This is a genomic window from Variovorax gracilis (genome assembly GCF_030317115.1).
Taxonomy (GTDB): domain Bacteria; phylum Pseudomonadota; class Gammaproteobacteria; order Burkholderiales; family Burkholderiaceae_C; genus Variovorax; species Variovorax gracilis.
Window position 1 is genome coordinate 56,007 of record NZ_JASZYF010000002.1, and the last position, 110,655, is coordinate 166,661.

Annotated in this window: 113 protein-coding genes and 1 other RNA gene (2 of these 114 running past the window's edge); 68 read left to right on the forward strand and 46 right to left on the reverse strand. The window is 66.0% G+C overall.

Annotation, left to right across the window (positions count from 1 at the left end; genetic code table 11):
- From QTH97_RS05860 to ompA, 6 genes are all read right to left on the reverse strand, one after another.
- A protein-coding gene (locus QTH97_RS05860) for a pseudouridine synthase (protein ID WP_286567162.1) crosses the window boundary here: on the reverse strand, positions 1-682 show its 5' portion. It extends 77 nt beyond the left edge of the window; 682 of the gene's 759 nt are visible here — the first part of the coding sequence; the start codon lies at positions 680-682; its stop codon lies beyond the left edge, outside the window.
- Positions 682-2,418 (reverse strand): gamma-glutamyltransferase, encoded by a 1,737-nt coding sequence (gene ggt / locus QTH97_RS05865; protein ID WP_286567163.1) that lies wholly within the window; start codon positions 2,416-2,418, stop codon positions 682-684. The genes QTH97_RS05860 and ggt overlap by 1 nt, the downstream gene beginning before the upstream one ends.
- Before the next feature lie 223 nt (positions 2,419-2,641).
- Positions 2,642-3,029, reverse strand: a transfer-messenger RNA (tmRNA) gene (gene ssrA, locus QTH97_RS05870).
- Between the two features lie 11 nt (positions 3,030-3,040).
- A complete protein-coding gene (gph, locus tag QTH97_RS05875; RefSeq protein WP_286567543.1) occupies positions 3,041-3,709 on the reverse strand; it encodes a phosphoglycolate phosphatase in 669 nt (222 codons plus the stop codon).
- Positions 3,709-4,428: a bifunctional 2-polyprenyl-6-hydroxyphenol methylase/3-demethylubiquinol 3-O-methyltransferase UbiG gene (gene ubiG / locus QTH97_RS05880; RefSeq protein WP_286567544.1), complete on the reverse strand. Its 720-nt coding sequence runs from the start codon at positions 4,426-4,428 to the stop codon at positions 3,709-3,711. The genes gph and ubiG overlap by 1 nt, the downstream gene beginning before the upstream one ends.
- A gap of 115 nt (positions 4,429-4,543) precedes the next feature.
- Positions 4,544-5,191 carry an outer membrane protein OmpA gene (gene ompA, locus QTH97_RS05885; protein WP_286567164.1) on the reverse strand — a complete coding sequence of 216 codons (648 nt, stop codon included), beginning with the start codon at positions 5,189-5,191 and terminating at the stop codon, positions 4,544-4,546.
- 224 nt (positions 5,192-5,415) lie between these two features.
- On the opposite strand from ompA, the gene gyrA reads away from it, so the two are divergent.
- The 23 genes from gyrA to QTH97_RS06000 all read left to right on the forward strand — a co-directional run bounded on the left by gyrA (position 5,416) and on the right by QTH97_RS06000 (position 29,079).
- Positions 5,416-8,064, forward strand: a complete 2,649-nt coding sequence (gene gyrA, locus QTH97_RS05890) for a DNA gyrase subunit A (protein WP_286567165.1) — start codon at positions 5,416-5,418, stop codon at positions 8,062-8,064.
- A complete protein-coding gene (locus QTH97_RS05895; RefSeq protein WP_286567166.1) occupies positions 8,061-8,639 on the forward strand; it encodes a DUF2059 domain-containing protein in 579 nt (192 codons plus the stop codon). The genes gyrA and QTH97_RS05895 overlap by 4 nt, the downstream gene beginning before the upstream one ends.
- 50 nt (positions 8,640-8,689) lie before the next feature.
- On the forward strand, positions 8,690-9,757 hold the full coding sequence (gene serC, locus QTH97_RS05900; RefSeq protein ID WP_286567545.1) for a 3-phosphoserine/phosphohydroxythreonine transaminase: 1,068 nt from the start codon (positions 8,690-8,692) through the stop codon (positions 9,755-9,757).
- A gap of 18 nt (positions 9,758-9,775) precedes the next feature.
- On the forward strand, positions 9,776-10,894 hold the full coding sequence (gene pheA, locus QTH97_RS05905) for a prephenate dehydratase (protein WP_286567167.1): 1,119 nt from the start codon (positions 9,776-9,778) through the stop codon (positions 10,892-10,894).
- A gap of 12 nt (positions 10,895-10,906) precedes the next feature.
- Positions 10,907-11,785 (forward strand): prephenate dehydrogenase, encoded by an 879-nt coding sequence (locus QTH97_RS05910; protein ID WP_286567168.1) that lies wholly within the window; start codon positions 10,907-10,909, stop codon positions 11,783-11,785.
- Between the two features lie 2 nt (positions 11,786-11,787).
- Entirely contained in the window at positions 11,788-13,782 is a 1,995-nt protein-coding gene (locus QTH97_RS05915; RefSeq protein ID WP_286567169.1) for a bifunctional 3-phosphoshikimate 1-carboxyvinyltransferase/cytidylate kinase, read from the forward strand.
- A 159-nt stretch (positions 13,783-13,941) separates the two neighbouring features.
- Positions 13,942-15,627 carry a 30S ribosomal protein S1 gene (gene rpsA / locus QTH97_RS05920; RefSeq protein ID WP_286567170.1) on the forward strand — a complete coding sequence of 562 codons (1,686 nt, stop codon included), beginning with the start codon at positions 13,942-13,944 and terminating at the stop codon, positions 15,625-15,627.
- A gap of 69 nt (positions 15,628-15,696) precedes the next feature.
- On the forward strand, positions 15,697-16,014 hold the full coding sequence (locus QTH97_RS05925; protein WP_286567171.1) for an integration host factor subunit beta: 318 nt from the start codon (positions 15,697-15,699) through the stop codon (positions 16,012-16,014).
- A 58-nt stretch (positions 16,015-16,072) separates the two neighbouring features.
- Positions 16,073-16,390, forward strand: a complete 318-nt coding sequence (locus QTH97_RS05930; protein ID WP_286567172.1) for a LapA family protein — start codon at positions 16,073-16,075, stop codon at positions 16,388-16,390.
- Complete coding sequence (gene lapB, locus QTH97_RS05935; protein ID WP_286567173.1) at positions 16,380-17,564, forward strand: lipopolysaccharide assembly protein LapB; 1,185 nt, start codon at positions 16,380-16,382, stop codon at positions 17,562-17,564. Before QTH97_RS05930 ends, lapB begins: the two co-directional genes overlap by 11 nt.
- Positions 17,565-17,697: 133 nt before the next feature.
- Positions 17,698-17,994 (forward strand): ComEA family DNA-binding protein, encoded by a 297-nt coding sequence (locus QTH97_RS05940; RefSeq protein WP_286567174.1) that lies wholly within the window; start codon positions 17,698-17,700, stop codon positions 17,992-17,994.
- Between the two features lie 179 nt (positions 17,995-18,173).
- Positions 18,174-19,142 carry a TRAP transporter substrate-binding protein gene (locus QTH97_RS05945; protein WP_286567175.1) on the forward strand — a complete coding sequence of 323 codons (969 nt, stop codon included), beginning with the start codon at positions 18,174-18,176 and terminating at the stop codon, positions 19,140-19,142.
- Positions 19,143-19,145: 3 nt separating this feature from the next.
- A complete protein-coding gene (locus QTH97_RS05950) occupies positions 19,146-19,679 on the forward strand; it encodes a TRAP transporter small permease (RefSeq protein ID WP_286567176.1) in 534 nt (177 codons plus the stop codon).
- A gap of 10 nt (positions 19,680-19,689) precedes the next feature.
- On the forward strand, positions 19,690-21,003 hold the full coding sequence (locus tag QTH97_RS05955; RefSeq protein ID WP_286567177.1) for a TRAP transporter large permease: 1,314 nt from the start codon (positions 19,690-19,692) through the stop codon (positions 21,001-21,003).
- Positions 21,004-21,031: 28 nt separating this feature from the next.
- Positions 21,032-21,409, forward strand: coding sequence for a fluoride efflux transporter CrcB (gene crcB, locus QTH97_RS05960; protein WP_286567178.1), 378 nt, complete (start codon positions 21,032-21,034; stop codon positions 21,407-21,409).
- Between the two features lie 40 nt (positions 21,410-21,449).
- Positions 21,450-24,389, forward strand: coding sequence for a monovalent cation/H+ antiporter subunit A (locus tag QTH97_RS05965; protein ID WP_286567179.1), 2,940 nt, complete (start codon positions 21,450-21,452; stop codon positions 24,387-24,389).
- Positions 24,389-24,742: a Na+/H+ antiporter subunit C gene (locus tag QTH97_RS05970; protein ID WP_286567180.1), complete on the forward strand. Its 354-nt coding sequence runs from the start codon at positions 24,389-24,391 to the stop codon at positions 24,740-24,742. The genes QTH97_RS05965 and QTH97_RS05970 overlap by 1 nt, the downstream gene beginning before the upstream one ends.
- Positions 24,742-26,442, forward strand: a complete 1,701-nt coding sequence (locus tag QTH97_RS05975) for a monovalent cation/H+ antiporter subunit D (RefSeq protein ID WP_286567546.1) — start codon at positions 24,742-24,744, stop codon at positions 26,440-26,442. The genes QTH97_RS05970 and QTH97_RS05975 overlap by 1 nt, the downstream gene beginning before the upstream one ends.
- On the forward strand, positions 26,439-26,930 hold the full coding sequence (locus tag QTH97_RS05980; protein ID WP_286567181.1) for a Na+/H+ antiporter subunit E: 492 nt from the start codon (positions 26,439-26,441) through the stop codon (positions 26,928-26,930). Before QTH97_RS05975 ends, QTH97_RS05980 begins: the two co-directional genes overlap by 4 nt.
- On the forward strand, positions 26,927-27,205 hold the full coding sequence (locus QTH97_RS05985; protein WP_286567182.1) for a K+/H+ antiporter subunit F: 279 nt from the start codon (positions 26,927-26,929) through the stop codon (positions 27,203-27,205). Before QTH97_RS05980 ends, QTH97_RS05985 begins: the two co-directional genes overlap by 4 nt.
- Positions 27,206-27,221: 16 nt before the next feature.
- On the forward strand, positions 27,222-27,596 hold the full coding sequence (mnhG, locus tag QTH97_RS05990) for a monovalent cation/H(+) antiporter subunit G (protein ID WP_286567183.1): 375 nt from the start codon (positions 27,222-27,224) through the stop codon (positions 27,594-27,596).
- Positions 27,597-27,730: 134 nt separating this feature from the next.
- Positions 27,731-28,576: an alpha/beta fold hydrolase gene (locus tag QTH97_RS05995; RefSeq protein ID WP_286567184.1), complete on the forward strand. Its 846-nt coding sequence runs from the start codon at positions 27,731-27,733 to the stop codon at positions 28,574-28,576.
- A gap of 95 nt (positions 28,577-28,671) precedes the next feature.
- On the forward strand, positions 28,672-29,079 hold the full coding sequence (locus QTH97_RS06000) for a hypothetical protein (RefSeq protein WP_286567185.1): 408 nt from the start codon (positions 28,672-28,674) through the stop codon (positions 29,077-29,079).
- Here the strand turns inward: QTH97_RS06000 and QTH97_RS06005 are convergent.
- Entirely contained in the window at positions 29,073-31,877 is a 2,805-nt protein-coding gene (locus QTH97_RS06005; protein ID WP_286567186.1) for an ATP-binding protein, read from the reverse strand. The two genes, QTH97_RS06000 and QTH97_RS06005, sit on opposite strands and share 7 nt — an antisense overlap.
- 98 nt (positions 31,878-31,975) lie before the next feature.
- Here QTH97_RS06005 and QTH97_RS06010 point away from each other — a divergent pair, with 98 nt between their 5' ends.
- The gene (locus tag QTH97_RS06010; protein ID WP_286567187.1) at positions 31,976-32,530 is read left to right on the forward strand and encodes a DedA family protein; all 555 of its coding nucleotides are present in this window, start codon (positions 31,976-31,978) and stop codon (positions 32,528-32,530) included.
- A 22-nt stretch (positions 32,531-32,552) separates the two neighbouring features.
- Here the strand turns inward: QTH97_RS06010 and QTH97_RS06015 are convergent, their stop codons facing one another.
- On the reverse strand, positions 32,553-33,896 hold the full coding sequence (locus tag QTH97_RS06015; protein WP_286567188.1) for an MFS transporter: 1,344 nt from the start codon (positions 33,894-33,896) through the stop codon (positions 32,553-32,555).
- A 146-nt stretch (positions 33,897-34,042) separates the two neighbouring features.
- Between QTH97_RS06015 and cyoA the strand changes: the two genes are divergently transcribed.
- The 7 genes from cyoA to QTH97_RS06050 are packed head-to-tail and all read left to right on the forward strand — an operon-like array spanning position 34,043 to position 40,822.
- Complete coding sequence (gene cyoA / locus QTH97_RS06020; protein ID WP_286567189.1) at positions 34,043-35,107, forward strand: ubiquinol oxidase subunit II; 1,065 nt, start codon at positions 34,043-34,045, stop codon at positions 35,105-35,107.
- Between the two features lie 2 nt (positions 35,108-35,109).
- Complete coding sequence (gene cyoB / locus QTH97_RS06025; RefSeq protein WP_286567190.1) at positions 35,110-37,113, forward strand: cytochrome o ubiquinol oxidase subunit I; 2,004 nt, start codon at positions 35,110-35,112, stop codon at positions 37,111-37,113.
- Positions 37,106-37,747 (forward strand): cytochrome o ubiquinol oxidase subunit III, encoded by a 642-nt coding sequence (cyoC, locus tag QTH97_RS06030; protein ID WP_286567191.1) that lies wholly within the window; start codon positions 37,106-37,108, stop codon positions 37,745-37,747. Before cyoB ends, cyoC begins: the two co-directional genes overlap by 8 nt.
- Complete coding sequence (cyoD, locus tag QTH97_RS06035; protein ID WP_286567192.1) at positions 37,744-38,154, forward strand: cytochrome o ubiquinol oxidase subunit IV; 411 nt, start codon at positions 37,744-37,746, stop codon at positions 38,152-38,154. The genes cyoC and cyoD overlap by 4 nt, the downstream gene beginning before the upstream one ends.
- Positions 38,151-38,936 (forward strand): SURF1 family protein, encoded by a 786-nt coding sequence (locus QTH97_RS06040; protein ID WP_286567193.1) that lies wholly within the window; start codon positions 38,151-38,153, stop codon positions 38,934-38,936. The genes cyoD and QTH97_RS06040 overlap by 4 nt, the downstream gene beginning before the upstream one ends.
- Positions 38,929-40,296 carry an ATP-binding protein gene (locus QTH97_RS06045; protein ID WP_286567194.1) on the forward strand — a complete coding sequence of 456 codons (1,368 nt, stop codon included), beginning with the start codon at positions 38,929-38,931 and terminating at the stop codon, positions 40,294-40,296. Before QTH97_RS06040 ends, QTH97_RS06045 begins: the two co-directional genes overlap by 8 nt.
- Positions 40,286-40,822 (forward strand): response regulator transcription factor, encoded by a 537-nt coding sequence (locus QTH97_RS06050; RefSeq protein ID WP_286567195.1) that lies wholly within the window; start codon positions 40,286-40,288, stop codon positions 40,820-40,822. The genes QTH97_RS06045 and QTH97_RS06050 overlap by 11 nt, the downstream gene beginning before the upstream one ends.
- A gap of 16 nt (positions 40,823-40,838) precedes the next feature.
- Here the strand turns inward: QTH97_RS06050 and QTH97_RS06055 are convergent, their stop codons facing one another.
- Positions 40,839-41,405: a GAF domain-containing protein gene (locus QTH97_RS06055; RefSeq protein ID WP_286567196.1), complete on the reverse strand. Its 567-nt coding sequence runs from the start codon at positions 41,403-41,405 to the stop codon at positions 40,839-40,841.
- A 131-nt stretch (positions 41,406-41,536) separates the two neighbouring features.
- Here QTH97_RS06055 and QTH97_RS06060 point away from each other — a divergent pair, with 131 nt between their 5' ends.
- Both QTH97_RS06060 and QTH97_RS06065 read left to right on the forward strand, forming a co-directional pair.
- The gene (locus tag QTH97_RS06060) at positions 41,537-42,139 is read left to right on the forward strand and encodes a hypothetical protein (protein ID WP_286567197.1); all 603 of its coding nucleotides are present in this window, start codon (positions 41,537-41,539) and stop codon (positions 42,137-42,139) included.
- Positions 42,140-42,319: 180 nt separating this feature from the next.
- On the forward strand, positions 42,320-42,721 hold the full coding sequence (locus QTH97_RS06065; protein WP_286567198.1) for a methylglyoxal synthase: 402 nt from the start codon (positions 42,320-42,322) through the stop codon (positions 42,719-42,721).
- Positions 42,722-42,728: 7 nt separating this feature from the next.
- On the opposite strand, the gene QTH97_RS06070 is transcribed toward QTH97_RS06065, so the two are convergent.
- On the reverse strand, positions 42,729-43,454 hold the full coding sequence (locus QTH97_RS06070; protein WP_286567199.1) for a LuxR C-terminal-related transcriptional regulator: 726 nt from the start codon (positions 43,452-43,454) through the stop codon (positions 42,729-42,731).
- A 271-nt stretch (positions 43,455-43,725) separates the two neighbouring features.
- Here QTH97_RS06070 and QTH97_RS06075 point away from each other — a divergent pair, with 271 nt between their 5' ends.
- Positions 43,726-44,250, forward strand: coding sequence for a DUF2306 domain-containing protein (locus QTH97_RS06075; protein WP_286567200.1), 525 nt, complete (start codon positions 43,726-43,728; stop codon positions 44,248-44,250).
- 8 nt (positions 44,251-44,258) lie between these two features.
- Here QTH97_RS06075 and QTH97_RS06080 read toward each other — a convergent pair whose 3' ends face one another.
- Positions 44,259-44,459, reverse strand: a complete 201-nt coding sequence (locus tag QTH97_RS06080; RefSeq protein ID WP_286567201.1) for a hypothetical protein — start codon at positions 44,457-44,459, stop codon at positions 44,259-44,261.
- Between the two features lie 150 nt (positions 44,460-44,609).
- On the opposite strand from QTH97_RS06080, the gene QTH97_RS06085 reads away from it, so the two are divergent.
- From QTH97_RS06085 to QTH97_RS06095, 3 genes are all read left to right on the forward strand, one after another.
- Positions 44,610-44,954: a thrombospondin type 3 repeat-containing protein gene (locus QTH97_RS06085; RefSeq protein ID WP_286567202.1), complete on the forward strand. Its 345-nt coding sequence runs from the start codon at positions 44,610-44,612 to the stop codon at positions 44,952-44,954.
- Between the two features lie 105 nt (positions 44,955-45,059).
- Positions 45,060-45,857 carry an SDR family NAD(P)-dependent oxidoreductase gene (locus tag QTH97_RS06090; protein WP_286567203.1) on the forward strand — a complete coding sequence of 266 codons (798 nt, stop codon included), beginning with the start codon at positions 45,060-45,062 and terminating at the stop codon, positions 45,855-45,857.
- A gap of 90 nt (positions 45,858-45,947) precedes the next feature.
- Positions 45,948-46,172: a hypothetical protein gene (locus QTH97_RS06095; RefSeq protein WP_286567204.1), complete on the forward strand. Its 225-nt coding sequence runs from the start codon at positions 45,948-45,950 to the stop codon at positions 46,170-46,172.
- Here QTH97_RS06095 and QTH97_RS06100 read toward each other — a convergent pair.
- Complete coding sequence (locus QTH97_RS06100) at positions 46,169-47,392, reverse strand: NAD(P)/FAD-dependent oxidoreductase (protein WP_286567205.1); 1,224 nt, start codon at positions 47,390-47,392, stop codon at positions 46,169-46,171. The two genes, QTH97_RS06095 and QTH97_RS06100, sit on opposite strands and share 4 nt — an antisense overlap.
- 109 nt (positions 47,393-47,501) lie before the next feature.
- Here QTH97_RS06100 and QTH97_RS06105 point away from each other — a divergent pair, with 109 nt between their 5' ends.
- The 5 genes from QTH97_RS06105 to QTH97_RS06125 all read left to right on the forward strand — a co-directional run bounded on the left by QTH97_RS06105 (position 47,502) and on the right by QTH97_RS06125 (position 52,852).
- Positions 47,502-48,641, forward strand: coding sequence for an FAD-dependent monooxygenase (locus QTH97_RS06105; protein WP_286567206.1), 1,140 nt, complete (start codon positions 47,502-47,504; stop codon positions 48,639-48,641).
- A gap of 17 nt (positions 48,642-48,658) precedes the next feature.
- Positions 48,659-50,287: a (2,3-dihydroxybenzoyl)adenylate synthase gene (locus QTH97_RS06110; protein WP_286567207.1), complete on the forward strand. Its 1,629-nt coding sequence runs from the start codon at positions 48,659-48,661 to the stop codon at positions 50,285-50,287.
- A gap of 9 nt (positions 50,288-50,296) precedes the next feature.
- On the forward strand, positions 50,297-50,989 hold the full coding sequence (locus tag QTH97_RS06115; RefSeq protein WP_286567208.1) for a glutathione S-transferase family protein: 693 nt from the start codon (positions 50,297-50,299) through the stop codon (positions 50,987-50,989).
- 62 nt (positions 50,990-51,051) lie between these two features.
- On the forward strand, positions 51,052-51,927 hold the full coding sequence (locus QTH97_RS06120) for a hypothetical protein (RefSeq protein ID WP_286567209.1): 876 nt from the start codon (positions 51,052-51,054) through the stop codon (positions 51,925-51,927).
- 28 nt (positions 51,928-51,955) lie between these two features.
- Positions 51,956-52,852 carry a RibD family protein gene (locus QTH97_RS06125; RefSeq protein ID WP_286567210.1) on the forward strand — a complete coding sequence of 299 codons (897 nt, stop codon included), beginning with the start codon at positions 51,956-51,958 and terminating at the stop codon, positions 52,850-52,852.
- Here QTH97_RS06125 and QTH97_RS06130 read toward each other — a convergent pair.
- The 4 genes from QTH97_RS06130 to QTH97_RS06145 are packed head-to-tail and all read right to left on the reverse strand — an operon-like array spanning position 52,849 to position 56,231.
- Positions 52,849-53,736, reverse strand: coding sequence for a class I SAM-dependent methyltransferase (locus tag QTH97_RS06130; RefSeq protein WP_286567211.1), 888 nt, complete (start codon positions 53,734-53,736; stop codon positions 52,849-52,851). The two genes, QTH97_RS06125 and QTH97_RS06130, sit on opposite strands and share 4 nt — an antisense overlap.
- Positions 53,733-54,797: a glycosyltransferase family 4 protein gene (locus tag QTH97_RS06135; RefSeq protein ID WP_286567212.1), complete on the reverse strand. Its 1,065-nt coding sequence runs from the start codon at positions 54,795-54,797 to the stop codon at positions 53,733-53,735. The genes QTH97_RS06130 and QTH97_RS06135 overlap by 4 nt, the downstream gene beginning before the upstream one ends.
- Positions 54,794-55,207 (reverse strand): 6-pyruvoyl trahydropterin synthase family protein, encoded by a 414-nt coding sequence (locus QTH97_RS06140; RefSeq protein ID WP_286567213.1) that lies wholly within the window; start codon positions 55,205-55,207, stop codon positions 54,794-54,796. The genes QTH97_RS06135 and QTH97_RS06140 overlap by 4 nt, the downstream gene beginning before the upstream one ends.
- 25 nt (positions 55,208-55,232) lie before the next feature.
- The gene (locus QTH97_RS06145; protein ID WP_286567214.1) at positions 55,233-56,231 is read right to left on the reverse strand and encodes a zinc-dependent alcohol dehydrogenase; all 999 of its coding nucleotides are present in this window, start codon (positions 56,229-56,231) and stop codon (positions 55,233-55,235) included.
- A 66-nt stretch (positions 56,232-56,297) separates the two neighbouring features.
- Between QTH97_RS06145 and QTH97_RS06150 the strand changes: the two genes are divergently transcribed.
- The 4 genes from QTH97_RS06150 to QTH97_RS06165 all read left to right on the forward strand — a co-directional run bounded on the left by QTH97_RS06150 (position 56,298) and on the right by QTH97_RS06165 (position 59,630).
- Entirely contained in the window at positions 56,298-57,080 is a 783-nt protein-coding gene (locus tag QTH97_RS06150; protein WP_286567215.1) for a CDP-alcohol phosphatidyltransferase family protein, read from the forward strand.
- Positions 57,077-57,670, forward strand: coding sequence for a YceI family protein (locus QTH97_RS06155; protein WP_286567216.1), 594 nt, complete (start codon positions 57,077-57,079; stop codon positions 57,668-57,670). The genes QTH97_RS06150 and QTH97_RS06155 overlap by 4 nt, the downstream gene beginning before the upstream one ends.
- On the forward strand, positions 57,667-59,331 hold the full coding sequence (locus QTH97_RS06160) for a sulfatase-like hydrolase/transferase (RefSeq protein WP_286567217.1): 1,665 nt from the start codon (positions 57,667-57,669) through the stop codon (positions 59,329-59,331). Before QTH97_RS06155 ends, QTH97_RS06160 begins: the two co-directional genes overlap by 4 nt.
- 71 nt (positions 59,332-59,402) lie before the next feature.
- On the forward strand, positions 59,403-59,630 hold the full coding sequence (locus QTH97_RS06165; protein WP_286567218.1) for a hypothetical protein: 228 nt from the start codon (positions 59,403-59,405) through the stop codon (positions 59,628-59,630).
- A gap of 10 nt (positions 59,631-59,640) precedes the next feature.
- On the opposite strand, the gene QTH97_RS06170 is transcribed toward QTH97_RS06165, so the two are convergent.
- The 7 genes from QTH97_RS06170 to QTH97_RS06200 are packed head-to-tail and all read right to left on the reverse strand — an operon-like array spanning position 59,641 to position 67,267.
- Complete coding sequence (locus QTH97_RS06170) at positions 59,641-60,648, reverse strand: XdhC family protein (RefSeq protein WP_286567219.1); 1,008 nt, start codon at positions 60,646-60,648, stop codon at positions 59,641-59,643.
- A 26-nt stretch (positions 60,649-60,674) separates the two neighbouring features.
- Complete coding sequence (locus QTH97_RS06175; protein ID WP_286567220.1) at positions 60,675-61,322, reverse strand: SRPBCC family protein; 648 nt, start codon at positions 61,320-61,322, stop codon at positions 60,675-60,677.
- A 39-nt stretch (positions 61,323-61,361) separates the two neighbouring features.
- A complete protein-coding gene (locus tag QTH97_RS06180) occupies positions 61,362-62,510 on the reverse strand; it encodes a vWA domain-containing protein (protein ID WP_286567547.1) in 1,149 nt (382 codons plus the stop codon).
- A 53-nt stretch (positions 62,511-62,563) separates the two neighbouring features.
- Positions 62,564-63,493: an AAA family ATPase gene (locus tag QTH97_RS06185; RefSeq protein ID WP_286567221.1), complete on the reverse strand. Its 930-nt coding sequence runs from the start codon at positions 63,491-63,493 to the stop codon at positions 62,564-62,566.
- Positions 63,494-63,502: 9 nt separating this feature from the next.
- A complete protein-coding gene (locus QTH97_RS06190) occupies positions 63,503-64,294 on the reverse strand; it encodes an FAD binding domain-containing protein (RefSeq protein WP_286567222.1) in 792 nt (263 codons plus the stop codon).
- Positions 64,295-64,315: 21 nt separating this feature from the next.
- A complete protein-coding gene (locus tag QTH97_RS06195; RefSeq protein ID WP_286567223.1) occupies positions 64,316-66,760 on the reverse strand; it encodes a xanthine dehydrogenase family protein molybdopterin-binding subunit in 2,445 nt (814 codons plus the stop codon).
- Positions 66,761-66,772: 12 nt separating this feature from the next.
- On the reverse strand, positions 66,773-67,267 hold the full coding sequence (locus QTH97_RS06200) for a (2Fe-2S)-binding protein (RefSeq protein WP_286567224.1): 495 nt from the start codon (positions 67,265-67,267) through the stop codon (positions 66,773-66,775).
- Positions 67,268-67,454: 187 nt separating this feature from the next.
- Here QTH97_RS06200 and QTH97_RS06205 point away from each other — a divergent pair, with 187 nt between their 5' ends.
- The 3 genes from QTH97_RS06205 (at position 67,455) to QTH97_RS06215 (ending at position 70,344) form a co-directional block, all read left to right on the forward strand.
- Positions 67,455-68,594 (forward strand): helix-turn-helix domain-containing protein, encoded by a 1,140-nt coding sequence (locus QTH97_RS06205; protein ID WP_286567225.1) that lies wholly within the window; start codon positions 67,455-67,457, stop codon positions 68,592-68,594.
- Positions 68,595-68,773: 179 nt separating this feature from the next.
- Entirely contained in the window at positions 68,774-69,934 is a 1,161-nt protein-coding gene (locus QTH97_RS06210) for an ABC transporter substrate-binding protein (protein WP_286567226.1), read from the forward strand.
- 80 nt (positions 69,935-70,014) lie between these two features.
- Complete coding sequence (locus QTH97_RS06215) at positions 70,015-70,344, forward strand: thioredoxin family protein (protein ID WP_286567227.1); 330 nt, start codon at positions 70,015-70,017, stop codon at positions 70,342-70,344.
- A gap of 18 nt (positions 70,345-70,362) precedes the next feature.
- Here the strand turns inward: QTH97_RS06215 and QTH97_RS06220 are convergent, their stop codons facing one another.
- The 6 genes from QTH97_RS06220 to QTH97_RS06245 all read right to left on the reverse strand — a co-directional run bounded on the left by QTH97_RS06220 (position 70,363) and on the right by QTH97_RS06245 (position 76,246).
- Positions 70,363-70,740, reverse strand: coding sequence for a nuclear transport factor 2 family protein (locus QTH97_RS06220; protein WP_286567228.1), 378 nt, complete (start codon positions 70,738-70,740; stop codon positions 70,363-70,365).
- A 110-nt stretch (positions 70,741-70,850) separates the two neighbouring features.
- Positions 70,851-72,239, reverse strand: a complete 1,389-nt coding sequence (locus QTH97_RS06225; RefSeq protein WP_286567229.1) for an FAD-dependent oxidoreductase — start codon at positions 72,237-72,239, stop codon at positions 70,851-70,853.
- A 6-nt stretch (positions 72,240-72,245) separates the two neighbouring features.
- Positions 72,246-72,818 carry a phosphonate degradation HD-domain oxygenase gene (locus QTH97_RS06230; protein ID WP_286567230.1) on the reverse strand — a complete coding sequence of 191 codons (573 nt, stop codon included), beginning with the start codon at positions 72,816-72,818 and terminating at the stop codon, positions 72,246-72,248.
- 2 nt (positions 72,819-72,820) lie between these two features.
- Positions 72,821-74,257 carry a phosphonoacetaldehyde dehydrogenase gene (phnY, locus tag QTH97_RS06235; protein WP_444813387.1) on the reverse strand — a complete coding sequence of 479 codons (1,437 nt, stop codon included), beginning with the start codon at positions 74,255-74,257 and terminating at the stop codon, positions 72,821-72,823.
- Between the two features lie 32 nt (positions 74,258-74,289).
- Positions 74,290-75,516: a phosphonoacetate hydrolase gene (gene phnA, locus QTH97_RS06240; RefSeq protein WP_286567232.1), complete on the reverse strand. Its 1,227-nt coding sequence runs from the start codon at positions 75,514-75,516 to the stop codon at positions 74,290-74,292.
- A gap of 1 nt (position 75,517) precedes the next feature.
- Positions 75,518-76,246, reverse strand: a complete 729-nt coding sequence (locus tag QTH97_RS06245; protein WP_286567548.1) for a phosphonate utilization associated transcriptional regulator — start codon at positions 76,244-76,246, stop codon at positions 75,518-75,520.
- A 143-nt stretch (positions 76,247-76,389) separates the two neighbouring features.
- Here QTH97_RS06245 and QTH97_RS06250 point away from each other — a divergent pair, with 143 nt between their 5' ends.
- From QTH97_RS06250 to QTH97_RS06265, 4 genes are all read left to right on the forward strand, one after another.
- Positions 76,390-77,436, forward strand: coding sequence for a putative 2-aminoethylphosphonate ABC transporter substrate-binding protein (locus tag QTH97_RS06250; protein WP_444813388.1), 1,047 nt, complete (start codon positions 76,390-76,392; stop codon positions 77,434-77,436).
- A gap of 127 nt (positions 77,437-77,563) precedes the next feature.
- Positions 77,564-78,694 (forward strand): putative 2-aminoethylphosphonate ABC transporter ATP-binding protein, encoded by a 1,131-nt coding sequence (locus QTH97_RS06255; protein ID WP_286567233.1) that lies wholly within the window; start codon positions 77,564-77,566, stop codon positions 78,692-78,694.
- Positions 78,691-80,424, forward strand: coding sequence for a putative 2-aminoethylphosphonate ABC transporter permease subunit (locus QTH97_RS06260; protein ID WP_286567234.1), 1,734 nt, complete (start codon positions 78,691-78,693; stop codon positions 80,422-80,424). The genes QTH97_RS06255 and QTH97_RS06260 overlap by 4 nt, the downstream gene beginning before the upstream one ends.
- A 45-nt stretch (positions 80,425-80,469) precedes the next feature.
- Positions 80,470-81,600 carry a 2-aminoethylphosphonate--pyruvate transaminase gene (locus QTH97_RS06265; RefSeq protein ID WP_286567235.1) on the forward strand — a complete coding sequence of 377 codons (1,131 nt, stop codon included), beginning with the start codon at positions 80,470-80,472 and terminating at the stop codon, positions 81,598-81,600.
- Between the two features lie 516 nt (positions 81,601-82,116).
- On the opposite strand, the gene QTH97_RS06270 is transcribed toward QTH97_RS06265, so the two are convergent.
- Positions 82,117-83,427 carry a D-amino acid dehydrogenase gene (locus tag QTH97_RS06270; RefSeq protein WP_286567550.1) on the reverse strand — a complete coding sequence of 437 codons (1,311 nt, stop codon included), beginning with the start codon at positions 83,425-83,427 and terminating at the stop codon, positions 82,117-82,119.
- Positions 83,428-83,556: 129 nt separating this feature from the next.
- Here QTH97_RS06270 and QTH97_RS06275 point away from each other — a divergent pair, with 129 nt between their 5' ends.
- Both QTH97_RS06275 and QTH97_RS06280 read left to right on the forward strand, forming a co-directional pair.
- Positions 83,557-84,024, forward strand: coding sequence for an Lrp/AsnC ligand binding domain-containing protein (locus tag QTH97_RS06275; RefSeq protein WP_286567236.1), 468 nt, complete (start codon positions 83,557-83,559; stop codon positions 84,022-84,024).
- Between the two features lie 20 nt (positions 84,025-84,044).
- Entirely contained in the window at positions 84,045-84,554 is a 510-nt protein-coding gene (locus tag QTH97_RS06280) for a molybdopterin-dependent oxidoreductase (protein WP_286567237.1), read from the forward strand.
- Between the two features lie 9 nt (positions 84,555-84,563).
- Here the strand turns inward: QTH97_RS06280 and QTH97_RS06285 are convergent, their stop codons facing one another.
- Genes QTH97_RS06285 through QTH97_RS06300 form a run of 4 tightly spaced genes read right to left on the reverse strand, consistent with a single transcriptional unit; the run spans position 84,564 to position 87,685 of the window.
- The gene (locus QTH97_RS06285; protein ID WP_286567238.1) at positions 84,564-85,364 is read right to left on the reverse strand and encodes an extracellular solute-binding protein; all 801 of its coding nucleotides are present in this window, start codon (positions 85,362-85,364) and stop codon (positions 84,564-84,566) included.
- Between the two features lie 13 nt (positions 85,365-85,377).
- Positions 85,378-86,223 carry an ABC transporter substrate-binding protein gene (locus QTH97_RS06290; RefSeq protein ID WP_286567239.1) on the reverse strand — a complete coding sequence of 282 codons (846 nt, stop codon included), beginning with the start codon at positions 86,221-86,223 and terminating at the stop codon, positions 85,378-85,380.
- Positions 86,220-86,939 (reverse strand): ABC transporter ATP-binding protein, encoded by a 720-nt coding sequence (locus QTH97_RS06295; RefSeq protein ID WP_286567240.1) that lies wholly within the window; start codon positions 86,937-86,939, stop codon positions 86,220-86,222. The genes QTH97_RS06290 and QTH97_RS06295 overlap by 4 nt, the downstream gene beginning before the upstream one ends.
- A complete protein-coding gene (locus QTH97_RS06300; protein WP_286567241.1) occupies positions 86,936-87,685 on the reverse strand; it encodes an ABC transporter permease in 750 nt (249 codons plus the stop codon). The genes QTH97_RS06295 and QTH97_RS06300 overlap by 4 nt, the downstream gene beginning before the upstream one ends.
- 128 nt (positions 87,686-87,813) lie before the next feature.
- Between QTH97_RS06300 and QTH97_RS06305 the strand changes: the two genes are divergently transcribed.
- Positions 87,814-88,914, forward strand: a complete 1,101-nt coding sequence (locus tag QTH97_RS06305; protein WP_286567242.1) for a substrate-binding domain-containing protein — start codon at positions 87,814-87,816, stop codon at positions 88,912-88,914.
- Positions 88,915-88,920: 6 nt separating this feature from the next.
- On the opposite strand, the gene QTH97_RS06310 is transcribed toward QTH97_RS06305, so the two are convergent.
- Positions 88,921-90,213 (reverse strand): SUMF1/EgtB/PvdO family nonheme iron enzyme, encoded by a 1,293-nt coding sequence (locus QTH97_RS06310; RefSeq protein ID WP_286567243.1) that lies wholly within the window; start codon positions 90,211-90,213, stop codon positions 88,921-88,923.
- 167 nt (positions 90,214-90,380) lie between these two features.
- On the opposite strand from QTH97_RS06310, the gene QTH97_RS06315 reads away from it, so the two are divergent.
- Genes QTH97_RS06315 through QTH97_RS06325 form a run of 3 tightly spaced genes read left to right on the forward strand, consistent with a single transcriptional unit; the run spans position 90,381 to position 92,996 of the window.
- On the forward strand, positions 90,381-90,920 hold the full coding sequence (locus QTH97_RS06315) for a TRAP transporter small permease subunit (RefSeq protein WP_286567244.1): 540 nt from the start codon (positions 90,381-90,383) through the stop codon (positions 90,918-90,920).
- Positions 90,921-90,975: 55 nt separating this feature from the next.
- Positions 90,976-92,511 (forward strand): TRAP transporter large permease, encoded by a 1,536-nt coding sequence (locus QTH97_RS06320; RefSeq protein ID WP_286567245.1) that lies wholly within the window; start codon positions 90,976-90,978, stop codon positions 92,509-92,511.
- Positions 92,508-92,996 (forward strand): hypothetical protein, encoded by a 489-nt coding sequence (locus QTH97_RS06325; RefSeq protein ID WP_286567246.1) that lies wholly within the window; start codon positions 92,508-92,510, stop codon positions 92,994-92,996. The genes QTH97_RS06320 and QTH97_RS06325 overlap by 4 nt, the downstream gene beginning before the upstream one ends.
- A gap of 96 nt (positions 92,997-93,092) precedes the next feature.
- Here QTH97_RS06325 and QTH97_RS06330 read toward each other — a convergent pair whose 3' ends face one another.
- The 4 genes from QTH97_RS06330 to xseB form a co-directional block, all read right to left on the reverse strand.
- Entirely contained in the window at positions 93,093-94,172 is a 1,080-nt protein-coding gene (locus QTH97_RS06330; RefSeq protein WP_286567247.1) for a TRAP transporter substrate-binding protein, read from the reverse strand.
- Positions 94,173-94,262: 90 nt separating this feature from the next.
- The gene (gene dxs / locus QTH97_RS06335) at positions 94,263-96,149 is read right to left on the reverse strand and encodes a 1-deoxy-D-xylulose-5-phosphate synthase (protein ID WP_286567248.1); all 1,887 of its coding nucleotides are present in this window, start codon (positions 96,147-96,149) and stop codon (positions 94,263-94,265) included.
- A 16-nt stretch (positions 96,150-96,165) separates the two neighbouring features.
- Positions 96,166-97,083 carry a polyprenyl synthetase family protein gene (locus QTH97_RS06340; protein WP_286567249.1) on the reverse strand — a complete coding sequence of 306 codons (918 nt, stop codon included), beginning with the start codon at positions 97,081-97,083 and terminating at the stop codon, positions 96,166-96,168.
- Positions 97,080-97,346, reverse strand: a complete 267-nt coding sequence (gene xseB / locus QTH97_RS06345) for an exodeoxyribonuclease VII small subunit (protein ID WP_286567250.1) — start codon at positions 97,344-97,346, stop codon at positions 97,080-97,082. The genes QTH97_RS06340 and xseB overlap by 4 nt, the downstream gene beginning before the upstream one ends.
- A gap of 281 nt (positions 97,347-97,627) precedes the next feature.
- Between xseB and QTH97_RS06350 the strand changes: the two genes are divergently transcribed.
- Genes QTH97_RS06350 through QTH97_RS06380 form a run of 7 tightly spaced genes read left to right on the forward strand, consistent with a single transcriptional unit; the run spans position 97,628 to position 103,736 of the window.
- Positions 97,628-98,761 carry an aromatic ring-hydroxylating oxygenase subunit alpha gene (locus tag QTH97_RS06350; protein ID WP_286567251.1) on the forward strand — a complete coding sequence of 378 codons (1,134 nt, stop codon included), beginning with the start codon at positions 97,628-97,630 and terminating at the stop codon, positions 98,759-98,761.
- Positions 98,762-98,775: 14 nt separating this feature from the next.
- Positions 98,776-99,696: a DMT family transporter gene (locus QTH97_RS06355; protein ID WP_286567551.1), complete on the forward strand. Its 921-nt coding sequence runs from the start codon at positions 98,776-98,778 to the stop codon at positions 99,694-99,696.
- A gap of 10 nt (positions 99,697-99,706) precedes the next feature.
- Positions 99,707-100,612: a sulfurtransferase gene (locus QTH97_RS06360; protein WP_286567252.1), complete on the forward strand. Its 906-nt coding sequence runs from the start codon at positions 99,707-99,709 to the stop codon at positions 100,610-100,612.
- The gene (locus QTH97_RS06365) at positions 100,609-101,163 is read left to right on the forward strand and encodes a DUF2796 domain-containing protein (protein WP_286567253.1); all 555 of its coding nucleotides are present in this window, start codon (positions 100,609-100,611) and stop codon (positions 101,161-101,163) included. Before QTH97_RS06360 ends, QTH97_RS06365 begins: the two co-directional genes overlap by 4 nt.
- Positions 101,164-101,170: 7 nt before the next feature.
- Positions 101,171-101,875 (forward strand): ABC transporter ATP-binding protein, encoded by a 705-nt coding sequence (locus QTH97_RS06370; protein WP_286567254.1) that lies wholly within the window; start codon positions 101,171-101,173, stop codon positions 101,873-101,875.
- Positions 101,872-103,134 (forward strand): ABC transporter permease, encoded by a 1,263-nt coding sequence (locus QTH97_RS06375; RefSeq protein WP_286567255.1) that lies wholly within the window; start codon positions 101,872-101,874, stop codon positions 103,132-103,134. The genes QTH97_RS06370 and QTH97_RS06375 overlap by 4 nt, the downstream gene beginning before the upstream one ends.
- 2 nt (positions 103,135-103,136) lie before the next feature.
- Positions 103,137-103,736, forward strand: coding sequence for a DUF3299 domain-containing protein (locus QTH97_RS06380; RefSeq protein WP_286567256.1), 600 nt, complete (start codon positions 103,137-103,139; stop codon positions 103,734-103,736).
- Positions 103,737-103,749: 13 nt separating this feature from the next.
- On the opposite strand, the gene QTH97_RS06385 is transcribed toward QTH97_RS06380, so the two are convergent.
- On the reverse strand, positions 103,750-104,226 hold the full coding sequence (locus QTH97_RS06385; RefSeq protein ID WP_353655623.1) for a GNAT family N-acetyltransferase: 477 nt from the start codon (positions 104,224-104,226) through the stop codon (positions 103,750-103,752).
- Positions 104,223-105,488: a glutamate carboxypeptidase gene (locus QTH97_RS06390; protein WP_444813389.1), complete on the reverse strand. Its 1,266-nt coding sequence runs from the start codon at positions 105,486-105,488 to the stop codon at positions 104,223-104,225. Before QTH97_RS06390 ends, QTH97_RS06385 begins: the two co-directional genes overlap by 4 nt.
- A gap of 185 nt (positions 105,489-105,673) precedes the next feature.
- Between QTH97_RS06390 and QTH97_RS06395 the strand changes: the two genes are divergently transcribed.
- Positions 105,674-105,883 (forward strand): dodecin, encoded by a 210-nt coding sequence (locus QTH97_RS06395; protein WP_286567257.1) that lies wholly within the window; start codon positions 105,674-105,676, stop codon positions 105,881-105,883.
- 110 nt (positions 105,884-105,993) lie between these two features.
- On the opposite strand, the gene QTH97_RS06400 is transcribed toward QTH97_RS06395, so the two are convergent.
- The 5 genes from QTH97_RS06400 to QTH97_RS06420 all read right to left on the reverse strand — a co-directional run bounded on the left by QTH97_RS06400 (position 105,994) and on the right by QTH97_RS06420 (position 109,980).
- On the reverse strand, positions 105,994-106,227 hold the full coding sequence (locus tag QTH97_RS06400) for a hypothetical protein (RefSeq protein WP_286567258.1): 234 nt from the start codon (positions 106,225-106,227) through the stop codon (positions 105,994-105,996).
- Between the two features lie 119 nt (positions 106,228-106,346).
- Positions 106,347-107,261 (reverse strand): ZIP family metal transporter, encoded by a 915-nt coding sequence (locus QTH97_RS06405; protein WP_286567259.1) that lies wholly within the window; start codon positions 107,259-107,261, stop codon positions 106,347-106,349.
- A gap of 77 nt (positions 107,262-107,338) precedes the next feature.
- Positions 107,339-108,247 (reverse strand): dienelactone hydrolase family protein, encoded by a 909-nt coding sequence (locus tag QTH97_RS06410; RefSeq protein WP_286567260.1) that lies wholly within the window; start codon positions 108,245-108,247, stop codon positions 107,339-107,341.
- A 70-nt stretch (positions 108,248-108,317) separates the two neighbouring features.
- Positions 108,318-109,076, reverse strand: a complete 759-nt coding sequence (locus QTH97_RS06415) for an aspartate/glutamate racemase family protein (RefSeq protein WP_286567261.1) — start codon at positions 109,074-109,076, stop codon at positions 108,318-108,320.
- 19 nt (positions 109,077-109,095) lie between these two features.
- On the reverse strand, positions 109,096-109,980 hold the full coding sequence (locus QTH97_RS06420) for a transporter substrate-binding domain-containing protein (RefSeq protein ID WP_286567262.1): 885 nt from the start codon (positions 109,978-109,980) through the stop codon (positions 109,096-109,098).
- Between the two features lie 213 nt (positions 109,981-110,193).
- On the opposite strand from QTH97_RS06420, the gene QTH97_RS06425 reads away from it, so the two are divergent.
- Positions 110,194-110,655 carry the beginning of a D-amino acid dehydrogenase gene (locus QTH97_RS06425; RefSeq protein WP_286567263.1) on the forward strand. Its footprint extends 801 nt past the window's final position, so only the first 462 of its 1,263 coding nucleotides appear in the window; the start codon lies at positions 110,194-110,196; the stop codon falls past the right edge of the window.

Genomic DNA, 110,655 nt, shown 5'->3' on the forward strand with positions numbered 1-110,655 from the left:
GCCACTGACCGGGCGGCAAGTCGTCGGGCAACGCGAGCATGCCGATGCGCGATCGGTGCAAGGCTTCGACCCGATTGCCGACGGCGGCCAGCATGCGCTTGACCTGGTGGTACTTGCCCTCGGTGAGCGTGAGGCTCAAATGCAGTGGTCCGGCGAGCTCGCACGCGGCTGCACGCACCGGCTTCGGGTCGTCGTCGAGGACGACGCCGGCGAGGAGCCGCGCCACCTGCGAGTCATCGATCGGGTGCTTGGTGGTGACCTCGTAGACCTTCGGCACATGGTGCTTGGGCGAGCCCATCCGGTGGATGAATTGCCCGTCGTCGGTCAGGAGCAGCAAGCCCGTGGTGTCCTGGTCGAGACGCCCGATTGCCTGCACGCCTTGAACCGCACCCTTGTTCGGCCGCAGTCGCAGGGGCGACGGCAGCAGGGTGTAGATGCTGGGATAGGTCGACGGCTTCTGGGAGCACTCAGTGCCGGCCGGCTTGTGCAGCATCAGGTAAGCCTTCTCGTGGTATTCCCACTCGGCGCCCTGCACGGTGAAGCGAAGACCTTCGGTCTCGACATCGGCTCCCGGATCCTCGATCGGCGACCCCGAGACGGTCACGAAGCCTTGCTGGACCAGACCTGCGCAGACGCGGCGCGTGCCGAAACCCTGCGTATAGAGAATCTCCTCGATGCGCATCAGTAGCCGAGCGCCAGTCCGGTGTTGCGGCGCGGGTCGTTGGCGCCATAGAAGCGGTTGGTGCCTACCGGCTTCCCGCCGAGCGACGGCGCGCCGACGATGATCGCCGCCGCATGATTGGCCGGCTGCGGCACGCCCAGGTTGTGACCCATGTCCGTGAGGATCTTGCGCGTGTCCGGCGAGAGCGCGAAGGTCTCCACATTGGTCACGTCCGGCAGCCATTGCTGGTGGAAGCGCGGCGCGTCGACCGCCTCCTGCACGTTCATCCCGTAGTCGACCACATTGAGGATGGTGTGGAGCACGACCGTGATGATGCGGCTGCCGCCCGGCGTTCCGACGACGAAGACCGGCTTGCCATCCTTGGTCATGATGGTCGGGCTCATCGAGCTCAGCGGCCGCTTGCCCGGCCCGATCGCATTGGCTTCGCCCTGCACCAGGCCATACATGTTGGGCACTCCTACCTTCGAGGTGAAATCGTCCATCTCGTTGTTGAGCAGCACGCCGGTTTTCGCAGCCGTCACCTTGGCGCCGAACCAATCGTTGAGGGTGTAGGTCACCGAGACCGCGTTGCCCCACTGGTCGACTATGGAGTAGTGCGTGGTGTTGCTTCCTTCGTGCGGAGCGACGCCAGGCTTGATGTCCTTGGAGATGCCCGCCTTCGCGGGGTCGATCACGCCGCGGATCTTCGCGGCGTAACCCTTGTCGAGCAACCGGTCGAGCGGGTTCTTCACGAAATCGGGGTCACCGAGGTAGCTGTTGCGATCGACATATGCGTGGCGCATGGCCTCGATCTGGTAGTGGACCGCCTGCGCCGATCGGAAGCCGAGGTCCTTGAGCGGATAGCCCTCGAGGATGTTCAGCATCTCGCAGATCACGACGCCGCCCGAACTCGGCGGCGGCGCGGAGATCACGTGGTAGCCACGGTAATCGCACTCGACCGGCGGCAGTTCGCGCGTCTGGTACTGGTCGAGGTCGGCCTGTGTGATGAGCCCCTTGCCGGCCTGGCTCGACGCCACGATCGCGGCGCCGACAGGGCCCTTGTAGAAGCCGTCGGTGCCGTTGCGGCTGACGGCCCTGAGGGTCCTGGCCAGATCCTTCTGGACCAGCTTCTGGCCGACCGCGAAGGGTTCGCCCTTGTTCAGGAAGATCGCGCCGGAGGCAGGGTCCTTCCTGAAGTCAGCGGTGGCAGTCGTCAGCATGTCGATGTCGCCCTGCTCCAGGACGAATCCACGCTCGGCCAGCTTGATCGAGGGCGCGATCAGGGCCGCGCGCTTCATCGTGCCGTACTTCTCGCGCGCCATTTCGAGCCCGGACACGGTGCCCGGTACGCCGACGGCAAGGTGCCCATTGGTGCTCAGGCCCTTGATGACGTTGCCGTCCTTGTCCAGGTACATGTTGGCAGTCGCCGCAAGCGGCGCTTTTTCGCGGAAGTCGAGGAAGGTCTTGCGTCCATCGGCCAACTGCAAGGTCATGAATCCGCCGCCGCCGAGATTTCCAGCCGCGGGGTAGACCACCGCCAACGCGTAGCCGACTGCAACCGCGGAATCGATCGCGTTGCCGCCGCGCTTGAGCACGTCGACGCCTACCTGGGTGGCGAGATGCTGCGCGCTGACCACCATGCCGTTTTCGGCGGCGACTGGCGCCAGCGAAGCCGCATGAAGCTGCACGGCTCCAGCCAGCGCGAGGGTGAGCGCAATCGAGGTGCGAAGCGCCGCCGTCCATTCCAGTTTTTTCATGTCTCGTGTCCCATGTATGCCGCAGCGACGTCGGGGACTATAGCTCGCGCATGCAGGGCGAATGAGAGCATGGCCATGTCGTGCGACACAGATCATGCGATGCACCGGGAATGGGTCGATCCAGGCCGCCTGAGCGACGTGCCGAGGGCGGAAATCCGCGGCGGGAGAGGTTCCGGAATTGAGCCCGGCACCAAGGTCCTCCGTTGGCGCCGGTTGTCGAGTGTGGTGGAGCTGGGGGGATTTGAACCCCCGTCCGCAAGCCTTCTTCGCGCAGATCTACATGTTTAGCGGTCTGATTTGGGTCTCGCCACCGGTGTCGCGCAGTCGCACGCTACACCGGCCGCCAGTACCCTATTTTCTCGTCCCGACCCAAGGTACCCGGATCGGAGCCAGCCCATGTAGATTATCTTTGCAGCCGGGAGGCGTCAGATTGCTCTAGCGCCCCCTTGCCCAGCCCATCGGCATGCTGTTGCAAAGCTCACCGGCAATTAAGCGGCGAGTGCGAAACGTTCGTCGTTTGCAGTTAGTTTGTTTGAATCTGTTTTACGAGCGCATTCAGCTCGACATGCCCCGCTGCGATTCCGAACCCGCGTCGAAACCAGTGCAGCCCCAAGCGACCATTTTAGGCCTGTTTAAGCAACTGCAAGAGCTGGAGGGGCGAAGAAATGGCCGCGTCCGCATCCCAGCGGGCCACTTCGGCCTGTTCGCCCATGTAGCCGTACGTTGCCGCCACGGTTCGCATGCCGGCCGCGCGACCGGCCAGGATGTCCCGCTCGTCGTCCCCGACGTAGACGCAAGAAGTCGGCGGCACGCCGAGTTGGCGCGCCGCCTCGAACAATGGCTCCGGATGGGGCTTCGCGTAAGGTGTGGTGTCGCCGCTGATGATGGCTCGGGCAGTGTCGAACAGAGGCATCGAACGCGTGAGCGGGCCGGTGAATCGGACCGACTTGTTGGTCACAACGCCCCAGCGCAGGCCGCGCGCGCGCAGAGCCTCCACCAGTTCAGCCACGCCTTCGAAGACCTGCGTGTTTCGAAGCATCCGGGCCTCGTAATTGAGGAAGAACTCCTCTCGCAGCGGTACGAACTCGGGCGAGTCGGGCGTGATGCCGAAGGCCACACCCAGCATGCCGCGAGCGCCGGAACCGGCCATCGGGCGATAGCGCTCCAGAGGAATCGAGGCAAGCCCCCGGTCCGTGCGCATCTGGTCGGCCGCGGCGCCAAGATCCGGGGCGCTGTCGATCAATGTCCCGTCCAGATCGAAAAGGACGGCTTGGGTGTCGCTCGCCGCCATCATTGCCGCACCGCCGGCTTCTGGGTCGCAAACATGTAGTTGACGCTGGTGTCGTCGCTCAGCCAGTAGCGCCGCGTGACGGGGTTGTGCTCCATGCCGCGCGTGTGGCGCAGGTCGAGATCGGCGGCCCGGCAATGGGCGGCCAGTTCGCTCGGGCGAATCAGCTTCTGGTACTCATGCGTACCGCGGGGCAACATCCCCAGCACGTACTCGGCCCCCACGATCGCGAAGAGGAAGGACTTCAGATTCCGATGGATGGTCGAGAAGAACACCCACCCGCCAGGCTTGACGAGATCGGCGCAGGCCTTCACGACCGACTCGGGTTGTGGTACGTGTTCGAGCATCTCCATGCAGGTCACGACATCGAAGCTTTCCGGCTGTTCCGCGGCCAGCGCCTCGACGCTCACCGATCGGTACTTCACGCCGCGCGTCCCCGCCTCCAGCGCGTGCAACTGCGCGACCTTGAGGGCCTTGTCGGCCAGATCGATGCCCAGCACCTCGGCACCCTTGCGCGCCATGGAGTCGGCAAGAATCCCGCCGCCGCAACCAACGTCGAGCACTTTGAGCCCTGCGATCGGCGCGATGCCGTCGATCCACTCCAGTCGCAGCGGATTAATTTCGTGCAGCGGACGGAATTCACTTTCAAGATCCCACCAGCGGTGCGCGAGTTCGGAGAATTTGGCGAGCTCAGCGGGATCGGCATTCACGGTATCGGTCATCCGTCGATTATGAATCGACGGAATTGCCGCCACAGGCCGGCGGACCATTGCCTGCGTCGGGAACGGCCATAAAAAAACCCCGCCGAGGCGGGGTTTCATTTGCGATTCAGGTGAATCACTTGTTGGGACGGGTACCGACCACTTCGATTTCCACGCGACGGTTCTTGGCGCGGCCTTCGGCAGTGCGGTTATCAGCGATCGGCTGGCTCTTGCCCTTGCCTTCGGTGTAGACGCGGTTCTTTTCGATGCCCTTCGAGACCAGGTAGGCCTTGACGGCTTCAGCGCGGCGGACCGACAGCTTCTGGTTGTAGGCAACGGTACCGATCGAGTCGGTGTGGCCGACTGCGATGATCACTTCGAGGTTCACGTCCTTGATCTTCGAGACCAGGTCGTCCAGCTTGGCGCGGCCTTCGGGCTTGAGAACGTACTTGTCGAAGTCGAAGAATGCGTCAGCAGCGAAGGTAACCTTCGAAGCGGCGACGGGCGGAGGCACGGGTGCCGGCGGGGTCGGAGCCGCTGCTACGGGCGGGGGCGGCGGAACCAGCGCGCCGTCGCAACCGGCTGCGGCAGTTGCGGGCGTCCAGTTGGCATCGCGCCAGCAGAGTTCGTTGGTGCCATTCTTCCAAACCAGTTCGCCGGTGCCGTTTTGCCAGTTGTCGATCACCGGACCGCCATTCGCTGCGGTGACACGGTTCTGCGCGCCGGCGGCAGTGGCGAGCGCAGCGACTGCAAACATCATCGCCACTTTATTCAGTTTCTTCATGGTTCTCCTCTTGGGGAAAAAGCCGCAGCCGCGCTGCGAATCAAGGACGCTTTAAGTGACCACCACCCAAAACGTTGAGGCGATTGTGCCATAGGGTCTTTGGCAAACAGCCCGGCGGACGCCCCGGAAGCGTAGGACGGAGGCGGAATACCGGCCTTGTGTTGCGGCGGTGCGACACCCCCGGCAGCGTAAAATTTCGCCTCCTTGCCGTCAGCCCGCCGCCCATGACCTCGTTCGCCAAAGAAACTCTCCCCATCAGCCTCGAAGAGGAAATGCGTCGCAGCTATCTCGACTACGCCATGAGCGTGATCGTGGGACGCGCCCTCCCGGACGCCCGGGACGGCCTCAAACCGGTGCACCGGCGCGTGTTGTATGCGATGCACGAACTCAACAACGACTGGAACCGGCCGTACAAGAAGTCCGCCCGTATCGTCGGCGACGTCATCGGCAAGTACCACCCCCACGGCGACCAGTCGGTCTACGACACCATCGTGCGGATGGCGCAGAACTTCTCCATGCGCCACATGCTGGTGGACGGCCAGGGCAATTTCGGCTCGGTGGATGGCGATATGGCAGCCGCCATGCGCTATACCGAGATTCGGCTTGCCAAAATTGCCCATGAAATGCTGGCGGATATCGACAAGGAAACTGTCGATTTCGGCCCGAATTACGACGGCTCGGAAAAAGAGCCTTTGGTATTACCGAGCAAACTGCCGAATCTGCTGGTCAATGGCGCCGGCGGTATCGCGGTGGGCATGGCGACCAATATTCCGCCGCACAACCTGAACGAGGTGGTCGACGCCTGCCTGCACCTTCTGCGCCACCCGGAAGCCAGCATCGACGACCTGATGGAGATCGTGCCGGCGCCCGACTTCCCCACCGCCGGGATCATCTACGGCATCAACGGCATCAAGGACGGCTACCGCACCGGCCGCGGCAAGGTCGTGATGCGCGCCAAGTGCCACTTCGAGGACATCGACCGGGGCCAGCGCCAGGCGATCATCGTCGACGAGCTCCCCTACCAGGTCAACAAGAAGACGCTCCAGGAGCGCATGGCCGAGCTGGTGCACGAGAAGAAGATAGAAGGCATCAGCCACATCCAGGACGAGTCCGACAAGTCGGGCATGCGCCTGGTGATCGAGCTCAAGCGCGGCGAAGTGCCCGAGGTCATTCTCAACAACCTCTACAAGCAGACGCAGCTGCAGGACACCTTCGGCATCAACATGGTGGCCCTCGTGGACGGCCAGCCGAAGCTGTGCAACCTCAAGGACCTGATCGAGGTCTTCCTCCAGCATCGTCGCGAGGTCGTGACTCGCCGCACGGTGTTCAACCTGCGCAAGGCTCGCGAGCGCGGCCACGTCCTGGAAGGCCTGGCCGTCGCCCTCGCCAACATCGACGAATTCATCGCGATCATCCGCAATGCGCCGACGCCTCCGGTCGCCAAGGCCGAGCTGATGAGCCGCGCCTGGGACAGCAAGCTGGTGCGCGAGATGCTGACCCGGACGCGTGCAGACGGCGGCGTGATCAACGCGGACGACTACCGCCCGGACGGCCTGGAACGCGAATTCGGCATGAACCCGAACGGCCTCTACAGGCTGTCGGACACGCAGGCCCAGGAAATCCTCCAGATGCGCCTGCAACGCCTGACCGGCCTGGAGCAGGACAAGATCGTCGCAGAGTACAAGGAAGTGATGGCCGAGATCGACGACCTGCTCGACATCCTGGCCAAGCCCGAACGCGTCTCGGTGATCATCGGCGACGAACTCACCACGATCAAGCAGGAGTTCGGCCAGACCAAGCTCGGCGTCCGCCGCAGCCAGGTCGAGCACAGCGCCTTCGACCTCTCCACGGAGGATCTGATCACGCCGACCGACATGGTCGTGACGCTCTCCCACAGCGGCTACATCAAGAGCCAGCCGCTCGGGGAATATCGGGCCCAGAAGCGCGGCGGCCGCGGCAAGCAGGCCACCGCAACCAAAGAGGACGACTGGATCGACCAGCTCTTCATCGCGAACACGCACGACTACATCCTCTGCTTCTCGAATCGCGGCCGCCTCTACTGGCTCAAGGTCTGGGAAGTGCCTGCGGGATCGCGCGGCTCCAGGGGGCGACCGATCGTCAACATGTTCCCGCTCCAGGAGGGCGAGAAGATCAACGTCGTGCTGGCACTGACCGGCGAGAAGCGAACTTTCCCCGCCAACCAGTACGTGTTCATGGCGACCTCGATGGGTACCGTCAAGAAGACGGCGCTCGACGAGTTCAGCAACCCGCGCAAGGCCGGCATCATCGCCGTGGACCTCGATCCGGGCGACTACCTGATCGGCGCCGCGCTGACCGATGGCGCACATGACGTGATGCTGTTCTCCGACGGCGGCAAGGCGGTCCGCTTCGACGAGAACGACGTGCGACCCATGGGCCGCAACGCCCGCGGCGTGCGCGGCATGACGCTGGAAGACGGCCAGGGCGTGATCGCCATGCTCGTCGCCGAAGACGAGGAGCAAAGCGTCCTGACTGCCACGGAAAACGGTTACGGAAAAAGAACAAGCATTACCGAGTACACGCGTCATGGCCGGGGAACCAAGGGCATGATTGCTATTCAACAGAGTGAACGTAACGGCAAAGTGGTGGCCGCGACTCTCGTGCATGCCGACGACGAGATCATGCTCATCACCGACAAGGGTGTGCTCGTGCGCACCCGGGTCGCCGAAATTCGCGAACTCGGTCGCGCGACGCAAGGCGTCACGCTGATCGGGCTCGATGAAGGTGCCAAGCTAAGCGGGCTGCAGCGTATCGTGGAAAACGACGCGAATGTCGAGAATGAGCCCGGCGCCGACGACACTCCTTCCTCATCTTCAACGGAGAATCCTCAGTGAAAAAAATCAAACTCGCGCTCCTGACGGTCGCGCTTGCCGGCAGCACGCTGGCCATGGCCCAGGACAAGGCCGCTCTCATCAAGCAGTTCATCGATCTGCAGAAGCCCGGCATCGAGTCGCTCGCGCGCGGTCTGGTCGAGCAATCGAGCGCCCCGATCGCACAGGCAGGCTCACAGTACCTGCAGACGCAAGTGCCGGCCGAAAAGCGCGAAGCGGCGGCCAAGGCGGCCGACGCCGAACTCAAGAAATACTTCGACGAGGCCTATCCCATCGTGCGCGACAAGGCCGTGCAGCTCGCACCGGGCGCCCTGACTCCCATCATGGAACAGAACTTCAGCGAGGAAGAATTGCGCCAACTGCTGGCGTGGATCAACTCGCCGCTGAGCAAGAAGTACCAGGAGATGAATCCCAAGCTGCAGACCGCGCTGACGGAAAAGCTGGTTGCCGAAACGCGTGCCTCGATCGAACCCAAGATGGTCGCCCTCGACAGCAGCGTAGCCAAGGCGCTGGGCGCTCCGACGGGTGGGGCAGCAGGAGCCAAGGCAGCGCCCGCCAAGGCGCCCGCCAAGAAGTGACGCAGCCAGCGGGTCCGCGCCCGTACAACTTCTCCGCCGGGCCGGCTGCCATGCCGGAGGCGGTGCTGCAGCGTGCAGCCGCCGAGATGCTGGACTGGGAAGGCAGCGGCATGAGCGTGATGGAGATGAGCCATCGCGGCAAGGAGTTCGGCGCGATCTGCAGGCAGGCCGAAGCCGACATCCGCGATCTCCTCGCGGTGCCGGAGCAGTTCCACATCCTCTTCATGCAAGGGGGCGGGTTGGGCGAAAACGCGATCGTGCCGATGAATCTTTCGCGCGGCACCAGCGCGGATTTCGTCGTCACCGGCAGCTGGAGCGCCAAGTCGCAGAAGGAAGCCCAGCGCTACTGCAAGGTCAACATCGCCGCAACCAATGCGGCAGACCAGCACACGCGCCTGCCCGACCCGTCGACGTGGCAGCTTTCGGGCAACGCATCGTACGTGCACATCTGCAGCAACGAGACGATCAACGGCGTCGAGTTCCAGGAAATCCCGGACCTTGCAGCCCTCGGCTGCCAGGCGCCGCTGGTGATGGATTTCTCGTCCCACGTCGCCTCACGGCCCGTCGATTGGCGCCATGTGGGCCTCGCTTTCGGCGGAGCCCAGAAGAACCTGGGTCCGGCCGGCCTCACGATCGTGATCGTCCGGGACGACCTCCTCGGCCACGCGCTCGAGATCTGCCCCAGTGCTTTCAATTACAAGACCGTCGCCGACAACCAGTCGATGTACAACACGCCTCCCACCTGGGGCATCTACATCGCCGGGTTGACCTTCCAGTGGCTGCGCCAGCAGACTGAGGGCGCACTCACAGGCGTCGCCGCCATGGAAGCCCGCAACATCGCCAAGGCACGGCTCTTGTACGACTTCATCGACGGCTCCGCGTTCTATGACAACAAGGTCGACGCCGCCTGCCGCTCGCGCATGAATGTGCCCTTCTTCTTGCGCGACGAAGGCCGCAACGACGCGTTCCTCGCCGGCGCGCGCGAAGCGGGCCTGCTGCAACTCAAGGGCCATAAGTCCCTCGGCGGCATGCGCGCGAGCATTTACAACGCCATGCCGCTGGCCGGGGTGCAGGCGCTCGTGTCCTACATGCGAGAATTCGAGCGGTCGCATGCCTAGACGCTGCGCACCTCAACGATGACCGCACCCGCTCCACAGCCCTCCGCCCCTGACACCTCCTCCAGCCTTGCCGATCTGCGCGTGCAGATCGACTCGCTCGATCAACAGCTTCTCGATCTCCTGAACCGGCGCGCGCATGTTGCCGAGCAGGTCGGCGAGGTCAAGAAGCGCGAGGGCACGCCCTTCTTCCGCCCCGATCGCGTGGCGCAGGTGATCGAGAAGATGCAGCAGAGCAACGGCGGGCCGCTCAAGGATCTGCACGTCGCGGCCATCTGGCGCGAGATCATGTCGGCCTGCCTGGCGCTGGAGTCGCCTCAGCGGGTGGCCGTACTGGGGCCTGAAGGCACGTTCTGCGAACAGGCGGCCGTCGAGTACTTCGGCGGCGCCGCCGACCTCATCTACTGCGCGAGCTTCGACGAAGTCTTCCACGCCACCGCCGCAGGCAGCGCGCAGTACGGCGTGGTCGGCGTCGAGAATTCCACCGAGGGTGTCGTCACCCGCTCGCTCGACCTGTTCCTCCACTCGCCAACCCACGTCGTCGGCGAGGTCAGCTTGCTGGTGCGCCATCACCTGCTGCGTACCAGCAACGAACTCGAAGGCATCGAGGCGGTGCTTGCCCACCCGCAAGCGCTGGCCCAGTGCCAGACGTGGCTTTCCAAGCATCTCCCGCATGCTGAACGGCGCGCAGTCTCCAGCAACGCAGAAGGCGCGCGTCTCGCGGCCGGCAATCCGGCCTGGGCCGGACTCGCCAGCGAGCGCGCAGCCACCCGTTTCGGGCTGCATATCGTCGCGCATGCAATCCAGGACGACTCGTACAACCGCACCCGCTTTGCCGTCATCTGCCTCCCGCAGACCCTGGCAATGCCGCCCTCGTCGGCCAAGGACTGCACCAGCCTCGTCGTGTCGGTGCCCAACCGCCCCGGCGCGGTCCATGACCTGCTGGTGCCGCTGAAGAACAACAACGTCTCGATGACCCGCTTCGAGTCGCGTCCGGCGCGCACCGGCCAGTGGGAGTACTACTTCTACATCGACCTCGACGGGCATCCTTCGCAGCCCAACGTCGCCGCCGCGCTGACCGAACTGCGCAAGCTGTGCGCGTTCTACAAGGTCATCGGCGCCTACCCGGTCACCGCCTGAGGCTCGCCGACGATGTTTGAACAGTTGGGTCTGATCGGCTGCGGATTGATGGGCGGATCCTTCGCCCTGGCACTCAAGCGTGCCCGCCTGGTCAAGCGCGTGGTCGGCTACAGCAAGTCTCCCTCCACCACCGAGCGCGCCAAGCAGCTCGGCGTGATCGACGTGGCTGCGCCTTCCGCGCTGCTCGCGGTGTCGGGGGCCGATCTGGTCCTGATCGCCGTGCCGGTCGGGGCCTCGGAACAGACGTTCAAGGCAATCCGACACGGCATCACCGAGCAGATGCTGGTGATGGACGTGGGATCGACCAAGGGCGACGTGATCGAGGCGGCGCGCCGCGGACTGCAGGATCAGCTCGGCGCGTTCGTCCCGGCGCATCCCATCGCCGGCAAGGAAGTCGCGGGCGTCGAGCATGCCGACGTCGGCCTGTACACGGGACGCCAGGTGGTGCTCACGCCGATCAAGGCCACGTTGCGTTCCAATGTCCAGCGGGCCACGCGGGTCTGGACCAGCATCGGCGCCAAGGTGGTGACGATGACGCCCGAGGCGCACGACAGCGCCTTCGCCGCCGTCAGTCACCTGCCCCATCTGCTCGCCTTCGCCTTCACCAATGCCATTGCCGCCCATCCCCAGGGCGAACGGTTCCTGGAACTTGCTGGGCCCGGCTTTCGCGACTTCACGCGCATCGCGGCCAGCGAGCCTGCGGTGTGGCGCGACATCCTGCTCGCCAATCGCGAACAGGTGCTGCTCCAGTCGCAGGCGTTTCGCGACGCCCTGACGCAGCTTGAAGCCATGGTGGCCTCGGGCAACGCGCAAGCTCTCGAAGACGCCATCGCCGCGGCGAGCCGCACTCGCACGCAATGGCATCCCGGCGTCGCGGCTTCGCCCGACTGACAATGTTCTCGACCCCCTTCCTCGATATTCCACCGCTCGCATCGGCAGCCGGCACCGTCCGCCTGCCGGGCTCCAAGAGCATCTCCAACCGGGTTCTGCTGCTGGCGGCGCTCGCCAGCGGCACGACGACGGTTCACGACCTGCTCGACTCCGACGACACGCGCGTCATGCTGGATGCGCTCGCTGCGCTCGGCTGCGGCATCGACCGGACCGGCACCACCCTTCGCATCGAAGGGCTCGGCGGCAAGCTCCGGACGCCTGAGGCCTCGCTGTTCCTGGGTAACGCCGGCACGGCGATGCGCCCGCTCACCGCCGCACTGGCACTCCTGGGCGGCGAATTCGAGCTCCGTGGCGTCCCGCGCATGCACGAGCGTCCGATCGGCGACCTGGTCGACGCGCTGACCCAGCTGGGCTGTCATATCGACTACTTCGGCAACCCGGGCTACCCGCCGCTGCGGATTCACCCGGTCGCGCTCGATTCGCTGCAGCTCGATGCGCCGATCCGCGTGCGCGGTGATGTCTCCAGCCAGTTCCTGACCGCGCTGCTGCTGGCGCTGCCACTGGCGGCGCGCCGGGACATCGTGATCGAAGTGGTCGGCGAACTCATTTCCAAGCCTTACATCGAGATCACGCTCAACCTGCTCGCGCGCTTCGGCATCTCGGTAAAGCGGGACGGCTGGCAGCGATTCACGATTCCGGCGGGCAGCCAGTACAGCTCACCCGGGGAAATCCACGTCGAGGCCGATGCGTCGTCGGCCAGCTACTTCATCGCACTCGGCGCCATCGCCGAGGGCTCGGGGATCCGGATCGAAGGCGTCGGCGCCGACTCGATCCAGGGTGACATCCGCTTCGTCGAGGCCGCCCGCCTGATGGGCGCCCGCGTCGACAGCGGGCCGAACTGGCTCGCGATTTCGCGCGGTACCTGGCCGCTGAAGTCGATCGACATCGACGCGAATCACATTCCCGACGCAGCCATGACGCTCGCCGTGATGGCGCTCTACGCCGACGGTCCCAGCACCCTGCGCAACATCGCGAGCTGGCGCGTGAAGGAAACCGATCGCATCGACGCCATGGCGAACGAGCTGCGCAAGCTCGGTGCCACCGTCCAGGACGGCCCGGACTTCATCCGCGTCCATCCGCTGGCCGCGCCGGGCTGGCGCGCGGCGAGCATCCGCACCTACGACGATCACCGAGTGGCGATGTGTTTTTCGCTGGCTGCATTCAATCCGGCCGGCGTGGCGGTGCGCATCCTGGATCCGCACTGCGTCGCCAAGACCTTCCCCCAGTATTTTGAAACCCTGTTCTCAGTGGCCAAGACCGTCGAGGTGCCGGTGATCTGCATCGACGGACCGACCGCGTCGGGAAAGGGCACGCTGACCGTCGAAGTGGCACGCAGCCTCGGCTACCACTACCTCGACTCGGGCTCGCTCTACCGCGTCACCGGCCTTGCCATGCGGCGCAGCGGCCTGGATGCGATCGCCGAGCACGAGGCCCGGATCGCCGACCTCGCTCGCGGCCTTCCGCTGAGCTTCAGCGAAGGCAATGTGCTCCTGGCCGGCGAAGACGTGAGCGACGCGATCCGTACCGAGGCCGCCGGCATGGACGCCTCCCGGGTATCGGCACTGCCAGCCGTGCGCACCGCGTTGCTGGCGCTGCAAAGAAGCTTCCGCCGCCTTCCCGGCCTGGTGGCCGATGGCCGAGACATGGGCACGGTGGTCTTTCCGGACGCCAGGCTCAAGGTATTCCTCACGGCCAGCGCCGCCCACCGGGCCGAGCGACGCTATAAGCAATTGATTTCAAAGGGTATTTCGACTACAATCGATACCCTTCGCGCCGACCTGGAAGCGCGTGACCTCCGGGATTCGTCCCGCATCGTCGCGCCGCTCAAGCCGGCGCCTGACGCCCGCCTCCTGGACAACTCCTTCCTTTCGGTCGAGCAATCGGTCGAACAGGTGCTGGACTGGTGGCAGCAAGTACAGCCCTTCAAGTCTTCTTGATCGGCGTTTCGGTCCAGCAGGTCCCCGCCGCGCGACAGCGCATCGGCCCGCTGGTTGTTCAACCTCAACCGGGCCCCAAGCCCACACCACCGCCGTCTCCAGATCCAAGCCAGCCGCAATGGTGCTGCTGCAAACCCTGCGTGACGGAAGGAAAACACAATGTCTGAATCTTTTGCCGACCTATTCGAAGAATCCCTGAAGCGTTCCGAAATGCGCACCGGCGAGGTCATCACCGCCGAAGTCGTGCGTGTCGAACACAACCACGTCGTGGTCAACGCAGGCCTCAAGTCCGAAGCCTACGTGCCGATCGAGGAGTTCAAGAACGACAAGGGCGAACTCGAAGTCCAGGCCGGCGATTTCGTTTCCGTTGCCATCGGCAGCGTTGAAAACGGCTACGGCGACACCATCCTCTCGCGCGACACCGCCAAGCGTCTGGCTTCGTGGCTCGCGCTCGAGAAGGCCCTCGAGTCCGGCGACTTCGTCACCGGCACGACGAGCGGCAAGGTCAAGGGCGGCCTCACCGTCCTGGTCAACGGCATCCGCGCATTCCTGCCGGGTTCGCTGATCGACACGCGTCCGATCAAGGACCTGACCCCCTACGAGAACAAGACCCTCGAATTCAAGGTCATCAAGCTCGATCGCAAGCGCAACAACGTGGTGCTCTCGCGCCGCGCCGTGGTCGAAGCCAGCATGGGCGAAGAACGCGCCAAGCTGATGGAAACCCTGAAGGAAGGCGCAGTCGTGCGCGGCGTCGTCAAGAACATCACCGAATACGGTGCGTTCGTCGACCTCGGCGGCATCGACGGTCTGCTGCACATCACCGACATGGCATGGCGCCGCGTCCGCCATCCGAGCGAAGTGGTGCAGGCCGGCCAGGAAATCACCGCCAAGATCCTCAAGTTCGACACCGAGAAGAACCGTGTCTCGCTGGGTCTCAAGCAAATGGGCGACGACCCGTGGATGGGCGTTTCGCGCCGCTACCCGCAATCGACCCGTCTGTTCGGCAAGGTCACGAACATTGCCGACTACGGCGCGTTCGTCGAACTCGAACCCGGCATCGAAGGCCTGGTGCACGTCTCCGAAATGGACTGGACCAACAAGAACATCGCTCCGAACAAGATCGTCTCGCTGGGCGATGAAGTCGAAGTCATGGTCCTCGAAATCGACGAAGACAAGCGCCGCATCAGCCTGGGCATGAAGCAGTGCAAGGCCAACCCGTGGCAAGAGTTCGCGCAGAACACCAAGCGCGGCGACCGCGTCAAGGGCCCGATCAAGTCGATCACCGACTTCGGCGTGTTCGTGGGTCTGGCTGCCGGCATCGACGGTCTGGTTCACCTGTCCGACCTCTCGTGGAACGAAGCCGGCGAAACCGCCGTTCGCAACTACAAGAAGGGCCAGGAAGTCGAAGCGATCGTGCTGGCTGTCGACGTCGACCGCGAGCGCATCAGCCTCGGCATCAAGCAACTCGACAGCGACCCATTCACGACGTTCACCACCGTGAACGACAAGGGCCAGATCGTGACCGGCAAGGTCAAGACCGTGGACGCCCGCGGCGCTGAAATCGACCTCGGTGAAGACATCATTGGCTACCTGCGCGCCAGCGAAATCTCCCGCGACCGCGTGGAAGATGCACGCAACGTGCTCAAGGAAGGCGACGAAGTCACGGCCGTGGTGGTCAATGTGGATCGCAAGACCCGCAACATCCAGCTGTCGATCAAGCAGAAGGACATGGTCGACCAGCAGGAAGCCATGCAGAGCCTGAGCCAGCAGTCGGCACGCGAGAACGCGGGCACGACCAGCCTCGGCGCCCTGCTGCGCGCCAAGCTGGACAACAGCGACAAGTAAGCTGCGTCCGAGGACAGAGTGGGCCCATGCGCCGCTCTGTCCTTTTTTTCGTCTCCGTTTTTTCTTGCCATGACCCGCTCCGACCTTGTCGAAGAACTCGCAGCGCGCTTTGCGCAGCTGACGCACCGCGATGCCGAATACGCCGTCAAGACCATTCTTGATGCGATGAGCGACGCTCTGGTGCGCGGGCACCGGATCGAGATCCGCGGATTCGGAAGCTTTACCGTGAACCGGCGCCCTCCGCGCATCGGGCGCAATCCGCGCTCGGGCGAGAGCGTGCAGATTCCCGAGAAGCGCGTGCCGCACTTCAAGCCGGGCAAGGCCCTTCGCGAAGCGGTCGACGCACGAACCGTCGAGCTCGACGCCGCGAAACAGAAACGCGGCTGAGTCGCCGTTGGGGTCCGCGACAGGCGGGCATAGAATTCCCCCGCCAACGGGGATGCGCATGAAATACCTCCTGTGGCTGCTCAAGGCAGCCATTTTTTTTACCCTCTTCGCCTTCGCGCTGAACAACCAGCACGACGCCACCGTCTACTTCTTCTTCGGCACGTCCTGGCGCGCGCCACTCGTGCTCGTGGTGCTCGCGGCATTCGCGGGAGGGCTCGTGGTCGGCGCGTTAGGCATGCTGCCGGGCTGGTGGAAGCACCGCAGCGCGGCGGCTCAGTTGCCCGCCACCCCGGTGCCGACCGGAACATCCGCCACGACGCCCGCCCAGCCGGTCGTCACCACCGACCTACCCGCCGTACGCCAACATGGACTTTGATCTCAGCTGGTTGCTGCTTGGCCTTCCCATTGCCTTCGTCCTCGGCTGGCTCGCATCGCGCTTCGACCTCCGGCAACTGAAGATCGAGAACCGCCAGGCTCCCAAGGCCTACTTTCGCGGCCTGAACTTCCTCCTGAACGAGCAGCAGGATCAGGCCATCGACGCCTTTATCGAAGCGGTCCAGAACGACCCCGACACCCAGGAACTGCACTTCGCGCTCGGCAACCTGTTTCGCCGCCGCGGCGAATACCAGCGCGCGGTACGCGTGCACGAACACCTCCTGGGGCGCGGCGACCTGAGCCGCGCAGACCGCGACCGCGCGCAGCATGCACTGGCGCAGGACTTCCTGCGTGCCGGCCTGCTCGATCGCGCGGAAGCCGCACTGCAAAAGCTCGAAGGCACTCGCTACGAGAACGAGGCGAGGCTGTCGCTGCTTGCCATCTATGAACGTTCGCGTGAATGGGCGCAGGCCGCGGCGGTGGCACAGAAGCTCGACGAGTCCGAGCAGGCCAGCTACAGCACACGACGGGCCCACCATCTTTGCGAACAGGCCACCGAACGCGTGGCCGCCGGCGATCTCGACGCAGCGGCAGTGTTGCTTCAGGAAGCCGTTGTGCTGGCGCCGCACGCGCCGCGGCCGGCCATCGAGACAGCCTCCCTGCAGTTGCGCAATGGCGATTCCGCCGCTGCCTTCGACACGCTCGAAGCGCTCAGCGAGAACGCACCGCTGGCGCTCCCGCTGTACGCGGCCATGCTGCAGCAGGCCGCTGTCGCTTCGCAGCGGTCCGGTGAAGCGCTGGCGCTGCTGCAGCGCAGGTACGTCGCATCACCATCGATCGACGTGCTCGAAGCGATCATCGCGTTGGGTGGCACGCCGGCCTTGCCCGACGAGGCGCAATCCACGGCAGACAGGGCGCCGGAACCGCGCGATGGCTATATCGCCCATCTCGCGCATCACCCCTCGCTGGTGGCTGCATCACGCTGGCTCAGCGGCGAGCGCTTCGAGCATGAACAATTCCATCCGCAGGTTCAACGCTCCCTCGACCAGGCCACGCGACCTCTCATGCGCTATCGCTGCGCAGCATGCGGCTTCGAGGCCCACCAGTATTTCTGGCATTGCCCGGGCTGCCAGGCCTGGGACAGCTACCCGCCTCGAAGGGTCGAAGAGCTCTGAGCGCAGCAGGCAAGTTGATCGGCTTGTGCTGAAGCCGCGAATCACCCTATGATTTCCGCGCTGGCGCGCAGCGTGCGCCCGGCGGAACGCTTCGGCGTTTCTTGCATATGCACAACAATGTCAGGGAGTTTGAATGCTTAAGAAGATCCTGGCCGTTTCGGCCATGCTGTTTGCTGCCGCCTCTTGGGCGGCCGTCGATGCCAACAAGGCGTCGGATGCTGAACTCGATTCGATCAAGGGCATCGGGCCCGCGCTCTCCAAGCGCATCGTCGAGGAGCGCAAGCAAGGTGAGTTCAAGGATTGGCCCGACTTCATGAGTCGCGTCAAGGGCGTGAAGGAAAAGGCAGCGAGCAGGCTGTCGGGCGAGGGCCTCACGGTCAACGGCCAGACCTTTAGCAATGCGCCGACAAAGGCCACCGCCAAGCCCTGAATCCATCTATAGCGCGGAGGCACCGCGCCGACTCGAAGGCCGCCCCATGGGCGGCCTTTTTCGTTTCGGTCGCATCCGATTCAGTCTTGCGCCATGGCAGGGAAATGCCCAAGCGATGGCCCGATATTTGCACGTATGCTCCCCGTCGCCTTTTTACTTTCGCACGTTCTGGAGAGCCCATGAATTACAAATTTGGTATTGCACTCGCTGGCCTCACCCTTGGCGCGGCGGCCTTCGCGCAGACCAAGTGGGACCTGCCCACCGCCTACCCTGCCACGAACTACCACACCGAGAACATCACGCAGTTCGCGAAGGATGTCGACGCGGCGACGGCGGGCAAGCTGAAGGTCACGGTGCATGCCAACGCGTCTCTCTTCAAGGCGCCTGAGATCAAGCGCGCCGTGCAGAGCGGCCAGGCCCAGGCCGGCGAGATCCTGCTGGCCAACTTCGCCAACGAGAACCCGATCTACGCGCTCGACGGCGTGCCGTTCCTCGCAACCACCTACCCCGAAGCCAAGAAGCTGTACGACGCGTCCAAGCCCGCGATGGAGAAGCTCCTCGCCGCGCAAGGCATCAAGGTGCTGTTCATGGTGCCGTGGGCGCCGCAAGGGATCTACTCGAAAAAGGAGATCGGCTCGGTGGCCGACCTGCGCGGCATCAAGTGGCGCGCCTACAGTCCGGCCACGGCCAAGATCGCGGAGCTGATCGGCGCGCAACCGGTGCAGATCCAGCAGGCCGAACTCAGCGCCGCGATGGCAACGGGTGTCATCGAAAGCTACATGAGCTCCGGCTCCACCGGCTACGACACCAAGACCTACGAAAGCATCAAGAACTTCTACGACACCCAGGCGTGGATCCCGAAGAACGCGGTGCTGGTGAACCTCAAGGCTTTCGACGCGCTCGACCCGGCCACCAAGGCGGCCGTGACCAAGGCCGCCGCCGACGCAGAGGCTCGGGGCTGGAAAGTCGCGCAAGAGAAGAATGACGAGTACAAGCGCCTGCTCACCGAACGCGGCATGAAGATTCACAAGCCTTCGCCCAAGCTCGACGCCGACATGCGCCAGGTCGGCGGCATCATGCAGGCCGACTGGCTGAAGGCCGCCGGCGCGGATGGCGCGGCGATCGTCGACACCTACAAGAAGAAATAGGCGATGCGCCGCTTCCTCGACCGTCTCTACGACGGGGCGGGTGCGCTTGCCGCGTTCTGCGTGTTCCTGATCTTCGTGCTCATGATCGTCGCCGGCGTCGGCCGGCAGGTGAACTGGCACGTCAGCGGGCTCAACGACGTGGTGGCCTGGCTCTGCGCCGCCGCCGCGTTCTTCGCGATGGCCCATGCCTTCCGGCACGGCGACTTCGTCCGCGTGACGCTGCTGCTCGACGTCGTGTCTCCCAAGCTGAGGCGCGCGCTCGACGTCACCTGCCTGCTGATCGCCGCGGTCGCCGTGACCTACCTCGCCTACGCGGCCACCAGCTTCACCTGGGAGAGCTACGAGTTTGCGGAGATGGCGACCGGTCTCGTCGTGATCCCGATCTGGATTCCGCAATCGACCTTCGTGCTCGGCTGCTGGCTGCTGCTGATCGCGATGATCGACGAACTCGTCGGCGTCGTGCGCGGCGAGAAGCCGAGCTACCAGCGCGCAGTCGAGGAACGGCACGCCGCAGGCGATTTTTCCTCCGACGTCTAGAGGGCAAACAATGCTCGAAACCCTTCTGATGGGCGCGCTGCTGCTTGCCATCATGCTGGTCCTGCTGGCCGGCGGTGTCTGGATCGCGATGACGCTGGCCATCGTCGGCTGGGTCGGCCAGGCCTTCTTCACCAACACGCTGCCGGCCAAGAACCTCTTCTCGTCCTTCTGGGAGTCGAACGCTTCCTGGGAACTGGCGGCGCTGCCGCTCTTCATCTGGATGGGCGAGATCCTGTTTCGCACCAAGCTCAGCGAAGAGATGTTCGAGGGCCTGCGTCCGTGGCTCAACCGAGTGCCGGGGCGGCTGATGCACACCACGATCCTTGGCTGCGGGGTGTTCGGCTCGGTGTCGGGCTCGTCCGCCGCGACGTGCGCGACCATCGCCAAGGTCGCGCTGCCCGAACTCGTGCGCCGCGGCTACAACGAGAAGCTCGCCATCGGCTCGCTCGCCACCGCAGGCACGCTGGGCATCCTGATTCCGCCATCGATCACGATGGTGGTCTACGCGGTGGCGGCCGATGCGTCGATCATCCGTATCTTCCTGGCCGGCTTCCTGCCGGGCCTGCTGCTCATGGTGCTGTTCTCGGGCTACATCGGGTGGTGGAGCCTGCGCCATCCGGACCAGGTGCCCCCAGCCGATCCGCCCACAAGCTTCAGGGAAAAGATCCGCCTGTCGGGCAACCTCATTCCCTGTGCGCTGCTGATCATCTTCATCGTCTGGGTGCTGGTCGCGGGCTGGGCGACAGCCACGGAATGCGCCGCCTTCGGCGTCTTGGGCTCGCTGGCCATCGCGGCCTGGGGCAAGAGCCTCACGTGGCAGAACTTCAAGGACGGGATCATGGGCGCCACGCGCACCAGTTGCATGATCATGTTCATCCTGGCCGGCGCGGCCTTCCTGACCAAGACCATGGCCTTCACCGGCATCCCGCGCGAACTGGCCGAGTGGGTCGACAGCATGCACCTCTCACCCTACGCGCTGATCGGCGCGCTGGTCGTCGTGTATCTGGTGCTCGGCACTGCGCTCGATGGCATCTCGATGATCGTGCTGACCAGCGCGGTGGTGCTGCCGATGATCCAGAAGGCCGGCTTCGACCTGGTGTGGTTCGGCATCTTCATCGTGCTGCTGGTCGAGATCGCCGAGGTCACGCCGCCGGTCGGCTTCAATCTCTTCGTGCTGCAGAACATGACCGGCAAGGACAGCAACGTGATCGCCAAGGCGGCCATCCCCTTCTTCTTCTGCCTGGTGCTGTGCATCGTCTGCATCACGGTGTTCCCGAGCATCGTGACGATCCTGCCCGACGTCGTGATGGGCGCGGAGAAATAGCCGCGCTCCGTCCAAAGATAATCGCTTGATGCTGCTGAACATCGTCGTCATCTGCGTCTCCGCCTGCATCGGCGCCCTGCTGCGATGGGGGTTCGCGATGTGGCTCAATCCCGGCGGATTGCTGCCGTGGGGAACGCTTGCCGTGAACCTTATCGGCGGTTATCTCGTAGGCCTGGCGATCGCGGGGTTCACGGCATTGCCCGACATCGATCCCGCATGGCGCCTCATCGTGGTCACCGGATTCCTGGGCTCGCTCACCACCTTCTCCAGCTTCTCTGCCGAGGTCGTCGGCATGATCGTGGGCGGGCGTCCCGGCCTCGCGCTCGGCACCGTCGCCCTGCATCTCGGCGGATCGCTGCTGCTGACGTGGCTGGGCTTCCGCACGGTGCAGCACTTCATCTCCTGAACGAGTTCCGGGCAAGGGGCGATCGATAGAATCGATTGCGATGCCCCTAGTCCTTCTCGTCGCTCTTCCCTTCATCGCCAGCGTGCTCGCGGCCCTGCTGCCGTCGAATGCGCGCAACCGGGAATCGACACTGGCAGGATTGGTCGCACTGGGCTGCGCGATCCAGGCCGCGTGGTTCTTTCCACATCTCGCCGACGGCAATGTGATCCGGCAGGACATCGAGTGGCTGCCTGCCTTCGGCCTCGATCTCTCGTTCCGCATGGACGGCTTCGCATGGCTGTTCTGCATGCTGGTGCTGGGCATCGGCGCGCTGGTGGTGCTGTATGCGCGCTACTACATGTCGGCGTCGGATCCTGTGCCGCGCTTCTTCTCGTTCCTGCTCGCATTCATGGGCGCGATGATGGGCGTGGCGCTCTCGGGCAACCTGGTGCAGATGGTGTTGTTCTGGGAGCTCACCAGCCTGTTCTCCTTTCTTCTGATCGGCTACTGGCACCACCGGCGCGACGCGCGGCGCGGCGCCAGCATGGCGCTCGCGGTCACCGGAGCGGGTGGCCTGTGCCTGCTGGCCGGCGTGCTGGTGCTGGGCCGCATCGTCGGCAGCTACGAACTCGACCTCGTGCTGGCCTCGGGCGACCTGATCCGGGCACATCGGCTCTACCCGCTCGCGCTGGTGCTGGTGTTGCTCGGCGCCTTCACCAAGAGCGCGCAGTTTCCGTTTCATTTCTGGCTCCCGCGCGCCATGGCAGCGCCCACACCGGTGTCCGCCTACCTGCATTCGGCCACGATGGTGAAGCTCGGCGTGTTCCTGATGGCGCGTCTGTGGCCCGCACTCTCCGGCACCGAGCAGTGGTTCTGGATGGTGGGCAGCGCCGGCGCCATCACCTTGCTGCTCGGCGGCTACATCGCGATGTTCCAGCGCGACCTCAAGGCGTTGCTGGCTTACTCGACCATCTCGCACCTCGGGCTCATCACGCTGCTGCTCGGGCTCAACAGTCCGCTCGCGGCCGTCGCTGCGGTGTTCCACATCATGAATCACGCGACCTTCAAGGCATCGCTTTTCATGGCGGCGGGCATCATCGACCATGAAAGCGGCACGCGCGACATCCGCAAGCTCAGCGGGCTGCTCAAGCTGATGCCGATCACCGGCACGCTGGCCATCATCGCGAGCGCGTCGATGGCAGGCGTACCGCTACTCAACGGCTTCCTGTCCAAGGAGATGTTCTTCGCGGAGACCGTCTTCATCCAGTCGACGCCCTGGGTCAACTGGACCTTGCCGATCATCGCGACGATTGCGGGCGTTTTCAGCGTCGCCTACTCGGCGCGCTTCGTTTTCGACGTGTTCTACGGCCCCCCCTGCGGCCCCCCCGAGGTGCCGAAGCAGCCGCACGAGCCACCGCACTGGATGCGTGTGCCGGTGGAGTTGCTGGTGTTGATCTGCCTGGTGGTCGGCGTTGCGCCGGCATGGTCGGTGGGCGCCTTCCTCGCCACGGCTGCGACGCCCGTGGTCGGCGGCACCCTGCCGGCGTACAGCCTGGCGCTGTGGCACGGCTTCAATCTGCCGCTGCTGATGAGTTTCGTTGCACTGGCGGGCGGCGCGCTGCTCTATGTGCTGCAGCGTCGCCGTCGCGCTCGCGGCGCGCTCGAATTCACTCCGCTCATGCATGGTCTCGACGGCCAGCGCGTGTTCGAGAACGTTCTCGCTCGGCTCAGCGAAGCCGGTCGCCGCAGCCGGCGACTGCTCGGCACACGGCGACTGCAGACGCAACTGCTGCTGCTCGTCGCGGTCGCGCTGGCGGGCGCGGGTGCATCGCTGTGGTTCACGCCGGCCGCACGCGGCTCGCGCGAGTTGCTCCCCTTCTCGCCGATGTTCGCGATGACCTGGCTCATCGGCTGCGTCTGCGCCGTCAGCGCGGCATGGCAGGCCAAGTTCCACCGCCTCGCGTCGCTGATGCTGGCTTCAGCCGCCGGCCTGGTGTGCTGCATCACCTACATCTGGTTCTCGGCGCCCGACCTCGCGCTCACGCAACTGGTGGTGGAGGCCGTGACCACGGTGCTGATCCTGCTCGGACTCCGCTGGTTGCCGATGCGCACCGCCAAGCCGGAGCCGGTCCGATCGATGCGGCCCTGGGGCCGGCGCGGGCGCGACCTGATCGTCGCCATCGCTGCGGGCGCCGGCATGGCCGCGATCGCGTGGACGGTGATGACGCGGCCCTTCCCGCAGAGCATCTCGCCCTTCTTTCTCGACAACGCCCTGTCGCTGGGCGGCGGGACCAACGTGGTCAACGTGATGCTGGTCGACTTCCGCGGCTTCGACACCTTCGGCGAGATCACCGTGCTCGGCGTCGTCGCGCTCACGGTATATGCGCTGCTGCGTCGCTTCCGCCCGGCGCCCGAATCGATGGCGCTGCCGCCGCAGCAACGCGTGCAGCCCGACGACGGCAGCAGCGACTTGCTCAATCCGCGCCGCGCCAAGGACACCGCCGTCGGCTATCTCATGGTGCCCGCCGTGCTGGTCCGGCTGCTGTTGCCGCTGTCGGTGCTCGTGTCGGTCTATTTCTTCATGCGCGGGCACAACCAGCCGGGTGGCGGATTCGTCGCGGGGCTCGTGATGTCGGTCGCGCTGGTGCTTCAGTTCATCGTCTCGGGCACCGAGTGGGTCGAAGAGCACCTGCGCATCTATCCGCGGCGCTGGATCGCGGTCGGGCTGATGCTCGCGCTGGCCACGGGCGGCGGCGCGGTGGTGCTGGGCTATCCCTTCCTCACCACCCACACGGCGCACCTGCATCTGCCGGGGCTCGGCGAGATCCACGTTCCCAGCGCGCTGTTCTTCGACATGGGCGTGTTCGCGCTGGTCCTCGGCGCGACCATGCTGATCCTTACGTCGCTCGCCCACCAGTCGATCCGCAGCCATCGATGGGTCGACGAGCAGGCCGAAAAAGAAGCCGCGCGCATCGCGGCCGAAACGGAGGGCGCGGCCTGATGGAAATTGTCCTCGCCATCGCCATTGGCGTGCTCACCGGCTCGGGCGTGTTCCTGCTGCTGCGTCCGCGCACCTTCCAGGTGATCATGGGCCTCACGCTGATCTCGTACGCGGTCAACCTCTTCATCTTCAGCATGGGGCGTCTCAAGATCGACAGCGAGCCTGTACTGATCCCCGGCTTCACGGCCACGCTGGCCAACACGGCGGATCCGATGCCTCAGGCGCTGGTGCTCACGGCGATCGTGATCGGCTTCGCGATGACGGCCCTGTTTCTGGTCGTGCTGCTCGCCTCGCGCGGGCTGACTGGCACCGACCATGTGGATGGCGAGGAACGGCGGGAGCAACAGGAATGATGGCCTCGCTCTCCCGCCTGCTCGACCAGCTGCTGGAGTTCAGCATGCCGCACCTGATCGCCGTGCCGATCCTGGTGCCGATGCTGACGGCCGCGCTGATGCTGCTGCTCGGCGAGCAACGTCGCCGCACCAAGTCAGCCCTGAGCGTGGTTTCGGGCCTCGTCGGCCTCCTCGCCGCGCTCGCGCTGCTGCGCTGGGTCAATGCCGCGGACACTGGCGGCGGGCCTGGATCGATCGGCGTCTACCTCCCGGGCAACTGGCGTGCGCCCTTCGGCATCGTGCTGGTGGCCGACCGTCTGTCGACGATGATGGTTGCCCTCACCGGCGTGGTCGCCTTTGCGGCATCCATCTATTCAACCTCGCGCTGGGACCGCGCGGGCGTGCATTTCCACCCGCTGCTGCAGCTGCAGCTCATGGGGCTCAATGGCGCCTTCCTGACGGGCGACCTGTTCAACCTGTTCGTCTTCTTCGAGGTGATGCTCGCCGCGTCCTATGGATTGCTGCTGCATGGTTCCGGGCGCCTGCGCGTACAGGCCGGCCTGCACTACCTGGCGATCAACCTGGCTGCGTCGTCACTGTTCCTGATCGGCGCCGCAATGCTCTACGGCGTGACCGGCACGCTCAACATGGCCGACCTCGGTGTGCGCATCGCGCAACTGGCACCCGCGGATCGCGGACTGGTGCATGCTGCGGCCGCCATCCTCGCGACAGCCTTCTTCGCCAAGGCGGGCGCGTGGCCGCTCAACTTCTGGCTCGTGCCGGCCTACAGCGCCGCTGTGTCGCCGGTGGGCGCCGTGTTCGCGCTTCTGACCAAGCTGGGCATCTACACCGTGCTTCGCCTGTGGACCTTGCTCTTCGCGCCAGATACCGGGGCTTCCGCGCAATTCGGCCAGGGCGTGCTGGTCACGGTGGGGCTCTCCACTCTGTTCGTTGGCGCGCTCGGCATCCTCGGAACGCAGCGGCTCTCGAATCTCGCCGGCTTCAGCGTGCTGGTATCGGCCGGCACCTTGTTGGCGGCCATCGGGTTCGGCCAGCCGGCCATGTGGGCCGGAGCGCTCTACTACCTGCTGAGTTCGACGCTGGCCGCCAGCGCCTTCTTCCTGTTGATCGACATGATCGAGCGCTGGCGCAACGCCGGCATGAGCATTGCGCCGCACGAGGCGGCAGGCGGTGCGCCTTTCCTGTCCGAAGACCTGAGCCGGCTCGACGACGTGAACCTCGACGACGACGCGCAAGCACTCTACGGGCGCGCGATTCCGGCCGGCGTGGCCTTCCTCGGCCTCAGCTTCGTCGGCTGTACGCTGCTGCTCACGGGCCTGCCCCCGCTGTCCGGCTTCGTGGGCAAGTTCGCCATGTTGTCGGGCCTGTTCGGCGCCGAGCGCGTCACTCCGGCCGCCTGGACCTTCATGACGCTGCTGCTCGTCTCCGGCTTCTTCACGCTGCTGGCCCTGGGACGCACCGGGATCCGCCATTTCTGGACGCAGGTGCACGCCACCATGCCCGCGCTGCCCGCGCTCGAAGTGCTCCCGGTCGCCGCGCTGCTGGCCGCCTGCTTCGCGCTGACCTGGGAAGCCGGCCCTGTGATGCAGCACGCCACCGCCACCGCGGAGGGCCTGCGCTCGCCGACCGCCTACCGCGATGCGGTGCTGGGCGCCCAGCAGGTGCCCAGCCCCGCAGCGAAACCGGAAGCTGCAAAATGAAGCGCTGGATCCCCTCGCCGCCGCTCTCGCTGGGCCTCTTCGTGGTCTGGCTGTTGCTGAACCAGTCGCTGGACGCGGCCACGCTTCTGCTCGCAGCCATCCTCGCCTTGGCGGTGCCGCTGCTGACCCAGTCGCTGCGCCCCGCCACGGCGAAGATGCGCCGACCGGGCCTCGCGCTGCGACTTTGCGGCGTCATCGCGTTCGACCTGGTGCATTCGGCGCTGACGGTCGCGCGCCTGTTGCTCACACGGCGCAGCGCCCGAATGGAGCCGCACTTCGTGCGTGTGCCGCTGGAGATGCGCGACCCCAACGCGCTGGCGGTGCTCGCGATGATTCTCTGTCTCACACCCGGCACCGCCTGGGGCGAGATCTCGTTCGACCGGTCGAGCCTGCTGATCCATGTATTCGACGAGGACGACGAGCAGGCCTTCATCGCCATGGTCAAGTCGCGCTACGAGCGCCCGCTGATGGAGATCTTCGAATCATGACGCCAGTTCTCTTCTGGGCGCTCAAGCTCGCTCTGTTCCTGCTCGCCGTGGCAATGCTGTGCGCCGTCGCGCGTCTGCTCATCGGCCCCACCGCACAGGACCGGGTGATGGCGCTCGACTGCCTCTACATCAACGGCATGTTGATGATGCTGGTCCTTGGCATCGTGTATGCGAGCAACGTGTACTTCGAGGCCGCGATGCTGATTGCGCTGTTCGGCTTCGTCGGCTCGACCGCCTTGGCGAAATTCCTGCTGCGCGGCGAGGTGATCGAATGAACCGGGGAGAGACGCCATGACGGACTTCATCATGGGCCCGCTGCCGCTGTGGGCGGAGATCCTCACGGCCGTGTTCGCGGTGCTCGGCGCCGCCTTTGCCGCCATCGGCTCGTTCGGACTGGTGCGCCTCCCCACGTTTTTCCGGCGCATCCACGCGCCCACGCTGGGCGCAACGGTGGGCGTGTGGTGCATCACGCTCGCCACCATCGTCTATTTCTCGGTGCAGGGCGGCAACCTCTTCCTGCATGCCACGCTCATCGCCCTCTTCGTCGCGCTGACCGCGCCGGTCACCACCATTTTTCTGATGCGCGCCGCGTTGTTTCGTGAACGCCAGAAAGGCGGCGACGTTCCCTCGCCCGATCGGGCACCGCCTGCCGGTCGGAACCCTTAGGGACCAGCCGACCTCCCTCCGGTGGCCCCGAGCCTCATCCTTCGGTGTAGGTTCGACCGGTCCTGATGGGCCTACTGCCTGTCAAATGCAAGGGCGAACATTGGATCGGCAGAAGCCCCTGATCGGAGCACCCCATGGCAGGCATCCTCGTCGGACGCGAAAACACCAAGCCCATCGAGCTTCACTACGAGGATCACGGCTCCGGGCCGCCCGTGGTGCTCATCCACGGCTGGCCGCTCGGCAGCGAGTGCTGGGAGAAGCAGATTCGTGCCTTGCTCGACGCCGGACACCGCGTCATCGCCTATGACCGGCGCGGCTTCGGACAGTCCAGCCGCGCCATCAGCGGATACGACTACGACACCCTCGCGGAAGACCTCGACCGCCTGCTCGAGGTGCTCGACCTGCACGATGCCGCGCTCATCGGCTACGGCATGGGTGCCGGTGAGGTCATGCGCTATCTCGGCACCTTCGGATCGGATCGCGTGAGCCGGGCCGTGCTGGTCGCCGCACTGCCGCCCCTGCTCTTCGAGACCGACAGCGACCCCGACGGCCCGGATCGAAGCGCTTTCAATGACATGCGCACCGCGCTCGAGGACGACCGTCCCGCGTTCCTGCGGCGCTTCCTGGAGCGGGCTTGCAACTTCGACGAGCTCGCCGGGACCCTGGTCAGCGAAGACAGCGTTCGCGCCAGGTGGATCCAGGCTATTCATGGCTCCGTCATCGGCACGCTCGAAGGCCTTGCCGCTTGGCTCACCGACTTCCGCGATGACGTGCGGCGCATCGACGTGCCCATGCTCGTCATCCACGGCGACGCCGACCGCGTGTACCCGCTCCACCTCATCGGCCCGCCGCTGTCGGAAGGCATCCCTGGCGCCCGCCTGGTGGTCCTGCGCGGTGCGCCGCACGGCCTGCTCTGGACCCATGCTCCGCAGGTCAATGCCGAACTGATCCGGTTCCTGGCCTCACTCGCCAGCCGGTAGGGATAAGCCGCCACTGCCCCTAAGGGCAATTGGCCTTCGTCGTACGAAGGAGGATCATGGCGCGTCACTTCGACAAAGTTTCCCGGAGATTTCACATGAAGAAGATTCTTGCTTTGACAGTCGCGATGGCCATGGGGCAGATGCTTGCCCTGAGCGCGCATGCGCAAGCCATCGGCACCGACGACAAGGCCGCCGCCCGTGCAGAGCGCAAGAAGGAAGGTTCCGAAGCCGCACGAGGTCCGCAGATGGGCGAAGGTCAACCGATCCCGGAGGCCAAACCCAAGACTTCGGCCCAACAACGCTCCGCCGCACGCAGTTCGCGCAGGGCCGTCGGCGCGGAAGCAGCCAAGGGTCCGCAGTTGGGCGAAGGCGACCCCATACCGCACGCCGAGCCGAAGGTCTCGGGCGCCGACCGCTCATCGGCCCGCAAGGCGCGCAGGACCGCGGCCGCGCAGGCCAACAAGTCCGGCCAGATCAAGTCCAAGGGAGAGACGAGCTACTGAACCGAGCGCAACGGCGCCCACTGCGCCAGCAATGCGTCGGCGGCCCGCAGGTCCGCCGTGGCGAAGCCTTCGGTGAAGCGCGCCCTCACCGATCCCAGCAAATCGCGCGCGGGGGCCACTCTTCCGTGCTCTTGCCACAGGCGGCCCAGACTGGTCGCAGTGCGCAGTTCCCACGACAAGGCGCCCTGGCGGCGCGCCAGTTCCAGCGACCGTTGAAAGAGCGGCTCGACTTCGCTCGCGCCGGCACCGCGCGCCTTCAGGTTTTCACCATGGGCCCGAAGGATCTCGGGCGCACACCAGCCAACCTTGCCTTTTTCGACACGCTCGACGCTCGCAGCCCCGACCTGCGACGCCACGAGCGTGCCGAACATGTCCACTTGCTTCGGGTCGGGCGGCGAAACGAGCGGCACCTGATGCGACAGCACGCGTTCATAGTTGCGCGCCCATGATTGCCAGTAGTCGAGCGCGTACTTGGTGGACTCCTCGCGCAAGGTCTGCGTCAGGCACCGGGCCGCGTCGACATCTCCCGTCCACAAGGCGACCGGGCACGCCGCCCAGGCCAGCGCGTGGCAGATGCCGAAGGCCACGTCCGACAGGGCGAACTCGAAGGCCTCGCGTGCCGTGCGGACGGCCTGCTCCGGATGGCCCTCAATCCACTGGATGCGCGCCAGGATGATGCGCATCGATACACGGCGATCGACCGACGGCAGCTTGCTCTTCACGAACTGAAGCTGCTCCAGGGAACGGTCCAGCACGCGTCCGGCGAAATCGCGTGCGACCTGGTGATGGCCCAGGCAGTGCTGCGACTGCGCCGTCATCCTGTCGGTGATGAGCATGGCCACCGCGTCGGCATCGGTCTTCGCGGCGGCAGCCATGGCTTCGGCGAGGCGAAGGGACTCGTCGTACTCCCCGGACGCGAAAGCGCCGACCCACAAGCCGAAGAGCGACTCGATCCTGTGCTGCGTCCGACCCGTCTGCTCCGCCAGTTCGAACGCCCGGCGGAAGGCGCACCTCGCCACCTCATGCGCGCCGCGCGTCTGTCCCGCGAAAGCGCCGAGAGCGACTTGGAGGCGGAGTTCCACCAGGGGTTGCGGCGTTTCGAGGGACGCAATGTCGACCAGAGCACGCTCCACGCGAACACGGTACTCGTCGAGCAGCGACAGTTGATACGCGAGCGAAGTCGACGCTTCCGTCAATCGCACGCCGAGCGCGGGATCACCGGCAAGTGAAAACGCCCAGTCCAGCGCGGCGCGCACCTCGTCGATCAAGCGGCCATAGGTTGCCAGCCATTGCGAGCGCACCGTCGCCGGCGCATCGACGTCCGTCGCGCCGAGCAGTTCGCAGAGGTGCTCGGCATGCCTGCGGCAGATCTTCGGACCCTCGTCGCTGCGGACCAGTTTCTCCAGCGCATAGGTCCGCGTGGTGTCGAGCAGCCGATAGCGCGTGACCTCGTCGTTCACGTCGACAGTCACGAGCGACTTGGCCGCCAGCGCCGTGAGATCGCCCAGCACGTCGACGGTGCCGAAGGTGCTGTCCACGGCTACCGCCTCGGCCGATTCGAGCGTGAAGCTGCCCTTGAACACCGCCAGGCGCCGCAGCGTGACGCGTTCGCTGTCGGACAGCAGTTCGTAGCTCCAGTCCAGCAGGGCGCGCAGGGTCTGGTGCCGCGCGAGCACGGTGCGGCGCCCGCTGTTCAGCAGGCGGAAACGGTCGTCCAGCCGCGCAACCAGTTCCCGGATGCCGAAGAATCCCACGCGCGCCGCGGCGAGTTCGATCGCCAGCGGAAGCCCGTCGAGCCGGCGGCACAGTTCCGCCGCCAGTGGTGCATCGGCATCGGTGAGCTCGAAGCTGTCCTGCGTGGCCACCGCGCGTTCCACGAAGAGTTGGACGGCCGGATAGCCCAGCGCCGCGGTCGCGGTCAGATGGATGGAGTCCGGTGGCGCCGCGAGCGACGCGAGCCGGACGACCCGTTCTCCCTCGCCACGCAGCGGTTCGCGGCTGGTGGCCAGCAGGTGAATGCCCGGCGCCGCCTTGAGCACGCGCACCGCGAGCGCGGCGGCCGCCTCGATCACATGCTCGCAGTTGTCGAGCACGATCAGCAGCCGCTTGTCCTGCAGATGGCTGACGAGGCCCGACACCGGATCGTCGATGGCGACCGAGACGTCGAGCGCTGCGGCGAGCGCCGTCGGCACGAGTTGCGGATCGGCCACCAGCGCGAGATCGACGAAACGCACGCCGTCCGCGTAGCTCGCCAGCGTGTCCTCGGCCACCGCGAGCGCGAGCGTCGTCTTTCCCATACCCCCCGGGCCCACGACGCTCACGAAGCGGTGGCGGGGCAACGCGGCCGCCAGCGATTCGACGACTTGCGAGCGCCCGATCATCCGGGTGAGGCGCACGGGCAGGTTGTGATTCGGCCGCTCCGGCGCGGTGAGGGATCCGCCGGCTGCGACTCGCGCCGAAGGCCGGAAAACCGGTGCGACGAAGCAATAGCCCCGCCCCGGCACATTGGCGATGTAGCGCAGCCCTTCCTGTCCATCGCCGAGCGTCCGCCTCAGCGCCGCGATGTGCACGCGCAAGCTGTTTTCCTCAACGATCGTGTCCGGCCAGGCATGGGCGATCAGATCATCCTTGCTGACGATGTCGCCGGCCCGTTCGGCCAGGACCGTGAGGATGTCGAAGGCACGGCTGCCCAGGCGCAGGGGCTTGTCCTCTTCGAGCAGCAGCTTCTGCGAGCGCAGCAGCCGGAAGGGGCCGAAATGCAGGGCGCTTTCGATGGCTGGTATGAGCACTTCAGTCATGGAGTGGGTCCGGCAGGATCCGCGGCGTGCGGCGGTTCGCAGCCTAACGCGCCCAAGGCTGCGCTTTCCTTACGCCGCTTGCCTGCATGATGGCGCCCATGCATCTCTCCGAACTGCTCCAGCAATACGGGTATGTCGCCGTCTTCGTCGCGGGCCTTTTCGAGGGCGAGACCATCCTCATGCTCGGCGCCTTTGCGGTGCACCAGGGGTATCTGTCGCTGGTGCCCTTGATCGCCTGCGGCGCCGCGGCCGCCTTCGTCACCGACCAGTTCTATTTCCACCTCGGACGCCGCAAAGGCGCGGACCTTCTGGCGAGCCGGCCCAAGCTTCGAGCCCACATCGAACGTGTCGACGGATTCGTGTCGCGTCATCCGGTCGCGACGATCTTCCTCATGCGATTTGCGTGGGGATTGCGCATTGCGCTGCCTGCGACGCTGGGCATGGGCCGGATGTCAGCCGCACTGTATGCGGCGCTCGGCGCGGTGGCGGCGGTCTTCTGGGCCACGGTCGTGAGCCTGTTCGGCGTGAAGCTCACAAGCTGGCTTCACGCATCCTTCGGCCATCTGCGCCCGTATGAACACGATCTGATCGTTGCCGCGCTGGGCGTCACGCTGGCGGTAGCGCTGTTCAGGCAGTGGCGGTCCCGGCGTTGAGCCCGGCCGGGACCTCGCCTGCTCAGTCGCGGATTTCGAGCGCGCGATTGACCCGAAGTGCAACGAGCGTGCAGACCGCGCCCGACAGCAGGTAGACGCTCACGTAGCCCAGTCCGAAGTTCGCGGACAGGCCGAGCGCCACCAGCGGTGCAAAGGCCGCACCGATCAGCCAGGCCAGATCGGAGGTCAACGCGGCACCGGTGTAGCGGTATTTCGACTCGAAGTTGGCCGTCACTGCACCGGCAGCCTGACCGTAGGACAACCCCAGCAGCACGAAGCCCACGAGGATGAAGACGTCCTGGCCGAGGCGACCGCCGTCGAGCAGCGTCGGCGCGAATCCGCTGAACACCGCGATGAGCGCGGCCAGGCTGCCCAGCGTCTGGCGACGGCCGACGCGGTCGGCAATCACCCCCGAAGCGACGATACCGATGGCGCCGAGCACGGCACCGATCATCTGGATCACCAGGAACTCGGTGATGGACTGGTTCGAATAAAGCGTGATCCACGACAGCGGGAACACGGTGATCAAGTGGAACAGCGCATAGCTCGCCAACGCTGCAAAGGCGCCGATGACGATGTTGTACCCCTGCGATCGCGACAGTTCGACCACGTTGGTCGGCTGCAATTCACGGGCTTCGAGCAGGCGGTCGTACTCATTGGTGGACACCAAACGAAGCCGGGCGAAGAGCGCGACCACATTGATCGCAAATGCGACGTAAAAGGTGTAACGCCATCCCCAATCCAGAAAATCCTCCGTCGAGAGGCTGGAGTACAGGTAAGCGAACAGGGCGCTGGCCAGGAAAAAGCCGACCGGCGCACCCAGTTGGCCCAGCATCGCGTACCAGCCGCGACGGTTGGGAGGGGCGTTGAGCGCGAGCAGCGAAGGCAAGCCGTCCCACGAGCCGCCGAGTGCGAGGCCCTGGCCCACGCGCAGGATCGACAGCAGCACGATGGACGCAAACCCCATGCTTGCGTAGCCCGGCAGGAAGGCTATCCCGGCTGTGGATATACCCAGCAGGAACAGCGCGATCGTCAGCTTGGCCTCTCGCCCGAACCGGCGCTGGACAGCCATCGAGATCACGGTGCCGAAGGGCCGCGCGATGAAGGCGAAGGAGAAGATCGTGAAGGCGAAGAGCGTGCCTTCGAGGCGGTTCTCGAAGGGGAAGAACACCGCTGGGAAGACCAGGACCGACGCGATCCCGTAGACGAAGAAGTCGAAGTATTCGGAAGCGCGGCCGATGACCACGCCCACGGCGATCTCCGAAGGAGTGACGTGCGAATGATCCGCGTCGCCCTCGGGGCCTTCGTGGAGCGTTTCGTGCAGCGGGGATTCGGTGCTGGAGGGACTGATGCCGGACATCATCATTTCTACTGTGGTTCGTGTGTCATCTGTACATGACGAGCGTCTCACTGAATGAAGATTGCCGCCATAGGACAAAACGTCCAATATCCGGCACGGGCCAAAACAAGTAGATTGTGGTCTCTTTGCGCTCCCTACGCTCATTCTTCGGCATGCCTCCCCTCAAGAACCTTCGCGGACTGCTCCTGCTCCCGCTCGCCCTGTTGGCGGGCTGCAACACGGTGGTGCTGAACGCGTCCGGCGACGTCGCCCGCCAGCAGGGCAACCTGATCGTCGTCTCCACCGTGCTGATGCTGCTGATCATCGTGCCAGTCATCGCACTGATCGTCTTCTTCTCATGGAAGTATCGGCAATCCAACAAGGAGGCCAGGTACTCGCCGGACTGGGACCACTCCACCGAGCTTGAACTGGCCATCTGGGCGGCACCGCTGCTGATCATCATTGCCCTCGGCGCGATCACCTGGATCAGCACGCATACGCTCGACCCCTACCGGCCCTTGCGCCGCATCGACGTCCAGCGCCCCGTGCCGGAGGGAACCAAGCCCCTGACCGTCGAAGTGGTCGCGCTCGACTGGAAGTGGCTGTTCATCTACCCCGAGCAAGGCATCGCCACGGTCAACGAACTGGCCGCGCCGGTGGACCGGCCGATCACGTTCAAGATCACGGCGTCCTCGGTCATGAATTCCTTCTTCATCCCGGCGCTGGCAGGCCAGATCTATGCCATGCCCGCCATGGAGACGAAGCTCAACGCCGTCATCAACGAGCCGGGCGAGTTCGAGGGCTTTTCCGCCAACTACAGCGGCGCAGGCTTTTCCGGAATGCGCTTCAAGTTCCACGGCCTGAGCAATACCGACTTCGACCAGTGGGTGCAAAAAGCCAAGACGGGCGGCGGCGAGCTGACCCGCGAGCGCTACATGGAACTCGAGCGCCCCAGCGAACGCGATCCGGTGCGCCGCTTCGCCGCGGTCGCTCCCGACCTCTACGACGCGATCCTCAACCGCTGCGTCGACCGCAACAAGATGTGCGTGAAGCAGATGATGGCCATCGACGCGAGTGGTGGTCTGGCCGGCCCTGTGGGCGCGTACAACATCACCACGAAGCCCTGGCAGGCTGACCAGAAGAATTCTCCGATCCGAACCTATGTCACGGCAATGTGCACGGTCGACGATCCCGCCGGCATGTCCATTCCGCGTACCAACCTTCGCATCCAAGAGTAAAGATGCCTGACCATCCTGACCTGACGAGGCTCATCTTCGGCCGCCTCTCCTGGGACGCGATCCCATTTCACGAGCCGATCCTTCTCGCGACCTTCATCGCCGTCGTCCTTGGCGGCGTGGCGCTCCTTGGCGCCATCACCTATTTCAAGGTGTGGGGCACCCTGTGGCGCGACTGGATCACCAGCATCGACCACAAGAAGATCGGCATCATGTACATCATCCTCGGGCTGGTGATGCTGCTGCGCGGCTTTGCCGACGCGATCATGATGCGTGCCCAGCAGGCTGTCGCCTTCGGCGGTGAGGCAGGCTTCCTGCCGCCGCACCACTACGACCAGATCTTCACCGCGCACGGCGTGATCATGATCTTCTTCGTGGCGATGCCGCTGGTCACCGGCCTGATGAACTACGTCGTGCCGCTGCAGATCGGCGCCCGCGACGTGGCCTTCCCCTTCCTGAACAACTTCAGCTTCTGGATGACCACGTTCGGCGCTGGGCTGGTGATGGCGTCGCTCTTCGTCGGCGAGTTCGCCCGCACTGGATGGCTCGCCTATCCGCCGCTGTCCGGCATCGAGTTCAGTCCGGACGTGGGGGTCGACTACTACATATGGTCCCTGCAGATTGCGGGGGTGGGCACGCTGCTCTCCGGCGTCAACCTCATCGCGACCATCGTGAAGATGCGCGCTCCGGGCATGACGCTGATGAAGATGCCGGTGTTCACCTGGACCGCGTTGGCCACCAACATCCTGATCGTGGCCGCCTTCCCGGTGCTGACCGCCGTGCTCGCGTTGCTGTCGCTGGACCGCTACGTCGGCACCAACTTCTTCACCAACGACCTTGGCGGCAACGCCATGATGTACGTCAACCTGATCTGGATCTGGGGCCACCCCGAGGTGTACATCCTGATCCTGCCGGCGTTCGGCATCTTCTCGGAAGTGGTGGCGACCTTCTGTGGCAAGCGGCTCTTCGGCTACGCATCGATGGTCTACGCCACGCTGGTGATCACGATCCTGTCTTACCTCGTCTGGCTGCACCACTTCTTCACGATGGGTTCCGGTGCCAGCGTGAACTCGTTCTTCGGCATCACGACGATGATCATCTCGATCCCGACGGGCGCGAAGATCTTCAACTGGCTGTTCACCATGTACAAGGGCCGCATCCGCTTCGAGTTGCCCATGATGTGGACGATCGCCTTCATGATCACCTTCGTGATCGGCGGCATGACCGGCGTGCTGCTGGCGGTGCCGCCGGCTGACTTCGTGCTCCACAACAGCCTGTTCCTGATCGCGCACTTCCACAACGTGATCATCGGCGGCGTGCTGTTCGGCATGCTGGCGGGCATCACCTACTGGTTCCCGAAGGCATTCGGCTACAAGCTCGATCCCTTCTGGGGCAAGTGCTCGTTCTGGTTCTGGGTCATCGGCTTCTACTTCGCGTTCATGCCGCTCTACGTGCTGGGCCTGATGGGCGTCACGCGCCGCGTGAGCCACTTCGAAGACCCTTCATTGCAGATCTGGTTCCAGATCGCCGCCTTCGGCGCCGTGCTGATTGCGCTGGGCATCGCCTCGCTCATCATCCAGTTCGTGGTGAGCTACATCCGCCGCGACCAGTTGCGCGACAACACCGGCGACCCGTGGGATGGCCGGACGCTCGAGTGGTCGACCTCCTCGCCGCCGCCCGCGTACAACTTCGCCTTCACGCCGCGCGTGCATGACAACGATGCCTGGGCCGACATGAAGAAGCACCACTATCAGCGTCCCGAAGAAGGCTTCATCCCGATCCACATGCCGAAGAACACCGGCGCCGGCTTCATCATTGCCGCGCTGGCCGCGGTCTGCGGCTTCGCGCTGATCTGGCAAATGTGGCTGCTTGCCGGCATTGGCTTCTTTGCCATGCTGGCCGCCATCATTACCCACACCTTCAACTACAAGCGCGACTACCACGTTCCGGTGGACGAGGTCGTCCGCACTGAAGGCGCTCGCACTCGCCTTTTGGCCGCCCATGTCTGACGTCACCGTACTTTCCACGCCCGGCGCAATCAGCGCCAGTCCGAGCGCCCGCTACTACGTGAGCGGCGAGCACCATCCCGAGAACGGCACGCTGCTGGGGTTCTGGCTCTACCTGATGAGCGACTGCCTCGTCTTCGCCTGCTTGTTCGCCATCTATGGCGTGCTGGGGCGCAGCTTCGCGGCAGGACCTTCAGGGGCCGACCTGTTCGACTTGCGGCTGATTGCGCTCAATACCTCCCTGCTGCTGCTGTCGTCGATCACCTACGGCTTCGCGATGCTGGAGATGCAGCGCAACAAGGTGCGCGGCACCCTGATCTGGCTGGTCGTTACCGGCCTTCTGGGCGCCGGCTTCATCGGCATCGAACTCTACGAGTTCGCGCACCTGATCCACGAAGGCGCCGGTCCGCAACGCAGCGCGTTCCTGTCCTCGTTCTTCGCACTGGTGGCGACGCACGGCCTGCACGTGACCTTCGGCATCATCTGGCTCATCGTGCTGATGGCCCAGGTGATGAAGCACGGTTTCATCGCGGCGAACCGCCGGCGCCTGATGTGCCTCTCGATGTTCTGGCACTTCCTGGACGTGGTCTGGATCGGTGTCTTCACCTTCGTCTACCTGATGGGAGTGCTGCCATGAGCGCGCATACCGATATCCATGCCGATGGCGCCGATCACGGTGCGCACGACGACCACCACGGCCATGACGACGGCGCGCCCCACGCCACCTTGAAGGGCTACATGACGGGCTTCGTGCTGTCGGTGATCCTGACGGCCATCCCGTTCTGGCTGGTGATGGGCAATGTCTTCGAGAAGCCGAGCACCACGGCGATGGTCATCCTCGGCTTCGCGGTCGTCCAGATCCTCGTGCACATGATCTACTTCCTGCACATGAACGCCAAGTCCGAGCACGGCTGGACGATGCTGGCACTGATCTTCACGATCGTCGTCGTCGTCATCACGCTGAGCGGCTCGTTGTGGGTGATGTATCACATGAACCACAACATGATGCCGGGCATGATGCACGACATGCACAAGGTGCCTTGACCCAGCCTCGCTCCAGCGCCTTCCTCACCGCGCTGGCGCTCTGCGCCCTCCTCGCCTTCGCGGGGTTCGTCGCGCTGGGCTTCTGGCAAGTGGAGCGTCGGGCCTGGAAGCTCGACCTCATCGCCCGGATCGACGAGCGCGTGCACGCACCGGCCGTCGCGCCTCCTGCAGCGGATCAATGGGCCAAGGTGAACGCGGCCGACGACGCATACCGACGCGTGCGCGCCGCCGGCACTTTTCTCCACGATCTCGAAACACTCGTCCAGGCCACCACCGAACTCGGCGGCGGCTACTGGGTCCTGACGCCGCTGCGCATGGCCGATGGCAGCACCCTGCTGGTCAACCGTGGCTTCGTGCCGCCCGAGGCACGGGATCGCGCGGCACGCCGTGCGATGGACGCCGAAGGCGAGTCGAGCGTCACGGGTCTGCTGCGAATCACCGAGCCGGGCGGCAGCTTCCTGCGGCGCAATGACCCGGCCGCCGACCGCTGGTACTCGCGCGATGTCCAGGCGATTGCAACGGCTCGCGGACTGAGCCGCGTCGCACCCTATTTCGTGGATGCCGAAGCCGCGCCGTCACACGCCGGCGCCAGCGCAGCGAACGCCCCACGCACATGGCCGGTCGGCGGCCTCACGGTCATCCGCTTTCCCAACAACCATCTGGCCTATGCATTTACCTGGTTCGCGCTGGCCTTGATGGTTGCCGCGGCCGCCTGGTACGTGGGGCGCGACGAGCGACGCGTGCGGCAAATGCGCATGGGCGAAGATACCGGGCATGACTGAAGTCACTGTGATCGCTCCCGGCTCGCCGTCCGATCGGGCTGAAGCCGTGGGCCACGGCGACGCGACCGGCCTCAAGAACATGCAGCAGCTGATCCAGCTGCGCTGGATTGCGGTGGTCGGGCAGATCGCCACCATCCTCGTCGTCCATTTCGGCTTCGGCATCCGGCTGCCGCTCGACCAGATGCTGGCGGTGCTGGCATGCCTCGCCGCCTTCAACGCGGCGAGCCAGTTTCGCTGGCGCATCCATCGCGATGTTTCCAACGCCGAGTTGTTCGTTGCGCTACTGGTCGACGTAGGGATGCTCACCGCGCAGCTCTACCTGAGCGGCGGCGCAGCCAACCCCTTCGTCTTTCTCTACCTGCTGCAGGTCATCCTGGCGGCGGTGCTGCTGGAGTCCTGGTCGACCTGGACGATGGTGGGCGTCACCACCGCCTGCTTCGCGGGCCTGGCCCTGTTCTCGGGGCCGCTGGCGATCCCGCTCAACCATGACCGCGGCCTGCTCAGCCCCTACATCCTCGGCGTACTGGTCTGCTTTGCACTCATTGCGGCACTGCTGGTGGTCTTCATCACCCGGATCAGCCGCAACCTGCGGGGTCGAGATGCCCGCCTGGCCGCGCTTCGCCAGCGCGCCGCGGAGGAGGAACACATCGTGCGCATGGGCCTGCTGGCCTCGGGTGCTGCGCACGAACTGGGCACGCCGCTCGCCACGCTGGCGGTGATCCTCGGCGACTGGCAGCATCTGCCTCACTTCACTTCCGACCCCGAGTTGCTGGACGAGGTCAGCGAGATGCAGGCGCAGGTGCAACGCTGCAAGAGCATTCTCAGCGGCATCCTGCTGTCCGCCGGCGAGGCACGCGGCGAGAACTCGGTGGAAACGACCGTCAGCACCTTCCTTGACGACCTGGTCGACGAGTGGCGCGAGACACGCCCCGTGACTTCCTTCAGCTACGAAAACCGGTTCGGCCACGACTTGCCCATGGTTTCCGATTCGGCGCTGAAGCAGATGATCTGCAACGTGCTCGACAATGCCCTCGAAGCCTCGCCGCGCTGGGTGGCTCTGGAAGCGGCGCACGACGGCGACGACCTGACCCTGACGGTCACCGACCGCGGCCCCGGGTTCGCGCCCGGGATGCTCGCGCAGTTCGGCAAGCCCTACCAGTCGACCAAAGGCCGGCCCGGCGCGGGACTGGGATTGTTCCTTGTCGTCAATGTGGCGCGCACGCTCGGCGGCAGGGTCGAGGCGCGCAACCGGTCGGAAGGCGGTGCGGTCGTGACGCTGACGCTGCCGCTGCCAGCCATCACCCTCGAAGAGGACGAGGACGAGGACGACGAATTGAAAGACGAAGGACATGGAAGCTGAACGCCTGCTGCTGATCGTCGAGGACGACGCGGCTTTCGCGCGCACGCTCGGCCGCTCGTTCGAGCGGCGCGGCTACACGGTGATGCTGGCCGCGAACCTGGACGAAGTGTCGGTGCTGCTGGAAGCGCATTCGCCGGGCTACGCGGTGGTCGACCTCAAGCTCAATGGCGACGCTTCAGGGCTGGCCTGCGTCCAGACGCTGAACCAGCATGACCCGGCGATGCTGATCGTGGTGCTGACCGGCTTCGCGAGCATCGCCACCGCAGTCGAGGCCATCAAGCTCGGCGCCTGCCACTACCTCGCCAAGCCATCGAACACCGACGACATCGAGGCGGCGTTCGGCCGCGCCGAAGGCAATGCAGAGGTCGAGTTGACGAATCGCTCGACGTCGATCAAGACACTCGAGTGGGAGCGCATTCACGAAACGCTCGCGGAAACCGGCTTCAACATCTCGGAGACGGCGCGGCGACTGGGGATGCATCGCCGCACGCTGGCGCGCAAGCTGGTGAAGCAGCGCGTCAAGTAGGGCCGAAAAGGCGGCGTCAGGCCGTCGTCCGCGTGACGTCGCGTCCGTCGGCCTGCGCCAGCAACCGTGCCGTGGCCTGGGCCGCCATCTCCAGGCGCTTCACATCGCGCTCGTCGAGGTCGGCGCGCGGCTCGAAGCTGAAGCCGCACAGCACGCCGTAAAGACTTCCGTCCGAGAACCTCACCGGCACGCCGATGTGGGCTCCCAGCGCCTCGTAGTAGTCGGGAAGACCATTCGCGATCCGTACGCTCTTGACGTCGGGCACCAGGCACGGCATTCGTCCATCGACGATTCGCTGGCAGATGCTCTCGGCGAGCGGATGCAAATCCCCGGGCCGGATGATGGCCTCGAGAGCCTTCGCGGAGATCTGCCGGAACACGCGGTTCTGGTCCACGAACTCGCCCACGAACACCACCTCGAGATTGAGCTGCTCGCGCACCACACGCAGAAGGCTCCCGATGCAACGCTCGGTGAAACTGCCGTCCGTGCCGATGCCGGTCTCCGCCGTGATCGTGGCGATCCGGGATGCCCACTCTTCCAGGCCGTCGTGCTCACTCTGGCCCTGCGCTGCTTTGCTTGTCAAAACGGTTGATCCTTTTGGGGGCCATCGTACGACAGAGTGTTTGCGCCATTGCGAGTCCGGCATGCCCACACCACAATTTCCGGGCGCCGCCATGGCAAGTCCGCCGGGGCGCGCACTCACCGGACGTGGCCATGCATCATTCATTCGGTGCGCTTTGCAGTGCGTTGATCGGGCTGGGAATGGCCGGCGGGGCCACAGCCACATGGGCGGAGACACCGCGACCAGGCTTCGCCAGCGTCGCGATCATCGGCACCTACCGTGCGGCCGGGCCAGCGAAGAGCCAGTACACATTGCTGTCGATATTCCGCCAGGAATCGGCCGAGGGCCCACCCGCAGGAATCGCCACCTTCGGCTGGCTGGATTCCGGCGAGGTGCTGCTGGTCCAGTACACGGAGTACGTGCCCTCGATCACGCAAGCCATGTCGCGCCGCAGCGTGACCACCCCCAAGCCGCAACCCCTGGACATCAAGGCCGCGCCGCGCTACGTGATGGTCTGCGCGTGGCCGCTGGACAGCAAGAAGGTGCCCGGCAAGCCGATCGCCGTCTACGGCGAGCGGGACGACGCCAATGCCCAGATCGACACCTCGCCGGATTCCACCCTCACGACACTGACGTGGGCTCCGGTCCCGGCCTCGCTCGCGGCCCGGAATTTTGCAGCCAGGGATTTCTGTGGCGAGATCGCGCGCAACAGGAAATCTCCGGTACCCGCGTGGCTGATCGATGCCAGGGAATAGCGGTTCTCCCCCCGGCAATGCGCCGACTTGTGCCTCGCTTCTGTGGATAACGTTGTGTGTAGCGCGTGGAGGCGCACGCGCGAGGGCTGAAGCCATGCGGGTTTCCGCTGCATTGCCCGCGAAACGGGCACCCGGCGGATTCCGGCCTGTTACGCTGGATCGCCCACTCGGAGGAACACCATGGCCGACTCTCCCGCTCCCCCGCTGCGCCGCGTCGCGCTCATCGCCCATGATGGCAAGAAGACCGCGATGCTGGCCCTCGCACGCGAATTCGAGCCCCTGCTTCGTCGGTGCGAACTGTGCGCCACGGGGACTACGGGCTCGCGGCTGGCGTCCGAGGTGGGCCTCACGGTCGAACGCCTGTTGAGCGGACCGCAAGGCGGCGACCTCCAGATCGGCGCGCGGCTCGCGACAGGCGGCGTCGACATCGTCATCTTCCTGCGGGACCCGATGACAGCGCAGCCGCACGAACCGGATATCAACGCCCTCGTGCGCGCGTGCGACGTCCATGACGTGCCTTGCGCCACGAACGTCGCGATCGCGAGGCTGGTGCTTCGGCAGCTCGAAGCCGAGATGCGCTGACCCCCCGCTAGGCGTACCGCACCCGACCCGGTTCCGGTTCCTGTTCCTGGAACAGCGGCGTGACCGTCGCGCGGCTTGCCGGCGCGCGAACCGGCGCCGGCGGCTGGCGCATCCCCTGGCTGACCAGCCCCCGCTGCGCCGCCACCACGACGGCATGCGTGCGAGTCGTCGCATCGAGCTTCTCGAGGATGCCCTTGACGTGCACCTTGACGGTGCCGACCGCAATGCCGAGTTCCTTGGCGATCGCCTTGTTGCAGGAGCCCGTGGTCAGCAGATTCAGCACCTCGGTCTCCCGCGTGGTAAGCCGTTCGTGGGTAAGGCTGTCCGCGATGCGCCGCGAGACGGAATGGGCCAGATAGCGCTGCCCCTGGCTCAGGGCCGTCACGCCATCGAGGAGTTCATCGATCTGGCAGCCCTGCAGGAGGTAACCGTGGATGCCGGCGTTGATGGCCAAACGGATTTCCCACTCGCGATCGATCGGGGTGATGACCATGACCTTGGGACCTCGGTTGCGCCGGGCGCTCCTGGGTGGCTTCGTGTCGGCCAGGAATTCCAGGCCGCTGCGATAGTCGGCGACAACGATGTCGGGCAGCACGGCCCCCTCGGTCGAGGGGATGGCACCTTTCACGGTCACGGCCAACCCGGGCCGACCGCCCAGGATCGCGCCCAGGCCGGCGGCCATCACCGGATCATCATGAATCACGAAAACCTGGATGGGGTCGATCGTCGGCATGGTGTTTCCTCTCATTGGCCTGCGGCGGGGTGGCAATGATGGGCGTGCAGGCCATCCGGATCAAATTAAGCGATGTGAATCCTTGTGATCCGCGGACAACCCTTTGGAGGTAGCCATCCACTCCTCCTCAGGCAGTGTCGAAAGCCCCGCCGCCCTTGAACACTCCGGGCACACGCGCAATGATCCGCGGCGGCGGAGGCCGACCCACGAGCCGCCTGCCCCTGGCCTTCAAATTGCATTCCCACCTGGCCTTCCACCAAGGAGCTGACTCATGTTCTACGGCTTGACACCTCTTGGCATCGTCCACACCGTCATCAGCCTGGTGGCGGTGGTGGCCGGGCTCGTCGCACTCGTTCGCTACAAGGAGATTGCCCTCGCCACGCGCGCCGGACGGGTCTATGTGATCGCCACCGTGCTCACCTGCCTGACGGGCTTCGGCATCTTCCAGCACGGGGGCTTCGGCGCGCCGCACGCGCTGGGCATCGTGACTCTCGTGGTGCTGGGCACGGCGACGGTGGCGGAGCGATCGCAGGCCTTCGGCAAACTGTCAGCCTATGTGGCAGTGGTCTGCTACTCGCTGACCTTCTTCTTCCACATGATCCCCGGGGTGACCGAGACGGCCACCCGTCTGCCACTGGGAGCGCCGCTGGTGGCGGATCGCGATGCGTCGCCAGGGTTGCAGGGAACGATCGGCGCGCTGTTCATCGTGTTCCTGATCGGCGCGGCGCTGCAGGTGCTGCGCTTGCGCGCCTCGCGCCAGCGCGACGCGCTGGACGGTCTTCGGACGATGGGCTGATCGCCGGCTCAGCGCCCGGTCAAGTATTTGAGGGCCGCGACCAGCGCAACGCCAATCAGGAAAAGAACCGCGAGCCGGCCCCAGCGCACGCCAGGCTGGCCCGCCAGGTCGGCGAGATCCGTCCGATGCAGCCCCGAAAACGAAGTGGTGTCAGGCTTGTCTCGCGCCCAGTCATGGAAGTTATCTCTGTCGGTATTCATGTAGTACATTTTAACTACAGTTACACCGATTTTCACCAAACTCGTCGCCACAGACAACCACACAAGCGACGCAACACTACACAAGATTTCGCTTCCCCATTACCTGAGGTTCACATGGCGCAAGCAGCATGGAGGCTCCTTACAAACAGGAGACCCGCCATGAAAAAGATCGCCTTTGCCCTTGGAACCGTCGCACTTCTTTCGCTCGCAACGCTCAGCGCGCCGGCACTGGCACAGCCCTATTCGAACCGGGTGATCGTCGTCCCGGCCCCGCCTCCGCCGCCGGCACGCGGCTATGTCGTGACGCCAGGCTACGGCTATGTTCAACCGGGCTACGCGCATCGTCGGCAGGGCTATTACCAAGGCCGCGACGGCCGATGGGACCGCCGCGGCTACGGTGATCGCGACCGCGATGGCGTCCCCAATCGCTACGACCGCGACCGCGATGGCGACGGGGTGCCCAACCGCTACGACTACCGTCCGGACAATCCTTACCGCTACTGAACTCAGGCGTCGGACGTGACGGCGACAGCGTCCACAGCGCATGTGGACGCTGTCCAGTCTCTCTGCTATGGTTTGTGGATGCTGTACACAAACCAGGAGAGGCCGATGCTCCTCGAGGACAAGTGCGCCGTGATCTACGGCGGCGGCGGTGCGATCGGCGGCGCGGTGGCCCGCGCCTTCGCCCGGGAAGGCGCCAAGGTATTTCTCGCCGGTCGCACGCCATCCAGGCTGGACGCGGTCGCCTCCGACATTGCTGCAGCCGGAGGGCTGGCCGACGTCACGGCGCTCGACGGCCTCGACGCTCCCGGCGTGCAACGCCATGCCGATCGCGTGGCGCGGCAGGCGGGCGGCATCGACATCGCACTGAACGCCATCGGCGTCGCCCACGTCCAGGGCACGCCCTTTGCAGACCTGTCGCTTGAAGATTACGAACTCCCCATCGCGACCTACACGCGCACCAACTTCATTACCGCCAAGGCCGTCGCACGGCACATGGCGAAGAAGGGATCGGGCGTGATCCTCACGCTGTCGACGCCCGGCGCACGCCTCCCCGGCCCCGGCTATCTGGGCAATTGCGTCGCGAGCGCGGCGATCGAAGCCATGTCGCGCCACTTGGCCGGCGAACTCGGTGCGCAGGGCATCCGCGTGGTCTGCATCCGGCCACACGCCATCCCTGAAGCCGCAGCGGCGGGTTCGCACACGCGAACGGTCTTCCAGCCCATGGCAGACCGCGCCGGCGTGACCATCGAACAGATGCTGGCGGGCGCCGCCGGCGACACGCTGCTGAAGCGGCTCCCGACGCTCGACGAAGTCGCCAACACGGCCGTCTTCCTGGCTTCCGGCTACGCGGGCGCCATCACGGGCACGGTCGCCAACCTGAGCTGCGGCTTTCTGGTGGACTGATGGCGCCTCACTGGCTCGCCCTCATGAATCCGGCGGAAACGTAGGCGTTGGCCTACAGAAATTCCGGGCCTGGGCGCCCACCATCAAGACATGAAAAATCCGATCAAACTCGTCATCGACGAGCCGGCGCCCGGCTCTTTCATCTGGACGCTGCTCGAAACCGACGCCGGCGGCGTACCTCGAAAGGTCGTGAGAGCGGCCGAGTATGGAGCAGACACCTACGAGGCCGCGCTGGCGGCCGGCACACGGATGATGGACGCCGAAATCCGCAAGAACATCGGCGCCCCGTCCGAGCGGGACAGCGTGTCAGGCTAGGCCAGGTGCGTCTTCAGCGGCACGGCCGGATCGGCCGCGACCGCGGGGTCCGGGCTGCGACCCGCTTCCAGCAACTTGCGGCTCATCATGTGGTCGACCGGCGCGTTCACGGATTCGACACAGCGAAGCTGTCCGTCGACGTAGTGCAGCAGCGAGAACGATGCGGCATTGGCGCCGGGGCGGCGGACCGTGACCGCGCCCGCCGTGCCTTCGGCCGGCACCAGCCCGGCCATCTGGAGCCGTAGCCCGCCCTGATCCGACCAGAACCACGGCACCGCGTCATGCGGCCGCGGCGCACCGGTGAGCGTTGCCACTGCGGTGCGCGCCTGGTCGTTCGCGTTCTGCACCGATTCGAGCCGCAGCGGCTGGCCCGCGCGCCGATCCGGAAAGCGCGTGCAGTCGCCGACCGCCAGCACGGCCTCGTCGCTGGTCTGCATGTAGGCGTCGACCACGATGCCATCCACGCACTCCAGTCCGGCCGCTTGTGCCAGCGCCGTTTCGGGCACCGCGCCAATGCCGAGCAGCAGCAGGTCGATGGGTAGCGATTGGCCGTCCACCTCGATTGCCGCGAGCCGCGTGCCGTCGATCTGCATGGCCCCGGTCTGCACGCCGACGCGCACATCCATTCCCGCTGCCTGGTGCGTCGCGAGCACGTGGGCAGACAACTCGGGCGATACGGCGCGGCTCAGCAGGCGAGGCGCGCTTTCCAGCACGAGAACCTGCTTGCCGAGCGCCAGCGCCGTCGCTGCCACTTCGAGCCCGATGAAACCGCCGCCCAGCACCGTGACGTGCTGCGCCGCCATGAGCTGTGCACGCAGCCGCGTCGCTTCGTCGACAGCGCGCACCAGGGCGACGTTGTCCAGCCCCGCCAGCGCGGCCAGCTGGCGTGCCCGCGTGCCGGTCGCGAGCACCAGCCGCTCCCAGCCGAGCACCTTGCCCGAGCGCAGCGTGACGGTGCGGGCCGCCCGATCGATGGACACAGCGGGGTCGCCCATGTGCATGGTGATGCCAGATTCGCCGTACCACGTCTCGGCCTTGTGCGACTGCGGCGTCTCGTCCGGGCTCTTCAGGAAAGTCTTGGAGAGCGGCGGCCGGTGATAGGGAATGGCGGTCTCTTCGCAGACCAGGTGCACGCGCGCGCCCTGCCCCGCTTCCACGAGGCCGGCGCACAGTTGCGCGGCCGCATGGCCGCCACCGATGATGACGATGTTCGAGTTCATGAAAGTATTCCGTGAGTCGGTGATCCCCACAATGTCGGGATCGAGCCCGCCACTGTAGCCTCAGGGAACGCGGCGACGGCGCCCAGGGACAAACCAGAGAGACAAGCAGATGAAGATTCGCATCATTGGCGGCGGCCCCGCCGGCCTTTTCTACGCCTACCTGATGAAGCGCGACGACCCGTCGCACGACATCCGCGTCTACGAGCGTGACCCGGAAAGCGCGACCTACGGCTGGGGCGTGGTCTTCTCCGACGTCGCGCTCGCCTTCGTGCGCGACCTGGCGCCGGAGCTGTACGAGTCGATGACGCACAACCAGGAGGTGTTCGACGAGATGGCCGTCGTGCACCAGGGCGTGCACGTCACGCTCGCGCACAACACTTTTCACCGCATGGCCCGCATCGACCTGCTCAAGGCGCTGCATGCGCATTGCCGCAAGGTGGGCGTGGCCATCGAGTTCGAACAGCGCTTCGATGACGTCACGGCCTTCGCCGATGCGGACCTGGTCGTGGCCGCCGACGGCGCCAACAGCACGATCCGCACACGCTACAAGGAACACTTCGGGCCGACGCTCGACGAGCGGCCGAACCTGCTGGCCTGGTACGGCACCACGCAGCTCTTCGATCCGCTCTCGCTCATCTTCCGCCAGAACCCCGATGGACTGGCGATCGCCCATACCTACCGCTACAGCCGCACGCACAGCACGTTCCTGGTCGAGGTCGATCCCGAGACCTTTCGCCGATCGGGCCTGGACCGGATGAGCGAAGCACAGAGCCTCGAATGGTGCGAGAACGTGTTTTCCGACGACCTGCAGGGCCACAAGCTGCTGTCCAACAAGTCGAACTGGTTCCGCTACACCATCGTCAAGAACCGCAATTGGCACTACAGGAACATCGTGCTGATCGGCGATGCGTTGCGCACCGGACACCCCTCGGTCGGATCGGGCACACGGCTCGCGATGCAGGACTCGATCGCGCTCTTCGATGCCTACAAGGCCTGCGGCGCGGATGTGCCGAAGATGCTCGAAGAGTTCGTGCGCATCCGCCAGCCCGGCTCCGATTCGCTGCAGAAGGCCGCGATCAGGAGCACCGAGTGGTACGAGGACCTCGGGCCGAAGCTGCCGCTCGACCCGATCTCCTTCGCCTACGACTACGTGACGCGCAGCGGCCGCGTCGATCACGCAGATGTGCGCAAGCGCGACCCGGAGCTCGCGGCCGCCTACGAGAAGCTGCATCCCGAACTCGCGTTCTGACCCGGAAGGAATCCACCATGCTCGAAGGCTGTGTTCCCTGGCCCGCTGAAGCCGCCGAAAAATTCCGCCAGCTCGGCCTGTGGGAGGATCTCACGGTGGCCGAGATGGTCGAGCGCACGATGCGCGCCGCACCGGACAAGACCGCCGTGGTCTTCAACGACCGGCGCATCAGCTATGAAGAACTGGTGCGCAGTTCCAGGCAGCTCGCAGGGGCCCTGCTCGATCTGGGCCTGAAGCCGCGAGATCGGGTGGTGGTGCAGTTGCCCAACGCGCCGGAGTTCATCGTTGCATACCTCGCTCTCAACTGGATGGGCGCGATCCCGGTGATGGCGCTGCGCGCGCATCGGCATGCGGAGGTCCGCCATTTCATCCGCGCCTCCGGCGCCGCCGCCTACCTCGTGCCCGACGTCGTCGGCAGCTTCGACTACCGGCCGATGGCGGCGGAGATGGCCGCGGAGTTTCCCTTCCTGCGACACGTGATCGTCGCGGGCGAGCCGGCGCCCGGGCAGCGTGCGCTGGATCCGTTGATCGACGCCGGCGCGGTGTTGGATGACGCATCCAACGCGCGACTGCTTGCCGCGCGCCCCTCGCCCGACGAGGTCTCGACCATGCTGCTCTCCGGCGGCACGACTTCGGTGTCGAAGCTGATTCCGCGCACGCACAACGACTACGTGCTCAATGCCCGCCTCTGCGCGGAGGCGGCCGGCTTCGACCGCGGCACGGTCTTCATGGCGATCCTGCCCCTGGGCCACAACTACAACCTCGCATCGCCGGGCCTGCTGGGCACGTTCTACGCGGGCGGCACGGTGGTGATTGCGGCGGGCACCGACATCGAGGCGACTTTTGCATCTGTCGAGCGCGAGCGTGTGTCGGCCATCGCGAGCGTGGTCCCGCTCATATCCAACTGGCTCAACAGCGACGTCCCGAAGCGCTTCGATCTCTCGTCGCTCAAGGTCGTGCAGAACGGCGGTGCGCGCCTGGCGCCGGAGTTGCGCATGCGCATGCGCGATCAGTTCGGCTGCACGCCGCAGGAAATCTATGGCACGGCCGAAGGCCTGATCAACATGACTCGGCTCGACGACCCGGACGAGCTGCTGCTCGAAAGCTCCGGTGCGCCCGTGAGCGAATTCGACGAGATCAAGGTGCTGGACGACAACGACCGCGAAGTGCCCGATGGCGAGGCCGGCGAACTCGTGGTGCGCGGACCCTACACCATCCACGGCTACTTCAACGCGCCTGAAAAGAACGCCGAGGCCTTCACGGCAGATGGCTTCTACCGCATGGGCGACATCGTGCGCAAGCGCGGACGCTACGTGTTCACCGAAGGCCGCCGCAAGGACCTGATCAACCGCGGTGGCGAGAAGATCAGCTGCGACGAGATCGAGAACCTCATCTTCGGGCTGCCGCAGGTGAAGGTGGTGGCGCTGGTCGGGCTGCCCGATCCGGTCTTCGGCGAGAAGGCCTGCGCCTGCGTGATCCTGCAGCCGGGCACGACACTCGGCTTCGACGAACTGATCGCCTACCTGCGCCAGCAGAAGATCGCATCCTTCAAGCTGCCCGAGCGGCTGGAGATCATGGAGGAGTTTCCGGTGAGTCCCGTCGGCAAGATCCTCAAGCGCGAACTGCGCGAACGCTTGACCGCTTAGAGTGCACGAATGATCGTCCTCTACCACTGCGTCAGTGCTCGCTCGTTCCGTCCGCTCTGGACGCTGGAGGAACTTGGCGCACCGTACGAGCTGCGCATGCTGCACTTCCCGCCCCGCGCGTTGCAGCGCTCGTACCTCGAAATCAATCCGCTGGGGACGGTGCCCTACCTCATTGACGGCGACACGCGCATGACCGAGTCGTCCGCCGCGTGCCAGTACCTCGCGCAACGCTGCGATCCGGACAACGCGCGAGGGCTCGCCGTTCGCCCGGACGAACCCGGCTACGGCGCATGGCTGAACTGGCTGCATCACGGCGAAGCCACCCTGACCTTTCCACAGACCATCGTGCTGCGCTACGGCCACTTCGAGCCGGACGAGCGCAAGCTGCCGCAGGCCGCGGAGGACTACGCCAAGTGGTTCATCGCGCGCCTTCGCGGCATCGACGCCGTGCTGGCGAAGCACGAGTTCCTCTGCGCCGACCGCTTCACGGCCGCAGACATCTCGGTCGGCTATGCCCTGATGCTGGCCGGCGAGATCGGCCTCCTGCCACGCGTTCCTCCTGCGGTCGCGGCCTACTGGGAACGACTGCAACGGCGCGAGGGCTACCAGCGCGCGCTGGCCGCGCAGCACGATGCGGCGCTGGCGCAGGGCGTGTCGACCCTGACTTCGCCCATTCACCCGCCTTCCACGCCCAGCCCCTGAGGCGCTGGCCGCGAAGCACCCGCCATTGACTGAACCGCCCTCGCGCCTGCATAACCGCGGGAATGGATTTCCACCACCCGCTCTTCCAGAGCCTGGCACTGCCGCTGGTTCTTTCATTCGCGGCAACCGGCTTGCTGCGGGGCGGACTGGGGCCGGTCCACGGGCGGCGCTGGGCTTCGGCCGGCGCCGGGGTCGCCATCGTCGTGGCGTCGGTATGGGTCCTGGGTTGGGACATGTGGCCCCGCACGCTGACGGAGGAACTGCCCTGGATCTACATGGCCGCCGCCTTGCTGGGCCTTGGGCTGGAAGCCATGCGGGCCGCCACGCGCACCACCTGGCTCGCGACCTGCGTCCTCTGGACGCTCGTGCTCGCGGGATTGAGCGACCAGCCGCTCGCGCTGCAGGCCGTGACCTGGCTGGTCGGCGTTGCGGTGATCGCAGCAGTGCTGGGTCAACCCGCGGAGAGTGCCCACGCGGCAGCGAGCCTCGTGGTCGCCGGCCTCGGACTGGCGGCAGTCGCCCTGATCAACGGCTCAGCGCTTCTGTTCGAGCTGAGCCTGTCGATCGCCGCCGCCGTCGCGGGCTGTGCGCTATGGCTTTGGCCCAAGGCCCGCATCTCGTTCGGCGCCTGCGGAGCAGTGGTGTCGGTGATCGCCTGGCTGACCGTGGCGGAAGGCATTGCATTGCTGTCGCCGGTGCGGCCTGTGGTGCTCTTGGTATTGGCCTGTGCATTCATCGCCGGGCCGATCGTGCATCTGGCGGGCCGATGGCTCCGCCGCGCACCGCCGGCTGTATCGAGACGCACCTGGGCCGGTGCGCTGGTCGTGGCGGTGCTGGCCGCAATCTGGGTGACGGGCGCCGTGGCGCTCGCGCTGCACGACGATGCCAAGGCTCCGGCCGGCGGCCTCGACGACCCCTACTACACGCCTCGATGGTAGAACGGGCGAAACACGCGGATCGACTTCCATGATGCCCACCCAATCCTCCATCCCGGGCGTCGACGCCTTGTGGCCCCTGTGCCTGGACATCGTCGGGCAACGCCGGGGGAGCGTTGCACCGCAGCAAAGGGATGCGCGCTCGCCGCTGGCCTGGGACCCGTCGCAGGGCTTTGCCTTGCGCGGCGTTTGGGACGACGGCGCGGTCGAGTTGTTCGAGTTGCTCAAGCCCGTGCTGGACCGCCCGCGCGGAGGCAGGCCCTGGCTGATCGGGCAGCTCGGCCAGAGCCTGGACGGATGCGTGGCAACGCATGGCGGCGACTCCAACTACGTGAACGGCCCCGAGGTGCTGGTGCACCTGCACCGCCTGCGCGCCTTGTGCGATGCGGTCATCGTGGGCGCCGGCACCGCGGCCATCGACAACCCGCAGCTCACGACGCGTCACGTGGCGGGCTCGCATCCGGTACGCGTGCTGCTGGATCCGGAGCTCAGTCTCCCGTCGACCTTGCGCGCCTTCACCGATGGACAGGCTCCGACCCTGCTGGTGAGCGACGCGTCTCGCGCGGCCGAGGCGGAAGAGCGCGTCGGCGCGGATCGGGTACTGGGCGTGCCCGGCCTGACGGGAGCCGAGGGCGTGCTGGACCTTCATGCACTGACAGCCGCATTGGAAGCGCACGGCCTTCGCGTGCTGTTCGTCGAGGGCGGCGGTGTCACCGTCTCGCGCTTCATCGCGCAGGGATGCCTGGACCGGCTGCACCTGAGCATCGCGCCCGTGATCATCGGTGCCGGTCGGCCCGGACTGCAGTTGCCGAGAAGTGCCGCGATGCGGGATTGCATGCGGCCTTCGGGGCGGATCTTCCGCATGGGCGCGGATGTGCTGTGGGATCTCGACCTGCGGGCGGTGCAACCCGCTGCGCCGCGAGGCTAGGCCGCGACGATCTCCTGATGCCCGATGCGCAAGCGGGTCTTGCCGAGGACGCGGCTTCGTCCTTGCATCCAGTCGTTCACCGAGCTTCGCGCCGTCGGGTCTTGCTCGATCGCAGCGGCGCCCATGCCTTCCACCATCGCAGCCAGCATCACCAAGGCTTGCGCGTCTTCGATGGCGTTGATGCACCAGTCGCTGGCGGCTCGCGCAACGTCGTAGCTCATCACCTGGAGACGACCGACGACAAACCCCGCCGCTTCGGCGCCGAGAGCGAGCCCGAAGCCCTTGTCCCGATGCTGATGCAAGGCGAAGAGTCGATTCACTTCCTCGTCTCCGGCAACGGGCGGGTCCCATGCCACGCGGCCGTCGACATTCAATGCGAACAGCATGGCCGCGCCTGCGGCGCTGACACGAGCGAACAGCGCGTCGAGCCATGATGCGGATACCAGGTCCAGCAGCGCCGATGCGGTGACGAGCCTTTGTCCTGCCAACGGAACGGTATCGAATTCGAGCGCGAGGTCGATGCACTGGGGCTGCACCTTCGCGTTCCAACCAGGACCTTCGATGTGCATGCACGTTGCCTCGGCCCTGAACACAAAGCCGTTGGGTCGCGTCCATGCCGCGAGCACGACCGGCAATTCTTCCAGGAGCCTTGGATCGTGATCGACCAAAGTCCATTGCTGCGAGCCGCCCAGGCGCGGCGCGAGTTCGCGCAGGTTGGCGCCCGTTCCGCAGGCCAGGTCGAGCACCGACAGCGTCGATCGAGGATCGGCACCACGCAGGCGGGCGCCTAGCGCGGGCAGTTTCAGCGATTGCGCCGCCACGCCGCGAGCCTCGCGATCGAAGGGCTCCCGAAGCGAGAGCCATTCCGAGCTGAAACCGGTCATCCTCGAGGCACTCCCTGAAACGCGCCAAGCGCCGTCGCGAAACGCGTCGCGCTGTCCGCCCACGTCGGCAATCGTTGCCGCGCGGCGCGGGCGCCCGCCGACAACCGTGCGCGCCAGTCAGCGTCATCCATCAGACGCTGCAAGGCCGCGCGCAACGCGGGGCCATCGCCAGGCGGCACCAGCACGCCCGCATCCACGGGCACGGTGTCCGGGATGGCGCCCGCGCTGGTGCTGATCACCGGCAGCCCATGCGCCAAGGCCTCCGCCAGCGCCATGCCGTAGCCCTCGTGAAAGGACGGGAGGACGAACGCATCCGCGCGTGCATAGAGTGCCCTCAGCCCGGCCTCGTCCTGCTCGCCATGAAGAACGATTCTTTCTGCCAGACCCTGGCGTCCGATGGCCTCGACGAAGGCACCGGCGCATGAGGGATCCATCGTCATGCTGCCTGCGCAATGCAGCGTCCAGCGCCGATCGCGCAGTCCGGCGAGTGCTTCGACGAGCAGGTTGTGGCCCTTGCGCGGTGTCACGGTCGCCACGCAAAGGAACGACACGCCGGAAGCGCCCGATCCGGCCGCGAGCGGCGCCGGCTCGGTCCCGGGCTCGACCACCGCGATGCTTGACGCCTGCACGTCGAAAGCCGCCAGCGCACGCGCGGTGGAAGGGCTGGTCACGATGACGCCCCGCGCGCTTGCCAAGGCACGTCGTTCGCTCTCGAACAGCGCCCGCTGCGTCGCAGGCTGCAGCCCCGTCTCCAGCGACAACGGGTGATGGACCAGCGCGACCCACCGGAGGCGTTGTGCATGTGCTTCAGCCAGTTCAGGCATCGCGCCGAATGCAAGGCCATCGACCACCGCGAGTCCGCCATCGGGGATCGCCTCGACGATGCGATGCGCCATCGCCTCCGACGATGCGTCCGGCATCGGCCAGCGCCCGCCCAGCGAACGGACATCGACCTGCCAGTGCTGCGCGCGCAACCCGTCGACGATGTGGCGGTCGTAGGTGAATCCGCCGGTTCGGGTGTTCAGGTCACCCGGCACGAGAAAACTGCAGCGAGCGCTCAATGCCCGTGCGCCGGCAAGGCGCCCTCGTAGGCCGCCCAGGCCACATGCGATTCATTGAGCTTCACTCGCAAAGCCGACAGTCCGCTCGCGTGGGGGCCCAGTTCGCCCTGGGCGATGCGCGCCGCGACGCGATCGAAGATCACGCGCGCCATGAACTCCGTGGTGGTGTTCCTTCCCTTGAACGCCGGATCGTCGTCCAGGTTGCGCAGGTTGAGTTCGCCCAACACGCTGCGCAGCACCTCGGTCGCGAGCGCGATATCGACGACGACGCCGTCGGCGTCGAGTTCAGCGCGGCGCAGTTCGAGGTCGACCACATAGGTTGCGCCATGCAGGCGCTGGGCGGGACCGAACACTTCGCCGCGGAAGCTGTGGGCGATCATGAAGTGGTCGCGGACGTTGACGCTGTACATGGATGCCTTCCGGTTGCGATGGGATTCAGGGGTAGTCGATGCGCTGGCACAGGGTGTCCGGCGCACCAGCGGCGAGGCGAGCGAGCACTTCAGGCAAATCGTCGAATGGTGCGCTGTCGGTGATGAGCCCGTCGAGCAGCGGGTCGCGCAGCAGCGACAAGGCCAGCGCGAGCCTGCGATGGTGGCTCCAGCGCGCACGCTGGGCCGCGGCCACGTGCCCCACTTGCGAACTCTTGAGCGTGAGGCGCCGCGCATGGAAAGCCTCCCCGAGCGGTAGAGCGACTTCGCGCAGGCCGTACCAGCTCATCTCGATGACCGTGGCTTCGAACGCCGCGAGTTGCAATGCGGTGACCAGTCCTTGCGCGCTGCCGCTCGCATGCACGACGAGATCCGCCTCCGGCTTCGCGTCCCGCGGGCTCGCAAAGGCCACCCCCAACGATTCCGCCACCTCGCGTCGCGAGGGATTCACATCGATCAGTTCGACCGCGCAACCCGGCAGCCGTCCCGCCATCCACGCCACGAGCAGTCCCACCACACCCCCGCCCACGACCGCGATGCGATCGCCGATACGGGGCGCGGCATCCCACAGGGCATTGACGGCGGTCTCCATGTTGGCCGCCAGCACGGCGCGCGCCGCCGGCACGCCTTCAGGCAACAGGTGCAGGGCGTTGGCCGGCACGACGTAGCGAGTCTGGTGCGGATAGAGGCAGAACACGGTACGGCCGAGGAGCGCCTCCGCGCCCTCCTCCACGACCCCGACGCTGGCATAGCCGTACTTCACGGGCGCCGGAAAGTCGCCCTCCTGAAACGGCGCGCGCATCCGGTCGAATTCGGTGGCGGGCACTTCGCCCCGGTACACGAGCATCTCGGTGCCGCGGCTGATGCCGCTGTGCAGCGCGCGCACCAGCACGTCGCCGGCGGCGGGTGCACACACTTCGGTGCTGCGGATCGCCGCCCGGCCGGGCGCCTCGATCCAGCAAGCCCTTGACTCACCTGAAACCACGCGGGACGGATATGCTGGCATGCTGCTTTCAGCGCCCGCTGGCCGCGAGCGATCCTGTTCAAGCCGATGGAAGCCGATCTTAAGACGATGACTTCGCAGTCCTCCAATGACCGTCGCGCATTGCGGTCAAGCCGTGCAGCAGCGCTGCGGCGTGACGCATGGCGCGAGGCCCTGGCCTGCCTCGTGCTGCTGACGCTTCTCGCCGGCAGCGCCGGCCTGCTGGCCGGGCTCGGTCCCTGGTTTCACCTCAGGGCGGTAGGCGTGTTCGTCGTGGCATTCGCCATCGTCCAGCGCGGGCTTCCGGACCATTCACCGAATCCGAGGTTCGGACCCGCCAATCGCGTGACCTTGGTGCGCCTGGCGCTCGTGGCGTTGCTGGCAGCCGGCATCGGCGAAAGCTCCGCCGACATTGCGACGATCGCCTGGCCGGCCATCGTCATCGCCACGACCGCGGCACTGCTCGACGCGCTGGATGGCCCGCTCGCGCGTGCCCACGGGTCCGCCAGCGAATTCGGCGCGCGCTTCGACATGGAGACGGATGCGCTGATGGTGCTGGTCCTGTGCCTGCTGGTGATCCATTTCGACAAGGCGGGCGGATGGATCATCGCGGCCGGTCTCATGCGCTACGTATTCGTGCTGGCCGCCAAGGCCTGGCCCTGGCTGGCCCGATCCCTTCCGCCAAGCGAGCGGCGCAAGGCCGTTTGCGTGACGCAGATCACCAGCCTGATCGTGTGCCTCGCCCCCATCATCCCGGTCGCATCGAGCCAGTTCATTGCGGCCGCCAGCCTCGTTGTCCTGACCGCATCCTTCGCGATGGACATCGCCTGGCTGGCCCGTCGTCGCCGCTTGCCCTTGGAGGTCGCACCATGAATGCTTCGTCGATCCGGACACTGGTCGCCGCGCTGTTCTCGATGATGGCATGGGCTTCGCCGGTGCAAGCCGAGCCGGCGCGCTACGAGCTCGACCCGAATCACATCACCGTCGCCTTCATGGTCGACCACCTCGGCTACGCCAAGGTGCTGGGAATGTTCCGCGCGGCACGCGGCAGCTACAGCTTCGACGAAGCCACCGGCACGCTGAGCAACCTGCGCGTCGAGGTCGACACCCAGAGCGTGTTCAGCAATTACGCCAGTCGCGACCGGCATCTCAAGAGCGCGGATTTCCTCAACGCCAACGAGTTCCCGCGCATGGTGTTCACGGCGACCGGCGCCAAGCGAACGGGTGATCGCAGCTTCGAGATTCCGGGCCAGCTCGAACTGCTGGGCAAGCCGCTGCCGCTGATGCTCACGGCGACCTGGAACAAGAGCGGTCCCTCGCCCATCGACAGGGTCTACACGATGGGCGTGTCGGCGCGCGGCAGCTTCAAGCGCAGCAGCTACGGAATGAACTACGGCGTGAGCAACGAGTGGGTCGGCGACGAGGTGCCGCTCATCATTGAATTCGAGGCCCAGCGCAAGTGACTGCCGACGCCCGGCACCCGCACGGCGCCGTGCCGTGGCCCGGATGGACGCGATGGCTGCTGCGCTTCGGGCTGCCCTTCGCCGTACTCAATGCGATGCTCACGTTGGAGAACGTCTGGCCTACGCTGTGGGCGCGGCCGGGGCTGCGCCTGTCCTTCGAGCTGAGCATGGCAACGCTTGCGCTCATGATCTGGCTGGTCGTGCGAGGCACTGCCAGCGCGCGGGTGCTGCGCGCAGTGGCAGTGCTGACCACATTCTGGGTCGTGACGCGTTATGTCGAGGTGACGGCATCGGCCGTCTTCGGCCGGCAGATCAACCTGTATTGGGATGGCCGCCATCTGTTCGACGTGCTTCGCATGGGCAACGTCGCGGGATGGCAGATCGTGCTGGCTGCACTCGTCGTCCTGGCCGTGGTCTGGGTGGTCTATCGCGTTGCCCAGCGTTGCTGGGCCGCCATCGCGCGCGAACTCGCGTGGCACTTGCCGCGTCCCGCCATCGGCGTCATCGGCGCGCTTCTGCTGGCGACTTTCGTGGCGCACGGCACAGGGGGACGCGACACCCGCCGGTTCTTTTCGATGCCGGTGGCGCCCATCATCGCCAGACAGGCCGAGTTGCTCGCGGGCCAACTGTGGCCCGGGAGTGCCGCCTCGCGGCTGTCGCCGAGCCCGGCCTTCGACACGCATCTGGGCGGACTCGGAGGCGCCGACGTACTGCTGGTCTTTGCGGAGTCCTACGGCATCACGACCCTCGACCACCCCGACCAGGCTGCCGGGCTTGCACCGCAGCGCGCACGGCTGGCCGAGGCCTTGCGGGCGGCCGGACGACAGGTGGTGTCGGCGCGAGTGCGTTCTCCCACCTACGGCGGTGCCTCATGGCTCGCCCACGCCGAGTTGCTCAGCGGTGTCGACATGCGGGAGCCCGGGAACTACGAACTGCTTCTCGCCACGCAACGACCCACGCTCGTGCGGCACTTCAAGGCGCACGGCTATCGGACCGTGAGCTGGATGCCGGGGCTGCAGCGGCCTTGGCCCGAAGGCAGCTTCTACGGCTACGACCGCTACGTCGATGCGAACAACATGGGGTATCGCGGCCCGGATTTCGGCCACTGGCGCATTCCGGACCAGGCGTCGATCGCCCTGATGCAGGCGCAGGAACTGGCCACCGCGCCGGCCTCGCGGGCGCCCCGCCTCGTCGTCTTCCCTACGTTGGCCAGCCACGCGCCGTTTCGCCCCTTGGCGCCCTATGTAGGCGACTGGGACCGCCTGCTTCGCCCCGACGCCTATACACAGGACCAGGTGGCACAGGCGGTCTCCAAGCCGCTGTCATGGCTGCAACCTGTGCCCGCGTACATCGATTCCCTGGCCTATACCTTCGACTGGCTGGGCGACTACCTGCGGGGCCGCGCTCCGCCGAACATGCTGACGATCGTGATCGGCGATCACCAGCCGATGGCGAGCGTGAGTGGCCGGAATGCACCGTGGGATGTGCCCGTTCACGTCATCAGCGCCGACACATCGCTCCTGAAGCGTTTCGAGGCCGCGGGCTTCACGCCGGGCCTGCTGCCGATGCGGCCATCGTCCATGTCGATGCATGCGCTCACGTCCGTGCTGCTGAGCGCCTTCGACGGCCCGCCGGGCAGTCAGGTCGGCACCGGCGAGTGAACGGGCTAGCCCGCTTATTCCGTGCACTATTTCACGCTGGCTGGGCGGCTTCTCTGATAGCCTGTCAGGCCATGCGCGCCATCATCCTGCTTGCCAATATCGGTGTCCTCGCCGTGGCCTTCTACCTGGGCTCCTTGACGGGACTCCTCATCGCGGCAGGCGTCTGCCTCGTGCTCGTCGCCGGGTTCTTCGCCTTCTCGATGGCCAGGACCGAAGCGCGCGAATCCAAGGACATGAAGCGGGCCATGGGGCGGAACACCACCCTCCTCGCCGGACTCTTCGAGCCCAGCAAGCGCTGATTCCGACGGTCTATTCGACGGCCGCCTTCGCCACGGCAACCGCTGCCTCGCGCGGCAGCGCAACCGCATTCTTCACCGCAAGGATCTCCGCCATCACGCTCACCGCGATCTCCGGCGGCGTCTTGCTGCCGATGTAGATGCCGATCGGCCCGCGCAGGCGCGCCAGCGATGCCTCGGTCTGATCGAAGTGATCGATCATCCGTTCGCGCCGCGCTTCGGCATTGCGGCGAGAGCCGATGGCGCCGACGTAGAAGGCCTCGCTGTTCAAGGCTTCGAGCAATGCGAGATCGTCGAGCTTGGGATCGTGCGTGAGCGCGACCACACAGGTCCGGCGATCAGGCTTGAAAGCCGTCACCGCGTCGTCCGGCATCTCGGTGGTGATGGCCACGCCCGGCAGGGACCAGGCCGTGTGGTACTCGGTGCGCGGGTCGCACAGGGTGACCGCAAAGCCGCTGAACTTGGCCATCGTCGCGAGGTATTCGGCCAGTTGGCCGGCGCCGATCAGGAGCATGCGGTACTCGGGGCCGAACGTGTTGACCAGCTCGACGTTGTCGACCGACAGCTCGGCGGGCGATGCCGCCTCGGCCAGCTGGACGGCGCCATCGGCGAGCGATACCGTGCGCTGCATCAGCCGGCCCTGCTCGAGAGCGGCAACCAGCGTCTCCAGCGACGACGGGTCGGGGTCGTATTCGAGCAGCAGTTCCAGCGTGCCGCCGCAGGGCAGCCCGAAGCGATGCGCCTCGTCGGCGGTGATGCCGTACTTGACGAGTGCCGGTGCGCCGGATGGCATCGCGCCGTCGCCGCCGTGAGCGCGGCTGTAGCGCGCGATCAGGTCGTCTTCAATGCAGCCGCCCGACACCGAGCCGACGACCGCACCGTCCTCGGCCAGCGCCATGATCGAACCGACCGGCCGGGGCGACGATCCCCAGGTGCGCACCACGGTGGAGAGCAGCGCACGGCGACCGGCCAGGCGCCAATCGCGCAGGGTGCGAAGCACCATGACGTCGAGGTTTTCCATGTCTGTTTCCTGCTTTCCCGGGCGCCTTATTCGCCCGGCTTCTCGTCTGTCTTCTCGCCCGGCTTCTCGCCCGGCTTCTCGCCGGCATCTTCGTCGGCAGCAGCCTTGTCGGACTTCCTGCCGATGCCGAGTTTCTGCATGAAGCCGGCCATGGCGCCCTTCTTTTCCGCAGGCGCTTCTTCCGCGGACGTTTCGGCCGGTGTTTCCGCAGGCGGCGGACCGTAGCGGCTTTGCATCTCGGCTTCGAAGCGCTTGAAGAAATCGTCGGCGGTCGACTTGGCCGCGCCGTCGATCAGGCGCTGGCCGAGCTGGGCGATCTTGCCGCCCACCTGCGCCTGGACGGTGTAGTCGAGCTCGCAGCCCTCGCTGCCGTCCGCGACCGGCTTCAGCGACACGCTCGACGAGCCCTTGGCGAAACCCGCCACGCCGCCCTGCCCTTCGAAGGACAGCTTGTAGCTGTCGGGCGGCGCGATGTCCGCCAGGCTGACCTTGCCGTTGAACTTGGCCGACACGGGGCCGATCTTGACGGCGAGGGCGACGGTGTACTCGTTCTCGCCGGTCAGCTCGAACCTGTCGCAGCCAGGGACGCATTTCTTCAGCGTTTCAGGATCGTTCAGTGCTTCCCACGCCTGCTGTTGCGTGACGCCAAGCCTGCGATTGCCGAGCATTTCCATAATGGGTTCCTTGGATGTTGTGGAGCGCGGGCGCCGCCGCTAGCGGCCGGACCGCATCAACTTGGCCAGACTCGCGGCCAGTTGTTCGAGAGCACTCAGATTGTGGACCGCGAGCATCGCGTCTGCATGGCGGTGCAACATGGCCGCACCGCGCGCGAGCGGCGCGTAGCCCTCGTAGCGCAGCAGCGGGTTGAGCCACAGCAGCCGCCGCGAATGTCGCTTGAGCCAGAGCAGCTCGTTCTCCAGCGTTTCGGGCTCGCCGGTGTCCAGTCCGTCGCTGATCACCAGCACCAGCGTCCGGCGCCCGGTGAGGCGACGCGCATAGCGCCGGCGCAGCTCGCCGAGCGACGCGCCCAGGCGGGTGCCACCGGCGAAGTCGTCGATGGCCTCGCTGGCCGCGGCCAGCATCGCGTCGGTATCGGCAATCCGGAAAGCCGGCGTGAGGTCGGTCAAATGGGTGCCGAAGGCAAACACGTCGCGCTGCCCGGAGCGCCGTGTCGACGCGTGGAGAAAGGCGAGCAGCAAGCGCGCATAGCGCTCCATCGAGCCGGACACGTCGACCAGCACCAGCAGCGGCAGCGGTTGCTTGCGGCGCGACCACCGCGGCAGCCGCATGATCTCGCCGCCGGTGCGAGCCGCCTCGTGCAGCACGCCGGGCCAGTGCATGCGCGAATGGGCGCCGGCGTCACCGGTCAGACGCAGGCGGCGCGCGGGCAGCGTCGGGATCGGCAGCGCGATGTCGCGGGCCAGGCGCTCGACCAATCGGTACTCCGCAGCGCCGAGCGCGTTGAAGTCGGCGTGGTGCACCCGCAGCCGGTCGCTCGCCGTCATGGCGGCATCGAAGTCGACCTCGCGATCGGTCTGTGCGGGCTTGACGGTATCGCGCGGCGCAGCGAGCGCCTCGCGCACGCGCGGCCGGCGCTTCGACGGCTCGGCCTTGCCTTCAGCGCTCGGCAGCATCTGGGCCAGCAGCTTGTTGGCGAGCTCCGGGTCGCGAAACCAGGCGTCGAAGAGTTCACGGAACACCAGGCGGTCTTCCTCGCGACTGATCATCACGGCTTCCATCGCGGCCGCGAGGTCGAGCCGGTCCTCGACGCCGACCAGCGTCGCGGCCTCGGCGGCCAGTGCGATGCGCATGGAGTCGGTCCGCACCCCGGCGCGCCGGAGCGCTCGGCCGAAGCCCAGCATGTTGCCCGCGAGCTTGCCCCGCCGCGCATCACCCAGCTGCTGGACGCGGGTACTCAAGGCGCGGGCTCCTCCTCGGGCTTGAGAAGATCCGATGCGAGCTCGTGCGTCAGCGTGGCGACGTCGTCGCGCTGCTTGAACAGGATGCCGGCGGTATCGACCACGATCTCGGGATCCAGCTCGATGGTGTCGAGCGCGACCAGCGCCTTGGCCCATTCGACGCTTTCGGCGATGCCGGGCCCACGCTGGAATGCGCTCGCGAACGGCGCGCTGCGCAGCCGCCCGACGAAGGCCGCGACCTGCCCGGACAGCACCTCCCCGGCTTGCGGCACCTGGGCACGCACGATGGCCAGCTCGCGTTCGCGCTCCGGGTAGTCGAGCCAGTGGTAGAGACAGCGCCTCTTGACCGCATCGTTGAGTTCGCGCGTTCGGTTGCTGGTCAGCAGCGTGACCGGCGGCACCAGCGCGCGCACCGTGCCCAGCTCGGGGATGCTGACCTGGTATTCGCCAAGGTATTCGAGCAGGAAGGCTTCGAAGGGCTCGTCGGCGCGATCGACCTCGTCGATCAGAAGCACCGCGCCCGGCGCCGGCGCCTGCAGCGCCTGCAGCAGAGGCCGGCGGATCAGGTAGCGCGGCTGGTAGACCTCGGACTCGATGTCGCTCGAAGCGCCGTGGGCCTCGGCCGCGCGCATGTGAAGGAGCTGCGCCGCATAGTTCCATTCATAGAGCGCTTCGCGCTGCTCGAGGCCGTCATAGCACTGCAGGCGCAACAGCTCGCGCTGGAGTGCGGTCGACAGCGCCTTGGCGAGCTCGGTCTTGCCGACACCCGGCTCGCCCTCCAGCAGCAAGGGGCGCTGGAGCTTGAGCGCGAGATACACCGCCGTGGCGAGCCGCCGATCGGCGTAATAGCCGGCGCCTTGCAGCGCCTGCACGACCGCGTCGATGGTGGGGAACGGTGAGATCGTCGCAGGCGTGGTGTCGGTCATTGCTGCAGCTTAGCCGAGCGCCTTGGCGACTGCCCGCTGTGCCAGCACGCCGATCAGGTTGCGGCGGTAGGCGGCCGAGGCGTGCAGGTCGCTGTTGAGATCGCTCGAATCGATCTTCACCGCGGCGGCGGATTCGGGCGTGAAAGTCCTCGTCAGCGCCTCTTCCAGACCCTTGTGCCTGAACACGCCGTTGCCCGCACCGGTGACGGCGACGCGCACGCCGCCGTCGTACTGCGCGACAAAGACGCCGACCAGGGGGAAGTTCGAGGCCTTCTGGCGCAGCTTTTCGTACGCGGCGCGCTTGGGGATCGGAAAGCGGATGGCCTTGATCAGCTCGCCATCCGCCAATGCGGTGGTGAAGAGGCCCACGAAGAAATCGTCCGCGGCGATCTCTCGCTGCGTGGTGACGACGGTCGCGCCCGAACCGAGCACCGCACTGGGGTAGCACGCAGCGGGATCGTTGTTGGCGACGGAGCCGCCCAGTGTGCCCATGGCACGTACCTGCCGGTCGCCGATGCGCGAGGCAAGGTCGGCCAGCGCCGGGTAGGCGGCCTTGATCTGGGCGTTGTTCGCGACATCGAGATGCCGCGACATCGCACCGATCAGGAAGGCATTGCCCTCCTTGGTGATGCCGGTGAGCTCCTTGACGCCGCTCAGATCGGCGAGTTGCTCGGGCGCCGACAGGCGCAGCTTCATCGAGGCCAGCAGGGTCTGTCCGCCAGCCAGCGGCTTGGCGCCCGCTGCGGCGAGCTTGACCGCATCGGCCAGGGTGGTGGGGCGTTCGAGGGTGAAGGCGTACATGGTGTTTTTTCCTTCCGGTGTTCAGGGTGCGGGGCGGCCTTGGGTGCTCGCAGCCAGCGAAGGCTGCTGCGGCTGCTGCGTGGGGCTCACGCTGCCCTTCTGCATCGCCTCCCAGACGCGATGCGGCGACGCCGGCATGTCGAAGTCCTTGACGCCGAGCGGCGCCAGCGCGTCGAGCACCGCGTTGATCACCGCGGGCGGCGAGCCGATCGCGCCGGCCTCGCCGCAGCCCTTGGTGCCGAGCGGGTTGTGGGTGCAGGGCGTGCACACCGTGTCCAGCTTGAACATCGGAAAGTCCTCTGCGCGCGGCATGGCGTAGTCCATGAAGCTGCCGGTGAGCAGCTGGCCGGTCTCGTTGTCGTAGACGCAGTTCTCCATCAACGCTTGGCCGATGCCCTGCACCAGGCCGCCGAGCACCTGCCCTTCCACGATCATCGGATTGATGATGGTGCCGAAGTCGTCCACCGCGCTGAAGCGGTCGATCTTCACCTCGCCCGTCTGCTTGTCGATCTCGACCTCGCAGATGTAGGTGCCGCCTGGGAAGGTGAAGTTGGTCGGGTCGTAGAAGGCCGTCTCGTTCAGGCCCGGCTCCAGCTTGTCGAGCGGATAGTTGTGCGGCACGTAGGCCGTCAGCGCCACCTGTCCGAAGGGGATCTTCTTGTCGGTGCCCTTGACCGTGAACTCGCCGTTGGCGAACTCGATGTCGGCGTCGCTCGCCTCCATCAGGTGGGCCGCGATCTTCTTGGCCTTGGCTTCGATCTTGTCGAGCGCCTTCATGATCGCCGCGCCTCCGACCGAGATCGAGCGCGACCCGTAGGTGCCCATGCCGAAGGGCACGCGGCCGGTGTCGCCGTGCACCACGTCCACCGCCTCGACGGCGATGCCGAGCCGCGCCGCGACGACCTGCGCGAAGGTCGTTTCGTGGCCCTGGCCGTGGCTGTGAGAGCCAGTGAACACCGTGACGCTGCCCGTCGGATGCACGCGTATCTCGCCGCACTCGAACAGGCCGGCGCGCGCACCGAGCGCGCCTGCGATGTTCGACGGCGCGATGCCGCAGGCCTCGATGTAGCTGGAGTAGCCGATACCCCTCAGCTTGCCCTTGGCCTCGCTCGCGGACTTGCGCTGCGCGAAGCCGGCCACGTCGGCCAGCACCTTGGCCTTGTCCATGCAGGCGTGGAAGTCACCCGTGTCGTACTGCAGCGCCACCGGCGTCTGGTACGGGAAGGTGCTGATGAAGTTGCGCTTGCGGATCTCGTCCTGGCCCTGGTTCATTTCCCAGGCGCAACGCGAGACCAGCCGCTCGAGCAGATAGGTCGCTTCGGGCCGGCCCGCACCGCGATAGGCGTCGACCGGCGCGGTGTTGGTGAACCACGCGTCGACCTCCACGTAGATCTGTGGCGTGGCGTACTGTCCCGCGAGCAGGGTCGCGTAGAGGATGGTGGGCACCGCCGTCGCGAAGGTCGAGAGGTAGGCGCCGAGATTGGCGTCGGTGTGCACGCGCATCGCGAGGAACTTGCCTTGCGCATCCATCGCCATTTCGGCGTGGCTCACGTGGTCGCGGCCATGCGCATCGGAAAGGAAGCACTCCGAGCGCTCGGCGGTCCACTTGATGCTGCGGTTGAGCTGCTTCGCTGCCCAGGTCAGGCACACGTCTTCCGCGTAGAGAAAGATCTTGGAGCCGAAGCCGCCGCCCACGTCGGGAGCGATCACCCTCACCTTGTGCTCGGGCAGGCCGAGGACGAAAGCCGTCATGAGGAGCCGCTCGACGTGCGGATTCTGGTTGGCGACGTAGAGCGTGTATTCGTCGTTCCCGCGGCTGTAGTTGCCGATGGCGACGCGCGGCTCGATCGGATTGGGGATCAGCCGGTTGTTGACCAGGTCGAGCCTGGTGACGTGCGCCGCGGTGGCGAACGCGGCATCGACCGCCGCCTTGTCGCCGATCGCCCACTTGTAGCACTGGTTGTCGGGTGCCTCGTCGTGGATGGTGACCCCGCTTTGTTTCTTGGCGGCATCGGCGACGCTGACCAGCGGCGTCAGCACCTCGTAGTCGACGACGACGGATTCAGCCGCGTTCTTCGCCTGCTCGACCGTTTCGGCCACCACCATCGCCACGTGGTCGCCGACGTAGCGCACCTTGTTGATCGCGAGGATCGGATGCGCCGGCTCCTTCATGGGCGTGCCATCGGGGTTGTTGATGAGCCACCCGCAGGGAAGCCCGCCCATCTTGCCCTCGATGTCCTTGCCGCTGAAGATGCCGACGACGCCCGGCATCTTCCTGGCTTCGGCGATGTCGACGGACTTGATCTTCGCGTGCGCGTGCGGCGACCGCACGAATACGGCGTGGCTCTGGTTGCCCATCGTCACGTCGTCGGTGTACTGGCCCGCGCCAGTCAGGAATCGGTAGTCTTCTTTGCGGCGAAGGGCCTCGCCGATGTGCGGGAGGCCTGCAAAATCGGATGCACCCATGTCGTGTGCTCCTCAGGCCGAAGCCGTTGCGTTGGCGGGCGCGGCGGCCATCGCCTCGCCGCCCATCTGCACGGCCTTCACGATGTTCTGATAGCCGGTACAGCGGCACAGGTTGCCGTCGAGCAATTCGCGGATCTCGGTCTCGCTCGACTTGGGATGGTGCGTGCACAGGTCGATGGCGCTCATCACCATGCCCGGGGTGCAGAAGCCGCATTGCAGGCCGTGGCACTCCTTGAAGGCGGCCTGCATCGGGTGCATCGTGCCGTCGGGCTGGGCGATGCCCTCGATGGTGGTGATCTTGGCACCGGCCACCTGCGCGACCAGCACGTTGCATGACTTGATCGCACGTCCGTTGACGAGAACGGTGCAGGCGCCGCACTGCGCGGTGTCGCAGCCGACATGCGTGCCGGTGAGGTGCAGATGCTCGCGGATCGCGTGCACGAGGAAGGTGTTGGGGGGCGCGTCGACTGTGACCTCGCGGCCGTTGACCGTGAAAGGAACCTGCATGTGGCTGTCTCCGTTGTAGGTGATGGCTGATTTCGGCCAATTGAATCTTGGCCGTGCGACCTGACCATCATCCTAGGCAAAACCCTAGCCGCTTGCGCGTTGCACTTGAAATTCTCAAAATGAAACAGCTTGCCCTTCGGCCAGCCCACACAAGGCGCCGCCTCGGGCGCGGACACCACAGCACACGATGACCGTTCCCTCCGCTTCGCCCCTGCCCGAGCGTTCCCTTTCCATCGCCCGGGCACGGCGCGAATGGATCGAAGGCGAGTCCGCGGCTGGCGTGCCCGGTGTACGGGTGGAGCCGTGGCTCGTGCGTTCGTGGCAACGGTGCCTGGCGGTAGGTCATGACCCCCGACAGCGCGTGAGTTTCGATCCGGTCTCGGCGCCGTTCGCGCGGGACGTCGCCGAGCGCAACCGGGCGCTGGTCGCGGCCGCGCGGCCGGTGCTCGACCGGCTGTCCCGCGCGATCGCGGACACGCGCTACTTCGCGATCCTGACCGATGCCGACGGCATCGTGGTCGACGTCGGCGCCCTGCCCGGCGGCAGCGATGCGGCGGCCCGCCATGCACGGGATATCGCGCGGATCGGCGTCGACCTGTCGGAACGCGCAGTCGGCACCACGGCCATCGGCGCGGCACTGGCCGAGCACGAGTCCGTGTGGCTGCACCGCGGCGAGCACTTCTTCCACGACACGAGCATCTACAGCTGCGCCGGCGCACCGCTTTTCGGACCGCAAGGCGAATGCATCGGCATGCTGGACCTGACGGGCGTCCAAGTGGTCGAGCGGCCCGAGTTGCGGCATCTCGCCGCGCTCTCGGCACGCAGCATCGAAAACGCGCTGCTGCGCACTCACGCCTGCGAACTGCTGCTGCAGATCGGCTGGCCGGGCTGCGCAACCGGTGCGGACAACGAAGGACTGCTCTGCATCGATGCGGACGGCAATGTGACGGGCGCCAATGCCGCGGCGCGGCACATGCTCCATCAGCCGCTGGGCGCACGTCCGGCGCTGAACTGCAACGACCTCTTCGCGCTGCCGCCGCAGATGCTTTTCGATGCGGCACGTCGCGGAGACGCGGTGCTCGAAGTGCCGCTTTGGTCGGGATTGCGCGTCCAGGCCAGGCCGCAGCTCGTCGACCAGTGCGTGCCGGTATCGGCGCCGCCCGCGGCGAGCGCCACCCGGTCACGCCTGCGCGACGTCCAGACCGCGCTGATCCGCAAGGCGGTGGAAGACGCGCGCGGCAACGTGGCGGAGGCGGCACGCGCGCTGGGCATCAGCCGCGCGACTGTCTATCGCAAGCTGTCCCCCGGCCCGCGCTCGGATTCCTGAGCTTCCACCTGGCCGCCGGGCGGCGCGCGAAATCTCACACGCCGGGTCGTGCTGTTCGTGCTGTTCGCCACACGGCACTTTCCTTCCGCACGCGACTCATTTACATTTAGTTGCTATTGTTATCGTTTGTATATGACTACCTGCACGCCGGATCGGCGGCATGACTGGGACGTTTGACCATGAGCGCATCAGAGGCCCGCACCTTTTCCTTGTCGCCCAAGCCGACGAGACGCCAAGTCCTGACCCGCATGACCGGCATTGCCGCGGCGGCCGGCATGGGCTTGCCGGTGTTTGCGCAGTCCAGGTCCATCCGCATCGGCGCCACCTTCGACAACAGCAGCGTCGAGAAAGCCAACGGAACGGGGCTGTTCCTCGGGTCGTCCGCCTACTTCAATGCGATCAACCGCGCGGGCGGGATCAACGGCAGCAAGGTCGAACTCGTGATGGCCGACGACCAGTTCAAGCCCGACGTCGCCAAGTCCAATGCGCTCGCCTTCCACGCCGACAACTCGGTGCTCGCCATGATCCATCCGCTGGGCACGCGCCAGACGGCGGAAGTGAGCGACGCGGTCCCCGGCATGGCGGTGGTCGGTCCCAACACCGGCACGGTGTCGCTGCGCAAGAAGGCCGCGCCCAACACCTTCTGGGTGCGCGCCAACTACGACCAGGAGATCGACAAGCTCATCGCGACCGCGGCCGTGCTGGGCCAGTCGCGTATCGGCATCGTCTATTCGAACGATCCTCTGGGGCAGTCGCTGCTCGCAGGCTTCAAGACTTCGCTGGCCAAGGCCAAGCTCGAGCCGGCGGTGATCGCGAGCACGCCGAGCACCACCAGCATGGAAGTCGAGGCAGCGGCGAAGCAGATCGCCGAGGCAAAGCCACAGATCGTCATCATCGGCCTGGCCGGCACCGCGCCCGCCTTCGTGCGCGCATTCCGCGCCGCGGGCGGCAAGAGCAGCGCCTACGGCCTGTCGATCACGGCGGGCTCGCTGGGCGCGATGGGCGACCTGGCGCATGGGCTGGGCTTCGCGATCGTCGTGCCGTCGCCCTTCGCGACCAAGTTCGAGATCGTGCGCCGCTACCAGGCCGACATGCTGGCGAGTGGCGCCAAGGATTTCTCGCTGCCGAGCCTGGAAGGCTACATGGATGCTTACGTGCTGGCCGAAGGCCTGCGTCGCGCGGGCCCGTCACCGACGCGCGCCGCCGTACTGGCGGGGCTGGAACGCATCGAAGGCTTCGACCTCGGCGGAGTGAAGATCAACTTCGGGTCCAGGAACCGGGAGGGCAATCAGTTCGTGGATGTGGCGGTGATCAGTGCCAATGGAAGACTGATCAGCTAGGCTCGCCCCCAGGCTTGCCCACTTCGTGTGGCCGCCGGCAGTGGCGAGCGGGGTTGCTGGCAGTCGCGCAGAATCTTGCGATGAATCAAAGCTACGCAAACGTCGAACCTTCACGCGCCGAGGTCGACGCCCTTCCTGGTCTCACGTTGGTCGAATTCGGAACGCCGTGGTGCGGGTTCTGCAAGGCCGCGCAACCGCTGCTCGCAGATGGACTGGCCGATGCGCCAGGGCTGCGTCATCTCAAGATCGAGGATGGGAGCGGGCGCCCCCTGGGCCGGTCGTTCAGGGTCAAGCTGTGGCCGACGCTGATCTTCATGCGAGATGGCAAGGAGATCGGCCGGGTGGTACGGCCAGAGAGCGCTGCGCTGGTTCGACGGGAACTCCAACAGGCGCAGGCGGCCAAGCTGTAGGCCCCGCCCGCCGTTGCATCAGGCTCCGGTTGGCACCTTGTCAAGGAACCCGGTCACCGAGCGCAGCTTGCCTGCTTCGAGTTGCACGAAGTCGGTTCCCTCGATCAGGTCTTCCGAGCCGCTTGGGCCGAGCGTCCACGAGAACCGCAACTGGTCGCCGTGCCCATCGGGCCGGCCCTTGAGTGCGAAGCGAAAGCCGGGATAGCGCTGGTGTACGCCGCCAACCAAGGCGCTGATCTGCGTGCGGCCGCTGCCCTGCATGATGGGATCGACATAGTGCGCATCGTCCGCCCAATGGGTTTCGAGCAGTTTCAGCCGGCGGGCTTCGTCGGTCTCGTTCCAGACGGCGATGTAGTGCTCTGCGACATGGGTGGCATCGGGAGTGGCAGTGTTCATGGCGATTCCTTTCGGTGTTCACGGCCCGCAACAGCGCGGGGTGAATGAATGGTCGCCCCGACGGCGCCTCGGGTCGATGACGTGGGAGGTCATGTCCCCACGACGCTCGATCAGGCCTTGTCGGACTTGCCTGCCGCGTTCGCGAACTTGCTGAGCATCCGGTCGACAAGCCACGGTTGACGGTTTTCGTCTTCCGCACGCTCCTTGCGGCGGATCGCGTTGCGGACCACGATGGAGCCGACGTATCGGATCGGCTCCGGCGGAAAGTGGCCGAGCGGGCCTTTCGTCAGCGGGCTCCGGGTCCAAGCGTTGTCCTGGTCGAGCAGCATGGATGACAGGATCTGGCCGCCCATGTAGCTGGGCCCGACGCCGTTGCCCGAATAGCCGAAGCCGTAGCAGATGTGCGGCGCGCCATCGAGCTTGCCGAAAAAGGGAAAGCCCGTGACGGACCGGTCCGACGGCCCGTTCCAACTCGCGGTGATCGGCGTGTCCCGCAGTGCCGGAAAGAACGAACGCAGCGCGTGCGTCAGCTCTGCCTCGTAGGGCGATCGCTGGTCGAAGACCGGCGCGATGCGCCCTCCCCACGAGAACGTGTTCCCGCCCTTGCCCAGCATGATCCGCCCGTCGACCGTGCTGCGGTAGTAGTAGACGAAGGTGCGTGAATCCAGCACTGAGACGCCGTCGACCAGGCCGCTCTGCCGAAGCAGGTCCGGGCACCGCTCGGTGATCACCATGTCGCTCGACACGACCGCGATGGTCCGTTCGAACTGCGGGAAGGTGCTCGCCATCCATGCGTTGATCGCCAGCACCAGCTTCTTCGCCTCGATGCTGCCGCAGGGCGTACGCACGGTGACAGGATGGCCGCTGCTGAAATCCAGCATCGGGCTGCGCTCGTAGATCCGGATCCCCATCGCCAGCGCCGCGCGGCGCAGGCCGCGGACCAGCTTGCCGGGATGCACGGTCGCGGCGATCGGCGAGTAAACACCAGCCAGGTTCCGAGCCGAGCCGGAGCGGCGAGCAACTTCCTCTGGCGGCAGCGCGCAATAGGACTTGATGCCGCAATCCTCCAATGCGCGCATCACCGGATCGAGGGTGCCGATCTGCGCCTGCGAGGTGGCGGTGTAGAGCGTGCCGTCCTGGCGTAGTTCGGCGTCGATATCGTGCTCGCGGCAGAAGCGCGCGATGTGATCCACGACCGCCTCCGAGGCTTTCACCAGACGGATCGCCTCCGCTTCGCCGAAGAGCCGGCGCAAAGTGAAGAACTTCGCCGACCATGTCAGGAGGCAGCCGCCGTTGCGCCCGCTGGCACCGGCGCCACAGAGATCGCTCTCGATGATCGCGATGTCCAGCGAAGGGTCTTGCTGCTTGGCCTGGATCGCCGTCCAGAGGCCGGTGAACCCGCCTCCGACGATGCAGACGTCTGCACGCTGAGCGCCTTGAAGGGCCGGCGCGAGGTCGCCGTCGTTGAAGAGAGCCTGCTCGATCCAGAACGGACGCATGCTGGACTAGGCCGCTACTGCAGCACGCCGATGATCGGCTGCGCAGGCTTGCATGTGGCGAACGAAGTGAGCCAGGTCCGGCACCACGGCATCGGCGGACTTGGCCGTATCGTCCCAGCGGCGCAGGCGGACCGCATCGCTCGCGAAAGGCATCGCTTCGAAGGCCTTGGCCTGCGCGTCGTCGAACACGCCCCCTTGCAACGCCAGGCTGCGCTGCGAATCCGGTGACAGCGATTCGAGATAGCCGGCCACGCGGGCGCACAGGAAACGCTTGGCGTCCACGTGCAGACGGATCGGCTCCAGCGTCGCCGGACCGAAGAGCGGACGCAGGAAAGGCAGGCACCGGTACTGGTGCAGATCGTCCAGCCCCTGCTGCGTCGGCGTACCGCCGAAGTCATGCAGCAGATGGCCGAGGTCATGCAGCAGCGAGGCGGTGATCAAGGCGCTGCCGGCACCCTCCTGCTCGGCAAGATGAGCGGACTGCAGCGCATGTTCCAGTTGCGTCACGGGCTCGCCGTCGTACTGGGCGTGGCCCTTCGATTCGAACAGGCCGACGATGTCGGAAATGGTGAGGCTCATGGTTACCAGGGAAGCGAATAGGTCTTGCAATTGGTGAAGCTCTTCATCGCTTCGAGCACGCCTTCCTTGTAGCCCAGGCCCGAGTCCTTGATGCCGCCGAAGGGCGTGAGTTCGAGCCGGTACCCCGGCACTTCGCGCACGTTGACGCTGCCGACGTTGAGCTCGCGGATGAAACGCGTGATGTAGTCGAGGCGGTTGGTGCACACCGACGACGACAACCCGTAGGCCGTGCCGTTGGAGATGCGGATCGCCTCCTCGATGCTGCCAAAGCGGATGACCGGGGAGACCGGACCGAAAGTCTCGTGCTTGGCCACGGTCATTTCCGGGTCGACGCGGTCGAGCACGGTCGGCGAATACAGCGCACCGCGGCGCACGTTGCCGCACAGCAGCTTGGCGCCCGCCGCGATGGCCTCGTTGACCACCGCTTCGAACTGGATCGCGGCGGCTTCGTCGATCACCGTGCCCATGTCCATGTTCGTATCCATGGGGTCGCCGTACTTGAGCGCCTTGGTCTTCTGCACCAGCAGTTCGACGAAGCGGTCCGCCACGGCCTCGTGCACCAGCATGCGCTTGATCGCCGTGCAGCGCTGGCCCGAGTTCTTGTAGGAGCCGCTGGCCGCGAGCGTGGCGGCCTCCTCGATGTCGGCGTCCTCCATCACGATGATGGGATCGTTGCCGCCGAGTTCCAGGATCTGGCGCTTGTAGGTGGCCTTGCCCGCGATGTACTTGCCGATCGCGACGCCACCGGTGAAGGTGACAAGATCGACGTCGGAATTCGTCAGCATCTCGTCGGCGATCTCGCGCGGGTCGCCGGTGATGACCGAGAGCATCTCCGGCGGCAGTCCCGCTTCGTACAGGATGTCGGCAAGGACGAAGGCCGTCAGCGGCGTCTTCTCGCTGGGCTTGAGCACGATGCGGTTGTTGGTCGCGATGGCCGGCGCCACCTTGTGGATCACCTGGTTCAGCGGATGGTTGAAAGGCGTGATCGCGGTGATGACTCCCAGCAACGGCTCGCGCAGCGTGTAGACCTTGCGGCTCTTGCCGTGGTGCGTGAGGTCGCAGGAGAAGACCTGCCCGTCGTCGACCAGCGCCTGGTTCGCGGCGAAGAGCAGCACATCGGAGGCGCGCCCGACTTCGTACAGCGAATCCTTGCGGCAAAGGCCCGATTCGAGGGTGATCGTGCGCGAGATCTCGTCGAGGCGCGAGGCAATGATCTCGCCGGCGCGCATCAGGATCTTGTAGCGCTCGTAGCGCGTCAGCGTCGGCTTGTAGTCGCGCGCGATGCGGTAGGCGCGCCGCACGTCTTCCAGCGTCGCCTTGGGCACGGTGGCGATCACCTCGCCCGTGTACGGATAGGTGACCTCGATCACCTCGTCGCGGTAGACGCGCTCCCCGGCAATGCGCAGTGCTTCGCAGTGGATGTCGGCTGGCTTCGGCATGGGCTGGCTCATCGTGATGCTTCCGTGCGAACTTACTGGGCGTGGTTCAGGGCGAGGTCGAGGGCGTCGAAATTGCGCAGGCGGCGGCTGCTGGCGATGCCGTTGACGGGCCGGTTGCAGATCAGCGGAACGCGCTGCTCGGACACGCCACCATGCGAGCGCAGCGGCACTTCGAGAGCGGAGAGATCGTGGCGGCTGGCGGAGGTGCCGATCACGGTGTTGCGTTCGCTGACGACGACGATGTCGCCGATGCGGTCCGGCGGCAACTCGAAGCGCTTGGCGGCTTCGGTGCGGGAGAGGACCGACTCCATGCCCGGTACCTCCCTGATGCGCAGGATCCATTGCGCGGCGGTGGCCTCGTCGGGCGCATAGACGGTCGCGAAGGAACCGAGTGCGCCGTGGTGCACCACGTAGGGATCGGTGATCGGGAGGATGACGCGCGCCTTGTCCACGCCGTACCAGGCGTCCAGCACGTCCTGCAGGTAGATCACGTTGGGCTTGCCGTCGCTGTCGTGCTTGTCGTTCATGCCGTGGTCGGCCGTGAGCACGATGGTGGCGCCCAACTCGTCGAGCTGCGCGAGGTAGCGGTCCATCATGGCGTAGAAGGCATTCGCCGCGGGGCTGCCGGGCGCGGCCTTGTGCTGCACGTAGTCAGTGGTCGACAGGTACATCAGGTCGGGACGGCGCGTCTCCATCAGCTTGACGCCGGAAGCGAAGACGAACTCGGACAACTCGGCGCTGTACACGGAAGGCACCGGCATGCGGACGAGGTCGAGCACGTTGTCGATGCCGTTCTCTGCCATCGTCACCTGGTCGGCCTTCTCGGACGAGAAGCAGATGCCCTTCATGTGGTTGCCGAGCAGCTTGCGCAACTTGTCCTTGGCCGTGACCACGGCCACCTTGGCGCCCGCATCCGCGAACGCGGCCAGCACGGTGCCGGCGCGCAGGTACTTGGGGTCATTCATCATGACTTCCTCGCCCAGTTCACGGTCGAAGAAGTAGTTGCCGCAGATGCCATGCACCGCCGGCGGTGCGCCCGTGACGATGGACAGATTGTTGGGGTTGGTGAACGATGGGACCACGCAATCCGCCAGCAGATTGGCGCCCGTCTTCATCATGCGCGCGAGATAAGGAGCGACTCCTGCCGCGACTGCGGCGTCGAGATAGGCGGGCTCGCAGCCGTCCACGCACACCACGACCACGGGCCGGCTCATCCAGCGGTAGTTCCTGGCGTTGACTTCGATGGTCTCCGTTGTCATTTCAAGCTTCCTTGGTAGGTGAGTGAGTCAGGGGCGCGGTTGGCGCCGAATCAGTGCGGCCCAACGCCTTGTGCATTCGCGAGCGGCTGCCGGCGACGTGCTCGCGCATCACGCGGCCGGCTCGCTCGGCATCGCCGGAAGCAATGGCTTCGACGATCTCGCGGTGTTCATCGACCGACACGCGCAGCCCGCCGCCGCCATCGAGGGCACGCATGCGAAACAGCGACAGCTCCTTGATCAGGCGCTTGTAGGTCTCGGTCAGCTTCTGGCTGCCCGCGGTGTCGAGCAGGATTTCGTGGAACTGCAGGTTGAGCTGTGCGTATTGCTCCAGGTCCTCCGCATGCGCGGCGGATTTCATCGGGTCGAGCATGGCCTTGAGGCGTTCGAGCGCATCCGGCGCGATGGCGCGCGTCACGCGGCGCCCGATGATTTCTTCCAGCGCCTCGCGCAGTTCGTAGATCTCGTCGGCTTCCTCGAAGGCGATCTCGCGCACGAACACGCCGCGGTTCTTTTCGTTGCGCACCAGACCCGCTTCTTCGAGGGCCCGCAACGCCTCCCGGATAGGGCCGCGGCTGGTGTTGAAGCGCTGCGAAAGCTCGCTCTCGTTGATGCGGCTCCCGACCGCCAGTTCGCCCGTCATGATGAGTCGCTCGATCTCCTCCTGAACCAGCATCGGCAGCGAGCTGGATTGCAGAAAAGCCAGGGCGGCGGTCGATTTGTTCGTTTGCATGGATCGCATTTTTCGCCCCATATCGTCAACTGTCAACAATTTTTTATTGACAGTCTCCAATCTACAACCTACATTGAACCCACCGAAGCCAGTCAAGAGCTTGGGCCGTGAGCACTCCAACCCCCTCTCTACCGGAGAAAACGATGAACACACGAAAGAGCGCGCGTCCTCTCGCGATCGCCCTGTGCGCCGCCATGCTTGCCTTTGCCACCGGCACCGCGCTGGCGCAGCAACGAACCCCACTGCTGGTCTACACCGCCCTCGAAACCGACGCGATGAAGCTCTACAAGGACGGCTTCGAAAAGGCCAATCCGGACATCGAAGTGAAATGGGTTCGCGACTCCACCGGCATCGTGACGGCCAAGCTGCTGGCCGAGAAAGCCAATCCGCAAGCCGACGTCGTGGCCGGTGTCGCAGCCAGCAGCCTCGCCCTTCTCGACCAGGAAGGCATGCTCGCCCCCTACGAGCCCAAGGGCTTCAAGGCACTGACCCCGGCCTATTCGGACAGCAAGAGCCCGCCCGCCTGGGTCGGCATGGACGTCTGGGCCGCAACCATCTGCTTCAACACCGTCGAAGCCCAGAAGCGCGGACTGCCCAAGCCCGAGAGCTGGAAGGACCTGACGAAGCCCATCTACAAGGGCGCGATCGTGATGCCGCACCCGGCCTCCAGCGGTACCGGCTACCTCGACGTGGCCGCCTGGCTGCAGATGTGGGGTGAACCCGAGGGCTGGAAGTACATGGATGCCCTTCACGAAAACATCGCGCAGTACGTGCATTCCGGCTCCAAGCCCTGCAAGCAGGCTGGCGCCGGGGAATTCCCGATCGGCATCTCCTTCGAGTTCCGCGCGCATCAGGTGAAGAAGTCGGGCGCGCCGGTCGAACTGGTCTTCCCCAAGGAAGGGCTGGGCTGGGACATCGAGGCCACCGGCGTCATGAAGACCAGCAAGAAGATGGAACAGGCCAAGCGCCTGGCCGACTGGATGGCCAGCAAGGAAGCCAACCAGGTCACCTCCAACTGGTGGGCCATCGTCGCCTACCCCGGCGTGGCGAAGAAGCTGGAAGGCATTCCGGAGAACTACGAAAAGCTGCTGGCCAAGAACGACCTGAACTGGTCAGCCAAGAACCGCGAGCGCATCCTTGCCGAATGGAGCAAGCGCTACGAAGGCAAGGCCGAGGCCAAAAGCAACTAGCCCCCCGAGGTTGGCTCACTTCAAGTAGCCGCCACCCCCTCGCCGGCAACACCGTCGGCCCGGCAAAGCCGGTTCCGCGGTGTTCCTGGCAGGGATCGCTTCTCGTGTGTCCCGGAGTAGCTGAAAAATGGATATGACCGCCGCCAAGTTCATTGCAGACGAGTTGCAACAGACCGCCGCCCTCGAGGTCGTCGGAATAAGGAAGGACTTCGAATCCTTCAGCGCCCTGCGCGACGTGCACCTGCGCGTGAGGCCGGGCGAGATGCTGTGCTTCCTCGGCCCCTCCGGCTGCGGCAAGACCACGCTGCTGCGCATCATCGCCGGCCTGGAGGCGCAGACCTCCGGGCAGATCCTGCAGAACGGGCGCGACGTCTCGTGGCTGCCGCCCGACAAGCGCGACTACGGCATCGTCTTCCAGTCCTACGCTCTCTTCCCGAACCTCACGATCGCGGACAACGTGGGTTACGGTCTGGTCAACGGCAAGGCGAAGAAGGCAGAGATCAAGGCGCGCGTGGAAGAACTGCTAGCGCTGGTGGGCCTGCCGACCTCGGGCCAGAAGTATCCGAGCCAGCTCTCGGGCGGGCAGCAGCAGCGCGTGGCGCTCGCTCGCGCGCTCGCCACGCGGCCGGGCCTGCTCCTGCTGGACGAGCCGCTGTCGGCGCTCGACGCGCTGGAGCGGATTCGCCTGCGCGGCGAAATCCGCCGGCTGCAGAAGCAGGTAGGCATCACGACCATCATGGTCACGCACGACCAGGAAGAAGCCTTGTCGATGGCCGACCGCATCGTGGTGATGAACCACGGCGTCATCGAGCAGGTCGGCACGCCGATGGAAATCTACGAGCGGCCTGCCACGCCTTTCGTCGCGGACTTCGTCGGCAAGGTGAACGTGCTGCGCGGTCATGCACTGGGCGGCAATCTCTTCCGTGTCGGCGACATGGAACTGCAGTGCGATGCCTGCGACACGGGCTTCGAGCCCGGCGACGCGGTGAACCTCTACCTGCGTCCGGAAGACCGCGTTGCCGAGCACCTCCGGCCCGACACGCCCAACCGCCTCAACGCGCTGGTCACGAAGGTCGAGTTCCTCGGCGGTCTCTGCATCGCTGAAGTCACCGCCGATGCGCTGCACGGGCAGACCCTGGGCCTGCACTTCTCGCTCAACCAGTTGCACGATCTCGACATCCGCGAAGGCAACCGCATCGAGATCGCCCTGCGTGCGAATCGCATCCGGGCCTTCTGCGAGAGGACCGCGAAAAGATGAACACGCTGGCACATGCCCAACCTGTCCGGGCCGTATGGCACGGCCGCCCCGGCATGAGATGGAGCCGCGACGAACTCATCGCGCGCGGCGTGCTGCTGCTGGTGATGGCGATGCTCTTCGTGTTCCTGATCGCGCCGCTCTTCACGATTCTCATCAACGCCGTGCTGGACAAGGAAGGCCGCTTCGTCGGCCTCGCCCACTTCATCACCTACTTCCAGACGCCGAGCCTGATGCGGGCCGCGTGGAACTCCATCTGGGTCTCCACGGTCGTCGTGATGATCTCGGTGCCGACGGCCTTTGTCTGCGCCTATGCGCTCACGCGCACTTGCCTGCCGACGGCGTTCAAGGCCACGTTCCGGCTCATCGCGCTGATTCCACTGCTGGCCCCTTCCCTGCTGTCGGCCATCTCCTTCGTGCAATGGTTCGGCAACCAGGGCGCACTCAAGTTCCTGCTTGGCGGCGCATCGATCTACGGGGCGCCGGGAATCATCCTGGCCGAGGTCTACAACACCTTCCCCCACGCGTTGATGATTCTCGTCACAGCGCTGTCACTCGCGGACGGACGGCTGTATGAGGCCGCCACGGCACTGCGCACGCCCGCCTGGCGCCAGTTCACGACGATCACGCTGCCTTCGTGCAAGTACGGCCTGATCAGCGCGGCCACCGTCGTCTTCACCTACGTGGTCAGCGACTTCGGCGCGCCGAAGGTGATCGGCGGCAACTTCAACGTGCTGTCGGTGGACGTCTTCAAGCAGGTGGTCGGGCAGCACAACTTCTCGATGGGCGCGGTGGTCGGCATGCTGCTTCTCGTTCCGTCCATCATCTCGTTCGCGATCGACTACACGGTGCGGCGCAAGCTCAAGGCGCAACTCACGGCCCGCTCCGTGCCCTACAGCCCGAAGCCGAGCCGGCTGGGCGACGCGCTGCTGGCGGTGTTCTGCACGGTGGTGTGCCTGCTGCTGCTGGCCACGATCGGCATGGCGGTCTACACCTCCCTCATCAAGCTCTGGCCTTACGACCTTTCGTTCACGCTCAAGCACTATCACTTCGCGCTGGTCGAGAGCGACATGGCGGCCGCCTACACCAACAGCCTGATTCTCGCGATCTCCACCGCGGTCGGCGGCTCGCTGATCGTGTTCGTGGGTGCCTACCTGATCGAGAAGACGCGCAACATCGGCCTGATGCGGCGAGCGATGCACCTGATGGCCGTGCTGTCGATGGCGGTGCCGGGCCTGGTGCTGGGCCTGGGCTACGTGATGTTCTTCAACCATCCGGCCAACCCGCTCAATTTCATGTACCAGACGATGGCGATCCTGATCGTGTCGACCATCGTCCACTACTACACGTCGAGCCATCTCACTGCGGTGACAGCGCTGAAGCAGATCGACAACGAGTTCGAAGCGGTGTCGGCCTCGCTGAAGGTGCCGTTCTTCAAAACCTTTGTCCGAGTGACGGTGCCGGTGTGCCTGCCGGCCATCCTGGACATCGGCCGCTATTTCTTCGTGGTCTCGATGGCAAGCCTGTCTTGCGCGATCTTCCTTTACTCGCCGGAGACGATCCTCGCTTCGGTCGCGATCATGCATCTGGACGAGGCCGGTGACATCGGCCCCGCGGCAGCGCTGGCGAGCCTGATCGTGGCCACCTCGACCGTGGTCTGCATTGCCTATTCGCTGCTCACGCGCGTGATGCTGGCCCGCACCCAGGCATGGCGCAACTTGCGGCGTGCCTGAGCTTCATCCCTTATTCCTGCTGACCTTCCCTCACCTGGAGACACCATGAGCCAAGCCTCCCATCCGATCCTTCTCACTCCCGGCCCGCTGACGACATCCGACCGCACGCGGGCGGCCATGCTGCGCGACTGGGGATCATGGGATTCGGATTTCAATCAGATCACCGGGCGCATTCGCCAGCAGGTGCTGCGCATCGTCCACGGCGAGGGCACGCACGAATGCGTTCCGTTGCAGGGCAGCGGAACCTTCTCGGTCGAGGCAGCCATCGGCACGGTGGTTCCGCGCGATGGTCATGTACTGGTGCCGAACAATGGCGCGTACTGCCAGCGCATCGCGCGAATCTGCAAGGTGCTGGGGCGCAAGCTGACGACGATCGACTACACCGAGGACAAGCAGGTGTCGGCGGCGGACGTGGATCGCGTGCTGGCGGACGATCCGACGATCACGCATGTGGCGCTGGTCCATTGCGAGACGGGAACGGGCGTGCTCAATCCGCTGCACGAGATCGCGATGGTCGTGGCGAAGCATGGCCGCGGGTTGATCGTCGATGCGATGAGTTCTTTTGGTGCGCTGGAGATCGATGCGCGCAAGACACCCTTCGACGCCGTCGTCGCAGCCTCCGGCAAGTGTCTCGAAGGCGTGCCGGGGATGGGCTTCGTGGTCATCAAGCGCAGCACGCTCGAGAAGTGCGAAGGCAATTGCCATTCGCTCGCGATGGATCTGTACGACCAGTGGGTCTACATGGGCAAGACGACGCAATGGCGCTTCACACCGCCAACGCACGTGGTCGCGGCGCTCGACGAGGCGATCACTCAGTACTTCGAGGAAGGCGGCCTGGAGGCGCGTGGCGGCCGGTATGCGCGCAACTGCAAGGCCCTGATTTCGGGGCTGGGCGAACTGGGATTCCGCACCTATCTCGATCCTGCGATCCAGGCGCCGATCATCGTGACCTTTCACGCGCCGGACGATCCGAAGTACGACTTCAAGACCTTCTACCAAGAGGTCAAGAAGCGCGGGTACATCCTCTATCCGGGCAAGCTGACGCAGGTGGAGACCTTCCGTGTCGGATGCATGGGGCATTTTGGCGATGCGGGGATTCCGGGGGCGGTGGCTGCTGTCGCGGATACGTTGAAGGCGATGGGGATTCGGCAGGTTTCTGCTGCGGCTCTTGCTTAGTTCTTTGTGGGTGGGCGCCTGTTTCCTTGGGGCGGGCGCCCGGTAGGCGGTGCGGGCCGGCCGACCCCGCTGCGCCGGCCCTTCGGGCTTCCTTGCGGTGCTCGCTTCAGGCGGGGTCCGCGCAAACTCGCTTCGCTCAAACACGCGCGGCCCTGATCCGCCTGTAGTTGCACTCCTCAGCGGCGCAGAGGGGTCGCCCAAGCCGCGCCGCCTACCGGGCTCTCGGGTGTGCGACGGTTACTCACCCCGCCAACGTCCCAGCCTGCGCGCATTCAAAACCGTTGGGGCGGACAGTTCAACCGCAGCGTCCCGCGTCGTCGGGCGGTGTGCCCTGTGCCGGCCGTTGAGGCACCGCCGAGCAGCGCAGCGGTACGCGGATCAGGGCCGCGCGTGTTTGAGCGAAGCGAGTTTGCGCGGACCCCGCGTACCGCGAGCAGCGCAGGGCAGCCGCGAAGCAGCCGGTGACGTCGGCCGGCACAGGGCACACCGCCCGACGACGCCGGCCCCGTCCTCAATTCAGGCAGGAACCCCAGCCGGCCTCGTCGTGCCACGGGGACCCGAACTCGGCGCCAGGTAGCGATCGACCGAAAGACCATCCGTGCGAATGTCCGGCCGACGACCCATTACCTGATCCGCCACCACCTTGCCCGAACCGCAAGCCATGGTCCACCCCAAGGTGCCATGCCCGGTGTTGAGGTACAGGTTGGCATAGGGCGTCGCACCGACGATCGGTGTGCTGTCCGGCGTCATCGGCCGCAGCCCCGTCCAGAACGTGGCGCGCGGCAGGTCGCCGCATGGGAACAGGTCGGTGATCACGCGCTCCAGCGTCTCGCGTCGGCGGGGATTGAGGCGCAGATCGAAGCCGCCCAGTTCGGCCATGCCGCCGACGCGGATACGGTCGTCAAAACGGGTCACGGCGACCTTGTAGGTTTCGTCGAGCACAGTGGATTGCGGCGCGGCCGATGGATCGACCAATGGCACCGTCAGCGAATAGCCCTTGACCGGATAGACCGGAATGTCCAGACCCAAGGGCGCGATGAAGTCGCGTGAATAGCTGCCGAAGGCGAGGACGTATCGGTCTGCGGTCAGCACCTCGCGGGATGCACCACCCAGCCGAACGCCAGCGATACGACCACCTTCGGTGATCAGGCCGTCCACCGCCTGCTCGAACCGGAAGTTCACGCCGAGTCCGCGCGCGATGTCCGCCAAGCCTCTCGTGAACAGGTTGCAATCGCCCGTCTCGTCATTCGGCAGGCGCAGACCACCTGCGAGCAGGTCGCCTGTATGCGCCAACGCCGGCTCGACCGCCGCGAGTTGCGTGCGATCGAGCAATTGATAGGGAACGCCGCACTCCTGGAGCACCGCAACATCGCGCTGCACGGCATCCAACTGCGCCTGCGTACGGAACAACTGCAGCGTGCCCTGTGTGCGGTGCTCGTAGCGGATGCCCGTCTCGGCACGAAGTTCGCGCAGGCAGTCGCGGCTGTATTCAGCCACGCGCATCATCCGTTCCTTGTTGACCGCGTAGCGTTCCGGCGAGCAGTTCTTCAGCATCGCCGCCATCCAGCGCATTTGGAAGAGCGTGCCGTCGGGGCGGATGGACAAAGGCGCGTGCTTCTGGAACATCCACTTCAGCGCCTTCAGCGGAATCCCGGGCGCGGCCCACGGCGTGGAATAGCCGGGCGACACCTGCCCGGCGTTGGCAAAGCTCGTTTCCTGCGCGGGGCCGTCCTGGCGGTCGACCAGCGTCACCTCGGCGCCAGCACGGGCCAGGTAATAAGCGGTCGTGACACCGATGACACCGCCACCCAAAACGATCACCTTCATCGCAAAACCCCTCATGTGCAGGAAAGGAGTCAAGCGTATTCTTCCGGCAGCCATAAACTCCACTGAATAAATCCTGCTTGGCAGTGGTTCTTGCTAAATTTGTCGCCCAATCGGGCCTGGAGGAGTGAAATGCTCGATCTCGACCGCACCGACCGAAAAATCCTCGACATCCTGCAGCGCCAGGGGCGCATTTCGATGACCGATCTGGCCGAACAGATCGGGCTGTCGACCTCCCCGTGCTCCGAGCGCGTACGGCGCATGGAACGCGACGGCGTGATCACCGGCTACCACGCCCGCATCGACCCGCAGGCGATCGGCAAGACGCTGCTGGTGTTCGTCGAGATCACGCTGTCGTCCAAGTCCGGCGACGTCTTCGACAAGGTGCGCCAGGAACTGCTGCACGTGCCGGAGGTGATGGAGTGCCACCTGGTCTCCGGCGGCTTCGACTACCTCATCAAGGCAAGGCTGCGCGCCATGAGCGACTACCGCAACCTCCTGGGTGATCTGCTGAAGAAGTTGCCGGTCACGGCCGAGTCGCGCAGCTATATCGTGATGGAAGAAGTCAAGGAAAGCCTGTACCTTCCGATGGACCGCTGAACCGCCATCCTGGAGTGCCCGTGCGTTTCGTTCGACAAGCCATTCATCTGATCCTGCTGTGCGCCATATGGACGGTCGCCGCGGCCCAGCCCAGCCAGCAACTCGAAATCAGCGGTGTGCTCAAGCAGACCCTGAAGCTCGACGCGGCGGCACTCGCCGCGTTTCCCGAGAAGGACGTCGGCCGCTTCACTCAAACACGTAGCGGACAGGGTACGGACGCACAGTCCACGGTCCGGGGCGTGAAGCTCTCGGCCCTGGTCGAACGCGCCGGCCTCGCCGCGAGCGGCCGCAATGACTGGAAGACGCTGGTCGTCGTCGCAACTGCGACCGACGGCTACCGCGCTGTCTTCTCGTGGCCCGAGATCTCCAACACCGCAGTAGGAGACGGCGTGCTCGTGCTGTTCGAACGCGACGGCAAGCCCCTCGACGAGCGCGAGGGTCGCATCGCGCTGGTCTCGACTGCGGACCAGCGCCTCGGACCCCGGCACGTGCGCAACCTCGTGCGCATCGAGGTCCGTGCGCTCGATTGAACGCGCTGATCAGGGCGCCAGGAACCCGGACCGACGCAGCGCCTGCTGTCCTGTACCGCTGCGCAGATCTTCCGCAAAGGCCTGCGCCGCCTGGGGTGCACCGTTTCGCACGGCAAGGCCGTACTCCGCGCTCACATTGATTGCCGGCGGCAAGTCGATCATTTGCAGACCGGGTTCCTCGGCGACGGCAAGCACCGCGTTCGTGCAGTAGGTCAGGAACACATCGGCCTGCCCTGTCGCGACCAGCATGCCGTACACGTTGCGGCCGGCGGGTGGCGCGGGCGAATTCGGCCCCCCGGTCAACTGCATCGCCTTGCCGGCCAGCGACTTGGCAGAGCCGGCCGGCGCGGCGCCGCTGCGCTCCACCTTCTCGAACAATTCGAACGCGTAGTCGCCGGAGGGGTCGGCCTTCGGCGTCGAGGTGCCGACCTTGATCGCTGGATCGAGCAACGTCCTGACCAGGGTGTCGCGCGTCACCGCGAGGCCCGGCCGCGCGAGCGCACACAGCGCGTTGCGTGAAAAGGCCAAGGCGGGGCCCCACGCACTGTTCACGGACAGCGATTGCGGATGCGCCATGTTGGCCGATGCGAAGACGTCGACGCTCTCGCCCGCGACGATGCGATCGCGCAGCAAGCCGGACGCACCGAATGACAGCGCGACGCGCGTGCCCGGGTTCGCCTTCTCGAAGGCCTGCGCAGCCTGCGTGATCGGACCGCGCAGGCTGCCGGCGGCGAACACGGTCACTGTCGTGCCGGGCGCCGCGGGCTGGGCGCCGGCCGCGCCCGCGATCAGACCCGATGCGAGCACCATGGCGCGCAATGGGCTACTTGGTGGCATTGGGGAAGAACAGTTGCTCGCCGCCGATCTTGTAGCCGGCGATGGTCGACTGCCCGGCAGGCGAGATCACCCAATCCACGAACTTCTGCGCGCCCGCGCTGTTGAGTTGCGGAAACTTCGTCGGGCTCACGACCATCACGCCGTACTGGTTGAACAGGCGCTTGTCGCCCTCGACCAGTACCGCGAGGTCCGCGCGGTTCTTGAAGCTCAGCCAGGTTCCGCGATCGCTCAGCACGTAGGCGCCGCTCGAAGCTGCCATGTTGAGCGCCGGGCCCATGCCGCAGCCGCATTCCTTGTAGCCCGTACCCTTCTTTTCGTTGGGCACAGGCTGGCCTGACTCGCCGACGCCGGTCTGCGCCCACAGCCGGCGCTCGGCGGCGTCCGTGCCGCTCTTGTCGCCGCGCGAGACGAAAGGTGCGTTGGCCGCAGCGATCTTCTTCAGCGCAGCCACGATGTCGTTGCCCTTCACGCCGGCTGGATCGGCCTTCGGACCCACGAGCACGAAGTCGTTGTACATGACGGGGAAGCGCTGGGCCGCGAATCCCTCGGCGACGAACTTCTCTTCCGCAGCCGTGTCGTGCACGAAGAGGACATCGGCATCGCCCCGCTTGGCCATGTCGATCGCCTGGCCGGTGCCGACCGCAACCACCTTGACGTCGATGTTGGCGGCCTGCTTGAAGGCCGGCAGCAAGTGCGCGAACAGGCCCGATTGCTCGGTCGACGTGGTCGAGGCCATCGTGATGGTCTCGGCATGTGCCGCCAACGTGCCCGCAGCGAGAACGATTGCACCGAACACGAAACGCGCGCTCCCGGGCAGATTGAAGAAACTCATACCAACTCTCCTTTGACAAAAAGACGGGCTTCCTCGGGCAAGGGCCCGGTGAAAAAATCGTGTACCGGCAGATCGGCGAGCACGCGGCCGTGCTCCAGGTACACGACGCGGCTCGCGAGCCGCTTGACCTGCCCGAGGTTGTGGCTGGCAAAGACCAGCGTGCGTCCATGCGCGGCATCGGCGATCAATGCCTCGACCTCGCGCTTGGCGGTTGGGTCCAGGCTGGCCGTCGGCTCATCCAGGAACAGCACGTCGGGATGCAGCACCCAGGCGCGTGCGAGCGCCATGCGCTGCTGCTGGCCGCCCGACAGCGTGCGCGCGTTGCGCCCGGCGAGGTCGGCAAGCCCGACTCTCCCGAGCGCGACGCCGGCCTCCTGCCGTGCATGACGCCAGCGCGCGCCGTTCAGCCAGAGCGCCAGCGCGACGTTGTTGCGCACGCTCGCGCGCAGCATGTGCGGCCGCTGGAACAGCATCGCCTGCGCGCGGCGCGGCACCCGGCTGACGACGGCGCCGGCGGCATGCGGCACCAGGCCATGCAGCACCCGCAGCAAGGTGCTCTTGCCGCTGCCGTTGGCGCCGATCAGGGCCACCCGTTCGCCAGGATGGATCGACAGGGTGGCACCGGCCAGGGCCTGGACGCGGCCGAATCGCACATCGACGCCGTGCAAGCTGAAGAGCGCTTCGTCGTTCGCCGGCCCGACCCCCGTCCGGCTCACGAAGCCACCTCCAGCCGCCGCACCGCAGATGCATCGGCTGCACCGCCGTCGACGCGCTCACGCCAGCCGCGCAGGGCCGCAATGGCCAGGTTGAGCACCAGCACCACGCCGAGCAACACCAGTCCGAGCGCCAGCGCCAGGGGCAGATCCCCCTTGCTGGTTTCCAGCGCAATCGCCGTGGTCATCACGCGCGTGAAGCCGTCGATGTTGCCGCCGACGATCATCACCGCGCCGACCTCCGACACCGCACGGCCGAAAGCGGCGATCACCACGGTGACCAGTGCATAGCGCTCGTCCCATACGAGCAGCAGCGCACGCGCGAAATCGCCGGCGCCGAGCGAACGCAGTTGCTCGCCGTGTGCGCGGTCTGCGTCCTCGATGGTCTGCCGCGTGAGCGCCGTGACCACGGGCAGCACCAGGATCGTCTGGGCGAGCACCATCGCCTTGAAGCTGAAAAGCCATCCCAGGAAACCGAGCGGCCCCGAGCGCGAAAGCAGCAGATAGATGACCAGCCCCACGACCACCGAGGGAAGCGCCAGCAAGGTGTTGAGCAGCGTGAGCAGCAGGCCCCGGCCGGAGAATCGGCTGACCGCCAGCCATGCCCCCAGCAGCAGGCCGAAGCCGCAGGCGAGCAGGCAGGCCGTGGCACTGACGGCGAGTGAACGGCCGACGATGGCGAGCAAGACGGCATCGCCCGAAACAACGAGTTGTCCAGCGGCGGCAACGCTGTCGGCAAAGGTATTCATGCAAGGGTGGGTTCTGAAAAGCGCACGCAGTATGGGGCAAGCACCGACGAGCGACTTATGCAAGCACGTTCATAAGTAGATGCCCGCATCTGCATAATCCTTCGCGCACTTTCACGCGCCCACTCCTCTTGCAACAGATCGAACTCTCCTATGCCATCGCGCCGCGCCGCAGCGGCCGTGCGCTGATCCGCAATCCCTTGATGGAACTGCTGCACGCGGTGCGCGAACACGGCTCGATCTCTGGCGCCGCGCGCGCGCTCGGCTTCTCCTACCGGCACGTGTGGGGCGAGTTGAAGCGCTGGGAGCAGACACTGGGTCATGCGCTGGTGACGGGCGACCAGGGACGATCGGCGCAGTTGTCCGAGTTCGGCGACAAGCTGTTGTGGGCCGAGCGCCAGGCTCAGGCGCGCCTGGCACCGCAGATCGAAGCGCTGCATGCCGATCTCGAACGCGCGTTCGCGCTTGCCTTCGACGACCGCACGCACGTGCTGAGCCTGCATGCAAGCCACGATGACGCGCTGGTGCTGCTGCGCGCCCACGCGGCTGCGACGGCGCAACTGCAACTGGACATCCGCTTCACCGGCAGCGTGGATGCGATCAGCGCGCTCAACCAGGGCCGATGCGTGATGGCGGGCTTTCACACACTCGAGCGGCCGCCGGTCGGCTCGATCGCACAGCGGACCTACAAGCCGTTGCTCAGGCCCGGCCTGCACAAGATCATCGGATTCGCGCGGCGCACGCAGGGGCTGATCGTGGCGCCCGGCAATCCGCTGGAGTTGAATGGCCTCGCCGATGTCATCGCGCGTCGCGCACGCTACGTGAACCGGGCGCTCGGCACGGGTACGCGGGTTCTGCTCGACGAACTGCTGGCTCGCGACGGCCTCGACGCCGATGCGATCGACGGCTACGCGAGGGACGAACCTTCGCATGCGGCCGTCGCGCATGCGGTCGCGGCCGGCCAGGCCGATACGGGGCTGGGGCTCGAATCCGCGGCGCGCAGTGCAGGACTTGGTTTCGTGCCGTTGGCGAACGAGTGCTACCACTTGGCCTGCCTCAAGTCGGCGCTCGACCAGCCGGCGATCGAGGCCTTGCTCACGCTGTTGCGCGGCGCCGCCTGGCAGCATCAACTGGGCACGTTGCCGGGCTACGAAAGCGCAAGCAGCGGCGAGGTGCAGTCGCTGAGCGCGCTGCTGCCGTGGTGGAACTTCAAGCCGAAGAAGACCGGGTGATCGCCATCAGAGCGAACAGGTCCTGAAACCGAAGAAGCCGTCGTCGCGCCCTGGCAGGGCGAAGCCGCGGCGCTTCGGCGAACGCAGCCGCGCACGCGTCGCGAACGATGCGCCGCGCAGCACCCGGGCCTTGCCGAACGCGGGCTGCGGATCGAACTCGGTGCCCGCGCTCCACGGATCGGCCGCGAAGCCCTCCAACGGCTGCAAGGTCCCCGCGGTCCATTCATGGACGTCGGCCCAGCGGAAGCCACGGCGCCCGGCGGTGTGCGCAGCAATCTCCCACTCGACCTCGGTGGCGACCCGGCGACCGGCCCAACGCGCCCATGCATCCGCCTCCCACCAGCTCACGTGGACGGCGCTCTGGTTGCCGGCCGCGCGCACGGTCCGGCCGAAATGCTGCTGCAGCACAGAGCCGCCGGTGCCGTGGCGCGCCGCGCCGATCTGCTCGACGTGTCGCGGTCCGCGTCGTCCTTCGATCTGGCGTTCGAGCCATTCCAGTCCTTCGGGTCGCCACAGTTCTGCACGGTCATAGCCGCCGTCGTCGACGAACTCCACGTACTGGTCCCAGGTCACGGGCTGTGCATCGATCTCGAACTCCGGCACATCGACACGCTGCGTGCCGCGCTCCTGCGCAAAGACGAACCCCGCGTCGGGCAGGCCGAGGTCCCACGGCGTCGCAGTCACCAGCAGCGGCTCGCGTGTGACCGCTGCCGGTGGCAGCTCGATGCCCAAGGGCAGGCCGAGCGTCTGCGCCATCACGACCAGTTGCTCGCCGCGCAAGTCTTCATGAAAGAGGGCGAGCCGGTAGAAATACAAGCCGGCGTCGGTCTCGGCCGCGTGCTCGAGCAGTTCGAGCGTGCTCTCCAGCGTTTCGAGCAGATAAGCCTTGGTCTGCGCCAGATCGGGCATCTCGGGCGACCAGCGCTGCTGCACGTCGATCTGCAGCGGGTTCCACCATGCATCGGCGTTCGGCTCGATCGCGGCGAGGCGCGTGGGCCGCACCGGGCATTCCGCGCCGAACGCGCGCTGCGTGTTGCGCGCAATCCACCACTCCGCGAACCAGCCGATGTGGCCGGCCAGCCAGACGGGCGGGTCCACCCCCTCGACCCGGGGCACGGCCAGCGCCGCCGAACCCAGTGCCTGCTCGTACAACGACAGCAGATGCAGCGTGTGATTGCGCGCGTCGATCAGCGCCAGCGAGAGCAGTTCGCGGCCCGCCCGACGCATGTCCGGCGAGTCGATGGAATGCGGCAGGCCGGGCGTGCTGAACGGCGTCGATGACGGCGGGCTCGAAGGCATGGGTCATTATGGCGAGGCGCATCGGCCGCGTCGGTGCAGCGCGGTCCGCTTCGGGAAAACCCGGGCACGTGCACCGGGGAGCGCGGCCGCTACAGAGCGTTACCATTGTCAACTTTGCGCCAAACGCCCCGGCGGCGCCGTATTTCATCCCGCAGGGAGACAAGAACTTGTCAGCATTCCTCAAATTCGCGCTCGCCATGGACTGGATCAGCGCCAAGCTCGGCAAGATCGCCGCCTGGGCCGTATTGGCCGCTTCGGTCATCTCCGCCGGCAATGCCGTCATCCGCTATGGCCTGGACCTCAGCAACAACGCGTGGCTCGAGATCCAGTGGTATCTGTTCGCCGCCACCGTCATGCTCGGGGCACCGCTGGTGCTCAAGCTCAACGAACACGTTCGCGTCGACATCATCTACGGCAAGCTCAAGCGCCACGGACCGGTCTATGTCGACCTGTTCGGCCTGGTGTTCTTCCTGCTCCCGGTGATGGGCCTGCTCTTCTGGCTCACCTTCCCCTTCTTCCTCAACATGCTGCGCACCGGCGAGATCTCCGGCAACATCGGCGGCCTCATCCGCTGGCCTGCCGCCTTGATGATGCCGCTGGGCTTCGGCGCGATGTTCCTGCAAGGCGTGGCCGAGATCATCAAGCGCATCGCCTACCTGCGTGGTCTGATCGAGATGGACACGCACTACGAGAAGCCCGTGCAATGAGCGCCCTTCCCACAAGCAACGCCCGCCTCTCGCACCGCTTCGCAGGATAAGAAAAATGGAAATGGAAAACTTCGCCCCGATCATGTTCGCGGGGCTGGTCGTGATCATGCTGATCGGGTTCCCGGTCGCGTTCTCACTTGCCGCGCTCGGCTTGTTCAGCGGCTTCTTCGCGATCGAGATGGGCTGGTTCCCGGCCGGCTTCATGGCCAACCTGCCGCTCAACGTGTTCGGCATCCTGTCCAACGAGACGCTGCTGGCGATTCCGTTCTTCACGCTGATGGGCGCAGTGCTCGAAAAATGCGGGCTGGCCGAGGACATGCTCGATTCGATGGGCCAGCTTTTCGGCCCGGTTCGCGGCGGGCTGGGCTATTCGGTGATCATCGTGGGCTTCATCCTCGGCGCCATCACCGGCACCGTGGCCGGCCAGGTGATCGCGATGGCGATGATCTCGCTGCCGGTGATGATGCGCTACGGCTACAACATGCGCTATTCGACGGGCGTGCTGGCTGCCTCGGGCACCATCACGCAGCTCGTGCCGCCATCGCTGGTGCTCATCGTCATGGCCGACCAGCTCGGCACCGACGTGGGCCAGATGTACAAGGGCGCCTGGGGCCCGTCGATCCTGCAGGTGCTGATCTTCGCGATCTACACCTTCCTGGTCGCACGCATCCGCCCGAGCTATGTGCCGGGCGTGCCTGCATCGGCGCGCACGCTCTCCGGCTGGGCCCTGTGGGGCAAGTGCCTGCGCGGGATCATCCCCTCGGCCATCCTGATCTTCGCGGTGCTGGGATCGATGGGCGGCCTGCCCTTCATGGACCACGCGATCGCCACGCCGACCGAAGCCGGCGCCATGGGCGCGGTGGGCTCGCTGATCCTCGCCGCCATCCATCGGCGGCTCAACTGGCCCATGCTGCGGGACGCAATGGACGGCACGATGCGCCTGACGGCCATGGTGGTGTTCATCCTCATCGGCTCGCGGATGTTCTCCCTGGTGTTCCAGGGCGTCGACGGCGCGAAGTGGATCGAGCACCTGCTCTCCGGCCTGCCGGGCGGACAGATCGGTTTCCTGATCGTCGTCAACATCTTCGTCTTCTTCCTGGCCTTCTTCCTCGACTTCTTCGAGATCGCCTTCATCATCCTGCCGATGCTGGGGCCGGTCGCCGCCAAGCTCGGCATCGACATGGTCTGGTTCGGCGTACTGCTGTGCGTGAACATGCAGACCTCGTTCATGCATCCGCCTTTCGGCTTCGCGCTCTTCTATCTGCGCGGCATTGCCGACACGCTGTTCAAGAACGGTGCGCTGCCGCGAAAGATCGAGTCGCGCGACATCTACCTCGGAGCGATTCCGTGGGTCGGATTGCAGCTGCTGCTGGTGGCGATCGTGATCTTCTTCCCGCAGACCGTCACGGTCTTCCTCGACAAGAAGGTGGTCGTCGACGTGGACAAGGTGCAGCTTGAAATGCCGGCCGAGTCGCAAGGGTCGGACAACAGCGGCATGAACATGGAAGACCCGTTCGGCAACCAGAAGCAGGCCACGCCGGAAGAGCCTGCGCCGGCCACCCCCGCGCCGGACGCCGACACCAAGAAGTGAGCGCCACCGAGGCAGAAGACGGCCGCGCGCCGGGCGACACCGAGTCCCCGGCCGCGCTCGAGAGCCCCGCCTACCCGCCCTTCGTCCGTATCCTGGCGGTCATCCTGGTGGTCGACCTGGTTGGATTCGGCATCTGGAGCCTGCCTGCGCTCAGCGGCGCGTCGTGGTCCGTCGGCAGCATCGTGCTCTTCGGGCTGGCGGCAGTGTGCATCGCGTGGATGGGCTACTGGATCGTCTACAGCCGCACGCGCCTCGATGGCGACGTGCTCACGCAGACTTGGCTGTGGAACAAGCGAGAGGACGCAGCCGACGTCGCGCATCTCAAGCTCGTGCACTGGCGCTGGCTCGACCGCATCGTTGCGCCGCGCCTGCTGGTGCGCCGTCGCAATGGCGCCGTGACCTGGATCCATTCGGCCGATGCGCGGTTGCTGACAGGCTTTGCCGAACGCGTCGCCGCGCGCAGTTTCCCGAACGCCAAACCCTGAGCCCCGGGCTTCGATCAGCGTCCCCCATGAAAAAAGCCCCGCTGTTGCCAACGGGGCTTTTTGCCTTGGGGGTTTGCCGGCCTGGGCCGGACCCGCTCACAGCTTCTGTTGCTGCATGAAGCGGTCGAAGGTGCCCTCGGTGAAGCGGAACCAGGCGTTCTGGTCGGCCAGGAACTTCGAGTAGTCGGAATAGACCTTCTTCCACTCGGGATTGCTGCCGTTCAGGTCCGAGTAGATCTGCTGGGCCGACTTGAAGGCCGCGTTCATCACGTCCTGCGTGAAGGGGCGCAGCTTCGTGCCGGAACCGACGAGTTGCTTCAGCGCGACGGGGTTGCGCGCGTCGTACTTCGCCGTCATGCCGATGTTGGCCTGAGCGGCTGCCGCGGTGACGATGGCCTTGTACTCGGCCGACAGGCCTTCCCAGGCCTTGTTGTTGATGTAGAAGTCCAGTTGCGGACCACCTTCCCACCAGCCGGGGTAGTAGTAGAACGGCGCGACCTTGTTGAAGCCGAGCTTCTGGTCGTCGTAGGGGCCGACCCATTCGAGCGCGTCCAGCGTGCCCTTCTCGAGCGCCGGGTACAGGTCGGCGCCGGGGATCGACTGGGGAATCACGCCGAAGGGTTCGAGCACGCGGCCGGCGAACGGGTTGGTGCGGAACTTCAGGCCCTTGAGGTCGGCGACCGACTTGATTTCCTTGCGGAACCAGCCGCCCATCTGCGCGCCCGTGTTGCCGCCCGGCAGGTTGTAGATGTTGTACTTGGCGTAGAAGTCGCGCATCAGCTTCAGGCCGTTGCCTTCGTACATCCACGCGTTCATCTGGCGGGTGTTGAGGCCGAAGGGCACCGCGCAGCCGAGGCAGAAGGTCGGGTCCTTGCCGTAGAAGTAGTAAGGCGCGGTGTGCGCCATTTCGACCGAGGCGTTCTGCACGCCGTCGACCACGCCGAAGGCGGGCATCAGTTCGCCGCCGGCATGCACGGAGATCTGGAACTTGCCGCCGGTCATGTCGCTCACGCTCTTGGAGAACGTTTCAGCCGTTCCGAAAATGGTGTCGAGGGACTTGGGAAAGCTCGATGCCAGGCGCCAGCGAACGGCTGCCTGCGCGTGAACTGCCGGCGCAATGCCGGCAGCGAGGACGCCGGCGATGCCGGCGTTTTTGATGAGGGAACGACGATCCATTGAATTCACTCCGAGTGCTTTTAGAAAACAAGAACGCGGCTTGTGGCCGCGTTGCAGACTTTTTGAGTCGACAACGATTGTAAAAAGCGCTTACAAGCTGCCGGGGGGGGTTTTCCCTGCGGCAAGTGCACCTTCGAATCGCTGGCGAACGGACTGCTCGATGCCCGATGCATCGAGTCCGATGCTGGCCAGCAGCTTGGCCGGATCGCCATGCTCGATGAAACGATCGGGCAAGCCGAGTTGCAGCACGGGCCTCTGAATGCCGGCGGCCTGAAGGGCCTCCAGCACCGCACTGCCTGCGCCGCCCATGACGGCGCCCTCTTCCACAGTGACGATCGCATCGTGAGTGCCCGCGACCTTCAAGAGCAGTTCGACATCGAGCGGCTTGGCCCAGCGCATGTTCGCGACTGTTGCATCCAGCGCCTCGGCCGCCTTCAATGCCGGATAGAGCAAGGTGCCGAACGCGAGGATCGCAATGCGCTGGCCTTCGCGACGAATCTCGCCTTTGCCGAAGGGCAGCGCGTCGAGCGTGAGATGCGGCGTGACGCCGGCACCGGCACCACGCGGATAGCGCACGGCGACCGGATGGTTCTGCTCGTAGGCCGTCGTCAACAGTTGGCGGCATTCGGCCTCGTCGGCCGGACATGCCACGCTCATGTTCGGAACGCAGCGAAGGAAAGGGATGTCGTAGGCGCCCGCATGCGTGGCGCCATCCGCGCCCACGAGGCCGGCGCGATCGAGCGCGAAGACCACCGGCAGGTTCTGGATCGCAACGTCGTGAATGAGTTGGTCGTACGCGCGCTGCAGGAAGGTCGAATAGATCGCCACCACGGGCTTGAGGCCCTCGCACGCGAGCCCGGCCGCGAAGGTGACGGAGTGCTGCTCTGCAATGCCCACGTCGTAGTAGCGACCAGGAAAGCGCTGCTCGAATTCGACGAGCCCCGAGCCTTCCCGCATTGCGGGCGTGATGCCGACCAGACGGCCATCCTGCGCGGCCATGTCGCACAGCCAGGTGCCGAACACTTGCGTGAAGGTCTGCTTGGGCGCGGTCGCCGGCTTGACGAGGCCGACGGCCGGATCGAACTTGGTCGGGCCGTGATAGGCCACCGGATCGGCCTCGGCGAGCTTGTAGCCCTGGCCCTTCTTGGTGACCACGTGCAGGAACTGCGGGCCCTGCAGATGCTTGAGGTTCTCCAGCGTGGGCACCAGCGAATCGAGGTCGTGTCCGTCGATCGGCCCGACGTAGTTGAAGCCGAACTGCTCGAACAGCGTGGCGGGCACGACCATGCCCTTCGCATGCTGCTCGAAGCGCTTGGCCAACTCGAAGAGCGGCGGCGCCGCACGCAGCACGCTCTTGCCGACGTTCTTGGCTGCGGCGTAGAAATTGCCGCTCATCAATTGCGCGAGATAGCGGTTGAGCGCGCCGACCGGCGGACTGATCGACATGTCGTTGTCGTTCAGGATCACCAGCAGTTTGCAGTCGTCGCACACGCCTGCGTTGTTCAAGGCCTCGAAGGCCATGCCTGCGGTCAGGGCGCCGTCGCCGATGATCGCGACGGAGTGGCGGTCCTCGCCCTTCTGCCGCGCGGCCATCGCCATGCCGAGCGCTGCCGAGATGCTGGTCGACGAATGGGCGGTGCCGAAGGTGTCGTACTCGCTCTCGGTGCGCTGCGGGAATCCGGAGATACCGCCCAACTGCCGCAGCGTCGGCATGCGCTCGCGCCGGCCCGTGAGGATCTTGTGCGGATAGGTCTGGTGGCCCACGTCCCACACCAGGCGGTCGTGCGGCGTGTTGAACACGTGGTGCAGGGCGACCGTCAATTCCACCGTTCCGAGGTTGGAGCTCAGGTGTCCGCCGGTGCGCGACACGTTGTCGAGCACGCAGGTCCGCACTTCGTCGGCCAACTGCTTGAGCTGGGCGCGGTCGAACTGCCGCAGGACGGATGGATCGTGGATGGTTGGAAGCAGCGGAGCCATGAGATGTTGTTGTTGTCTATCGATCGCGATCGACGACCATGTGGGCCAGCGCACGCAGCGCGCCGGTATCGGCCAGTGTGCTGCGGTCCAGCGCGGCGAGCGCCTGGGCCAGCAGTTCGCGGGCCTGGGCGCGGGCGCCGTCGAGGCCGAGCAGGGATACGTAGGTGGGCTTGTCGCTCGCGGCGTCCTTGCCGGCTGTCTTGCCAAGTGTTTCCGAATCCGCGATGACGTCGAGGATGTCGTCCACCACCTGGAAGGCGAGGCCCATGGCCGCGCCGTACTCGCGCAGCGCACCAAGCGCGCCGGGCGCAAGCGCTTCGCCGCAGGCCGCGCCCATCTCCACGCTGCCTTGCAGCAAGGCGCCCGTCTTCAGGCGATGCATTTCGCGCAACTGCGCTTCGTCGAGGGCCAGGCCGACGCTGGCGAGATCGATCGCCTGGCCGCCCGCCATGCCCTGGCTGCCGGCGGCGCGAGCCAGCAGGCGGCACAGGTTGGCCTGCACGGCCGGTGAAATAGCTTCGCCATCGGGCGTGAGCAATTCGAACGCCAACGCCTGCAAGGCATCGCCGGCCAGCAGTGCGCCAGCTTCGCCGAACTTCACGTGCACGGTCGGCTTGCCGCGGCGCAGCACGTCGTTGTCCATGCACGGCAAGTCGTCGTGCACCAGCGAATAGGCATGGATCAGTTCGACCGAGCAGGCCGCGCGCAACGCGGCTTCGGCCTGGCCGCCGACGGCCTCGCTCGCGGCGAAGACCAGCATCGGCCGCAGCCGCTTGCCGCCGTCGAGCACGGCGTAGCGCATCGCGTCGCCGAGCTGCACCGGCGCATCGACACCGACCCATTCGGACAACGCGGCTTCGACGCGGGACAGCTTCGGCTCACTCCACGCGGCGAGGCGGGCGGCGTCCCAGTGCAAGGTGCCGTCGACCGTCATTCGGCCGCCCAGACCTTGAGGCTGCCCGCATCGAGCACCTTGATCTGGTCTTCGACCGCTTGCAGCTTGTCGCGGCAGAACGCGAGCAGCGCCGCGCCCCGCTGGTAGCTGCCGAGCAACTGGTCGAGCGGCAATTGGCCTGACTCGAGTTCGGTCACGAGTTGTTCGAGTTCCTGGAGCCCGGCTTCATAGCTGGCAGGCAGCGCGCCGGTGTCAGGCGCGTCTGGCGAGGCCGACGGGGAGGAGGAAGGCACCTTGGGCATGCGGACGAATCGTGGGTGAAACACGAGATTTTAAGTTCACCCCCAGGCTTGCCCACTTCGTGCGGCCGCCCACCCTTCCGAGAGCACCCCTTGCGGGCGGCCGGAGCCGTTACCTCGGCCGTCCTGGTGAGAACCGAAGGGCGGTCTCGGGGAAATTTCTCCGGGGTACAATCCGCGGTCCTTTCCGGCACGAGCCGGCGCAATCTCCGGGCCGTCCCGCACCTTCGACGGCAGCCTTCCGTTCTATCTTTCTCCCTGTGGGGAGCTTGGTCAGGTCACCCATGTCTGATTTAAGTCTTCAACTGCAGCAGGCTTCGAGCCAACTCCCGGTTTCCGCGTACTTCGACGAGGCACTCTATGCCCGCGAGCTGCAAACGCTCTTTGCCGCTGGGCCGCGCTATGTCGGCCACCGGCTCTCGGTGCCCGAGCCGGGCAACTTCCACACCCTGCCGCAGGAGCAGCAAGGTCGTGCGCTGGTCCACACGCCAAAGGGCGTGGAACTGGTCTCCAACGTCTGCCGCCATCGCCAGGCCCTCATCCTCAAGGACCGGGGCGAGCTCGACGCGAAGACCGGCGGCAACATCGTCTGCCCGCTGCATCGCTGGACCTACGCAGCGGCCGATGCGCGCACCACCGGCACCCTCATCGGCGCGCCGCATTTCGAGCAAGACCCCTGCCTGAACCTGCACAACTACCCGCTGACCGAGTGGAACGGCCTGCTCTTCGAGAAGAACGCAGACGGCAAGGGCCGAGACGTCGCAGCCGACCTCGCGAACCTGGGTCCGCGCGTGGACCTTGATTTCGAGGGCTACGTATTCGATCGCGTCGAGCTGCACGAGTGCAACTACAACTGGAAGACCTTTGTCGAGGTGTATCTCGAGGACTACCACGTCGGCCCCTTCCACCCGGGCCTGGGAAGTTTCGTGACCTGCGACGACCTGCGCTGGGAGTTCAATCGGCATTTCTCCGTGCAGACGGTGGGCGTCGCCAACCGTCTCGGCCGCGCTGGCAGCCCGGTCTACCAGCGCTGGCAGGAGCAGTTGCTGAACTACCGCGAGGGCAAGCCGCCGAAGTACGGCGCGATCTGGCTGCTCTACTACCCCCACGTGATGATCGAGTGGTATCCGCACGTGCTGACCGTCTCCACGCTGCACCCCGTCGGCCCGCAGAAGACGCTCAACATGGTCGAGTTCTTCTACCCAGAGGAAATCGTCGCCTTCGAACGCGAGTTCGTCGAAGCGCAGCAGGCCGCCTACATGGAGACGTGCGTGGAAGACGACGAGATCGCCGAACGCATGGACGCCGGCCGCCGCGCCCTGATGCTGCGCGGCGACGACGAAAGCGGCCCGTACCAGAGCCCGATGGAAGATGGCATGCAGCAATTCCACGAGTGGTACCGCCGCGAGATGAGCTAGTGCAAGCGCTCTGGATGGTGCTGGGGGCGCTCATCTTCGCGACGATGGGCGTGTGCGTGAAGGTGGCCTCGGCCTGGTTCTCCAGCGCCGAGCTGGTGCTCTATCGCGGCCTGATCGGCATCGTGTTCCTCTGGCTGCTCGCGCGCAGCCGCGGCGTCACGCTCGCCACCCGATACCCCGGCATGCACGCATGGCGCAGCCTGATCGGCGTGGTGTCTCTCGGCGCCTGGTTCTTCGCGATTGCGCACATGCCGCTCGCGACCGCGATGACGCTCAACTACATGAGCAGTGTCTGGATCGCCGCCTTCCTGGTCGGCGGCGCCCTGCTCGCCTGGGTGCCGGTTCCAGGGCGAGACGGCAGCGTGCCGCGCCCTCCGCTGCAGGGTCCGCTGGTCCTCACGGTGCTTGCGGGCTTCGGAGGCGTGGTGCTGATGCTCAAGCCCACCGTCGGCGACAACCAGGGTTTCGCGGGCCTGATGGGGCTGCTGTCGGGCCTCACTGCCGCCTTTGCATACATGCAGGTGGTGGCGCTTTCGCGGCTCGGCGAGCCCGAAGCGCGCACGGTGTTCTATTTCGCGGTCGGCTCGGCCGCGGCCGGCGGTCTCGGGACGCTGCTGCTGGGCGAAGCCACCCCCTGGTCGAGTTGGACCTGGTCGCATGCGATCTGGCTGTTGCCCGTCGGCGTGCTGGCGGCGCTCGGCCAGCTTTGCATGACACGCGCCTATGCCAGCGCCAAGACCGAAAGCGGTACGCTGCTGGTTGCCAATCTCCAGTATTCGGGCATCGTCTTTGCCGCGATGTACAGCGTGCTGCTGTTCGGTGACCGCATCGATGCCGCGGGCTGGGCCGGCATGGCGCTGATCGTCGCGAGCGGCATCGCGGCCACGGTGCTGCGCCAGCGCTCGCTGCCGAAGGCGCCGGCCGAGGAACATTGAAGGAATTCGCATGCATACGACCCTGATTTCCGCCGAAGAGCTCATCGCCTTGCACGGCAGCGACTCGCCGCTGATGGTTTTCGATTGCACCTTCGACCTGATGAAACCCGAGGCCGGCGCGCAGCAGTACCGGGCAGCGCACATCCCGGGCGCGGTGTACGCCAATCTCGACACCGACCTCAGCGCGAAGCACGGCGTCGCCGGCGCCCACGGCGTCGTCGTGGCGCAGGACGAGGGCCCTCCCGCATCGGGCGGCCGCCATCCGCTGCCAAGCCGCGAGAAGTTCGCGGGCTGGCTGTCGAGCGTGGGCTTTGCCAACAACATGCAGGCGGTGGTGTACGACCGAAACGGTGCCAATTACTGCGGCCGGCTCTGGTGGATGCTCAAGTGGATGGGCCACGATGCCGTGGCCGTGCTCGATGGCGGCCTGCAGGCCTGGCAGTCGGCGGGCGGCGAAATCACCGGCCGCGAGGAGGCCTCGCACTTCCGGTCGAACTTCGTCGCAGACAAGCCGCTGCTCGCGCTCGCGAATACGAAGACCGTGGCCGCGCATCTCGAGCAAGCTGACCAGACGCTGATCGACGCGCGCGCGGCCGCAAGATATCGCGGCGAGGTGGAACCTCTGGACCCGATCGCGGGTCACATCCCGGGGGCCTTGAACCGGCCCTTTACCGAGAACCTCGGTCCCGACGGGAAGTTCAAGCCGGCCGCGCAACTGCGCGCCGAATTCGAAGCACTTCTGGCGGGCCGGGATCCCACCACGGTCGTCCACCAGTGCGGCAGCGGCGTGAGCGCGCTGCCCAACCTGCTCGCCATGCAGATCGCAGGGCTCGGGCCGACCGCGCTCTATGCCGGCAGCTGGAGCGAGTGGAGCAACACGCCGGGGCTGCCGACCCGGCAAGGCGCACAACCATGATCCTGACGAGCAGGCCGCTTTCGACTCTCGCACTGACCGCTCTCTTCGCACTCTCCTCACTCCCTTTCGCTGCCTCGGCCCAGACTCAGCACGCCCACGTGCATGGACAGATCAAGCTCGACGTCGTCGTCGAAGGCCCTACCGTCGTGATCGAGATGGGATCGCCGCTCGACAATTTCGTCGGCTTCGAACGCGCGCCGCGCACCGACGCCGAGAAGAAGGCCGTCGACGATGCCGTCACGCAGCTTCGCGCGGCGGACCATCTCTTCAAGATCGACCCGACCGCCAATTGCAAGCTCGGGCCCGTGACGCTGCGCTCCGCCGCGCTGGGCATGGGCAAGCCCGACGCCAACGCCACCGAAGGCCACGCCGACCTCGACGCCACCTTCGCTTTCAACTGCACCAACGCGGCGGCGGCCAAGTTCATCGACATCGATCTCTTCAACGCATTCAAGGGACCCCGCCAGATCGAGGCCCAGATCGCTTCGCCGCAAGGCCAGTTCAAGCGCACGCTGAAACGGCCTGCAACGCGACTGAGCTGGACCAAGTGATTCGCCCGTGACGTTCGTCCTTTCTGCCGAATCGCTGCGCTTCGCCTGGCCCGGCGCCCGGACGCCCTGCATCGACATCGAACGGCTGGACATCTCGGCCGGCGAGGCTGTCTTCCTGCATGGCCCGAGCGGCTGCGGCAAGAGCACGCTGCTGTCGCTGCTGGCCGGCGTGCTGGTGGCCGACTCGGGCCGCATCACCCTGCTCGGACATGACTGGGCCGCACTTTCGGGCGCCGAACGTGACCGGTCGCGCGTCGCACATGTGGGCTACATCTTCCAGCAGTTCAATTTGCTGCCGTACCTGAGCGTGCTCGACAACGTGCTGCTGCCCTGCCGCTTCTCGGCGCGGCGCATGGCTCGGGCTTCCCGCGACGGCACGGCACGCGCGCAGGCCGAAGCGCTGCTCGCCCAGATGGGCCTGGATGCCAGCCTGTGGCAGCGCCAGGCGATGCAACTGTCGGTCGGCCAGCAACAGCGCGTGGCCGCCGCGCGAGCGCTCGTCGGCCACCCGGAAGTCGTGATCGCCGACGAGCCGACCTCGGCACTCGACGAAGACCGCCGCGAAGCCTTCCTCGATGTGCTGCTGTCGGCCTGCAGTTCGAACCACAGCGCGCTCGTTTTCGTGAGCCACGACCAGCGCATTGCCGAGCGCTTCTCGCGCCATGTGCTGCTGCCCGAGATCAATCGGGCGGCTTCGGTGGAGCCTGCATGAAGGCACTCTTCGGAATCGCGTGGCGCAGTGCCTGGAATCGGCGCTTCACTCTTGCACTGACCGTGCTGTCGATCGCGCTATCGACCTTCCTGCTGCTTGGCGTCGAACGCATCCGTACCGAACTGCGCGAGAACTTCTCGTCCTCGGTGTCGGGCGCCGACCTGATCGTCGGCGCGCGCACCGGCTCGACGCAGTTGCTGCTCTATTCCGTGTTTCGCATCGGCGCGGCCACCAACAACGTGCAATGGAAGAGCGTGCAGGCGCTCGCCGCGCACCCCGGCGTGGAGTGGGTCGTGCCGCTGTCGCTCGGCGACTCGCATCGCGGCTACTCGGTGCTGGCCACCACGCCCGCCTACTTCGAGCACTTTCATTACGGCAATCGGCAAGCGCTCCGGATGCGCGAGGGCAAGCCGTTCAGCGATCTCTTCGATGCCGTGGTCGGCGCCGAGGTCGCCGACAAGCTGGGCTACCACGTCGGCCAGAAGATCACGCTGGCCCACGGCAGCGGGGAGCTGAATGTTTCCGAGCATGCCGACAAGCCTTTCACCGTGGTGGGGGTGCTGGCACGCACCGGCACGCCGGTCGACCGCACGGTGCACATCGGGCTTTCGGCCATGGAAGCCATTCACCTCGAATGGATGGGCGGTGCTCCGATGCCCGGGGTGAAGATCCCGCCCGAGCAGTTGCGCAAATTCGACCTCACACCCAAGAATGTGACCGCCGCGCTGGTCGGCCTGAAGAACCGCGCCGCCGTGTTCTCGGTACAGCGCTGGATCTCCACCTACGCGGGCGAGCCGTTGATGGCCATCCTGCCCGGCGTGGCGCTCGACGAACTGTGGGGCGTGATCGGCGTCGGCGAGAACGCGCTGCTGCTGATGTCGGCGCTGGTCGCTCTCGTCAGCCTCGCTGGGTTGGTATCGGTGGTGATGGCCAGCCTCAACGAGCGACGCCGGGAGTTGGCGGTGCTGCGCGCCGTCGGCGCCAGCCTGCGCCACGTCCTCGCGCTGCTGGCGCTCGAAGGCGCGCTGGTCACGCTGCTGGGCGTGGCGACCGGCATCGTCCTCGCCGTGCTCGGCATCGCCCTGCTCTCGCCCTGGCTTCAGTCGCAGTTCGGACTGTCACTGCGCCTGTCCGAACCTACACTGAACGAATGGACGCTGCTCGCGAGCCTGGTCGTGGCTGGCTGGGTCGCCAGCCTGCTACCGGGCATTCGCGCCTATCGGCTCTCGCTGGCCGACGGCCTTTCTCCAAGGATCTGAACATGTTATTGCGCCTCCCCGTTTCCTTCCTTCTCGCAGTCGTCGTCGCCGGCAGTGCACTGGCGGCCGAACCTTCGCCACAAGCCACCTCGCCGACCAATCCGCTCGGCGGCAAGCCAGCCGACGCCAAGTCGGCACCCGGCCAGCCCCGCGTCATCTCGTGGGAAGAACTGGTGCCAAAGGACTGGGACCCGATGAAGGAACTCAAGGGCATGGACCTGAGCAAGCTCGACGACAGCGACCCGCGCGCCAACGAGATGCTGATGAAGCTGCAGGAGATGTCGAACAACGCGCCGACCAACGCCGCGATGAACGGCGTCGAGGTGAAGATCCCCGGCTTCATCGTGCCACTCGAAGAAAACAAGGGCGAAGTCACGGAGTTCCTGCTGGTGCCCTACTTCGGCGCCTGCATCCACACACCACCGCCCCCGGCCAACCAGATCCTGCACGTACGCCCGAAGCAAGGCGCGAAGTTCCGCGCCATGGACACGGTGTGGGTCACCGGCAAGCTGCAGACCGTGCGCAACGATTCGATGATGGGCGTGAGCGGCTATCACGTCACCGCCGACAGCGTCACCAAGTACACCGGCGGCGCGAAGTAGCAAGGACCTGCCGCTACAGCGACTTCGTCATGAAGACGCTGTAGGGATCATCGACGTAGCTGCCGAAGGCCGCGCAGTGCATGAAGCCGAACGATTCGTACAGCTTCTGCGCCGGCTCGAACGCCTTCATGCTGCCCGTCTCGAGACTCAATCGATCGTAGGAACGTGCCCGCGCCTCCTCGATGATGCGATGAAGCACCGCACGCGCGACCCCTCGTCCGCGATGCGCGTCCGAGGTTCGCATCGACTTGACCTCGCCGTGTTTCGGCGAAATCTCACGAAGCGCACCGCAGCCGAGCAGTTCGCCGCCTTCCCACACGGTCCAGAACGTGACGTCCGGCTGCCGCAGCTTGTCGATGTCCAGCGCATGCACGCTGCCTGGCGGCGAAATCTCGTGCATGTTGCGCAAGTGCGCCTCGAGCAACGCGCGAATCTCCGGGCCCGCCAGATCGTCGAGCCTGATCTGCATCTCCGGGCGCGAAGGCTTCACTGCTTCCCGATCTCGGTCAGCAGTCTTGTCACGAGGTACAGGCGCGGCACGATCGAATCGACTTCGATGTACTCGTCCTTCGCGTGATAGCCAAAGCCCGCGAGGCCGAAGCTCTCGAGCACGGTCGCCTTGCCTGAACGGCCTGCAAAGCCAGCATCGGTGCCCCCGCCGGTCATCGGCGCCAAACCGAGGTCGCGGTCGATTTCCTTGTAGATGGCCTGCGCCTTTGCACCGAGCGCGGCGCCCTTCTCGCCCGCGAGGAATGCGGGGCGCCCCACTTCGACCTTCAGCGTGGTCTCGGTCTCGGGGATCAGTTTGCCGCTGGCGAGCTTGCTTTGCAGCGCGGCTTCGAGCTTCTTCTCGGCGCCGGGCTGCGTGATGCGGATGTCGCCCAAGGCTTGCGCCTTCGCCGTGATCTGGTTGAGCGGGCCATTCGCGCTCGCCACCGTCCAGTTCAGCGTGGCGCCGGGTGTGTCCTTGGGAACGTCCTTGGTCTCCAGCATCTGGTAGGCCAATTCGTAGAGCGCATTGCGGCCCAGTTCAGGCGCAGCGCCGGCATGCGAGGCGCGGCCCTTGACCTCGAGCGTGGCGGTCGCGATGCCGGCGGCACCCAGCAGCAGCGATTCACCCTTTGCCACCGATTTCGCCGCGGTCGGTTCGAAGGACAGCACGGTGTCGTGCTGGTCGGCCAAAGTGGAAATCAGTTCGCCCGAACCGACGGAGCCGACTTCCTCGTCGGGATTGAACAGCACGGTGAGCGTGTCGTAGTCGCGCCAGCCCGCGTTGGCGAGGATCTTCAAAGAAGCGAGCATCACCGCAATGCCGCCCTTGTCGTCGGCGATGCCCGGACCGTAGATGCGGTTGCCGTCCACCTTGTACGGCTGCGTGCCGAGGATGCCGGGCGCATACACGGTGTCCATGTGCGCCTGCAACATGATCTTGCGCTTGCCCGTACCCTTGAGCGTGCCCACGACGATATCGGCGCCGGCACCGGCCGTGGCCTTGCGTCGCTCGGTCTTGAAACCGATCCCCTTGAGTTGGCCTTCGATCACGCCGGCCATCTTCGCCAGGCCGTCGACGTTGAGGCTGCCCGACTCGATCAGCACCATTTCCTTGAGGTTCTCGATCACGGCAGGCTGTGCCTTTTCAGCGGCGGCAAGCAACTTGGCATCGGGCGCGGCCTGCGCCGTCATGGCCGCGAACACGAGGCTGCAGGTCAGCGCCGTGGAAGAGAGGCCACCGGAAAAACGCTTTGTCATCATTTGGAGAATGTCGGAGTTGAAAGGCGACGGGAAGCATATTTCACGCCCGTGGCCCTACAAGCAAATGCGGGACATGGGGCATGCAGGCCTCGGGTTTCAACTAAGAGTGCCGACCGCCCAAGACGTGCCAACATGGGGCGGCAAGCCTTGTGCAATCCGCACGTCCCCCTTCGACTGGAGGCCCCATGTCCAATCACGTCTACAAGCTCCTCGAACTCACCGGCTCATCGCCCACGAGCAGCGACGACGCCGTGCTGCGCGCCATCGCCAAGGCCAGCGAATCGGTACGTAACATCCAGTGGTTCGAGGTGACCGAAACGCGCGGCCACGTGGTGGACGGCAAGGTCGCCCACTGGCAGGTGACGATCAAGGCAGGCTTCACGTTGGAGGACTAGCCCCGCGACGCTCCAGGAATGCCGCGGAATCGGCTCCGCCGGGCCGCAGGTGTTGCCGCCGGCAGAGGGTGGCGGCTACACGAAGTGAGCAAGCCTGGGGGCGAGCCAGATCAATCAGGGGCCTGGATTACGCGGTCGAATTCCTCGTCAGCCGGGACGTTGTCGGCATCGAGTTCGCTGGCATCGGTCAGGTCGATGCCGGTTTCTTCGGACAGTTCGTCGGTCGCTTCGGCTTCGTCTTCATCGAACGCCTCGTCGTCCTCGGGCAAGGCGTCATCGGCTTCGTCGATCTCGGGTTCGTCTGCGGCTTCTCCGGGACGCAGAGGGGGGTCGGCGCTGATCATGATCGGGGCTCCTGGCTGACTGATGTTTCGCATGATGCACCCCGAGTGTGGGTCCCAGCCGAATCAGCCACTTCGGCGAAGGGGCAACAAGCGTGTCAGAAAGTGCCGCGGGTGTCCACTCAGTGCTTGTGGTCGGACGCCTCGTGCGCGTGGTCCGGATCGGCGGCAGCGCCGTGCGCATGGTCGTGGTCGGCGTGCGCGAAACGGCTCACAAGCGTGACGAGCAGGATGCCGGCCGCCAGCCACGCGACCTGCAAGGCCGTCTGCCGCGCCGGCAGCCGCTTCTGCAGTTGCGGGATCAGGTCGGCCAGCGCCACGTAGACGAAGCTGCTGGCCGCCAGGACCAGGAAGTACGGCAGCCAGCCATGCAACTGGTCGACCAGCCACCAGCCCGCCAGCCCGCCGAGCGCGGTCATCGTCCCGGCCAGCGAGACCTTGACGAGCGCCACGCGCTGGTTGGACGAACTCTGGCGCAGCACGACCAGATCGCCGATGTGATGGGGCACCTCGTGCGCGAGGACGGCGATCGCGGCCACCAGGCCCAGGCGCATGTCCGCGACAAATGCCGAGGCGATCAGGATGCCGTCGCCGAAGCAGTGCACGCTGTCGCCCGTGAGCACGGCCCAGCCGCCGCCCCTGGCGTCGTGCGTGTGCGCATGGCCGTGGGCGTGCGGGTGGTGATGGTCGTGATCGTGAGCATGGGCCGGGTTGTTTCCATGTCCGTCGTCGTGCTCGCCATGGTGATGCTCATGCCCGTGGTGCCACAGCTCCGCCTTGTCGAGCAGGAAGAAGAAGACCAGCCCGAACAACAGCACGCCGAACAGCACGGCGGGTGCGATGTGGCTTTCGAAGGCTTCGGGAAGCAGGTGCATGAAAGCCGTCGCCAACAACGCGCCGGCCGCAAGGCTCAGCAGGTGCTGCGGATTCACGCCGCCGGCGCCGCTGCGCACGCCCACGCGCAGCAGCAGCGCGGCGATCCAGACACTTCCGATGCCTGCGACCAGCGTCGCGGCGATGATGGCTAACAAGTTCATGACTGCTTGCGCAATGGTGGCAAAAACAAAAGCCGTCCATCGGACGGCTTTCGATCGAAAGCGGCTGGCGGATGCGGCTAGGCCACACCGTTGGCTTTGAACCAGGCCAAGGCGCGCTTCCATCCGTCTTCGGCCGCTTCCTTGACGTAGCTGGACCGATTGTCGGCATGGAACGCGTGGCCCGCTTCGGGGTACACGACGAATTGCGAGGCCTTGGCCGCCGGTGTACCGGTTGCCAGGGCGGCCTTCATCTTATCAACCGTGTCAAGCGGAATCCCCTGGTCCTTGCCGCCGTACAGGCCCAGCACGGGCGCCTGCAGGCTGGCGGCGACGTCGACGGGATGCCGCGGCGCCAGTTCCGAGGGTTGTCCGACCAGCCGGCCGTACCAGGCCACGCCGGCCTTGACCTTGCCCGTTGCCGCATAGAGCCAGACGATGCGCCCGCCCCAGCAAAAGCCCGTGATGGCCGCTTCCTGCACGTCGCCGCCGTTCGCGGCCGCGTACCGGAGGGCGCCGTCGAGGTCCGCCATGACCTGTGCGTCGGGCACCTTGCTGACGATGTCGGCCTGCAGCTTCGGGATGTCTGTGTACCCCTTGGGATCGCCCTGGCGCGCGTAAAGCTCGGGCGCGATGGCCAGGTAGCCCGCCTTGGCAAAACGGCGGCAGGTGTCGGCGATGTATTCGTGCACGCCGAAGATTTCCTGGACCACGAGCACCACCGGCAAGCCGGTTTTTCCGGCTGGCGCAGCAGCATAGGCCGGCACCTCGAAACCATTCACCGTGTACTTGACGGGGCCGGCCTTGAGGCCTTCGTCGGACGTCTTGACGACGGTCTGCGCCGCGATCGGCAAGGTGGCCGCCGCGTAACCCACGCCGATGGCGGCCTTGAGCGCCGTGCGGCGCGTGGCGCCCTGCTCGGTGCTGTCGCCGGGGCGGAGCGAGTCGAAATCGGTTTGCAGATCGGAAGCTTTTTCGGAACGAGGCATACGGGCGAACTCCTGTTGATTCGACGGACAAAGGACCTGGCGCACGAGGCGCAGGCCGCAATGTAGGCGATCAGGCGAAGGCGCGTGCGGCCGGCGCCGAAACTCCGTCGTAGGCCCGCGCCGCGAGCGCGCATGCGAGAACCCGCGCCGGATCGACGAGCCTCAGCCCATCGACTGCCGTCGAGCCCTCCAGCCCGAGGGGAATCTCGGTGCATCCCATGACGATGGCCACCGGGCCATGACGCCGCGCCAGTTGCAGCGCGACTTCGCTCAGGCAGGCCTGCGCCAACGGCATGTCGCCCGCTTTCACGCCGTCGTAGATGCCGCGCATGAGCATCTGCCGCTCCTCGGCAAGCGGCAGGTGGCAGACCATGCCGGCGTCCGCCATGGCCTGCTCATAGAGACCGATGCGGTAGGTGCCCTCGGTCGCCATCAACGCGACGTCCCGCACGCCTTGCGACGCCAGATGCGCCGACACTTCGCGCGCGACGTGCAACACCTCGACCTGCGGAAAGCGCTCCTGCAAGGTGGCGTGCCACGCATGCGCCGTATTGCAGGCAATCGCCACCGCCCGGCTGCCCAGCGCCGCCAGCCGCCCCAATGCCTGCAGCATCGGCTCCAGCGGCTGATGCGCTCCGAGCCCTTCCGCCTCCAGCGCGCCACTCCGATCCGGCACCGGCACCTGCGCCAGCCAGTGCTCCGGAAAACCCTGATCCCGCACCGTCTCGCCCCTGGAGCGCATCCGCCGCGCACAGGCATCGACGAACAGCCGCACGAAATCCGCGCCCGCCGCCGGACCCATGCCACCGAGGATGCCAACGACTTGCATGACAGGCCTGCAGGTGTGCTCAGGTCGCCGGCTTGTCGCTGGGGGACTTGATGTTCTCGCGCAGCTGCGGGCTCATCGGCAGGTTCAGCGGCATGCCCTTGGGCGGGATCGGCTGCATGAACCACTTGGTGTACATCTTCTCGAACTCGCCGCTCTTCATGAGGCCGGTGATGGTGTCGTCGACGAGCTTCTTGAATGCCGGGTCGTCTTTCGGCAGCATGCAACCGTAGGGCTCGACCTGCAGCGCATCGCCGACCACTTCGAACTCGGCCGGATTCTTGGCGTTGGCGATCAGGCCGAACAGCAGGATATCGTCCATCGCGAAGGCCACGGCACGGTCGCTTTCCACCAGCAGGAAGGCGTCGGCGTGGTCCTTGCCGAGCACGATGTCCATGTCGAGGCTCTTGTCGGTGTTGTACTTTCGCATGACCAGCGCATTGGTAGTGCCGGTGGTGCTGGCCACGGTCTTCTTCGCGAGATCGCTGTAGTTCTTGATGCCCGAGGACTTCTTCACGAGCAGGCGCGTGCCGGTATAGAAGTGGTTGACGGCGAAGGCCACGTCCTTGCCGCGGGCGGTGTTGTTCGTGGTGGAGCCGCACTCCAGGTCGATGGTGCCGTTGGTGATGAGCGGGATGCGGTTCTGCGAAGTCACCGGCATCAGCGCCACTTCGAGGTTCGGCTTGTTGAGCTTCTTCTTGACCGCGTCCACCACCGCATTCGACAGTTCGACCGAGAAGCCGATCGGCTTGTTCGGACCGTCGAGGTAGCTGAAAGGCACCGACGATTCCCGATAGGCCAGCGTGATCTTGCCGGATTCGGCGATCTTGGCCAGGGTGTCGGCGGCTTGTGCGCCCGTGACGGCGGCGGCAAACAGGACGGCTGCCATCGATGCGGATAGTTTCATGCGAGCCCTTTCGGTGGATTTGAAGTGAAACGAAGTGTAGGAAGCATTGGCCCGCACGTCACAATTCCTTTTGCACGCAAGCCCATGACCAAAAGTTATGGGTTCGACATCCCATGAGCTTTGGCTATGGGCCGCGATGTTTTTGGCATTTCCCGACGGAGCGTGCCGCGCCTAGAGTCGGCGCATTCGAACTTCAAAGAGGGGGGAAACGTCATGCGAGTGTGCGTGCTGGGGGCCGGCATCGTGGGCTTGGCCACGGCGTGGCAGTTGAACCGCGACGGGCATGAGGTGAGCGTGATCGACCGTGCCACCCCGGGCGCCGGTGCAAGCGGCGGCAATGGTGCCCAGTTGAGCTATTCCTACGTGCAGCCGCTGGCGGACCCGTCGATCTGGAAGCAATTGCCGAAGCTGCTGCTCTCGCCCTCCTCCCCGCTCAAGCTGCGCCCGCAGCTCGATCTGCTGCAGTGGCGCTGGGGCATGGCTTTTCTGGCGGCCTGCAATGCGGAGACCTCGCGCGACACGACGGCCCGCCTTCTTGCCATGGCGGCACAAAGCCGCGCCGCGTTCGAGGAGATGCGTGCCGACATCGCGCCAGACTGTGATTTCTCGGCAACGGGCAAGCTGGTGCTGTATGCCAGCGCATCGTCGCTCGAAGGGGCGCGTCGGCAACTCGAG

Bases quoted from the DNA above. Each gene is read 5' to 3' on its own strand.
- ggt (WP_286567163.1), bottom strand. From the start codon at position 2,418: ATGAAAAAACTGGAATGGACGGCGGCGCTTCGCACCTCGATTGCGCTC.
- gph (WP_286567543.1), bottom strand. From the start codon at position 3,709: ATGGCGGCGAGCGACACCCAAGCCGTCCTTTTCGATCTGGACGGGACA.
- ubiG (WP_286567544.1), bottom strand. From the start codon at position 4,428: ATGACCGATACCGTGAATGCCGATCCCGCTGAGCTCGCCAAATTCTCC.
- ompA (WP_286567164.1), bottom strand. From the start codon at position 5,191: ATGAAGAAACTGAATAAAGTGGCGATGATGTTTGCAGTCGCTGCGCTC.
- gyrA (WP_286567165.1), top strand. From the start codon at position 5,416: ATGACCTCGTTCGCCAAAGAAACTCTCCCCATCAGCCTCGAAGAGGAA.
- serC (WP_286567545.1), top strand. From the start codon at position 8,690: ATGCCGGAGGCGGTGCTGCAGCGTGCAGCCGCCGAGATGCTGGACTGG.
- pheA (WP_286567167.1), top strand. From the start codon at position 9,776: ATGACCGCACCCGCTCCACAGCCCTCCGCCCCTGACACCTCCTCCAGC.
- QTH97_RS05910 (WP_286567168.1), top strand. From the start codon at position 10,907: ATGTTTGAACAGTTGGGTCTGATCGGCTGCGGATTGATGGGCGGATCC.
- QTH97_RS05915 (WP_286567169.1), top strand. From the start codon at position 11,788: ATGTTCTCGACCCCCTTCCTCGATATTCCACCGCTCGCATCGGCAGCC.
- rpsA (WP_286567170.1), top strand. From the start codon at position 13,942: ATGTCTGAATCTTTTGCCGACCTATTCGAAGAATCCCTGAAGCGTTCC.
- QTH97_RS05925 (WP_286567171.1), top strand. From the start codon at position 15,697: ATGACCCGCTCCGACCTTGTCGAAGAACTCGCAGCGCGCTTTGCGCAG.
- QTH97_RS05930 (WP_286567172.1), top strand. From the start codon at position 16,073: ATGAAATACCTCCTGTGGCTGCTCAAGGCAGCCATTTTTTTTACCCTC.
- lapB (WP_286567173.1), top strand. From the start codon at position 16,380: ATGGACTTTGATCTCAGCTGGTTGCTGCTTGGCCTTCCCATTGCCTTC.
- QTH97_RS05940 (WP_286567174.1), top strand. From the start codon at position 17,698: ATGCTTAAGAAGATCCTGGCCGTTTCGGCCATGCTGTTTGCTGCCGCC.
- QTH97_RS05945 (WP_286567175.1), top strand. From the start codon at position 18,174: ATGAATTACAAATTTGGTATTGCACTCGCTGGCCTCACCCTTGGCGCG.
- QTH97_RS05950 (WP_286567176.1), top strand. From the start codon at position 19,146: ATGCGCCGCTTCCTCGACCGTCTCTACGACGGGGCGGGTGCGCTTGCC.
- QTH97_RS05955 (WP_286567177.1), top strand. From the start codon at position 19,690: ATGCTCGAAACCCTTCTGATGGGCGCGCTGCTGCTTGCCATCATGCTG.
- crcB (WP_286567178.1), top strand. From the start codon at position 21,032: ATGCTGCTGAACATCGTCGTCATCTGCGTCTCCGCCTGCATCGGCGCC.
- QTH97_RS05965 (WP_286567179.1), top strand. From the start codon at position 21,450: ATGCCCCTAGTCCTTCTCGTCGCTCTTCCCTTCATCGCCAGCGTGCTC.
- QTH97_RS05970 (WP_286567180.1), top strand. From the start codon at position 24,389: ATGGAAATTGTCCTCGCCATCGCCATTGGCGTGCTCACCGGCTCGGGC.
- QTH97_RS05975 (WP_286567546.1), top strand. From the start codon at position 24,742: ATGGCCTCGCTCTCCCGCCTGCTCGACCAGCTGCTGGAGTTCAGCATG.
- QTH97_RS05980 (WP_286567181.1), top strand. From the start codon at position 26,439: ATGAAGCGCTGGATCCCCTCGCCGCCGCTCTCGCTGGGCCTCTTCGTG.
- QTH97_RS05985 (WP_286567182.1), top strand. From the start codon at position 26,927: ATGACGCCAGTTCTCTTCTGGGCGCTCAAGCTCGCTCTGTTCCTGCTC.
- mnhG (WP_286567183.1), top strand. From the start codon at position 27,222: ATGACGGACTTCATCATGGGCCCGCTGCCGCTGTGGGCGGAGATCCTC.
- QTH97_RS05995 (WP_286567184.1), top strand. From the start codon at position 27,731: ATGGCAGGCATCCTCGTCGGACGCGAAAACACCAAGCCCATCGAGCTT.
- QTH97_RS06000 (WP_286567185.1), top strand. From the start codon at position 28,672: ATGAAGAAGATTCTTGCTTTGACAGTCGCGATGGCCATGGGGCAGATG.
- QTH97_RS06005 (WP_286567186.1), bottom strand. From the start codon at position 31,877: ATGACTGAAGTGCTCATACCAGCCATCGAAAGCGCCCTGCATTTCGGC.
- QTH97_RS06010 (WP_286567187.1), top strand. From the start codon at position 31,976: ATGCATCTCTCCGAACTGCTCCAGCAATACGGGTATGTCGCCGTCTTC.
- QTH97_RS06015 (WP_286567188.1), bottom strand. From the start codon at position 33,896: ATGATGATGTCCGGCATCAGTCCCTCCAGCACCGAATCCCCGCTGCAC.
- cyoA (WP_286567189.1), top strand. From the start codon at position 34,043: ATGCCTCCCCTCAAGAACCTTCGCGGACTGCTCCTGCTCCCGCTCGCC.
- cyoB (WP_286567190.1), top strand. From the start codon at position 35,110: ATGCCTGACCATCCTGACCTGACGAGGCTCATCTTCGGCCGCCTCTCC.
- cyoC (WP_286567191.1), top strand. From the start codon at position 37,106: ATGTCTGACGTCACCGTACTTTCCACGCCCGGCGCAATCAGCGCCAGT.
- cyoD (WP_286567192.1), top strand. From the start codon at position 37,744: ATGAGCGCGCATACCGATATCCATGCCGATGGCGCCGATCACGGTGCG.
- QTH97_RS06045 (WP_286567194.1), top strand. From the start codon at position 38,929: ATGACTGAAGTCACTGTGATCGCTCCCGGCTCGCCGTCCGATCGGGCT.
- QTH97_RS06050 (WP_286567195.1), top strand. From the start codon at position 40,286: ATGGAAGCTGAACGCCTGCTGCTGATCGTCGAGGACGACGCGGCTTTC.
- QTH97_RS06060 (WP_286567197.1), top strand. From the start codon at position 41,537: ATGCATCATTCATTCGGTGCGCTTTGCAGTGCGTTGATCGGGCTGGGA.
- QTH97_RS06065 (WP_286567198.1), top strand. From the start codon at position 42,320: ATGGCCGACTCTCCCGCTCCCCCGCTGCGCCGCGTCGCGCTCATCGCC.
- QTH97_RS06070 (WP_286567199.1), bottom strand. From the start codon at position 43,454: ATGCCGACGATCGACCCCATCCAGGTTTTCGTGATTCATGATGATCCG.
- QTH97_RS06075 (WP_286567200.1), top strand. From the start codon at position 43,726: ATGTTCTACGGCTTGACACCTCTTGGCATCGTCCACACCGTCATCAGC.
- QTH97_RS06080 (WP_286567201.1), bottom strand. From the start codon at position 44,459: ATGTACTACATGAATACCGACAGAGATAACTTCCATGACTGGGCGCGA.
- QTH97_RS06085 (WP_286567202.1), top strand. From the start codon at position 44,610: ATGAAAAAGATCGCCTTTGCCCTTGGAACCGTCGCACTTCTTTCGCTC.
- QTH97_RS06090 (WP_286567203.1), top strand. From the start codon at position 45,060: ATGCTCCTCGAGGACAAGTGCGCCGTGATCTACGGCGGCGGCGGTGCG.
- QTH97_RS06095 (WP_286567204.1), top strand. From the start codon at position 45,948: ATGAAAAATCCGATCAAACTCGTCATCGACGAGCCGGCGCCCGGCTCT.
- QTH97_RS06100 (WP_286567205.1), bottom strand. From the start codon at position 47,392: ATGAACTCGAACATCGTCATCATCGGTGGCGGCCATGCGGCCGCGCAA.
- QTH97_RS06105 (WP_286567206.1), top strand. From the start codon at position 47,502: ATGAAGATTCGCATCATTGGCGGCGGCCCCGCCGGCCTTTTCTACGCC.
- QTH97_RS06110 (WP_286567207.1), top strand. From the start codon at position 48,659: ATGCTCGAAGGCTGTGTTCCCTGGCCCGCTGAAGCCGCCGAAAAATTC.
- QTH97_RS06115 (WP_286567208.1), top strand. From the start codon at position 50,297: ATGATCGTCCTCTACCACTGCGTCAGTGCTCGCTCGTTCCGTCCGCTC.
- QTH97_RS06120 (WP_286567209.1), top strand. From the start codon at position 51,052: ATGGATTTCCACCACCCGCTCTTCCAGAGCCTGGCACTGCCGCTGGTT.
- QTH97_RS06125 (WP_286567210.1), top strand. From the start codon at position 51,956: ATGATGCCCACCCAATCCTCCATCCCGGGCGTCGACGCCTTGTGGCCC.
- QTH97_RS06130 (WP_286567211.1), bottom strand. From the start codon at position 53,736: ATGACCGGTTTCAGCTCGGAATGGCTCTCGCTTCGGGAGCCCTTCGAT.
- QTH97_RS06140 (WP_286567213.1), bottom strand. From the start codon at position 55,207: ATGTACAGCGTCAACGTCCGCGACCACTTCATGATCGCCCACAGCTTC.
- QTH97_RS06145 (WP_286567214.1), bottom strand. From the start codon at position 56,231: ATGCCAGCATATCCGTCCCGCGTGGTTTCAGGTGAGTCAAGGGCTTGC.
- QTH97_RS06150 (WP_286567215.1), top strand. From the start codon at position 56,298: ATGACTTCGCAGTCCTCCAATGACCGTCGCGCATTGCGGTCAAGCCGT.
- QTH97_RS06155 (WP_286567216.1), top strand. From the start codon at position 57,077: ATGAATGCTTCGTCGATCCGGACACTGGTCGCCGCGCTGTTCTCGATG.
- QTH97_RS06165 (WP_286567218.1), top strand. From the start codon at position 59,403: ATGCGCGCCATCATCCTGCTTGCCAATATCGGTGTCCTCGCCGTGGCC.
- QTH97_RS06170 (WP_286567219.1), bottom strand. From the start codon at position 60,648: ATGGAAAACCTCGACGTCATGGTGCTTCGCACCCTGCGCGATTGGCGC.
- QTH97_RS06175 (WP_286567220.1), bottom strand. From the start codon at position 61,322: ATGGAAATGCTCGGCAATCGCAGGCTTGGCGTCACGCAACAGCAGGCG.
- QTH97_RS06180 (WP_286567547.1), bottom strand. From the start codon at position 62,510: ATGCTGGGCTTCGGCCGAGCGCTCCGGCGCGCCGGGGTGCGGACCGAC.
- QTH97_RS06185 (WP_286567221.1), bottom strand. From the start codon at position 63,493: ATGACCGACACCACGCCTGCGACGATCTCACCGTTCCCCACCATCGAC.
- QTH97_RS06190 (WP_286567222.1), bottom strand. From the start codon at position 64,294: ATGTACGCCTTCACCCTCGAACGCCCCACCACCCTGGCCGATGCGGTC.
- QTH97_RS06195 (WP_286567223.1), bottom strand. From the start codon at position 66,760: ATGGGTGCATCCGATTTTGCAGGCCTCCCGCACATCGGCGAGGCCCTT.
- QTH97_RS06200 (WP_286567224.1), bottom strand. From the start codon at position 67,267: ATGCAGGTTCCTTTCACGGTCAACGGCCGCGAGGTCACAGTCGACGCG.
- QTH97_RS06205 (WP_286567225.1), top strand. From the start codon at position 67,455: ATGACCGTTCCCTCCGCTTCGCCCCTGCCCGAGCGTTCCCTTTCCATC.
- QTH97_RS06210 (WP_286567226.1), top strand. From the start codon at position 68,774: ATGAGCGCATCAGAGGCCCGCACCTTTTCCTTGTCGCCCAAGCCGACG.
- QTH97_RS06215 (WP_286567227.1), top strand. From the start codon at position 70,015: ATGAATCAAAGCTACGCAAACGTCGAACCTTCACGCGCCGAGGTCGAC.
- QTH97_RS06220 (WP_286567228.1), bottom strand. From the start codon at position 70,740: ATGAACACTGCCACTCCCGATGCCACCCATGTCGCAGAGCACTACATC.
- QTH97_RS06225 (WP_286567229.1), bottom strand. From the start codon at position 72,239: ATGCGTCCGTTCTGGATCGAGCAGGCTCTCTTCAACGACGGCGACCTC.
- QTH97_RS06230 (WP_286567230.1), bottom strand. From the start codon at position 72,818: ATGAGCCTCACCATTTCCGACATCGTCGGCCTGTTCGAATCGAAGGGC.
- phnY (WP_444813387.1), bottom strand. From the start codon at position 74,257: ATGCCGAAGCCAGCCGACATCCACTGCGAAGCACTGCGCATTGCCGGG.
- phnA (WP_286567232.1), bottom strand. From the start codon at position 75,516: ATGACAACGGAGACCATCGAAGTCAACGCCAGGAACTACCGCTGGATG.
- QTH97_RS06245 (WP_286567548.1), bottom strand. From the start codon at position 76,246: ATGCAAACGAACAAATCGACCGCCGCCCTGGCTTTTCTGCAATCCAGC.
- QTH97_RS06250 (WP_444813388.1), top strand. From the start codon at position 76,390: ATGAACACACGAAAGAGCGCGCGTCCTCTCGCGATCGCCCTGTGCGCC.
- QTH97_RS06255 (WP_286567233.1), top strand. From the start codon at position 77,564: ATGGATATGACCGCCGCCAAGTTCATTGCAGACGAGTTGCAACAGACC.
- QTH97_RS06260 (WP_286567234.1), top strand. From the start codon at position 78,691: ATGAACACGCTGGCACATGCCCAACCTGTCCGGGCCGTATGGCACGGC.
- QTH97_RS06265 (WP_286567235.1), top strand. From the start codon at position 80,470: ATGAGCCAAGCCTCCCATCCGATCCTTCTCACTCCCGGCCCGCTGACG.
- QTH97_RS06270 (WP_286567550.1), bottom strand. From the start codon at position 83,427: ATGAAGGTGATCGTTTTGGGTGGCGGTGTCATCGGTGTCACGACCGCT.
- QTH97_RS06275 (WP_286567236.1), top strand. From the start codon at position 83,557: ATGCTCGATCTCGACCGCACCGACCGAAAAATCCTCGACATCCTGCAG.
- QTH97_RS06285 (WP_286567238.1), bottom strand. From the start codon at position 85,364: ATGGTGCTCGCATCGGGTCTGATCGCGGGCGCGGCCGGCGCCCAGCCC.
- QTH97_RS06290 (WP_286567239.1), bottom strand. From the start codon at position 86,223: ATGAGTTTCTTCAATCTGCCCGGGAGCGCGCGTTTCGTGTTCGGTGCA.
- QTH97_RS06300 (WP_286567241.1), bottom strand. From the start codon at position 87,685: ATGAATACCTTTGCCGACAGCGTTGCCGCCGCTGGACAACTCGTTGTT.
- QTH97_RS06310 (WP_286567243.1), bottom strand. From the start codon at position 90,213: ATGCCTTCGAGCCCGCCGTCATCGACGCCGTTCAGCACGCCCGGCCTG.
- QTH97_RS06320 (WP_286567245.1), top strand. From the start codon at position 90,976: ATGGAAATGGAAAACTTCGCCCCGATCATGTTCGCGGGGCTGGTCGTG.
- QTH97_RS06330 (WP_286567247.1), bottom strand. From the start codon at position 94,172: ATGGATCGTCGTTCCCTCATCAAAAACGCCGGCATCGCCGGCGTCCTC.
- dxs (WP_286567248.1), bottom strand. From the start codon at position 96,149: ATGGCTCCGCTGCTTCCAACCATCCACGATCCATCCGTCCTGCGGCAG.
- QTH97_RS06340 (WP_286567249.1), bottom strand. From the start codon at position 97,083: ATGACGGTCGACGGCACCTTGCACTGGGACGCCGCCCGCCTCGCCGCG.
- xseB (WP_286567250.1), bottom strand. From the start codon at position 97,346: ATGCCCAAGGTGCCTTCCTCCTCCCCGTCGGCCTCGCCAGACGCGCCT.
- QTH97_RS06350 (WP_286567251.1), top strand. From the start codon at position 97,628: ATGTCTGATTTAAGTCTTCAACTGCAGCAGGCTTCGAGCCAACTCCCG.
- QTH97_RS06355 (WP_286567551.1), top strand. From the start codon at position 98,776: ATGGTGCTGGGGGCGCTCATCTTCGCGACGATGGGCGTGTGCGTGAAG.
- QTH97_RS06360 (WP_286567252.1), top strand. From the start codon at position 99,707: ATGCATACGACCCTGATTTCCGCCGAAGAGCTCATCGCCTTGCACGGC.
- QTH97_RS06365 (WP_286567253.1), top strand. From the start codon at position 100,609: ATGATCCTGACGAGCAGGCCGCTTTCGACTCTCGCACTGACCGCTCTC.
- QTH97_RS06375 (WP_286567255.1), top strand. From the start codon at position 101,872: ATGAAGGCACTCTTCGGAATCGCGTGGCGCAGTGCCTGGAATCGGCGC.
- QTH97_RS06380 (WP_286567256.1), top strand. From the start codon at position 103,137: ATGTTATTGCGCCTCCCCGTTTCCTTCCTTCTCGCAGTCGTCGTCGCC.
- QTH97_RS06390 (WP_444813389.1), bottom strand. From the start codon at position 105,488: ATGATGACAAAGCGTTTTTCCGGTGGCCTCTCTTCCACGGCGCTGACC.
- QTH97_RS06395 (WP_286567257.1), top strand. From the start codon at position 105,674: ATGTCCAATCACGTCTACAAGCTCCTCGAACTCACCGGCTCATCGCCC.
- QTH97_RS06400 (WP_286567258.1), bottom strand. From the start codon at position 106,227: ATGATCAGCGCCGACCCCCCTCTGCGTCCCGGAGAAGCCGCAGACGAA.
- QTH97_RS06405 (WP_286567259.1), bottom strand. From the start codon at position 107,261: ATGAACTTGTTAGCCATCATCGCCGCGACGCTGGTCGCAGGCATCGGA.
- QTH97_RS06410 (WP_286567260.1), bottom strand. From the start codon at position 108,247: ATGCCTCGTTCCGAAAAAGCTTCCGATCTGCAAACCGATTTCGACTCG.
- QTH97_RS06415 (WP_286567261.1), bottom strand. From the start codon at position 109,076: ATGCAAGTCGTTGGCATCCTCGGTGGCATGGGTCCGGCGGCGGGCGCG.
- QTH97_RS06420 (WP_286567262.1), bottom strand. From the start codon at position 109,980: ATGAAACTATCCGCATCGATGGCAGCCGTCCTGTTTGCCGCCGCCGTC.